This window comes from Natronincola ferrireducens, from assembly GCF_900100845.1.
Taxonomy (GTDB): domain Bacteria; phylum Bacillota; class Clostridia; order Peptostreptococcales; family Natronincolaceae; genus Natronincola_B; species Natronincola_B ferrireducens.
Genome location: NZ_FNFP01000004.1, coordinates 1 through 115,343 on the forward strand (window position 1 = coordinate 1; position 115,343 = coordinate 115,343).

Sequence of the window (115,343 nt, forward strand, 5' to 3'; positions counted from 1 at the left end):
ATATACATATCTATGTCAAATTCCGTCATTCTTTTATAACTTCAATTTATTAAAAAAGTAATATTATCTCCTATTTCTTTATTCACCAATTTACACTAAGAAACATTGACCCCCTTAACTTATTATGATAACATGTTATCATAATAAGTTAAGGGGGGTGATACTATGCTAGATAGAATAGCTGGAGTTTTGTATGGAATGGCTATAGGTGATGCAATGGGAATGCCACCAGAACTATGGAGTAGAAAAAAAACAATAGAGGTTTTCGGTGAGATAAGGGACTTTTTAGATGGACATAAAATGAATAGCATCTCGTGTAATTATAAAGCAGGGCAATTTACCGATGATACAGCACAGGCCTTAGTTTTATTAGACTCATTGGAGAGTACAAACTTTGAACCCAATTATCAAGATGTTTCCCATAAACTTCTAGAATGGGCTGAACAGGAGGACGCTTTTAAACTTAATATTTTAGGGCCTACCTCTAAAGAGGCATTAAGACTTATTAAAAATGGAGAGTCTAGTCAAAACATATCAGATGTTGCTCTATCCAATGGTGCTGCAATGCGAATAGCTCCTATTGGATGCTTATTTACACCTGAGCAATCTAAATTACTCTGCAAATATGTATATGAACTTTCCAAAAGCACTCATTCAAGTGATATTACTATTGCAAGTGCCTGTATTATTGCTATGGCAATTGCTTCTGCTGTTACATATGGAGATCCAGAAAAGATGGTACATGATGCTCTTTTGGTGGAAGAATATAGCTTGTCATTAGGAGCTGAGACTTGTAGTCCATCTATAGGTTCAAGAATTAAATTAGGAATAGAATATGCACACCAATTTAAGCACGATGAAAAAAGCTTTATGACTAAGGTGTATGAGGTAATTGGAGCTAGTGTTTTAGCTTCAGAATCTGTTCCAGCTGCAGTTTCTATTGCATATTATGCCAAAGATGTAAAAAAGGCTTCTACCATGTGTGCTAATTTAGGTGGTGATACAGATACTATTGGGGCAATGGCTTCAGCAATATGCGGAGGATTAACAGGAGCAAAAGCAATACCTGCAGAATATATAGAAGTGATAGAACAAGCAAATACAGCTGATTTAAGACATTATATTCATCTATTAAATGCAAGGAGGGGTCAAGTATGATAAAAAAGAATCTTATTATCGGAGCAACAATTCTAGATATTATCATGGAAATTCCAAGACTCCCTAAGTCAGGAGAAGATGTATATGCTAAAAACCAAATTATGAGCATAGGAGGATGTGCTTATAATGTAGCAAATATCCATAAAAATTTTAATGCACCTTACACATTATTTGCTCCCATTGGAAGAGGTATTTATGGGTCCTTTATTGAATCAAAGCTTATTGAGATGGGTCATGAAATTCTTATTAAATCAAATAAAAAGGATAATGGATATTGTCTTAGTTTTGTGGAAGATAATGGTGAGAGGACCTTTTTAACATATCCAGGAATTGAGTGTGAATATTCATCAGAATGGTTTGATCAGATTAATCCATTAGATTATAAAGGAGTTTATATTTCAGGGTATGAGATAGAAGGAGAAGGTGGACAAGCTATTATCGATTTTCTTGAAAGAAATACTCACCTTTCTATTTATTTTGGACCTGGACCAAGGATTACATATATTGAAGATTGGAAGTTAGAAAAGATTTTTTCCTTAAACCCCATTATTCATCTTAATGAAGCAGAAATTAAAGAATATAAAAAAGAACCTTCTATAGAACAGGCCATTGTCAGAATTGAAGAAAAAACAAAGTCTCCTGTAGTTGTTACCTTAGGAGGAGCTGGAGCCTGTTTATATGAAAACAAAAGATTTATAACCATTCCTGCAATTTCTACAAAGGTAGTAGATACCATAGGAGCTGGCGATAGTCATATTGCTACAATAATGGCGATGCAAACCTTTGGAATGAGTCTTCAAAAGTCTTGTGCATTGGCAAATCAAATTGCAGCAAAAGTCGTATCTACAAAAGGCCCTACGCTTAACAAAAACCTATTTAGGGAAGGAGAATTTATTTATGACAATTGCAATGAAAATTAAGAATTATTTTGAAGATTGGAGTAAATTTGAAATTTCTTGGTTAGTTATTTCTACAGTTGTTATGATTGGGTTAAGTGTTGCTTGGGGAGATAACTTGATGGCTCTTATAAGCGGGATCACAGGGGTAATTGGGGTAGTACTTTGTGCAAAAGGTAAAATTAGCACATATTTTTTTGCTACAATTAATGTTACCCTATATGCATATATTTGTTGGGGAAATAACTTATATGGAGAAGTGATGTTAAATTCACTGTACTTTTTACCTATGAATGTTGTGGGATTTCTTTTATGGAGAAAAAATAAAGGGGATTCTGGAGATATAATTTGCAGAAAGCTTACTCCAAAGCAAATTGGTATGATGATATCAGGTTTAACCATAGCTGTTTTTATATATTGGAAGTTTTTAGTATACCTGGGGGGAAATCTTGCTTTAATCGATGCTATGACAACAATAGTTTCAGTAGTTGCTTTAATTCTACAGGTTACACGCTATGCAGAACAATGGTTGTTATGGATTGTAGTTAATATTACTTCCATAATTATGTGGATATTGTTACTAGGAAGTGATACTTCTGCTGTTACGATGGTTGTAATGTGGGGAGCATATCTCTTAAACTCTATCTATGGTTATTATAATTGGGTTAAATTAAGTAAAGAAGAAGCTATCGCTTAAAGAAGTATCCAATGATAATAAATGTATTTAATTCTGAAAAATAGAAATAATGATACTGCATAAATAATAAACCTGTACTCAGCAAGAGTTTAAGACAAATCATGCCTTAAACTCGGCTCTTTATCAATAATTGGGGTGGGATTCCTTTTGATCCCGCTCCTTTGTTGTATTAGGGCCTATTTTAATGTGATAATAGGGTTCTATTTAAGTTTGGGTACACTTAATAAACCTAGCTAAAATATAGGCTTTTACTGTTATTTAGTAAGTACCTAAGTTTTGTACAAATAACTAAGCTGTATTTAGAAAATCATGGAAACTTAATTGAACATACTTAGGTTGTAATGCTTCAACAAATAGTTTTGCCAGCTCTGATAAGCTAGGCACAACAATCTCAACATGATCCTTTAATTCCATTACCTTAGCAGGAATTGAACCTAGTTTTTTTATCAGTGAATGAACCCCCATATCCTTGAGCTTAGATGTGCTAAAGGCTGTATTTTTCATCAAGCTAATCAGGTTATGACTGATAAACACTAACCATGAAAATCCATAAATTCCATAGAATTTAGATGCTCTTAAATTCTTAATACCATATACTTCTTTACAGGTTCTAAAGAAGGCTTCTATGGTTTGTCGGTCATTGTAAAAGTGAAATAGTTGGATTGCACTCATTTCTTTAGCTCTGATGTTGGTGAGTAAATGAGAATATTTAGTTTGTCCATCGTTTCCAACGAATTCACAAACAATGATTCTTAAACCTGTAGAGCTAGGAATTTCTGCAACATGCACTTGGATATTTATTTTTTGCCACTGATGTTTCTTCACTGATTTTGCAAGATTTTTGGATTGCTGAGTTGAAAACCCTTTTACTACAAATTTGGCTCCTGTAGCTTTAAGCATTTGGATATTTTCAAAGGAGCCATAGCCTGAATCAGCTCGAATAATCAAGCTATCCTCGGGTAAATGTTCCTTGAATTTAAAGGTAGTTGCTTTGAATAAATTTTCAAATCTACTGGTACAGGAGGTATTACCTGGATCAAGAAACATAGAAACTGTTTCGGCTGTATCCCCTACAAAAGCAGCAGATAGTTGATAACCCTTTTCACCTCTTTTTCTAGGAAAGTAGCCTTTTTCAGCTAATGCATAGGTTCTGCCAGAAGCTACAAGACCACTCATGTCAAAGTCTACAATGACAGGATCTTTACTTGATAGGGCTAGGGCATTTTCCATAAAGAAGTTGTGATGAATAAATTCCAATTGATCTATATTGGTCTCATCAAACCTACTCAAGAAACGATTAATTTGAGATTGGTCAGGGAATTTATCCATTCCTAGGAGCTTAGTAGCCATTGTATCAGGAACTAGCTTTTCATTGATGTCACTAGTGTAGCTGCACCCCATTACAATGGAAGCAACTAGGGTTTGTAATCTGTTGAGATTTGTATAGTTGACACTTTTCATTTTCAAGTTAAAGGATTTAAAAGCATCGAAGAAATTAAGTTTATTAGCAAATTGAATTAAAGAAACAAGCCACGCAGAAGTATTTACCACTTTATTCTCATCTAGTTTGAATGATATACTTTTCATAGGTGAGATACCGCCTTTCTTAGAGTTTTTTTGGGGATAAAAAATACTTCTATGGGCGGGTTATTCTCACCTTTAGTTGTTTTTTGGTAATGTTGTCATGGTAAACTTAGGAAAATGCTATGGTTTTGTTTGTACAAAATCTAGGTAACTAGATAATAAAATTAAACGTACATAGGTTTTAAACATCAAAGTGTATATAATCGAATTTTGGGCATAATACATTCTAAATTCTTTGACATTTGATTTCTTTATGATTATAATAATTGTAATACAAAATATAATATTAAAAAACCATGAAGAGAAGAGTAAATATAGGAAGTAATTTTAGCGAGTCGGTGGTGGTGGAAGACCGATATGAAGCCTATATCGAAGAACATCTCTGAGTTTCTAACCGAAAGCCTATGCAAGTAGATTTAGACGGAACCACACCGTTACTTAGTGGACAGTATAACTTGTACTGATATGGAGCCGGTCATAATTATGACAATTAGGGTGGTACCGCGAAGCTATAGCCTTCGTCCCTTTATTTCTAGGGATGAGGGCTTATTTTATTTATTTTTAAAACTATATGAGGAGGAAAATTTATGAAATCTGTACTGATTAAGGATATTTATCGAAACACAGAAAAATATGAAGGTCAAACAGTAATAATTGAAGGTTGGATTAGAACATTAAGAGCATCAAAGGCATTTGGGTTTATTGAAGTAAATGACGGTAGCTTTTTTAAGAATATTCAAGTTGTATTTGAGGAGGGTCTAGAAAACTTTGCTGAAATATCAAAGCTTTCTATTAGCACATCTATTAGAGTAGAAGGGAAGCTAGAGCTAACACCTGGGGCTAAACAACCCTTTGAAATTAAAGCAATAAGCATTGATGTAGAAGGTAGTTCCAATAGCGAATATCCGTTACAAAAGAAAAGACATTCCTTTGAATTTTTAAGAGAAATTGCTCATTTAAGACCTAGAAGCAATACTTTTTCAGCGGTATTTAGAGTACGCTCTTTAGCTGCTTTTGCAATTCATAAGTTCTTTCAAGAAAGAGGATTTGTTTACACCCACACTCCAATTATTACGGGAAGTGATGCAGAGGGAGCAGGAGAAATGTTTAGAATTACAACATTAGATCCTAAAAATCCTAAAGTAGATGAGCAGGGAGAAGTTGATTTTACAAAGGACTTCTTTGGTAAAGAAACAAGCTTGACAGTTAGTGGACAGCTGCAAGGAGAAGCATACGCATTGGCTTTTAGAAATATATATACTTTTGGACCAACATTTAGAGCTGAAAACTCCCACACCGCTAGGCATGCTTCTGAATTTTGGATGATTGAGCCTGAAATAGCCTTTGCAGATTTAGAGGATAATATGGAATTAGCAGAGGAAATGTTAAAGTATATTATTAATTACGTAATAGAAAATGCACCAGAAGAGATGGAGTTTTTTAATAACTTTGTAGATAAAGGTTTGTTGGATCGTCTAAACAATGTTGTAAATGCAGAATTTGCCAGAGTCACTTATACAGAAGCAATAGAGCTTCTTAAAAAATCTGGACAAACCTTTGAGTATCCTTTAGAGTGGGGCTGTGATTTACAAACAGAGCATGAGAGATATTTAACAGAAAAAATATTTAAAAAACCTGTATTTGTAACGGATTATCCAAAGGATATTAAGGCCTTTTATATGAAGTTAAATGAAGATGGCAAAACGGTTGCAGCTATGGATTTACTAGTACCAGGGGTTGGAGAAATTATTGGTGGAAGCCAAAGGGAAGATAAGCTTGAATTACTAGAACAGAGAATGGATGATATGGGACTTAATAAAGAAGATTACTGGTGGTATTTAGAGCTTAGAAAATATGGCAGTACAAGACATGCTGGATATGGTTTAGGTTTTGAAAGGGCTATTATGTATTTAACAGGGGTATCTAACATTAGAGATGTTATTTCTTTCCCAAGAACCCCTAAATCAGCGGAGTTTTAATTTCAATTTAGAAGACTATAAAATAATTAGGTCATTGATTACTCAATGACCTAATTTACTATACAAGGAAAACCTCCTATTGCAAAATAAAGTTAGGTCTGACCAACCAACATTAAATCACAAAGGAGGTATCTTCAATAGATAGGAATAATTTAGCAATACCAAGTGGAATTGTAAATATCCCATAGTGTTTCCTCCAAAATATAGAAGGTAAATTGTTTGTGGAAAGGCTATGTTAAAGATAGATGTTGATAGTGTATAAATAAAACTATGACAAGATATTGAGGGATTGTCACTCTGGGCATAGCCAAGAGTCTAAGAGTCTTAGGTCCTTCGGCTCCCTTAGGATGACAGAATTCAAAAATTCATAGAAGGTGAAAATCAACAACAGCGTTTAACAGAGCTATGGAAAAAATAAAAGAAGATATGGCAACAATTATTAGAAAGTTATGTAAGTTTAAGGGGGAAGTATTTTAAAATAATCTTCAGGAGCATTGATAGAGGAGGATAAAATGAAAAGAGAAAAGGTATCTTTAATAGAGTGTAGAGAATATGATTATAAATTTGTTAAGAAATCGATTGTAGAAAGCTTTAACAATTTAGGGGGAATAGAAAAATACATAAATAAGGGGGATAAAGTGCTTTTAAAGCTGAATCTTTTAATGAAAAAGAAACCAGAGGAGGCTGCAACAACCCACCCTATATTTACCAAGGCTTTAGCTGAGGTGTTGATAGAATATGGAGCAGAGGTAATAATAGGAGATAGTCCTGGAGGACCCTTTAATGAAAGAATGTTAAAGGGGGTCTATAGAGTGTGTGGAATTGATGAAATCGCCATGGAGACAGGGGCTGTTCTTAACTTTAATACAAATAGCATGGAGGTTGCCAATCCTCAGGGTAAATACCTTAAGCAGTTAACTATAGTGGAAATCCTTAAAGAAGTAGATAAGGTTATTTCTGTTTCTAAATTAAAAACCCATGGATTTGCAGTATTTACTGGAGCTGTAAAAAATATGTTTGGAATAGTCCCAGGGCTTATCAAAGCTGAGTATCATTTAACTATGCCTGAGATAGAAGAGTTCTCTGATGTTCTTGTTGATATTTGCTTATGTGGTAAGCCTACGTTGTCCTTTATGGACGGAATAGTTGGTATGGAGGGCCATGGACCATCTGCTGGAGAACCAAGGGAAATTGGAGCAATTTTGGCATCTCCAAGCCCCTATCATTTAGATGTTGTGGCAGCATCCATTATAAACCTAAAACCCATAGAGGTCCCCACCATTAAACGTTCCATAGAAAGAAATCTATGCACAGGAACCCTTGAGGATATTGAGATAATTGGAAAAGATATAAATAAATTTGTTATAGAGGATTTTATAATACCCAAAACTAGAACACTAAAGCTTACAACCGATGGTATGCCTAAATTTTTAAAAACCTTTATAGATAATATGAGCAGGCCAAAGCCTATATTTAGTTATGATATATGTATTGGTTGTAGAGACTGTGAGGAAGCCTGTCCTCCAAAAACAATAACAATGAAAAATAATAAACCAGTTGTTGATTTAGAAGGATGTATACGATGTTTTTGTTGTCAGGAGTTGTGTCCTCAAAAAGCTGTGGAAATCTATAGGCCTTGGTTGGTAAGAAAAATGATTAAGTTTTAAAAGTGATAAATTTCTATTAAATCCAAAATACAAGAAGAATTAAAAACATATTGTCATCCCTTAAATCCTCCGCAAAAACGAAAATAAAGTCCCTTAAGTATGGTTTTAACAGTTAAACTATTAGAAGAATTCATAAAAAAGCTAACCATAGATACTTAGGAAAGGTTGTTGTTTCATAAAGGGGCAATCACATGTATAATTGCAACAAATCTTTCATAAATATTGACAAATTTCCCTATAAATATTGACAAATTTACAAAATATGTCATGATTAGAATATATAATAAAAATATCCTATATTATACATAAATTTAGGTTATTATTGTAAGGAGGAGTATAAGGTGAAGAGTATAAAGACAAAACTTATTATTTATTTTTCAATTCTTATTTTATTGGTGTCTATTGTTTTTAGCTTTATGTCCATAACAACAGCGGGGAACGCTGTAACAGAGGAAGTAGAACATTCCTTGGAGTTACTGGCAGAGGAGGGTGCCAAGTTAATCAAAACTCAGCTCCGTGTAGATATGGCTATATTGGAAACAATTGCCCAAAGGGATGAAATTATCACCATGGATTGGGAAATACAACAAAGTGTATTGAGTGGAGAGCTTGACAGACAATCCTTTAATGCATTGGGGGTTATTAACCTTGACGGGACTGGAAGCTACAGCAATGGCATTCCACTGGACTTAAGAGGTAGAAACTATGTGGAGGCAGCCCTAAAGGGAAAAACAACTGTATCTAATGTTGTTATAGATCCTGTAACAAATGGGCCAGTGGTAATGTTGACTACACCTATAAAGAACAGTGGTATAGTTGTAGGGGCTTTAATAGGCAGAATGAATGTTTTTTTCTTAAGCAATCTAATTACTGATATGGGTTTTGGTGACCAAGGGTATGCCTACATCATCGATGAACAGGGAACTATCATATCTGATGCAGATATCAATAGGGTAATCAACCAATGGAACCCTATAATTGAAGCAGAAGAGGATGAGGAACTCAAGTCAGTAGCAGAAAATTTTCAAAAAATTATTGAAGAAAAAAATGGTACCAGTACTTATATCTATGGAGGTAACGACCTTTATTGTGGATTTGCTCCTATAGAGGAAACAGATTGGACTATAGTCATTACTGCCACCAGGGATGAAGTCTTAGATGCTCTACCATCATTACAAAGGAATATTATCATAGTAACCCTTATGGTTTTAATCGTCAGTATTATTGTCTGTTGGGTGGTGGGTAATTCCATTGCCAAACCAATTATTTTAACTGCTAAGCATGCCGAAAAAATTGCAAATTTAGACATTACCCAGGATATTTCTAAGAAACTCCTCCAAAGAAAAGATGAGATTGGCTCCTTATCCCGGGCATTTCAAACAATTACAGATAACTTAAGGTCATTTATAAATCAAATAGCAGATACTTCTCAACAAGTGGCCTCTTCATCACAACAGCTTACCGCCACCAGTCAACAATCGGCTATGGCGGCAGACGAAGTAGCTAGAACTATTGAAGAGATTGCTAAAAGTGCTAATGAGCAGGCTAAGGATACAGAGAGCGGTGTCTTAAAAACAGATGAGCTAAACAAAATTATAGAAAAAGATGTAAGACATATGGAACAAATCAATGAGGCTATGAAACAATTAATAATTCTAAAGGATCAAGGGGTAGAAATCATCAAAGCATTAACGGATAAAACCCACAGAAGCCATGAAGCGGCCCAGGCTATTTATGAAAGCACCGTAGAAACCAATGGAAATGCCGAAAAAATTGGTGAAGCTAGCAGGCTTATTGAAAGCATTGCCGAACAAACCAATTTATTAGCATTAAACGCAGCCATCGAAGCTGCCAGAGCTGGGGAAGCAGGTAAAGGCTTTGCTGTAGTTGCTGAAGAAATTCGTAAGCTAGCTGAACAATCAACCCATTCAGCAAAGGAAATAGATGATATGGTAAGGAAATTGCAAAGTACTTCCCAAAGCACTGTAACAACTATGCAAGAAGTTTCATCTTTTATTAAGGAACAGGTTACAAGTGTAGACATGACAGAAAGTAAGTTTGAAGGTATTTCCAACCAAGTAGAGTCAGTGACCAATATTGTAAACCAGTCGTTAATGGCTGTAGAGGAAATGGTTATAAAGAAAGATGAACTTGCAGATGTTATACAGAATTTAGCAGCAATTGCTGAAGAAAATGCAGCAGGAACCGAGGAGGCTTCAGCATCGGTAGAAGAACAAACAGCATCTATGGAGGAAATAGCTAACTCAAGTGACTCATTGGCACGATTAGCAGAGGAAATGCAAGATAGCATTGGTAAATTTAAGTACTAACACACAAATATATTTTTAGTAAATAGAGGTTTAAAATTGAGGAAATAAACAATTCTGTTTTATGATTAAGAAGATGCTTATTTTTACAAAAACAAAAATTTTACCAAAACTTACATAATACTTACAGAACTATAGACAAGTTAATTATACTCGTTTAAAAACCGCTGTCACCTATGATTAGGAAGAATGGCGGTTTTTTTATAACCAATAGATAATACTATCCTGTGGATTAATATTATCCTTGCAAAATCTATCTTGATAAAATAAAATGCTAGGTGAAAAAGAGAAATTTATAAAAAAATGAGGTGAAGCCCGTGAGTGTAATTTTAATTATAGAAGATGAAGAGCCTATTAGGGAGTTAATTAAGTTGAATTTAGATATGGTAGGCTATGAAATATTAGAGGCTTGCGATGGAGATGAGGCTCTTCATTACATAAACAACCATAAAATAGATCTGGCACTTTTGGATATTATGCTTCCAAAGCAGGATGGGTACCAGTTACTTCCCCAAATATTAAAGAAAAACATTCCTACCATTATGCTAACAGCTAAAGATGGATTGAAGGATAAAGTTAAAGGTTTAGATATGGGGGCAGATGATTATATTACAAAGCCATTTGAAGCTGTAGAACTTTTGGCAAGGATTAAATCTGTTTTGAGAAGATCAGAGAAAGAAAAAATAAAAGTAAGGATGGATGATATTGAAATATGTTTAGAGGAATGGAAGGTTTTAAAGGATGGTAAAGAGATGGATCTAACTTATAAAGAGTTTGACTTACTACGCTTATTAATTGAAAATAAAGGAACTGCTATGTCACGGGAAAGATTACTGGAGTTGGTGTGGGGCTATGAATTTGAGGGGAATACTAGAACAGTTGATATGCATATCCAGCGACTTAGAAACAAACTTGGCACGGATAAAATTAAAACCATCTATAAAGTTGGATACCGCATGGAGGGTTAGAGAATGAAATTTGGTTGGAAAATTTTTTTTCTTTGTATGGCAATTTATGTTGCTTCCCTAGCCATTATAGGGGTAGTGGTTACTGAAAACACATATAACAGCTTATTAAAAAAGGAAATAGAACGGAGTTTAGAGGAAGAGAGCAATCTTCATTCAACTTTGGCACTGTATTTACTAAATAATCAGCGGATTGCTGCAGAAAAAATAGAACTGAAAAATTATAGTAAAAGTATGGTTGACATGATTAAGGCTGATAGAAATTATTTAGAGATATTTGATGAAAACCTAGATCTTTTAGCTACAAATGCTCCAAAAGCTTGGTTTTTGAATAGGGAAGAATTAGAAGCAGCTTTACAAGGACAGAAAAACTTTGTTCTGAGGAGAGATGAGGAACAACTCTATTTATTTGTCTCGAACCTATTAGAGATTAATGAAGAGAAAATTGTTTTAGCCCTCGTAAAAGATATCACCCATGTGGACTATCATCGTAGAGAGTTACGGCTATTTTTTACGAAGATTGGACTATTGGGCTTAGTTTTTGTTGCACTGATTACCTGGGGCTTAAGCTCAATACTTTTAAAACCCGTTAGAGAATTAAGTTTAACTGCCCAAAATATTGCATCGGGAAATTATCATGTTCGAGCTAAAGTTAATAGAAGGGATGAAGTAGGACTGTTGGCAGAGCAATTTAACATCATGGCTGATAAAATCGAACAAAAAATCAGTCAATTAAAAGCAGAAGGACAGCGGCAACAACGTTTTATTGATAATCTTACCCATGAACTTAGAACACCCCTTACATCAATTATAGGCTATGCAGAGTTTTTGTTAAAGGCACAATATAATTCTGATATATTTAAAAAGGGATTAAGTTATATCTACTCCGAAGGAAATCGTATATTGAAATTATCAAAAACGTTAATGGACATGATTTTTGTTCGGGAAAAGTCGTTACAGCTCCAAGAGGAGTCCATAATTCCTCTACTGCTAGAGGTGGAAAATATTATGAGAGTAAAGGCAGAAAAAGAAGGAATCATCTTAACAGTAGAGGGTAAAGATACTTTTGTATTAATAGATAGAGAATTATTTAAAGTTGTTGTTACAAATTTAGTAGATAATGCTATAAATGCTAGCAAGGTGGGACAAAAGGTTACTATAGGAGTTGAGGAAACACCAGAGGATTTATGGGTTTTTGTGATGGACGAAGGAAAGGGTATGGAAAAATCTGAAATAGATAGGGTGACAGAGCCTTTTTATAGAATTGATAAATCTCGGTCTAGAAAAGAAGGGGGTATTGGTTTAGGATTAGCTATTTGCTATCAAATTACAGAGCAACATGATGTTAATATGGAGATAGAAAGTGAGGTTGGAGAAGGAACAAAAATAAAAATTATTTTCCCTCAAAAATTTTACAAAAACTTTACAAGTCAGATGCAAATTTGATAAATCTCTTTGCTACAATAGCTTATGTAAAGAAAATATAGAGAGGGAGGATATTAAAATGAAAAAAATAATTTCACTTTTATTAGTTCTTGTATTAGGGTTAACATTAATGGTTGGTTGTGGTAACAATGAAGAGCCAGCTGCAGATCAAACTGAACCAGCAATAGAGGGAGAAGTATCTGTTGAAGACGAAACTGAAGAAGACGTAGAAGCTGAAGAAGACGTAGAAACTGAAGAAGAAGCTGAAGTTGAAGAAGAAGTTGAAGAAGAAGTTAAAGAAGAAGAAGTTGAAGAAGAAAAACAAAATTAATTGGATGATGGAATTAGAGACCTTTTTAAACAGGGGTCTCTTTTCTTTATACCTGAAAAAATGTATAATTTAAAAAGTAATGGACGAAAGGAATGGTAAAATTGAAGAAAATTACTTTTTTTCTTTTTTTAATACTTATTTTAGGGGGATGTACTCACCAGGAAGTAAAAGAAGGTCAAGTTTATGTGGTGAAGGATGATGATTATATGGAGGAGCAGGTGGGTGATATATTAAATATTGAAGGAAGAATCCCCTTTCAAAAATATGTCAACCAAAGCTTTGTAGATCAAATGGAGATAGACCAAATTTTGTTGACCATTGCTCCGAATGGAAAAGAACTATATTTCATGGAGAGAATTGAAACCCATGATTTTACCCAAGTCATTAAGGGAAATACAGGGGAGCAGGTTAGGATTATAAGAAAAGACATAACTACTAAAGATCAGAAGATTGTGATACAAAACATTCCTTTTGTCTCTAAGGTGTCGTGGAATATAGAGGGAGACATGGTGGCCTTTGGTGGTGGAGGGATACTGACAATTTATGATAGAAAAAATGAAAATACGATTATGAAAGAAAAGCTAGCACAGGATAATATCACTAATTTTTTTTGGTCTCCTATTGATGCAAGCAAGCTTTACTCAGAACAACAGGATTTAGCGAATGGAAGTATCTACTACCTCACTTCTCAAAAAAAAGTAGAAGCCTATGAAACTAGAGAAGAAACCTACTATAAAGGAAAATTAGATAGCAATTACTATTATGGGACAAAGTGGGATTTAGGTAATGGAGATATTAAAACAGTTATCCTAGACAAACAGGGAAAAATCATAAAAGCTCTAAACTCAGGGAGATTCAGAGATGCATATGAAAAATCGCTAGTATTGGTTGGTGATGGAGGGTTTGGTTTATTCTACATCAAAGATATTAATAACTCTCAAGAAGTAATAACTTTAACTGAAGAGTATATCTATGATGTTAAATTTATTGCTGATGGTAATATTGCCTATACTACAAAGGCAGAGGACATAGAAGCCAATTTATTTTACTTAAATATAGTTAACAATAGTGGAAGACAACTGAAAAAATCAAAGGTTTATGGAGGTAGCATTGCTGTATTACCGGATGGGAAAACCGGTTATATTAGCGGACCCCAATGGCAGCAGGTGGACTTTGTTGAAGCCAAGCTGATTACGGATAGCTTAGGAGAGGAAGAAGAATTAGATGAGATAAAGGACATATATAAAGGAATTAGGGGAGCTATGATTACACTTTATGATTTTCGGATGGAGGGTAAGGAAAACTGGAATAACTTAAAGAAATATTTTATAAATACCGATTCACCTAATCAATGGGCCTATTTTGATATGGAAAATATCTTTAAAGAAAAAGTAGACACCTCCTTTACAGGATATTATGCTATGGATATTTATCTGAAGAGCTATGCTATGGATTCAGGTGGGGATCGTGTCTCTGTGAAGGTTAGTGTCAATACAAAACATTCCCACGCTAGACCTATGATGTTGGACTATGCTTTGGAGTTAATAAAAAGTCAAGGTGCTTGGTATGTAACGGGCTTCAGTACATTTCCTTATTCAACAGAGGAAAATAAAATAGAAGAAATAGTTAAAGAAACCGTCGAAAAGATTCAAATGGGTAAGCTGTTTTCTGGAAAACTTGAAAACCAAAATATTACCATCGGACAAATTCAATTTTGGTTGAGGGGTTTGCCCCGATTAGCATCTAATGTGGAAAGTGCTGACGCAGTAAAGGTTTTTTTACAAGTAAATAATCAAGAAAAGCAAGAGGTATATAAATTGGTATTGGAGAAAGTAAATCAAAGCTATTGGAAACCTATTAACCTCAGTAGGGAGGACCTAAGCTCCTTGTAAGATGTTAATCCTTGCTTTAATTAAGGATACAAAAAATTCAATTGACAAATAAGGGTGTTTTGAAGTAAAGTTAGCTAAAAAACATAAATATAATTGGAGGAATAAAGAATGTTTGGCACAAACTATAAGCCGATAGATTCAACAGTCTGGAAGGGAAGAATTGATAGTCATACGAATTTTGATGCATTTAGATGGCATCAGTGGATTAAACCCATTGATTTACGAAGTGATGATTTAACATCTTTTAAAGGAAAGCTGGGAATTGCCCTTGTTGGATTTTGCTGTGATGAAGGTGTTAATCGTAATAAGGGAAGAACTGGGGCCGTCAATGGACCTAAAAGTATTAGAAAAGAACTTGCTAATCTGCCCTGTAGCTTTACCGAAGAGGTTGAAATTTTTGATGCAGGAAACATATTTAATGAAAATAGCACTTTAGAAGAAAGTCAAAAGCTTCTTGGGGATGTAGTAGAAAAAATCTTGAGTTTAAATCTTTTTCCCATCATCCTAGGGGGTGGCCATGAAATAGCATTTGGACATTATAATGGTATATTAAACTATTTAAAGGGGGAAGTCAGCAAACCTAATATAGGCATCATAAACTTTGATGCCCACTTTGACCTTAGACCTTATCCAAATGGTGGTACTTCTGGAACAATGTTTAGACAAATTGCCGACATGTGTAAAGAGCAAGAACTAAACTACTCATATCTTTGTATGGGGATTCAAAAACATAGTAACACTGTTGAGTTGTTTAAAACTGCAGATAGACTTGGTGTTAATTATATTTTAGCTAAGGATATTATATATAGTGATATTTGGAGTGTACTAGAAAGAGTACACGATTTTATAAATCACCAGGATAATATTTATATAACCATATGTTCAGATGTGTTTTCCTCTGCTTTTGCACCTGGGGTCAGCTCATTGCAGCCCTTAGGATTAGATCCAGAGCAGGCATTAAAAATTATTAAATATATCTTAAAGTCTAAAAAAGTAATTAGTTTTGATATAGCTGAAGTTTCTCCTAGGTTTGATAAAGATAATACTACGGCCAATTTAGCAGCAATTATTATTTATTCTGTAGTCAATACTTTAGCTCAAATCCATGATTTGTCTTTATAAACCTTACTATGCTAATGTAAAATAATCTGTACTTAACTTAAGTGAAAAAAGAAGCTCCTTTCTAGTAATTTTTAAAATTATTTTAAGAAAGGAGCTTTTTTCTTAAGAAATTTGTAAGAATTATAATAGTAGAATTTTAAAAACTATATGATACTATTAGTACATGAGATATCTCAAAGGATGTAGGGGTGAAGGAATGTATAATATACTTGTTGTTGATGATGAAAAAGAAATAACAGACGGAATAGAGGTTTATTTAAAAAATCAGAACTATAATGTTTTTAAAGCCTACGACGGAGTAGAGGCTTTAGAAATATTTAATAAAGAAGAAATACATCTAGTACTTATAGATATTATGATGCCAAAACTAGATGGTACAAAAACTACAATAAAGATAAGAGAAAATAGTAATGTTCCTATTATTTTTTTATCTGCAAAATCAGAGGATATGGACAAAATACTAGGTCTTAATATTGGTGCCGATGACTATATTACGAAACCATTTAATCCTATGGAGCTACTTGCAAGAGTTAATTCTAACCTAAGAAGATACACTAATTATTTAAACAATAATGCAGAGTCGAAAGAAGACATAATAAAAATAGGAGGAGTAGAGCTTAAAGATGAGAGCAAAGAGCTATTAGTAGACGGAGAGTCAGTTAAAATTACGCCTCTAGAGTATAGAATTCTCTATTTATTAATGAGCAATCCGAATAGGGTGTTTTCAATTGAAGAAATATACGAAAAGGTATGGAAGGAACCGGCTCATAATGCGGACACAGTGACGGTTCATATTAGAAGAATCAGAGAAAAAATAGAAATTAATCCGAAGGAACCAAAATATTTGAAGGTGGTGTGGGGTGTTGGCTATAAATTCGAACAACCAAGACGATAACAATGAAAATTTCCATGAGAAAAAAGAAAAAAGAAGTTTTTTTGCGTCATCCCTAGTAACGGTGCTAATTATATTTATTTTTGCTATAGCTTCAGTAGCAAGCTATGTACCAATAAGAAATAGCTACTTTCCTGTAGAGGATAATGTGAAGAATTATATAGAAAGCAGTGACTTTATATACAATTTAACACGTTTAACAAGGAGCTTACAGCAAGCTATAAATGAAAGTAGTGATTGGTACGAAGAGAGATATGTAGATGTTAAAAGTGTTAAATACAATGTTAAAACAGGAGAGGAAAAATCCTTAAGCAATATGGCTGATATTTCAGAGGATCAGATAAAAAAAGAAATAAAAGATAGCTTGTTTTATATGAAGGCTACATTTGATGAAAATGGAAACCCAGAAATAGAAACATCTCTAGGAAATAAATTCGACAAAGGTAATTTTATAAACAACCTAACATATTCAAACAATGAGCGTCTAAAGGAGTATTCTAACTTAGAAGTAGTATACATTATTCCACAAGATTTTGAAGCATATGATGATATTTTTACAGCTAGTATGAAGGATGACATTACATTTCCAGATTATGCAATGCTTATTTTAATAATAGGATCATTAAGTATTTTAATTTTAATAATAGCTGCATTTGCAATTCCATATTCTAAGCAGAATGAAATAGGCATTTGTAGAGGATTTAATAAGATGTTTTTAGAGCTAAAGTTTTTTGTTTGGATTGGATTTATAGGATTATGTGCTATTGTAGCAGGCATAATAGGTAATAGTTATACTTACTACGGAAATGAGATTGGAAGATTTATATATGATGCAGGTCCTGAGTTCTATCTAGTTGGAATTATACTAACTACGATACTATATCTGCTTATTTATTTAAGCACAGTATATTTAAAATATATTTACCATAATGGCCTTAAAAATGGTTTAATTGATAACAGCCTATTTGGAAAAATATTTTTAATTTGCGTAAGAAAAATAAGGGATACGATTAAGAGATTAATACAGATAGATTTAAGAGAAGATAATTATAGAAAACTAATAGCTATATCTGGTATAAATCTATTGGCAATATTAATTTTAGGCTCAGGTGGATTTTTAGGATTTATTTTAGCAGCAGGATATAGCTTATTTATATTTAAATATCTTTTAAAAATATTTGATAAGGCTAAAGAACTAAACGACGCAAGTAGTCAGGTAGCTGAGGGTAATTTTGATATTAATATTGACGAAGATATGGGAATATTGAGTCCTATGGCTAAAAACTTAAATAATATTAATAAGGGATTTAGCCTAGCTGTAGATAGAGAAATAAAAAGTCAGAGAATGAAAGCTGAACTTATTTCAAATGTATCCCATGACCTAAAGACGCCACTTACATCTATTATTACCTATGTAGACTTGTTAAAGAATGAAGATTTGGACTTAAAAACTAAAAAAGAGTATATAGAAATACTTGATAAAAAGTCACAAAGACTAAAGGTTTTAATAGAAGATTTATTTGAAGCCAGCAAGGCTTCTAGTGGAAATGTAGATCTTAATTTAGAAAATATAGATATAGTTGCTCTATTTAAGCAAACAATGGGAGAATTAGAAGAAAAGATTAATGATAGTACACTTCAATTTAAAATAAATGCACCAGAAAACAAGGTATTGTGTAGTCTAGATGGTAGAAGAACCTATAGAGTATTTGAAAACATTATGACCAACATATTAAAATATGCTATGGAAAATTCAAGAGTATATATAGATATTACAGAAAACCCCCATGAAGTAAGCTTTATATTTAAAAACATTTCAGCTTACGAGATGAACTTTGAAGCTTCTGAAATAATGGAACGATTTACAAGAGGGGATGAATCTAGAAGCACTGAAGGGTCAGGTCTTGGACTTTCAATAGCTAAAAGCCTAATAGAGCTTCAAAATGGTAGGTTAGAAATAAGCATAGATGGCGATTTGTTTAAATTAATCGTCACATTTCCAAAAACAAATAAGGAATAGTTTTCAGGGGAGTAGAGAAATAAAACTGCTCCCTTGTTTGATTAAATCAATTTAAAATTATATTTTTATTTTGACAATACAAACGATTCTATTTTATTATAAATATTAACCAATAAAAATGTTATGTTCTATTATTACTTTAAAAAATTTAATTTATATAGAAGGGTGAGGAAAAAATAGATAAGTATGATGTTGGGGTTTTTATTGACAACATACGGGTAATAGTAGGGATAATTATACATATACAATGGAAAGCTTTAACAAATGAAATTGTTTTAAAATTGAAATAAATTTTGCAGTAATATATTAGTACATATATAATAACAATAAAATATAGGAGGATAGACCAAGACTTTAGGCAATTATAAGTACTTTTAAACTTACTAGTACAGAAGGTTAATGTTTATTTTTTATATAAATTAACTTAATAATTAATAGGATAAAGAGGGGGGAATGGCATGAAATATCTAGCAAAGGATGACAGTCTATGCATTAAGTGTCATCAATGTGAAGAAGTCTGTGCTAAGGCATACTTTAAAACAGATGATGTGGAGAAGTCCTGTATCCGTATTAGTGAAGAGACTGAGCCAGTAATTAATGTGTGTAATCAATGTGGGGTTTGCATTGATATTTGTCCAGTCGAAGTAATCACTAAGGATAGTAAGGGTGTAGTAAGAATTAAGAAAAAAGACTGTGTGGGCTGTTTTATGTGTGTAGGTTTTTGTCCCGAAGAGGCTATGGGACAGCATGATGATTACATAGAGCCTTTTAAATGTATAGCCTGTGGACTATGCGTAAAACAATGTCCTACAGGAGCTATCTTCATAGCGGAAAAAGAAGAAAAAGCTGAAGACCAAGTAGCCGCAACAATTGACTAAACAAAAAGTGAAAGGGGGACGAAAAAATGATGGATATCAAAGCTTTGAAGGATGAACACAAGATTTTAACGGAATATTCCTATGAATTAGGTGAAATTCATAAGGGTTATGCAAATAGAACATTGTACATTAACCTATCAGATAATAAAATTGAAACAAAACCAGTTACCCAAATGATGAAGGATAAATTTATTGGGGGCAAGGGATTTGGTTTATGGTACCTATGGAATGCAGTAACACCTGAAACCAAGTGGAATGATCCAGAAAATGAAATCATTATAGCTGGAGGTCCTGTATGTGGTATTACTCAATATCCTGGGGCTGGCAAGTCATTAGTATGTACAATATCTCCCTTAACAGGGATACCGATAGATAGTAATGTAGGAGGATATTTTGGGCCATTGCTGAAATTTTCAGGGTGGGATGCTTTAGAACTTCAAGGAAAAGCAGATAAAGATGTAATTATCTACATTGATGGTAATGAAGGGACTGTCAAAATAGAAGAAGCTCCTTTAGAGGCCATTGATGGTCATGTATTGGGAGAGCAATTGACAGAGATGTACGCAGATTCAGAGGAAGACAAGAGAAATGTTGCCGTTGTAACGGCAGGAACAGCTGCAGAAAATACCCTTATTGGTTTATTAAACTTTACATTTTATGATGTAAGAAGAAAGGTAGCCCGACTAAAGCAAGCTGGTAGGGGTGGAATAGGTACTGTATTTAGGGATAAAAAAATAAAAGCCTTAGTGGTAAAATATAAAGGGGTTAAAGGAAACCTTAATAATCCAGTGGATCAACCAATCCTCAATAAAACTGGTATAAAGCTTCATAAAGAAATATGTAAATTAGATGATCAACAAAATGGCATGAGAAAAATAGGTACAGCCAATATTATAGAAATCATGGATCAATATGATCTTCTTCCTACCCACAATTTTAAGTTTGGCAGTCATCCTGATACGAAAAACATTGCATCTACTGTATTTATAGAAAAGTATATTACCCAAGGTATGGCAGATGGCTGTTGGTATGGATGCTCCATGGCCTGTGCAAAGGCTGCAGATAAATTTGAACTAAAAACAGGACCCTACAAAGGTCAGTTGGTTACTGTTGATGGTCCAGAATATGAAAATGCAGCAGGGTTAGGATCAAACTGTGGTATATTCGATCCAGAAGCTATATTAGAGTTAAATTTTTATTGTGACACCTATGCAGTAGATACCATATCCTTTGGTACCCTAACAGCCTTTGTGATGGAATGCTATGAAAAGGGTATCTTAAACAAAGAAATTACTGGTGGTTTAGAACTGAACTTTGGTAATACCCAAGCAGCTCTAGAGCTTTTGCACCAAATGTCACGGGGAGAAGGCTTTGGAAAAATAGCAGGTCAAGGTGTCCATAAAATGAAAAAGATATTTGCAGAGGAATATGGAGCTGATCCAAACTTCCTGTTTGATATAGGTATGGAGCAAAAAGGCTTAGAATACTCTGAATATCTATCTAAGGAATCCTTAGCACAACAAGGGGGATACGGTCTGACAAACAAAGGTCCTCAACATGATGAAGCATGGCTTATTTTTATGGACATGGTAAATAACCAAATTCCAACTTTTGAAGATAAAGCAGAAGCACTACACTATTTCCCAATGTTTAGAACTTGGTTTGGACTTTATGGTTTGTGTAAGCTTCCTTGGAATGATATAGTACCTGAGGATAATGCATTAACCGATGAACCAGCCAAGATACCTGAGCACGTTCAAAACTATGTAGATATATGTAATGGTGTTACTGGAAAAAATATAGATAAATATGAACTAATAAGAGAGTCTGAAAGGGTTTACAACTTTCAAAGGATATTTAATATTAGAATGGGTAAAGGGTTAAGGATACACGATAAAACACCCTATCGTTCTATGGGGCCTGTAACAGTAGAAGAATATGAATCAAGACAGGAAAGATACGATAATCAATTAAAAGAACTGGTGGGTTATGATCCAATAGATAAAACTACAGAAGAAAAAGTGAAGGCATTAAGAGAGTATCGAGAGGATCAGTTTGAAAAATTAACAGATGCCGTATATGCCAGAAGGGGTTGGACTAAAGAAGGCATACCAACAATAGAGCATTTAAAAGAAATTGGTATGGACTTACATGAAGTAATAGAAGTGGTAAAGCAATATCTATAGAAAATTCTCTTTTATAGTAGGATGTTTATAGAAATAAATAGATTCTAGCTTATGAAGGTATTTCTTTATATAGATTGGAGGGCTAGAAATGATTAAAGTAAATGGCAGGGCTTTTGAGTGGGAGGAAAATCTAACTGTTGAAGAACTATTAAAAAAAAAGAACTATACTTATCCCAAGATTTTTGTAAAGATTAATGATCAATTGATTCCCCAAAATGAATATGCTAAAAAGGTCATCATGGATGGAGATGATGTAAAGGTTATTCATCTTATGGCGGGGGGCTAATTGGCAAAATTACAAATCATGGAGACATAAACCACTTGAATCCAGTAGATATCCTGTATAGAGAATACTAGAACTAAATATAAAGTAAAAAAAGAGAAATCCTAAAAACAAAAAGGATTTCTCTTTTGTGTTGTATATAAAGGATTGTCCCCAAAGCAAAAACCTCAACCATTTGATTATGGTTGACTATCCAATGATAGTTGTTGATTCCATTAAAAACTATTGACCTTTGACCTACTCCAATGTTTATACTAGAAAAGTAATTAGACAAAATTTTAAGGAGGGATATGTTATGGATATTAACATTATTGGTGTTCCTATATATTATGGTGCTGACAAAAGGGGTCCAGAGTATGGTCCAGAAAAGCTAAGGGAAAAAAAGGTGGCAAGTATTCTCTCCAAACACAATCATCAAGTCTATGATTTTGGCAATATATACGTTCCAGAGGTTAAACCTTATAATAAGTTCTATTCTCATGGTAATTTAAAATACTTAGAGTCCATTGTAGAGGTCAATAGAAACTTAGCCCATAGCGTATATTCTTCATTGAAGGCAGAGAGTTTTCCATTAGTAATTGGAGGGGATCATTCAATTGCCCTTGGCAGTATTTCTGGTGTTAGTCGTGCCTATAACAATTTTGCTGTTATTTGGATGGATGCCCATGGGGATATCAATACCCATGATACAAGTGAAAGTGGTAATATTCACGGTATGCCTCTGGCAAAAGCAATGAATGTAGGCTATGAGGACTTAACGAATATTTACTTTGAAGGTCAAAAAGTTAATCCAGAGAACGTATTTATTTTAGGGGCTAGAGATCTTGATGATGGAGAAGTTCAACTAATTAAAGAAATGGATCTTAATGTCTATTCTGCAGATGAAATTAATGAAAAAGGGATTCATATAGTTATTCAACAGGTGATGGATAGATTAAAATCTAAAAATATTGAAGCTGTTCACTTGAGCTTTGATTTGGACTTCATCGATGCAAAGTATGTACCTGGAACAGGGACACCAGTTTCATTAGGTGTCAATATAGAGGATACAAAAACAGCTTTAAAAATGCTTGCTGAATCACAACTGATAAAATCCATGGACTTTGTTGAGTTAAACGTATTGTTGGATAAAAATGATGTTACAGCTGACCTTGCAATCCATTTATTAGACTGGACATTTAAACATATGTAGATAAAAGGAAGCTTAATTCATAGGAAGCTTTAACTTCCAATGAAGGAAAATCTGTATTATTCAGGGATCATATAATTCCCATCTATCACTTTTTTTAGGGGTAGATGGGAATTAAAATTTATAGGGCAAAGCATCGGTTTTTCTTTAAAGTTTAAAATATGCTCACTATGGACTATAATTTAGATATAATATCTTATATAATTGTTATAGCTATAAATCCTTTAAGAATAGAGGAAACAGTGGTAAGTAATTATTAAGATTGAAGGGTGAGTTAATATTTTATGAAGGAAAAATTTTTAATAGGAGAAATTTCAAAAATTTTTGATATCAGTACGGATACCTTAAGATATTATGATAGGATAGGTTTACTAAAGCCTGATTATGATGAAGTTAATCGGTATCGTTATTATAGTATTGAAAAGTTTTTTATATTAAGTAGGATACTATTTTTAAAAGGACTAGGAATTTCCCTAGAAGATATCAAAAATTACTTTAACAATCAAAATACAGATCATTTATTAACCCTGCTTAAAAATAAAGAAGCGGATATTGATAGGAAGATTAATTGTCTCATGAATTTAAAGAGAAAAATAGCAAGTAAAATTGATTTGATTGAAGGGGTAGACAAATATATCGATGAGATAAGAATCGAACGCCTGCCGGAAAGGTGGGGGGTTTTTATTGATATCGAAAATATAGAGGATGATTATGAGATAAAAAACTCCTTTAAAAAGCATGGGAATCATTTGAAAATATCTTCATGGCTTACTGAGGGACAAATCTATACTTCCATATCAAAGGAAAACATTTTAAAGGAACAATTTCATCGATTTAACTACTTTATTGAGATATTATGTAGGGAGGAAAATACCAACATTCAACACAAGGTATTACAGGAAAAGGACTATGCTTGCATTGTGTTTTGCGGTTCTTATAATAATATTGAGCATTACTATAGAAAGTTAATTAGATGGATAGAGGAAAATGGTTACGAAATAGATGGTGATTCTATTGAAAAAAACATAGTAGATTATGGGTTTTCTCATTCTGAAGAAGAATACATCTCAGAAATTCAAATACCTGTTAAACTTAAAAAGTAGTAATTCTAAATAATAAGACTTCAAAATAAAAAACCAGCAGAAATCAGGTCACAATAACAAGCCGCCGTTTCCTATGATACAGCTCTCCATAAGAAACGACGGCCTTTTAGTAAAGTACTACTTTGTATAGTTATCAAAATAACCTTGGATATATACAACTGGAGTACCTTTATCTCCACTTCCTGAGGTTAAGTCACAAAGAGAACCAATAAGGTCAGTAAGTCTTCTAGGGGTAGTACCTTGGGCTTCCATAGCACCTGTAAGGTCCGACTCTTTGTTTTTAATATAATTAGAAATTGCTTCCTTCAACTCAGCACCCTTCAAATCAGCAAAATTATTATCGGCAAGATATTTTATTTTAATTTCATTAGGGGTACCTTCAAGACCTGAAGTATAGGCTGGGGATACAACAGGGTCAGCAAGCTCCCATATTTTACCTACAGGATCCTTGAAGGCTCCATCTCCATAAATCATAACTTCAATATTCTTTCCAGTGGTCTCTTTAATCATACTTTGTATTCTATCAACAATAGGTTGGCAATTTTGCGGGAAAAGTTTAACATCCGTTTCTGTTGCCTTATTTGAACCCAACAAACCATAGGCTTCATTGTAACCACTACCATCAATAGGTTTAGCTAAAATATCATCAAGGCTATAAATTTTATTTCCGCCATTTTCCTTTAATATTCTCTTGGTTCTCAATCTTGTATGGATATCACAAGTAAGAACGCTTTTGGTATAATCTAAAATTGTTTTTGGATTGTTTGAGAAGATAACTTCACATTCAACATCATATTCCTGAATTAAGGATTTATAATAATCTATATAATCAATGCCAGTAAAAGTATGCTTACTATATCCAAAATGATCCCGGAACTGCTTTTCTGTTAAAACATCGGTCCAAGGATTAACACCTTTTTCATCAAGCAAATCCAGATCTACTAAATGATTACCTACCTCATCCGATGGATAGCTAAGCATTAAAATAATTTTCTTAGCTCCCTGGGCAATACCACGAAGGCAAATAGCAAAACGATTACGGCTTAAGATAGGAAATATTACCCCAATAGTATCTTCCCCAAACTTAGAGGCTACATCCTTTGCAATAGCATCAACACTTGCATAGTTTCCTTGGGCACGGGCAACTACAGATTCAGTAATTGCTACAACATCTTTATCACGAATAGAAAACCCTTCTATTTCAGAAGCTTTTAAAACAGTATTTACAACAATTTCCTCTATACTATCTCCTTGATTAATAATTGGCGTACGAAGTCCTCGAACAACGGTTCCTACTATTCTTTCCATTTAGCATCTCTCCTTAATTCATAGGTTTTGAATGAAATACTTATTTTATACTTGTAGTATACATTATTTTTATGGTATAAGTAAAATAAATAAGTATAATATTAGATATAAGGAGTGCTTATATGAAGGTTAAATTAGATTTGTACAAAATTTTCTGTGAAGTGGCTAAGTGCCAAAGCTTTTCTAAAGGAGCAAAAAAGCTTTACATGACACAGCCAGCTGTAAGTCAAGCAATAATGCAGCTTGAAAGGGAGTTGGATATACGGCTCTTTACAAGAACGCCTAAGGGGGTAATCCTTACAAATCAAGGACAGCTCCTGTTTGAGCATATAAACTCCGCCATTAATTTAATCAAGGTAGGAGAAAAAAAGCTTTTGGAATCCCAAAACCTAATGGTGGGAGAATTGAAAATCGGTGTAGGGGATACGATTTCAAGATATTTTTTATTACCCTATCTAGAAAAATTCCATGATGAATCTCCAAATATTAAGCTGAAAATCATTAATCGAACGACTTTAGAGCTTTGTGCTATGTTGAAATCGGGAGAAATTGATATGGCAATTTGCAATCTGCCCATTAAAGATAGTTCTTTAGAGATTAAAAAATGTATAGATGTTCATGATATTTTTGTTTGTGGAGAGAAGTATAGAGATACACTTAAGAAACCCTTAAGCCTTGAGGAGCTAGTAAGCTTGCCTCTAATAATCCTTGAGTCGAAGTCTAATTCAAGGCAGTATGTGGAGAAGTATATGCTATCTAAAGGTATTAAAATTGCACCAGAAATTGAACTGGGTTCCCATGATCTACTGTTGGAATTTGCAAAAATCAATCTAGGTATAGCTTGTGTCATTAAAGAATTTTCAAAGGACTATTTAAAAAATAGGATGCTATATGAAGTGGAAACAACAGAAAAAATCCCTAGAAGAAGCATAGGCTTCTGTTTTTTAAAAAGTGTAACTCTGTCACCTTCATCAATAAAATTTATTGAGATTGTAAAAGGTGACATTCCCCTTGGTTAAAGAAAAGATGTTCTTAAAGAATTAGCAAAACATTTTTTTGTTAAAAGAATAATATAGATTAAAGACAAATAGAGGGATGTACAAATTCACCACTAAAGCTGTAAGAGCAAAAATTTTTGTGGGCTTTATAGAAAGGGGCATTAAATATGAAGATGGTTTTACGGGAAAATTTGGAACAGCATTTATTAAGAGAAAGTGAAAAAAGCTTTACGATTGATTATAATACGGAAGAGACCTGCTGAGCCGCCTATCTAGTGCCATCAGTTAGGGTGGGGAAACCAGAGGATATAGATAGGTTTAATGTCTATGAAGTTGAAGGGGTAGAAGTTTTTGTGAACAAACATATTTTCCTTACGAAAGAAATGATAGCTTTATATATAAAATAAGACTTTATTCTAAAGGGAGCTTTTAAAGCAGAGATTTTACTATTATACAAAAGGATAAAAAATCAAAGTATTAAGCTAAAAGCAAACCTATTGATAAATTATAATTATGCAAATAAGTTGAGGAGGAAACATGAAAATATTAGTTGATGCAGATGGATGTCCTGTAAAAGGAATAATTGTTAGGATAGCAAAACAATATAACATAGAGGTAGTCATGATAAAAAATATTTGTCATGAATTACATGATGACTATGCAAAAATCATAACAGTAGATCAAGGAAAGGATGTAGCTGATATCGTCCTTATTAACAACGCAAAAGAGGGGGATGTGGTAGTAACACAGGATTATGGTGTGGCTGCAATGGCCCTAGCAAAGAAGGCTGTAGTCATCAATCAAAATGGATGGTGTTATACTGAATCTAATATAGATGAATTATTAATGAAAAGACATATTGGTCAGGAAATGAGGAGAAAGCATAAAAAATATACCAAAACACCTAAAAGAAAAAAGGAAGATAATCTTGAATTTGAAAATAAATTTAAGGAATTAGTAGAAGCACTACTAAAGAAATAATTTTTCTAAAAAAAGATCTATCTATAAGTATAAACTTAGAAAATAAAATCTATTTTTCTTTATATTGATTTATAGAGGGATACAACTATGTAGCCCTCTTCCTATGGGGTATAATAAAAATATTAAGGCAGTGTCCCTGTTAAATATAACGATAAGTGCTAGAAAATGTATTTTTACTAATTTTAACATAAGAAGAAGCGATATCTATACAATATATATTTAGAAAGGAAAGATGAGAAAATGAAGAAGGATATAACCTTAAAGGAAATGCAACAGCAGGTGGACGGCTATATCTCACAATTCAAGGAGGGATATTTTAGCCCCTTAGCTTTGATGGCCAGATTAACGGAGGAAGCTGGAGAACTGGCTAGGGAGGTCAATCATTACTATGGAGAAAAGCCTAAAAGAGAGGATGAAGATGAAAATACTATTGATATGGAAGTAGCAGACTGTTTGTTTATTTTACTTTGTTTTGCTAATTCTTTAAATATTGATTTGGAAAAGGCCTTTCAGGATATGATGAATAAATTTAATACTCGTGATGCCAATCGTTGGACTAGAAAAGAAAAATAGTGATGTTACTAGAGATGGATAAATAAAAAAAGTCTTAGGATTAGGCAATGTAAAATAATGTAAGATTAAGTGAAAGTAAAAGTAAAAGCTCCTTTTTAGTAAGAATGAAAAATCAATTCTTCTAGCATAAAAGGAGCTTTTAGTTTTTATAGTTATTTGGTATAGATTTTAACTATTTCTCCATAATATAATACATGGTAGTCTCCATCAGCATAATATTTATCTCTAATTTCTGGGGCTAAAGCACTTTCATCCATGCCTTGCTTATATACGGTGGTACACTCAAGATGCAAATCACATTCATCTATAACAACGGTATCTTCAATAGAACCTTCCCTCAAAGCAAGGTCGCATTCCTTTATTTTATCTGTGTCCCTACCGGATTTTCTACCACATATCCCTAACTCTTTTTGTAATTGACCATTTAAAGGAAAGCTCACAGTAAAGTTCTTTGAAGATTCTATAAGATTATATGTATATCTTGAATATCGAACCATTGCAATAAACACAGGTTTTGTCCACATAAATCCTAAGGAGCCCCAGGCTATGGTCATGGTATTTACCTCATCACCAGATTTAACCGTTAAGAAGCCTCCTTTTTGAAGCTGTTCTAAAAGATCCTTTGAAAGATCGGTAAACTGAATTTCTCTGTACACGGTATACCCTCCCTTAAATATTTTATGAATATAATCATTATAACAAAAAATAGAAGAAAACAGGAGCTAAAATAACAATTGAAGGAGAAAACAGAGGAAAAATTTATAAGAGTTGTTGAGACTGATATAGCAACTGTCAATAAGAAATACGGAAATAATTGATATAAAATAAGGTTAATGATATACTGATAATGTAAAAAAATTCAAAAATATACAAAAATTCAAATAACATTCACGCTTATTAAAGGAGGTAACTTGCTACCCCATGGTTGAGTATATATCCTATTTTACTGTGCTATGTTTTTCTTTTCTTATGTTTGTATTTATTTTAACTTTTTATTCTAGAAAACCCCAGACTCAAATAATAGGCTATATATTTGGGGTGTCTACTTATCTATGTATTTTATTTAGTATCCTTTTACAGGGTATACCTCCCTTAGAAATTATTAGCCTTATAGAAGTGGTTTTTATGACATTGTTTTTTGTGGTTTTTGCTACTAAAAGCTTTCAGAAGTATGTAGGTATCACCAAAGCATGTCTATTTGCTGTACTAATCTTTTTAACAGGAATCCTCATAAAGTATGGCTATGATGGAATTATAAACCATAATTTTTCCCTGCAAATTATCCTAAGTATTATCATTTTACTATATATGGGGGGTACTACCCTTGGCAAAAAAGAAGAAAGAAATTTCAACTACATTTTTTTGTGGCTCTTAGTATCCAATCTATTACAAGCTATAGGAAAGCACAATGTTATAGGCTTTATTGTCGTGGGTTTTAAACTTCTTTTCTATTATAGCTTCTATCATTATTTTTATAAAAAGACTTATAAAGACTTAGGAAAAAAAATCAAGGAGCTAGAAGCATTAAAAAACTCTTATCATTATGAAGTAAAAAAAGAACTTTTTCACATGGAACTTCAGCAGGAGCGTTTGATGAATGCTGCCTATAGGGATGCTATGACAGAGACTTATAATAAAAACACCATTATGGATATTTTAGGAGAGCTTATTACATTGGATAAACAACCTATTTCTTTATTGATGTTTGATATAGATAATTTTAAATGTGTAAATGATTTTTATGGTCATATAGTTGGAGATGAGTGCATCAAAAAAATAGTTGAAATCGTGAAAAAAACCATAAGAACAACAGATTATGTAGGCAGATATGGGGGGGATGAGTTTATAATTCTTCTCCCAAACACTGATATTCATCAAACAAAGCAGATTGCAGAGAGCTTCAAAGAAAAAATTGGAACCATTACTAATCCTAAGGTTACAGTATCCATAGGTATAGCCTGTTACCCTAAGGACGGGGAGACAGTTAAAGAGCTTATTGAACATGCGGATAAAGGATTATATTTTTCTAAAAAAAGGGGAAAAAATACAGTATCCTATGGAACGCTTTTCTAAAATAAGCATAAAAAAATTTTCTGTAAAAATTTTAAAAAGAGTTGGCACATTTATTCTAGAAATACCATTTATTACAGATTTGAACCTATTGACGTAAAAGGAATAGAATTATATACTTAAATTTGTAAATAATTTAAAATATTAACAAATAAGGAGTCGATATTATGAAGTTATCTCCTTTACAAATAGGAGAATTAGTTGCGCAGGTTCCAATTATTCAGGGAGCTATGGGGGTAGGTGTATCCTTATCTAAATTAGCTGCTGCTGTAGCTAATGAAGGAGGAGTTGGTGTTATATCAGGAGTGCAAATTGGATTTCAAGAGCCTGATTTTGAATCCAATAATGATGCTGCCAATGAGAGGGCCCTTAGAAAACATATAAGAAAGGCCAGGGAATTAAGCCCAAAGGGAATCATAGGAGTAAATCTATTGGCAGCCATTAATAACTACAAAGAGATGGTACAGGCAGCAGTAGAGGAGAAGGTGGATTTAATTATTTCTGGTGCAGGACTACCTACAGATTTACCAGAAATGATCAAGGGCACAAAAACAAAGATAGCTCCTATCGTATCTTCTAGTAAAGCAGCAGCTTTGATAACAAAGCTTTGGAGTCGAAGATTTAAATATATACCAGACTTAGTTATCGTGGAAGGACCAGAGGCGGGAGGGCATCTAGGTTTTTCAGAAGACCAATTAAATGCTGATCCTAAACCTCAATTGGATAAAATTGTTCAAGAGGTCATTGATGCCTTAAGGCCTTACGAGGAAAAATATAACAGACCTATTCCTGTTGTGGCAGCTGGAGGTATATTTGACGGTGTAGATATAGCAAAGTATATAAAGCTAGGTGTCAGTGGTGTTCAAATGGGCACTAGATTTGTAGCTACAGAGGAATGTGATGCTGATATTAGATTTAAGGAAGCCTATATAGCAGCAAAGGAAGAAGATATCCAATTAGTAAAAAGCCCTGTAGGTATGCCGGGGAGAGCTATTAACACCAATCTCACAGCAAAGCTGAAGGAGGGGAGGGTTCCTGTTAAAAAGTGTTATAATTGTTTAAAGCCTTGTGAACCTAAAACCACTCCCTATTGTATTTCTAAAGCACTAATTGATTCTGTTCAAGGGAATGTAGAAGAGGGTCTAGTGTTTAGTGGAACAAATGCCTATCGCATTGACAGGATAACTACTGTAAAGCAGCTTATGGCTCAACTGGTGGCTGAAACTGAAACAGCATTAGGTTAAAACATGATAAAAAAACCTTTATGTGCACATAGGATTTTCCTAAATGCCATAAAGGTTTTTTCTTCAAAAAATATTATTTTATACTATTTTTGTAGTCCAAGTCTCACAGTTCCACACATCTGTTACTACATCCCTATAAAATTCTGGCTCATGGCATATAAGGAGGATTGTACCCTTATAGGCGTTAAGGGCCCGTTTTAATTCTTCCTTAGCATCTACATCTAGATGATTTGTAGGTTCATCTAAAACTAGGATGTTGGTTTCTTTATTAATCAGCTTACATAATCGCACCTTAGCCTGTTCTCCACCACTTAGTACAACTACTTTACTTTCTATATGCTTAGTGGTTAGACCACATTTGGCCAAGGCCGCCCGTACCTCATACTGGCTATAGGCCGGGAAATCCTGCCAAACCTCATCAATGCAGGTTTTATAGTTTGCTTCCTTAATTTCTTGTTGAAAATAACCGATGTGAAGGTAATCCCCTAATTCTACAGAACCAGAAATAGGATTAATCTCCCCTAAAATACTTTTTAACAACGTAGTTTTTCCTAAACCATTGGCCCCTACGAGGGCAATCCTTTGTCCCCTCTCCATACGAAGATTTAAAGGTTTAGAAAGGGGCTGATCATACCCGATAACTAAGTCCTTTGTTTGAAAGATCAATTTACCAGGGACTCTAGCCTCCCGAAAGTTAAATTCTGGCTTCGGCTTCTCTCGGGCCAACTCAATTACTTCAATTTTATCCAACTTCTTTTGGCGGGACATGGCCATATTTCTAGTAGCCACCCGGGCTTTATTTCTAGCAACAAAGTCCTTTAGCTCAGCAATTTCTTGCTGCTGCTTTTTATAAGCAGCCTCGACCTGTTGTTTTTTTGCTTCATAAACCTGCATAAAGCTATCATAATCTCCTACATAGCGGTTTAGTTCTTGATTTTCCATATGATAAATCAAGTTGATAACACTATTAAGAAAGGGAATATCATGGGAAATCAAAATAAAAGCATTTTCATACTCCTGAAGATAACGTTTTAGCCACTCAATGTGCTGTTCATCAAGATAATTAGTAGGCTCATCTAATAAAAGAATATCGGGCTTTTCTAACAGAAGCTTTGCCAACAATACCTTTGATCTCTGACCTCCACTCAGATCCTGAACATCCTTATCTAAACCAACATCATCTAATCCTAAGCCCCTTCCAATTTCCTCTACCTTGGCGTCAATGACATAGAAGTCATTATTGGTTAGAATATCTTGGATAGTACCCATATCCTCTAATAATTGCTCCAGCTCCTCTGGAGAAGCCTCTGCCATTCTATCACATATTTGATTCATTTCTGTTTCTAAATCAAAGAGATACTGGAATGCAGTTTTTAATACATCTCGAATCGTCATACCCTGCTGAAGGCTGGTGTGCTGATCTAGATAACCAACTCGAACCCGCTTGGCCCATTCTATTTGCCCTTCATCCGGCTCCAGTTTGCCAGTTACAATGTTCATAAAGGTAGACTTACCTTCACCATTGGCTCCCACAAGACCGATATGTTCTCCATTTAAAAGGCGAAAAGAAACATTATTAAAAATGGCGCGATCTCCAAATCCATGACTCAAATTTTTTACTGTTAGAATACTCATTTTATACGCCTCTCCTTCAATAGTGCTCCATAATATTTAGAGCTATATCTATTTAACATTTATAGGACTCTTAGTTAGACTAAATTAAACATACATAATAAATTATATAGTAGAGCAGGAGGATTGGAAAGCATATTTTTATGGAAAAAGATTTTAGACTAAGGATTTTCAAGAAATTATAAATGATATATACATGTTATGAAAAAAATAAGGGAAAAGGCCCACTGATTATTGTCAATCAGTGGGCCTTTTCCCTTTATGACCTTGTTTTTTGAAACTCTTCCTTCTTAATTGAAATACAATGTTATTGGGGTTTGCTAATAAACATTTGGGTAAAAAGCAGACCATATCTATTGCTAGGCTTTACACCTATACCAATATGGGTAAAATCAGGACTAAGGATATTTTTCCTATGACCACTGGAATTCATCAAAGCTACATGGGCATCTTCTACAGATGGATTGCCGGCTAGATTTTCTCCAGCATGTAGATACTTAATACCAAAGCTATCCATCATATCAAAAGGACTGCCATAGGTTGGAGAATAATGACTAAAATAATTATTGTCCTCCATATCTTGAGATTTAATACGAGCTACCCTTGTTAGTTCTAAATCTATAACTAGGGCAGGAAGATTGTTTCTTTCCCGCTCGTTGTTTACTAACCCTAGCATTTCATTTTCTTGGGAAGTCAAACCTTCGATAGTAGAATCTGCTACAGGCCGAGGTTGAGGTTGAGGGCTAGGAGCCTCCTCACCTTCTGGAGGCTGGGGAGTAGGTGTTGTTTCTCCAGTTTGCAGTTCATCCTCTAGCCATTGACCACCCGGCTCTTGACGATCCTCTTCTGTTGGCTGTGGTGGTTGTTGAGATTGCTGACCAGCATCCTCTCGAACGATAGGTTGTGCATCTATGGCGTCAACACTGCCTATTTGATTGTTATCTAGTTGGACAACATACCTGTCTCCCACTTGACTTAATACTTTTACGATATCATCTTTATTTAGTATTGTTATAGTTTCAAAATCAATACCTAGTCCAGCTTTGACGTCAGCGGTATCAGAAGTGATTTTACAGTATTCAATGTCCCCCATTCCAAAGATAGAAGATTCTTCTGTTTCGTAGTTACCATTCATAGAATTTCTACAAGATACCAATAATAAGCATATTAATAATAAAACAGCAAGTTTTCTTTTCATAACACTATACCTCCATCTATTAACAAGATTGTTTGAAATAACCCTAGTATAGTATTTGTAAATTTACAAGAGTTATCAATATTTTTTGGTTTTTTAAAAAAATAACAACATTACATATTTACATTAGATATTAGTACCTGGTATTATAATTATATAGTAATTTTTAAAAGGAGGGTATTTTATGTCAAAGGTTAAAATAATAACCGATAGTACTGCCTATATTGATAGAGTCTTTGCCAGTAAACATAATATAGAAATCATACCTTTGTCTGTTAATTTTGAGGGAAAAACTGAAAATGAGGGTTTTCCTGGTGATTTTGAAGAGTTCTTTCAACGTCTTGCCAAATCCCAAGATTTTCCTAAAACCTCCCAGCCTTCAGTAGGAGCTTTTTCAGTTGCCTATAATAAGGCTTTAGATGAAGGGTATGAGGTTGTTGTAATTACTATATCATCAAAGCTTAGTGGAACCTATAACAGTGCTTCCACCGCTGCTACTCTAGTAGATGAAACAAAAATATCCGTTATAGACTCCGAGAGTACAGCGGCAAACCTGAAGGCTTTAGTGGAAATAGCTCTTGAATTAACCAACAAAGATATGGCAAGGGAAGAAATCGTAGCCGAAATAGAGATGCAAAAAAAGAAAATGGGTATTTACCTAACGGTTGGAACCTTAGATTACTTAAAAAAGGGGGGCCGACTCACTAGCACCGCTGCTCTTTTAGGCTCTTTGCTGAATATCAGACCGATTATTGCATTAAAGGATGGCAAATTAGAAGGAATTGCAAAGGTGAGGGGCAAGAAAAAAGCTTTAGAAAAGATGATAGAAGCTATCCCAGAGGAAACCAGTCTTATTAGCATCTGTCATATCTATGCTTTAGAAGAAGCCCTTGAACTGAAAGCCATTGTTGAAGGTTCTTTTCCCAAGACTAGGGTTACTATTGAAGAGTTGGGTCCAGTTATTGGTTCTCATCTAGGTCCTAAAGCTTTAGGTATTTGTTTTAAGTATTAATCTAATCTCCCCATAATATATAGTTGCAAAAAATAGAAATAGCGAAGAAGCACCTTCGCTATTTCTATTTTTCTATTTTACCTTTACAATCCATCCTTCAGGAGCATCTACATCTCCAAATTGAATACCATAAAGGGTATTATAAAGCTTCTTGGTAACAGGTCCCACTTCAGTTTCACTATGGAAGACATGAAGGTTCCCTTTATACTCTATGCCACCTATAGGGGTGATAACAGCAGCAGTTCCACAGGCCCCAGCTTCCTTAAATTCATCTAGCTTATCTACAAGAACATCCCTCTCTTCCACCACCATACCTAAATAGTCTTTAGCAATATGCATTAAGGAGTATTTGGTTATACTAGGTAGGATAGATGGAGATTGGGGTGTTACAAACCTATCATCCTTTGTAATACCAAAGAAGTTTGCTGCCCCCACTTCTTCAATTTTTGTATGGGTCATTGGGTCTAGGTAAATGCAATCAGCAAAACCCTTTTTAACAGCTAACTGGTGAGGATATAAGCTTCCAGCATAATTTCCTCCGACCTTTGCAGCACCTGTCCCATAGGGAGCGGCTCTATCATATTCTGAAATAGTAAAGTTTACGGGCGTCATACCACCTTTAAAGTAAGGCCCTACAGGAACACAAAACACCACAAATAAATACTCAGGAGCAGGTTTTACCCCTACATTGTCTCCAACACCAATCATAAAAGGTCTTAGGTAAAGGGTGGCACCTGTGCCATAGGGAGGAACATAGGCTTCATTTGCATTTACCACCTGAATGCAGGCATCAACAAACTTCTCTACTGGAACCTCTGGCATTAATATACGTTGACAGCTTCTTTGCATACGTTTGGCATTTTCATCTGGTCGGAACAGTTGAATAGAACCATCCTTTGTACGATAAGCCTTTAGGCCTTCAAAGCACTGTTGGCCGTAATGGAGGGCAGTGGAAGCTTCACTAATGTTAAGCTTATTATCCTCTACCAATTGTCCTTCATCCCATTGGCCATCCTTCCATCTAGATATGTAACGATAATCGGTTTTAATGTAGTTAAAAGCCAACGTGTTCCAATCAATATTTACTTGTTTACTCATAAAATCCCTCCTAGTAAATAATCATACTTTTATTAGGGTGAAACGTGGTCATAAATTTAGTATGTGTTTTTTTACTATTGCATATCTATAATTATAGCATAAGAAGATAATAATTTCTCCTTCTTTGAATTTTGTTGGAAAAGAAATAATGGTATAATGAATAATATGAATATTTGTGTGGAAAATTTAGAGGTTGATTGAAATATTACATCAAGGTATGGAGATGAGGAATATGAAGAAATGTTCTGTTTGTAATAAAAACATAGCAGTTGTTTTTGCCACTAAAATTGAAAATGGCAAATCAGAAATGAAGGGGATGTGTATGACCTGTGCCAAAAAGATGGGTTTACCTGTTATTCAACAATTGATGGAGCAGACGGGGATGACAGAAGAAGAACTGGAAAGCTTGTCTGAAGAAATGGATACTACACTAGAAGGAGATAGTATAGAGGGAGAGAATGATAGTAATACCCATCCTTTATTAAGTTTATTTAAAGGGAACAACCAAACAAGTCACCATCAAGATCAGGAGGAGTACCCCAGCAATACGAAGGAAGAAAAAGAAAAAAATAAAAGCCAAAAGAAATCCAAAGGCAAGAAAAAAAATTTAGAGATGTATGGAACCAATCTAACTGAAAAGGCTAATAATAAAGAAGTAGATAGAATCATTGGTAGGCATCGGGAAATTGATCGAACTGTTCAGATTTTAAATCGTCGTAATAAAAACAACCCTATACTGATAGGAGAACCAGGTGTAGGAAAAACTGCTATAGCAGAGGGCCTAGCTGTAAGAATTGTTGAAAGACAAGTTCCTGCCAAGCTATTTAATACAGAGGTATATCTACTGGACTTAACAGCCATTGTAGCAGGCACCCAGTTTAGAGGACAATTTGAAGGACGTATGAAGGCTATTATTAAGGAAGCTCAAGATTGTGGCAATGTAATTTTGGTGATTGATGAGGTCCATAATATCATGGGGGCAGGGGAGGTTCATGGTGGAGTAATGAATGCTGCCAATATATTAAAGCCTGCCTTAGCTAAGGGAGAAATTCAAATTATTGGTGCCACCACCCTTGAAGAATATAGAAAGCATATTGAAAAAGATGCTGCTTTAGAAAGACGATTTCAACCAGTACTGGTGGAAGAGCCTACAGTGGAAGAAACTATAGAAATAGTAAAGGGCATTAAAAACTATTATGAGGAGTACCATAGGGTAAAAATCCCTCAAGAAACAATAGAAGCAGCCGTAAAGCTATCAGAAAAATATATTACCGATAGATATTTACCAGATAAAGCAATCGATGTTATAGATGAAGCAGGCTCTAGAGCCAACTTAAAAAACCAAGGACTGGTGGAGCTAGAGGCATTAAAGGAAGAACTAGAAAATATCCAGCAGAAACGACAAGAAGCTGCCTTAGGAGATGACTATGAAAAGGCTGCACAATATAAAGTGGAGGAATGTCTGTTACTGGATAAAATTAAAAAAATTGAAGAGGTATGCAATGATGCTACCATTACCATAGAAGACGTTGCCTTTGTTATAGAATCTTGGACAAAAATTCCTGTCCAAAGGATAACAGAAAAAGAAGCCCATAAGCTTTTACATCTAGAGGACCGTTTACACAAAAGGATCATTGGTCAAAATGAAGCTGTCAAGGCTCTGGCTAAGGCCATACGACGAAATCGTTCAGGTTTTAAGAAAAAACGAAAGCCATCTTCTTTTATCTTTGTAGGTCCCACAGGAGTTGGAAAAACTGAATTAGTTAAGGCTTTAGCCAATGAGCTTTTTGGAAGTGAAGAAGCTTTGATTCGTTTAGATATGTCAGAATATATGGAAAAGCATACGACATCAAAACTGATCGGAGCACCTCCTGGATATATAGGCTATGATCAAGGGGGACAGCTGACAGAAAAAATAAGACGGAAGCCCTATTCTGTTATCCTAATGGATGAAATGGAGAAGGCCCATCCAGATGTTTTTAACCTATTACTTCAAATTCTAGAGGACGGAAGACTTACAGACAGTGAGGGAAGAACCGTTTACTTTGAAAATGCTGTAATTGTTATGACCTCCAACATAGGAACCCAGTTGAAGTCTAGCGGTATGGGATTTGGCAGGAATAACTATGATGCTATGGAGGAACGGGTGAAAGAAGCTTTAAAGGAAGCTTTTCGTCCTGAGTTTTTAAATAGGATAGATGAGACCATTGTGTTTACTAACCTCACTAGGGAAGAACGTTGGGAGATTATAGATCTAATGCTACAGGAGGTTATAGAAGAGGTTGAAGAAAAGGATATGACCCTGGAGGTAGACCAAGAGGTTAAGGCCTTTATTTTGGAGAAGGGGTATGATGAAAGGTATGGAGCAAGGCCATTGAGAAGAACGATTCAAAGACATATTGAAGATGAAATCGCAGAAGCCTATCTTAGAGGTGAATTGAGGGAAGGAAATCATATTAAAGTACAGTTAAAGAAGGATCATGTTGTATTGGATATAACAGGGTAAAAGTAGGCAGCCATAGGAAAACACCTTACTATGGCTGCTTTTCATTTAGTTTTTGAAGCTATGGACAGGGGCAGGAATTCTTCCTCCACGGCTGATAAAATCAGCACTTGAAAATTTACTAACCGCCATAAGAGGGGCCATTCCCAGTAGTCCCCCAAATTCAGCTGAATCTCCTAAGGATTTTCCGTAAACAGGTATAATCCTAACGCCAGTTGTTTTATTGTTGATGACACCAATAGCTGCTTCATCTGCAATGATGGCGGATATGGTAGACTCAGGAGTATCCCCGGGTATAGCCACCATATCCAATCCTACAGAGCAAACACAGGTCATAGCCTCTAATTTATCTAAGCTTAATGAACCCTTTTCCACTGCTTCAATCATTCCCTCGTCTTCACTTACGGGAATAAAGGCTCCACTTAACCCTCCTACATGGGAAGAGGCCATAATACCACCTTTCTTTACTGCGTCATTCAATAGGGCCAAGGCAGCAGTTGTACCATGGCAACCACAGCTTTCTAAACCCATTTCCTCCAAAATCCTTGCTACACTATCCCCTATAGCAGGGGTGGGAGCGAGGGATAAATCCACGATACCAAAAGGCACCCCAAGTCTAGAAGAGGCCTCATGAGCCACCAGCTGACCAGCTCGTGTTATTTTAAAGGCTGTTTTTTTAATGGTTTCTGCCATTACATCAAAGCTTTCTCCTTTAATATTTTCAAGAGCACATTTTACTACACCAGGACCACTAATACCGACATTAATAATGGATTCAGCTTCTCCTACCCCATGGAAGGCTCCTGCCATAAAGGGGTTATCCTCAACTGCATTGGCAAAGACCACTAACTTAGCACAGCCTATACTATCCCGTTCCCTTGTAAGATAAGCAGTTTCCTTAATAATCCTACCCATATCCCTAACAGCATCCATGTTGATCCCAGATTTTGTACAAGCAACATTAATGGAAGAGCAGACTTTTTCAGTTGTAGCTAAGGCTTCTGGGATAGAGCTTATGAGGATTTTGTCACCTTTAGAATAACCCTTCTGAACCAAAGCAGAGAATCCCCCAATAAAGTTAATGCCTACAGTGGATGCAGCTTTATCTAAGGTTTTAGCAAATTCTACATAGCTTTTATCTTCACTGGCTTGGGCTATAAGGGCTATGGGGGTGACAGAAATTCTTTTGTTGATAATGGGAATACCATATTCTGTTTCAATTTCTTCCCCAACCTTTACCAAATTTTCGGCTAATCTTGTGATTTTATCATAAATCTTTTTTCTAGCATTTTTTCCAGAGGAATCACAGCAGTCTAAAAGCGAAATTCCCATAGTAATGGTTCTTATATCTAGTTTTTCTTTTTCAATCATGCTTATGGTTTCCATGATATTTTGAAAGTTGATCATTGTCATCATCTCCTAACGTTATTAGATACTGTGCATCGTATTAAATAGATCTTCATGTTGAATTTTTATGGAAACCCCTATTTCTTTACCAGCCATGACAAGCTCTTCCTTTAGCTGTTTAAAGTCTGTCGTTAGCTCCTTAAGATCTACAAGCATCACCATAGCAAAATAATCCTGTAGTAGGGTTTGATTAATGTCTAAAACATTTACCCTATTCTTTTTCAATATCGTAGTCACACCATGAATAATGCCAATTTTGTCATCACCTATTACACTAATAAATGCTTTCATTGTCCATCTCTCCCTTGTAAGAATAATATAGCTGGAGACATTCAAAAAAAGAAAAGAGACTAAATAATAAACTTAGTCTCTGGAAATCAAGATTTTTCAAGTAGGAAAAAACTATCGTATTAATAAAAAATCCTTAATAACAATAGAATTATAACTATATGAGAAATCCCCTGTCCTTTTACCTGAGAGTTTCACCTGAAACCAGGCTTTCCCCTTCGGTGCTCCTTTGAGTCTCTCCAGAGGCTCGTCCAATAACGGTTTACAATAGAATGTATTCCACTATCTTCATTCGATTTTTATGGAATTGTGTTTTATGAATAATCATCATTTTAACATGAATACTTATCAGAAATCAATAAAAAATTTTAAAAATTTTCAAAAGAATTAAAAGAATATAAAATAAATTATAGTAAAATCAATGAAGTTTTTTTAAAGGCTTTAAGGCAGGTCCTTCCACAATATCACCTTCAATGGAAAATCTAGAACCATGACAAGGACAGTCCCAAGTTTTTTCAGCATCATTCCAATTAACCTCACAGCCTAGATGGGTACAGGTGGTATCTACTAGGTGTAGCTGACCCTTTTCATCACGATAGGCACCTACCCGGTGTCCTTCTACTTCTATCACTTTACCTTCATTGTTTTTCAATTTCCCCTCGAAGGAAGGGGTAAAGATTTTGCCACCAATAAAATTCATAGCAACATCAGCATTTTCCTTTACAAAGCTGGGGACAGAGGCTGTTGGCGTGAACCGAGAAGGATTATAAAGGGAGTTCCATGGATTATCCTTCTTTAAAATGAGATCTCTGAAGATTATAGCGGCTACAGTACTAGTAGTCATTCCCCATTTACCAAAACCAGTAGCTACATAAATATTAGGTGTAGATGAGGATAACTGACCGATATAGGGGATACCATCCATCGTATAACCATCCTGGGCAGACCAGCGATAAAGTATATCCTCCACTGGAAAGGTTTCATGGGCAAACTTTGCTAAATTTCTATAATGTTCTAGAGTGCTTTTACCATGTCCTGTTTTGTGATGTTCTCCTCCTACTAAAATTAGTTCACTATCCTCCAACCTTTGGGCCCGAAGGGAGCGGGTGGGCTGTTCAGCGTTAATATACATTCCCCCAGGAAACTTCTCTTTCATTTTTACCCCTAGAACATAGGATCTATTAGGATAAACCCTAGAAAAATATAAACCAGGCTTATCATAAAATGGATAATGGGATGCCACAATGACTTTAGAGGCGGTTACTTTTCTACCTCCTGCTGTAATCACAATAGGACAATTATCCTGTTGAATATCCAAGACCTTTGTATTTTCAAAGATATGACAGCCATCTCCAGGAATCTCCTTTGCCAGAGCAAGTAGATACTTACGGGGGTGAAATTGAGCTTGACCATCAAATCGGACAGCAGCCTTGACTGGAAAAGGCAGGGGTATTTCTTCTACATATTCTGCCTTTATTCCTAAGGAGGCTGCAGTTTTTGTCTCATCAATAATTTGTTGTACATAATCATGGGATTGCGTATAGATATAGGCTGATTGCCAACTAAAGTCACAATCAATATTTTTGTCTTGGATTAATTCCCCCATGATTTGTATAGCAGCTTCATTGGCAGAAGCATATTGTTGAGCTTTTTCCTGACCCAACTGTCTTTTTATCTTGTCATAAATTAAACTGTGCTGAGAGGTGATTTTAGCAGTGGTATGTCCCGTAGTTCCCTGTAGAATACCGTCTGCTTCTAATATAGCTATCTTCAAGCCCTCTTGTTTTAAAAAAAATCCAGTAGTAATTCCTACCATTCCCCCACCGACAATGGCAACGTCTACTGTGATATCCTCCTGCAATGGGGAGTAGCTTGGTTTTTCCCTAGAGGAAAGCCAATAGGATTGAGGGTTTATATGTTGAATGTCCATTTTTACATCCTCCTAATCTTTTAAAATATGATATAATCATATTTTACAGGGTTTAAAAGGAAATATACTAAGATTGGAAATGTTTTTTAAACAAATGAAGCTTAGCCAAATATCTAGGCTCGTTTGAGGGATTTTACCTAGGGAGCATAGAAAAAAAATGAGTTTTATGATATATTTATTTCAATAAAGGGATAATAGATAACAAGACTATAAGGAAGGGGAACAAAATGGAAAACAAGCCTAGCACTTCAAATTTTATTAAAAATATTGTTATACAAGATTTAGAATCAGGAAAGCATAAAGAAATTATTACCCGTTTTCCGCCAGAGCCCAACGGGTATCTACATATTGGACATGCTAAATCCATTGTATTGAATTTTGAACTGGCGGATGAATTTAACGGAAAAACCAACCTTCGATTTGATGATACAAACCCAACGAAAGAAGACACAGAATATGTTGAATCCATTAAAGAGGATGTACAGTGGTTAGGTTTTCAGTGGGATAATTTATATTTTGCCTCAGATTATTTTGAAGAAATGTATAATCGAGCAGTTTTATTAATTAGAAAAGGAAAGGCCTATGTTTGTGACTTATCCCCCGAAGAAATTCGTCACTATAGAGGAACCTTAACAAAGCCAGGAAAAGAAAGTCCCTATCGCAATAGAACTGTGGAAGAGAATTTAGCTTTGTTTGAAGCTATGGGCCGTGGGGAATTTAAGGATGGAGAAAAGGTACTGAGGGCTAAAATTGATATGGCTTCTCCCAACTTAAATATGCGGGACCCTGTGATTTATCGGATTCTACATGAGAGCCATCACAATACAGGAGACAAATGGTGTATCTACCCAATGTATGACTATGCCCATCCCCTGGAGGATGCTATTGAAGGTATCACACATTCCATCTGCACTCTAGAATTTGAAGATCATCGCCCCTTGTATGATTGGGTTATTCAAGAATGTGAAATGGAAAGTCAACCTCAACAAATTGAATTTGCAAGATTAAATGTAACCAATACCGTCATGAGCAAGAGAAAGCTAAAGCAACTGGTGGATGAAAATGTTACAGACGGTTGGGACGATCCTAGAATGCCTACTATTGCAGGTTTAAGAAGAAGAGGGTGTACCCCAGAGGCGATTAGAAATTTTTGCAGAGAGATTGGTGTTGCAAAAAACCACAGTGTTGTAGATGCTCAAATGCTGGAGCACTTCATTCGTGAGGACTTAAATGCTAAGTCACCTAGAACTATGGCGATTTTGAAACCATTAAAAGTAGTTATCACCAACTATCCAGAGGATCAAGTAGAAATGCTGGAGGGAGAAAACAACCCTGATGATCCATCGATGGGAACTCGACAAATTCCCTTCTCTAAAGAAATTTATATAGAAGAAGAGGATTTTATGGAAAATCCTCCAAAAAAATATTTTAGATTATTCCCAGGGAATGAAGTTCGTCTAAAGCACGCCTACTTTATTAAGTGCAATGAAGTGATTAAAGATGAAAACGGGAAAATTATAGAGCTGCACTGTACCTATGATCCTGAAACCAAAAGTGGAACAGGTTTTACAGGTAGAAAGGTAAAGGGAACCCTCCATTGGGTAGACGCAAAAAATGCCATCCCAGCCGAGTTTCGATTATATGAGCCTTTGATTTTAGATGATAATAACACTGAAGATGAAAACAAAACCTTCTTAGATCAAATTAATCCCAATTCCTTAGAAGTATTAGAAGGATTTGTGGAGGCCAATATGAAGACTGCTAAACGCCAAGATAAATTTCAATTCTTTAGACATGGATATTTTAATGTAGATCCTAAATACACCACAGAGGATAAGCTGGTGTTCAATAGAATTGTATCCCTAAAGAGCTCCTTTAAAATTTAAAAATAATGAAAATCCCCCCTTTCTTAGGAAGAGGGGATTTCTACATTTCCCCCTTTTTACAAGGAAATTAATAGGGAGTTTTCAAATAAAATAGTGCCTAAATTAGCGACTATTTTTTTATCTAATTAGCAGGTGAATTAGACAGAAAAGTATAATAAATATAATGAAAAGGTTATAGGGGGGATTTATTGATGATGGAAAGGTATAACAGAAACATGAAAATGTTATCAAGGGAAGAAAATGAGAGACTAAAGGAGTATAGGGTATGCGTTATTGGGTGTGGTGGCCTTGGAGGCTATATTATTGAGCTGTTGGGGAGACTGGGGATAGGCCATATTACAGCTGTAGATGGAGATGTTTTTGAAGTAACGAACTTGAATCGTCAAATTCTATCTAATGAAGAAAATCTAGGGACAAGCAAGGCAAATGCTGCTAAAGAAAGAATGAAGCTAGTCAATTCTCAAATTAATGTTGAAGCACTGTCCTATAGACTGACAGAAGAAAATAGTGAAGAGATATTAAGGGGTCATGATGTTATTGTGGATGCCTTAGATAATGTAGAAACAAGGTTTGTTCTACAAGCATCTGCTGAAAGGTTGGGAATACCCTTAGTACATGGGGCAATTGCTGGATGGTATGGTCAAATAACAACAATATTTCCTGGAGATAGAACTTTAGACAAAATTTATGCTCAAAAGGATATTAATGGTGTGGAAAAGGAGTTGGGGAACCCTTCCTTTACACCAGCTTTAGTAGCTTCTATTCAAGTAAGTGAGGTTTTGAAGGTTCTTATTAATAGGGGAGAACTTATTCGACATAAAATATTGTTTATTAATACTATGGAACCAGATTATTATATAGCAGAATTAGGATAATAATGTTTTGAAAATCATACTAAACAGTACATATAAAATGACACTTAGTTTGGTTATCTATAAGGAATTTTTACTCCCTGTGAATTGTAGTTCGAGCTATCTTATGTAGCACTTTATGTTAATACGATGAAGAATAAATAGACTTTACAATGAGAGTAGGAACAACAGGTTAAAGAAATGAGGGATAAAGCTATGAAGATTGACTTTATTGTCTGTGAAGACAATCCCAAAACAAGAAAAACTATTTGTGATTGGTTAGGGATTTATACGAATAACAAAGAGGTTCAACTACTATTGGCTACATCTGAACCAGAGGAAGTTCTTGCTGCAATCCAAAAGGAGGAAGGAATCAAAATCTGTCTGTTAGATATCAATATAAATAAAAGTATCAACGGTGTAGCCTTAGCGGAAAAGATAAAAAGTATTAACCCCCATACAAAAATTGTTTTTATAACTGCCTATGCGGAATGGGCAGTAGAAAGTCTCAATAGAAATATTGAGCCCTTTGCCTATCTCACAAAGCCTTTAGATAGACAAACCTTTGATTGGCACATAAAAAGGCTATTAAAGAAGGTGAATGAGCTATATAATGGCCAAGCCTATGGAGAAAAGGAGGTTTTCATAAAGCTGGAGGCCTATGGTCGTAGCCACTATAAAAAACTAGAGACAATTACCCACGTTGAAACCTATCATAAGGAGGGATATCTTACAGTCCATACTCTTCAAGGAGAAAAAATCATCCATAGAAGCAGATTAAATGATATGCTCTTAAACTTAAATAGGCTTAGCCCCGATACTTTTCTTCAATGCTACAAATCTATAATTGTAAATCCCCGTCATATAGAAGTTATTGATAAAAAGGAAGGAGAAATCCTACTGAAGGGTGGCAAGAAATTATTTATGTCAAGAAACAAACGGGTACAGGAAGAAATAGAAAGAAAGATTATGGGGAGTTATTTATGATGAATGTTGATAATTTTAGAAGTATTATAGTTATTGCAATGGAGGCTTTAATATATATTAATGTTTTAAGAATCTTTATAAAAGTACCCAGCAACAAATTTTTACCACTATATCTTTCTATATTTATATCAGGGATAGCACTAGTTACTCTACACAGTGAAATGCAATATTTTTATTATTTTAAAACGGCATTAGGATTATTAATTTTTGGAGCTATTACAATCATAACACTGAAAATAGAATTTTTAAAAACAATGTTTATGCTATTTATTTATGCCATTTTAACCTTATTAGGTAATGTTCTTTCGATTTTTACAATGCTATTTATATTAAATGTAACAACGATAGAAATTCAAAATGATACAGGATTATTTTTCACAGCTAATTTAATATCCTTTAGTATAATCGCATTATTACTCTATATATTGAAATATATCATTTTATACAAACGTTATGGTAAATCAATGCAAGTTAAAAGTAAAAACATCGCTTTTTACATTTTAACTGTATTTTCTATGCTATTTATAAATCTATACACATTTCTTTATCATGTACATGAAATGGAAATATTTATTTCTATTTTACACATTATTTTGATTGTTGCTTATATCACGATTTCTCTTAATTATACTTTTTTAGAAAATGACTTTTTATATCAAAAAAAACTATATAAAAATCAGCAGGAGTATCTTAGGGTTATAGAAAATTTATTGAATGGCTATCGGGAGCTAAAGCATGGATGGCAAAATTACTTGACGGGCTTTTCTGGTTTTATTTATGGGGAGGAAAGAAGTTGGGAGGGACTAACGGAATATTATGAATCAGTGATAAAGAAGACCAAACACCTAACAAACGACTCCCTATCTGTCCTTAGAAAAATTAAAAGCTATATTTTACTAGGGCTGTTTATTGAAAAAATCAATGAAGCGGAAGCGGAAGGTATCCATGTTCATATCAACATTACAGGAGAAGAATTAAAGATGGGCCAGGATTGTGACTTCCAAATAGATTTAAGCTTTATGTTGGGAAATTTTTTAGACAATGCTGTCCGTCATGCTAAAGAGGCGGATATACCTATGATATGGATTATAATCGATAATAGAGGAGATTATATTGACTTTATTATCAAAAACACCTTTAATATCATGGGGACAGAAGCCACACAACGCTTTGACAGTGGACATGGCTTAAAATTAGTTGGAGAAAAGGTAAAAAAATATCCCTTTATTGTCCACAATACCATTATAGATGAGGATGTGTTTACTCAAGAGCTAATTGTGGAACAGCATATACCTCACACAATGGGAGAACTGGCATAAAAAAGGATGCCCTTAGTTAAAGGCACCTTTTTTGCTAACGGTTTTCTACTCTTCCAGCATAGATTCTGGCATTTTTGGCTCTCTTAACACCCACATCACACAACCTGAATAAACTGTAAACATAAAGGCAAAGCTACTTAACATGGTGGCTAGTGTAGCAAACAACTTGCTCTTTTTCATTAGTTTCTCCTCCTTTTAATTTAAATAATTTATACATCCAGGGAGTAGTAAAGATACTCTCCCAAAAGACCCCTAAGGTAATTAATTTTCCATAAGGATTTCCCATATTCATTAAAGCCATGATAAATAATAACAGTATCACAGCCAACAGTTTTTTCCTCAGTTTTTTTCTAAGGACAGCACTCCTTAAGGGACGAGCTGCTGTAGCTGCTGGAGCAAAGCAATATAAAAGCCCACAGCTAACTCCCCAAAGAACTAAGATCAAATACCAAGGAAAAACATAAAAGATACTCATGAAGGTTATACCAAATAACAAAATAAAGCTTCCGATAAAACAGCTGAAGTCATCCTTCAGATGAATGCCCCAAGCATAGGCTCGGACAAGACCGTAGCTCAGCAATGCAACGGCAAAGTAGACTAAAAACTTATCTATACGAAAGTGAAAGAATATAGCTGCACTTAAAAGTGCAACAAATTTAGGCAGGGCTATAAAAAATATAGCAAGGCCGTATTCGATTCTTTCTAAATCCTTTTGACTTTTTTGGGGCAGGCACTCCCCTATAAAGGAGTAGGTTAAATGCTGGGCCATTTTTTCTGGAAAAGCCATTTTCATCAATCCTTTGATAAATTTGTAGAAAAACCGACTATATAGTACTAAAATCGATATTATTTGTAATCCATAAGAACAGCATAAAAGAAAATAAGTTTTTATAAAAGTATTAATAGATAAAAATGTGTATTCATCGATGTACTATTTAAAAAACAATTTATCGAAGAACAGTACTGATTATCGAAGGAACAATAAAGTCCTATAGATCATGCTATATAATCAAAGATATGGATATCTTTAATAAAAAGGAAAGATAAAAGGAGGACTTTTGAATGGGGGACAAAGCTTCGGAAAAAGAAATAGAGGAACAGCAACAAAAAAAACAATTAACAGAGCAAGGAGAAGAAAAAAGTCTCCTACATAATAAAAAAACAATAAGAAACATACAACATTATTCCAATAGAATTGCCAATGTTATACTACCGGATTTGGAGTAAGGGGTTAAGGTGGTAGGGGAAGGAGGAGTAAGGTTGGAGTTAACAAAAGAATTATTACATTACAACAAGGAAGCTGCCATTAACGGAATGGAAGACGTATCTACAATATCCTTTCTAAATGCTTTAGAAGAATTTGTTATTATTATAGATCCTGATAACCATAAAATTGTTTTTGCTAATGATTATGCCAAAAGACAGAATCCTAACTTAGAGGGAAATTGCTGTTGGGAGGGACTGGGTTATCATCAAAGCTGCTGCTATAATAAAGGCTGTCTTTACAGCAATACTATTGAAGTTGAAAGCCATAATGGAAGATGGAATGAACACAGGATAGCAGGAATTAAACTACCTAAAAAAACATTGGTTATGGAGACTATTATAGATATTACAGCAAAGAAGAATAAGGACAAGGGAAAAAATACAAAAGGCAATCTTTTATCTATGGTTTCCCACGAATTAAGAACACCCTTAAATATTATCCTATCAACTATACAGCTATTAGAAGCCTATAATAAAGATTGGAATTCTTCTAAAAACCTTAAGCATACCCAAAGAATAAAGAGGGCTACTGAGCAAATCAATAAATTATTAAGAGATATTTTACTGGTGGAAAAGATGGAAGCCCACAAGATAAAATTTACCCCTAAAAAAATTGATGTAGTGAATCTTACAAAATCTACAATTGAACTCCTTAGAGAAAACATGAAGGAATATGTAGAGATTAACCTTGTTACTCCAAAGGAAGCTTTTGTTGTTAAAGTAGATGAATTCATTATTACAACCATATTAATGAACCTTATTACCAATGCAATAAAATATTCTAAAGAAAAAAAGGATATAAAGGTACAGCTGGATTTTATCCAAAATAGGATGCTCTTTAAAATTATTGATAAGGGCATTGGTATACCTGTAGAAGAACAAAAAAACCTATTTAAACGTTTTTATAGAGCATCTAATGCTGAAAAAATTTCTGGAACAGGATTAGGTCTAGCCATCGTAAAGGAGCTTGTGGAGCTTCATAAAGGAAGTATAAGCTTTATAAGCAAACAAAATGAGGGAACTACTTTTATGATAGAAATACCTACTGACATATAAAATAACACTTAACTTAGGTGGAGCTTTAGCAATACAGCAAAGGATAAAATATCCTACTCAGCTATAGAGAAGATAAAAACTTCTCTATTTTAGTGTTTGCTATTATAAAGTGGTATAATAAAAAAAGGGGTAGGTCAATAAAGACAAAATAAAACTGCATCCTTAGGATTCTCCAATCTATTTAAGGATACAGTATAGTCCAACAGGTATTTAATAACATTTTAATAAACCTCATAAATTTATTTACCAAGCATAGTAATTAGCAACAAATCGATGCTTTAGAATATAAAGTCTTCATCCATAGGACCTGCTCCCCAAAAATTCAAGTTACAACCACTGTTAACTAAGTAATACTCTATAAGTGAGGCATAATTTTTTTCCTGCTCACTTTTTACAAGGGTTAATTGTTTCTCAGGATTTATTGAGGACCCTAATGAATCATCATTATTATTTGAAAATTCTAACTTTTTACCCAACATTTTTTCACCTCCCTATAAAATAAGTTGTCTTTTTTAATAAAAAACTCGCCCATGAAAAATACTTTTCAAGGACGAGATATTACCCGTGGTACCACCTTAATTGCATCTAAAAAAATGCCTCTTCTTATGGTTCTAACAAACCTCAGCCCTTATCGAGGCCAATCGGCATCTATTACTACTTGGTTCATAGATGCTGTTCAGGAGTGATTTGTATTTTATCTATAGTATTGGCTTCCAGCCAAGGCCAACTCTCTAGAACTATTCCCTTAAAATACCCTTCTCCCTCTTCACATTAACTAGTATTTAAAATATTTAATATAAAATTAAATTATTTATTAATAAGTATTATAACAATATTTATATGCACTGTCAACGGAATTATCAAAAAAATTTAACTATTTATTTAATTTATTTAATTTTAACAATACAAGAGTTATCTTTATCCTTTTACATACGGCTAAAATTTCTTCTGAATAAAGGAGTATTTTATCGTAGTGATCCGGATACTTGATTAATGTCATAAGGTGTTTCCTGGTAGACATAATAGTTTAGCCAATTGGTAAATAGAAGGGCACCATGACTTCTCCACACCACCATAGGGGGCTTAGATGGATCGTTATTAGGAAAATAGTTTTTAGGGGGCTCTATTTCCTTACCGGCAGTTACATCTCGATCATATTCAGATTTTAACGTTAAGGGATCATACTCAGAGTGGCCAGTTACGAAAATCTGTCTATTGTCTTTAGAGGCCACAATATAAACGCCACTTTCCACAGATTCCGATAAGATTTCAAGCTGTGGAACCCTTTCTAAATCCTCCCTTCTTACTTCTGTATGTCTAGAATGGGGGGCATAAAAATAATCATCAAAGCCCCTTAAAAGCTTTATGTTTTTTTTGTTAATGGTATGGGGAAAGACACCAAACATTTTATTTTGTAAGGGATATTTTAAAATTCCATAATGATGATATAGTCCTGCCTGAGCCCCCCAACAAATATGAAGGGTGGAGGTGACATTAGTCAATGTCCAATCCATAATTTCTTTTAGCTCTTCCCAATAGGTGACTTCATGGAAATCCAAATGCTCTATAGGGGCTCCAGTAATGATAAAGCCATCAAACTTCTCATCCTTTACCTCATCAAAGGTTTTATAAAAGGTGGTCAAATGCTTTTCCGGGGTATTCTTTGAACTATGATTTTTAGGATGCAGGAGGACAATATCCACCTGTAGAGGAGAATTCCCCAATTGTCTTAAGATTTGAACCTCAGTAGTAATTTTTGTAGGCATTAAGTTTAGAATACCAATTTTTAAAGCCCGGATATCCTGACTCAATGCACGGCTTTCTGTCATGACAAAAATATTTTCCTTGTTTAAAACTTCGGTAGCGGGAAGATTATCGGGTATTTTTACTGGCATTTAATGAAATTCCTCCTTTTGAATCTATTTTTACTGACGCTTTGATTTCTCAAGAGCTGTATCCAAGTCGTCAATCAAATCTGCTGCATCTTCTATTCCCACAGAAATACGAATCATGTCAGGGGTAACACCAGCAGCCCTTTGTTCTTCCTCTGTTAGCTGAGCATGGGTTGTACTGGCAGGATGAATCACAAGGGATTTTGTATCTGCTACATTGGCCAATAGAGAAAATAACTCTAGACTGTCGATAAATGTTCTTCCTGCCTCTAGGCCCCCCTTAATACCAAAAGTAAAAATGGAGCCAGCCCCCTTAGGTAAGTATTTTTGTGCTAAGTCATAATATTTATTATCTTCTAGACTAGGATAATTCACCCAGTCAACAAGGGGATGATTAACTAAAAAATCTACAATTTTCTTTGTGTTTTCTACGTGGCGTTGTACCCTCAGGGATAGAGTTTCAAGTCCCTGAATAAATAAAAAGGCATTGAAGGGGCTTAGGGTAGCACCTGTATCTCTTAGAAGCTGCACTCTAGCTTTGACAATATAAGCAAGAGGGCCAAAGGTTTCTGTATAGCTTACGTTGTTATAGGAGGGGTCGGGTTTTGTAAAGGATGAAAATCTGTGGCTTCCAGTCCAATCAAAGGTTCCACCATCTACAATTACCCCACCAATGGAGCTTCCATGACCCCCAATGAACTTTGTTGCAGAGTGGACAACAATATCTGCACCAAACTCGATAGGACGAATTAAATAAGGGGTCCCAAAGGTATTGTCTACAATAAGAGGCAATCCGTTTTCATGGGCAATCTTTGCTACTGCTTCGATATCAATTAAATTAATGCTAGGATTACCTATTACTTCTACATAAATAGCTTTCGTTTTTTCATTAATAGCTGCTGCAAAGTTTTGTGGGTCATCAGAATCTACAAATACTGTTTTGATGCCCATTCTTGGTAGGGTAGAAGCAAATAGATTATAGGTACCTCCATACAAGGTGCTGGCAGAAATAATTTCATCCCCAACCTCAGCAAGGTTTTGGATAGCGTAGGTAATAGCTGCTTGACCAGAAGATACTGCCAAAGCTCCTACACCTCCCTCTAGGGCAGCGATTCGTTCTTCGAACACCGCTGTTGTAGGATTGCCAATTCTTGTATAGATGTTGCCAGCTTCCTTAAGACCAAATAGATTAGCTGCATGCTCTGCACTATTAAATACATAGGCACAGGTTTGGTAAATGGGAACTGCTCTTGAACCTGTAGTAGGGTCTGGTTTCTGTCCTGCATGGACCTGAAGTGTGTCAAATCTCAAATTTTTTTGTGACATTTTAATATCGCTCCTTTTTAATAGTAGTATTGAAATACAAAAAAGCTCCTCCAAGAGAATGGAGAAGCTTATAAGCATATATGGATTAGTTATCCTCTCATCTCTTAGGTAAATATACCTACAGGATTTAGCACCATGCACATAGTATGCTGGTTGCCGGGCTTCATAGGGCCAGTCCCTCCGCCACTCTTTATAAGAGTTAAGTATGAAGTTTTATGTTATATAATTTATCACCCAGTAAAGGTTATGTCAAGGTTTTTTTAAAAAATAAAAATAATTAAATCTATTTTAAATTTTTCATCTGTTAAATTCTGTTGTTGATTTTATGGTAGTTAATAATATTGAAAAATGTTGGAGCAGGTCATTTATAGAATCCTTCTAAAATCCTCAGAAGTACATTAATAAAATTATAGAGCCTATAGAATAAACTGTATATTTATAAAATTATAAAAAATATGTTATAATAATTAAATAGAAATGAATAAATACATAGATATAATAATCTGTATAAAAAGATAAAACCAGGGATAAAACACGAATTTCAATAGAATTTTGTGCTATTATCAAGAGGAAATTCCCTTATACCCTTTAATTATCTATCATATTTAAGAAAAACATATATTTATCTAATATAATTCTACAAATAGTTTAAAAAGTATTTGTTTTGGGTATAAAATATTAAAATATTTACTAAAAACAAATAAAAATATAAAAAATATAAATTTAATGAGGATATAATACAAAAATACTTTGCAAATGTGATTTTTATAAATATACAAGTTTGACAAAAATATCAAGGGGGTGTGGTAGGCTTCATCTGACCAGAATGAAGTAAGAAAGAGAAAAGAAAGACGATAAGAATAAATAAAGGGAGGATACAATGAGTATTAACAAAGCTTATGCTCAAGCATTAGGGGCACATGAAGTGGAGGATCTAAAGGTTACGAAGGCAACTGTGGAGGATGTTGAAGGAATATTGGCAGTAGCAGCTTCTGTAGGAACCGATAGCAAAGACCATAGAAAAGGATTTTTAATGGATAACTATTTAAAGGATAAGAAAAAGTATGGGGAGAAGTTTAAAAATGATGTTGAAAATTCAAAGCTATTTTATGTCATTAAAAAAGGAGAACGGGTTTTAGGATTTCTCTTGGCCTACACAAAAGAACAATGGATTAACATGGAACCCACTTGGCTTTTTAAGACTATGTGGAAGGGAGATTTTGATAAAAAATCTCTGAAAAAATTTGTTGTTCTCGAAAAAATTGCCGTTCGCTCAAACTTAACGGGATTAGGTATAGGAAGTAAGCTATACAAACGATTTAAAGAAGATGCTAAAGCTATGGGGATTAAGGATATGTTTTCCGAGACGATTATTTCACCAAAGCCAAATTTTGCATCTATGGAATTTGCAATTAAACAACAGTACAATTTGGCAGGGATTCGATACGAAAAATTCGAGGGTAAAGTTCTTACCGACATCGTTTATCATAGAAAATTATTATAAAAGACGACCCAACTGGGTCGTCTTTGTATTTATAAGTTTACTTTTACTTCATATTTACCCTTTAATTCATTTACTCTATTTGAGTACAGATCATGCTGTTTTTGACCAAGAAGTTGTTGCGCTAATTGACCTTTAACATCTTCAAAAGACTTCATTTCTTCGGGATTTTGCTCAAATACCTTAATAATATGGTGACCAAATTGAGTTTTTACAGGCTTGCTAATCTCATTCTTTTCCATGCTGAAAACAGCTTCTTCAAATTCAGGTACCATTTGTCCCCTAGGAAAAGCACCTAGGTTTCCGCCCTGAGCCTTTGAAGGACATTTTGAATATTTTTCAGCGGCTTCCTCAAAGGAAAGACCCCCTTCAAGCTCTTTAATAATTGCTTCAGCTTCTTCTTCACTATCTACAAGAATGTGACTAGCTTTTGCAGTAGCTGGATTTTTAAAATGATCTTTATGGGATTCGTAATACTCGCCTAATTCCTTTTCGTCAAGGGCTACAGTTTTTACCAATTTGTTAATGGCATATTGCTTTAAAAAACTTTCTTCTACTTTTTTCAACTCTTTTTGAAAGGTTTCATCTTTATCTAGACCGTTGTCTAAAGCATCTAGATAAAACAATTCTTGGTTTATAAGCTCTTCTAACAATCTTTTTTTGCCTTCCTCCGATTGAAATTGTGCAGCCCTTTGTGGATCAATGCCCCTCATAAGTAGTTGTAGATCGGCCTCGGTAATTTCACGATCCCCTACTACTGCCAAAATGTTTTTGTTATCCATAAATTAAACGCTCCTTTGTAAGTATATTCTAAACCATCTTAACAAAAAAAGAGGAATATGTCCAATTTACATGAGTTTCCCCCAATAAATGGTGAATTATTATAATAAAGTAGTTTTGGTTATTAATTTTTAAAGTTTAAAAAAATTCTTTTCAAAATCATAAAAATAAAGTACACTAAAGACAGATATTGGAAAAGTCCTTGACTCAAGGACTAAATGTTATATTTTTCTAAATCGCTAATATAGTGGATATTTTAGGATAAAAATCGTAGAACTTCTTCTTCAGAAATGGTTTAAAAAATAGATTTTTTACAATAATAAGTATAGGCAATAGTGTATAGTAAATCTTTAATATAAAGGAGGTCAATATATTGAAAAAAATATTAATAACTGGCGCATTAGGTCAAATAGGTTCAGAATTGACAATGAACATGAGGAAAATCTATGGCAATGATAATGTAATTGCCAGTAGTAGAAGAAGACAAGAAAATGAGGTAGTAGAAAGTGGACCTTTTGAAATTGTAGATGTTACTAACCCACAACATCTTGTGGATGCAGTAAAAAAGCATAAGCCAGATACTATTATTAATCTTGCTGCTATTTTATCAGCCAATGGAGAAAATAATCCATCGGCAGCATGGAATATAAATATGAATGGTCTATATAATATTTTAGAAGTTGCTAGAGAAAATCAATGTGCTGTTTGCACCCCAAGCTCTATCGCAGTTTTTGGTCCTAGTACACCAAAGGATAATACTCCTCAGGATACATTGATGCGTCCAACCACCATGTATGGTGTAACAAAGGTGGCAGGGGAACTTCTTTGTGATTATTACTTTAAAAAGTTCAATGTGGACACTAGAGGTGTTCGTTTTCCAGGATTAATCTCTAATGTTGCATTACCTGGAGGCGGAACCACTGATTATGCTGTGCATATTTACTATGAAGCCCTAAAAAATAAGAAATACACCTGCTTTTTACAAAAGGGCACCTATATGGATATGATGTATATGCCAGATGCACTAGATGCTATTATTAATCTAATGGAGGCTGACCCAACTAAGTTAGTCCATAGGAATGCCTTTAATGTTACTGCTATGAGCTTTGATCCCGAAGGCATTGCTGCAGAGATTAAAAAGCATATTCCAGAGTTCACCATAGATTATAATGTAAATCAAGACATACAAAACATAGCAGACTCATGGCCCAATTCATTGGATGATAGTGAAGCAAGAGAGCAATGGGGCTGGAATCCAAAATATGATTTAACAGCTATGACGAAGGATATGTTAGATACGTTAAGCAAAAAACTTAATATTCAGTATTAATTAAACAAAGTCCTCCTTTTAAATATAGGGAGGACTTTGTTTAAATATTCTAAAAAATTTCCTTTACTTTTGGTTAAATTTTTTATACAATACGTTACAAATTAACTTAATAGATACTAGGATATAGGAGGGACTGTTGTGACCATAACAGTAAGGGATATTTTAAATCTACCAATTTTTAAAAATGTTACTATTATCGCAGGGAAGAATGGTTTAGATAAAAGGATAAAACGAATAAGTGTTTTTGATATATTTACCTATGATGATGATCCTCAGCACCTATCAAAGGAGGGGGACTTTTATCTTTCGGGTTTTTATGACATAAGAAATTCCATTGAAAATCAGATACAAGCTATCAATATTATGATAAAAGCTGGATCCTGTGCCTTATGTCTCATTGATTCCTTTGTTGGAGAAATCCACCAGGAGGTGAAGAAGGTAGCTGATGACAATGACTACCCTATTCTAGTAATAAGTGGTGAAATTCCCTACTCGGAGATAATTATGGATGTGATGGAGGCCATTATTGAAGACAATCTTGATACTATCAAAAGTTTAGAGATTGAACATATGCTAAAGGAAAGCTTTAATAAAAATGCATTGCTGGAAAAAGCTTATCAAATCAACGAAAACTTTGAAAAAAATGTAATAATTTTATTTTACAGTGATTATGCCATTACAAAGAGGTATATAGAAAGGATAAAGGATTCCTATGTAGGGCATAAGGAATGGACGATTCTTAAGTTTAGAAAGGGTATTTTATTTATCATTACAAGTAATAAAAGGACATATGAAGATATAAGTTGTACTTTGAACTATGCTATAAAGACATTGGGGAAAGATAGTACCACCTACAAAATTGGGATTAGCAACTATCATTTAGGCTTAGATAAACTAAATACAGCTCTTCAAGAGGCGGTTTTTTCTTGTGATTTAGCAAAAATTATGGATCAAAAGGTTGTCTACTACAATAAGCTAGGTATTTATAAATTTTTAACACCATTAAGACATAATCCTGCCATAAAGAACTTTCATGATGAGATACTCCAGCCTATCATAAGCTATGATGAGAAGAATAAAAGCAATCTCTTGGAAACTGCAGTGGCTTTTATAGATAACGATACAGATGTTAAAAAAACCGCACAAGTACTATTTCAGCACGAAAATACTATACGATATAGAATTATGAAAATCAAAGAAATTTTTGATAAAGAAAATATACAGGGGAATTTTATTGAACAATTATCAGTAGCTATCAAAATTAACAAACTATACTAAATAAAACAATTCAATAACACAATTTAAATATACATGCGAATGGATAAATAATAGCTAAAATAAACCAAATTATTTATAAACATTCGTTGTTTTTTTGTCTAAAATAAAATTCAATACATTGGAAACACAGGGATTGTAATATTTACAAAAACCATACCCTCTGTTTATAGATATTACAAAGGAAGAATAAAGTTTCTTAGAGAATGTATAAATAAAAGTTATTCGAATTTTTAAAAATAATTTAGGAGGTTAAAGAATGAAAAAGCAAAGCTGGAAAAGAAAACTATCTATTTTTTTATTGATAGGCATTTTAATTTTATCGGGATTTTTAATGACTGCCTGTGGAGGAGGACAACAAACGGCCCAAGGGGAAGAGGGTCAGCCAAGAATAGCTTTTTATGCTACGGCTAATGAACCAATCTTAGATTTTGATCCAAGTGTAGAATTTTCTAATGGTATTGTTGTGCTACACAATATTTATGAGACCCTATTAAAATATGAAGCATTAGAAGATAAAGTTGTTCCTGTTTTGGCTACGGATTATTCTGTTAGCGAAGATGGATTAATATGGGAATTTAATATAAGAGAAGGGGTAAAGTTCCATGATGGCAGTGACTTAAACGCTGAAGCTGTAAAGCTGTCTATAGAAAGAACCATCAATATGGATCAAGGGGCTGCTTATATTTGGCATCCAGTGGAGGAGATTAATGTAGTAGATACGTACAAGGTAGAATTTAAGCTCTCCTATCCAGCACCTTTAGATTTAATTGCCAGTGCTGGGTATGCAGGATTTATTATGTCACCAGCAGCAACGGAAGAAGCCAGTAATTGGTTTGCTCAAGGCAATACAGCTGGAACAGGTCCCTACACCATAGATAGTTTTAAGATGGGGGAAGAAGTTGTACTAAAGGTTTTTGAAGATTATTGGAAGGGATGGGAAGGCAACTACTTTGATAAAGTCTTCTTTAAAAGGGTGGCAGAAGCATCCTCTAGAAGATTATTGCTAGAAAGAGGAGAAGTTGATTTCGTCAGTATGCTTCCCTATGAGGATTTAGAGGTGTTAAAAAACAATCCAAATCTAGACCTTATTGTAGGACCTTCTTATCAGAATTTGTTCTTCAAATTTAATACTGAAAAAGAGCCTTTAAACAATAAATTGGTTCGCCAAGCTATATCCTATGCATTCCCCTATGGGGACGTAATGGAATATGCAGTAGGTGGCTATGCAACCCAAGCTAGAGGTGCTGTTCCTTTAGGACATTGGGGTCATGGAGAAGATTTATATCAATATGAGCATAATATCGAGAAGGCCAAAGCCTTATTAAAGGAGGCAGGCTATGAAGATGGTGGATTCACCATTACTATAACCTATGCAGCTGGAGATGAGACGCAAAAAAACGCAGCTGAACTATTTATGGCTGAATTAGATAAGCTAAATATAAACCTAGAAATTCGTGGAATGCCTTGGGAAAGTCAATGGGAGCTTTCTAGAAGCAGTTCCCTTGATAGAAGACAGGATATTCTAGTGATGTACTGGTGGCCAGATTTTGCCAGTCCCTATGGATGGTTATATTCTATGTTCCATACAGAGGAGGACATATTATTTAATCTAGCTTATTGGAGCAATGAAGAATTTGACAACCTCATTGATGAAGCTAATGTTATAAGTAGTACCGATAGAGATAGGGCAGAAGAGATGTTTATAGAGGCTCAAAAGATTTTGGTTGAAGAAGCACCTTCTATTTTTGTCTACGATATGCAATATGCTTGGATTGCTAACAAAACCTTTAAAGGGGTAAAAAACAATCCAGTTTATCCAAATGTTGTATTTTTCCATGAAACCTATAGACAACAATAAGAAGTTTAAGACAGACTTTTAGGCGGTGATATATTGAAATCATTAATCATCAAACGACTTTTATCAGGAATACTGGTTTTATTAGGTGTAATTGTTATCACATTTACCATTACGAGAATGATACCCTCCAACCCTGCAGCTCAATGGGTTGGCCCAAGGGCTACAGCTGAACAAATTCAAAGGGCGGAGATTGAACTAGGCTTAGATCAACCCTTATATATACAGTTTGGAAGGTATGTAAGGGACTTGCTTAGAGGAAATCTTGGAAACTCCTTAAGGTCTCATCAGCCTATAATAAAAGAATTAAAGGCATACTTGCCAGCCACCATAGAATTGGTTTTAATTTCTACTATTGCTGCTGTTTTTGTAGGCATACCTTTAGGTCTATTATCTGCCAAGATGAAGGATAGATGGTCAGACCACCTCATCCGCTTTTTTTCAGTGGGTGGGGTATCTCTCCCCATCTTTTGGGTTGCCCTGTTCCTTCAATTAATCTTCTATAGAGGGTTAGGTCTTTTGCCCTTAGGGGGGCAACTAAGTATACAAACAAAGCTTTTATATGATGTGCCCCATGTGACTGGTTTTCTAATATTTGATAGTTTAATTACTTGGAATATCCCGGTTTTAAAGGATGCACTTCTTCATATGGTTCTACCAGGAATTACGGTGGCGCTTTATCCTATAGCTTTAGTGGCTAGGATGACAAGGTCTGCCTTACTGGAAATATTAAGTGAAGATTATATTCGAGCTGCTAGATCCTATGGCTTACCTGAAAGAATTGTTACATGGTCCTATGCTTTAAAAAATTCCTTAGGGCCTACGGCCACAGTAGTCACCTTATCGATAGGGTATACATTGGTAAATACTTTTTTGATAGAAGCTATTTTTAGCTGGCCTGGTATCGGAAGTTACATTGCATCGGCGGTGACTAGTTTGGATTATCCAGCCATCATGGGAGTTACTATTTTTTCGGCAGTTGCCTATGTTGTATTAAATCTTGTGGCAGATATCATTATCGCACTAGATCCCCGAATCCGGGTTTAGGAGGAGGCGTGACATGTTAAATAAAGCAATATCTTTAAAAACCCTTCAGCCTAAAATGAAGGAATTAAAATTTTCCATATACCTATTAAATAGAAATCGATTAACCCAAGCAGCTTTTATTGCCGTTATCCTTTTAATTGTTGTTGCCCTTGTAGCTCCCTATATTGTTCCCTATCCCACCCATATTGCTAGAGAGAACAATCCTCAGGATAAGCTAATGGCTCCTTCTTCAAATTATTGGTTTGGAACCGATGAGCTAGGGAGGGATATATTCAGTAGAGTGCTTTATGGAACAAGAATATCTTTGCAGACGGCTCTATTGGCAGTAGGATTAGCCCTATTAATAGGTGTCCCCCTTGGAGCTGTAGCAGGAACAATAGGCGGCTACGTGGATGAAATTTTAATGAGGATTACAGATGTTTTTTTAAGCTTTCCGCCTCTTTTGTTAGCCATTGCTATATCAGCCTTTTTAGGTCCCAGTTTAAGAAATGCTATGTTGGCCATCGCCATATCTTGGTGGCCTTGGTATGCAAGACTGGTGAGGGGTCAAGCTATTTCAATAAAGGAACGTCAGTTTGTGCGGGCTGCAAAGGCTATAGGTAGCTCCACCAGTAAAATTATATTTCAACACGTAGTACCTAACTGTATATCACCTATTATTGTACAGGCATCTATGGATATAGGAGGAGTTATTTTAACGATAGCATCCTTAAGCTTTTTAGGTCTAGGAGCCCAAGCACCTACACCAGAATGGGGGTTAATGGTAAGTACCAGTAGAAATTATTTTTTAAATGCATGGTGGTATAGTATTTTTCCTGGACTGGCGATATTTATAACAGTTTTAGCCTTTAATTTATTAGGAGATGGACTTAGAGAGATTTTAGATCCAAAGACTAGAAAGAATTAGGAGTTGTTTCTATGAGTCATTATTTTGAAATCCAAAATTTAAAAGTAAATTTTAACAGCTATGAGGGGAAAAAGAATATTTTAGATATAGATCATTTGGCTATAGAAAAGGGTAAAACTTTTGGATTGGTAGGGGAGAGTGGATCAGGAAAAACAGTTCTAGCTCTTACTATTCTCAATCTATTGTCCCAGCCCCCAGGTGAGATAGAAGCTGGTAAGATCATCTTTAATGGGGAAAATCTTTTAGACAAGAAAGAATCATTTATGCAAAGGATACGGGGAAAAAAAATTTCCATGATTTTTCAGGATCCCATGTCCACATTAAACCCTGTATTTACAATAGGGGAACAGTTAATAAGGGTTATTGTACATAACCAAACTATTGGAAGGAAGGCTGCTGAAAAAAAGGCACTAGAAATGATAGAGCTAGTTAAACTTCCTGATGCCAAAAACATGCTTAAAAAATATCCCCATGAGCTAAGTGGTGGTCAGCGACAAAGGATAATTATTGCCATGGCCCTATCCTGTGGCGCAGAATTTATTATAGCCGATGAACCTACTAGAAACCTTGATGTGACTATCCAAGCTGGAATATTAAAGTTAATCAAGGAACTACAAAGGGAGTTACAAGTAACGGTTCTATTTATAGCAAACAATCCCACTTTAATACCAGCTATTTGTGATGAGGTAGGTATATTATTTGAAGGAAAAATTGTTGAAAAGGGTGGTATTAAAGAGGTGCTTCACAACCCCAAGCATCCTTATACAATAGCTATGCTAAATGCTATACCTAAAAGTAAACAGGAAAAAGGGGGTGTTTCCCATCAACGATAATCTTTTAGAGGTAAAGGAGCTAAAAAAATACTTTCCAATTCGAGAAGGCTTTTTTTCAAAACCAGTAGCATGGGTAAAGGCTGTTGACAAAGTATCCTTTCAAATTAAAAAGGGAGAAACGCTAGGAATTGTAGGGGAATCTGGATGTGGCAAAACAACCCTTATTAATACTATCTTAAGGTTAGAGGAACCCACCGAAGGAGAAGTAATTTTTAATGGACAAAACATCTTTGAATTAGATAAAGATTCCCTTAGAAAAATCAGAAAAAATATTCAAGTAGTTTTTCAGGATCCATTCTGGTCTTTAAATCCAAGATTTTTAATTAAAGATATTATTGGTGAACCCATTAGGGTCCATGAAAATGTGGGGGAAGAGGAATTTATAGAAAAAGTTCAAAATTTATTACAGCTGGTGGGCTTGCCTGCAAATAGTGTTTATAAGTATCCCCATGAATTTAGCGGAGGACAAAGACAACGGATTGCCATTGCTAGGGCACTGGCTCTCCACCCAAAACTTGTGATTTTAGATGAACCCACCTCATCCATTGATTTGGTTTCTCAAGCCTCTGTTTTAAAATTATTGGAAGAATTGAAGAAGGAACTGAGCTTAACCTATATATTAATATCCCATGACTTAAGTGTTGTTCATAATATGGCAGATAAAATTATTGTTATGTATTTAGGAAAAATTGTAGAGTATGGTGAGGCCCATGAGGTATTTAGAAATCCTCAACACCCCTACACCCAAGCCTTATTTGCAGCCATTCCTGATATTTATACAGAGGGAATGGAGGGTATGAAGATTTTAGAAGGAAATGTTCCCAGTCCTATTAATCCACCGAAGGGATGTTACTTCCATACCCGCTGTCCCCATGCTATGGAAATATGCAAAGAAATAGAACCACTCCCTGTGGTGGAAACTGAAAAACAACATATGGTCACCTGCCATTTAATACAGAAAAAAGCAAATCTTTAAAAATATAGCCTAGAACATAAGGGAAGGAGATTACACTATGAAAAAATTAACGAAAACTGATTTGTATGATATTCTTTATGGATGCACTATATTAGGAACAGGAGGTGGTGGAGAGCTGCAAAGAGGTCTTGAAATGATTGATGAAGCCCTAGAAGCAGGAAAAGACTTCGTTTTAGTGGATTTAGATGAGCTTGAAGAGGATGCTTATATAGGAACCCCCTATATGTGTGGTTCTGTTTCTCCTAAAGATGAGAAGGATGTTATAAATTTACCCCAAATAGAAAAAGCACCAGCAGTAAAAGCATTTCAAGTAATGGAAAAGTATTTTGGTAAAAGCTTTACGGGTGTTATTGCTACAGAGTTGGGGGGCTCAAATACAGCTGTAGCCTTTTACGTGGCTGCCATGATGGGTAAATACATTATTGATGGAGATCCAGCGGGCCGTTCTGTACCTGAATTACAACACTCCACCTATTTTTTAAAGGACCTACCTATTGCTCCCATAACAGTAGCTAATGAATTTGGTGATGTGGCCATTATAGAAAATGCAGTAGATGATTTTAGAGCAGAGGCTCTTGTTCGCTCTATGGCTATTGTAAGCAACAATTCTGTAGCTGTTGTAGATCATCCTGCTACTAAAAAACAATTGGAGGATGCTATTATAAAAGGCTCGGTTTCCTATGCATTAAAGCTTGGAAGAGCTTTTAGATTAGCTAAGGAAAACAATGAAGATCCAGCTAAAGCAGTAGTAGAAGCAGGAGAAGGAAAAATTCTGTTCAAAGGTGCTGTAGCAGATTATAATTGGGAAACAGCCAATGGATTTACCTTTGGCAATACTTTGATTGAAGGAAAAGAAGGGTATGAGGGGTCTATTTATAAGATATGGTATAAAAATGAAAATATTATTTCTTGGAAGGATAACGTTATCCATGCAACTGTTCCAGATCTTATTAGTATTATCCGAGATGATACAGGAGAGCCTGTTACCAACCCTTACTTTGAAGTAGGCATGCCAGTAACAGTAATAGCCCTGCCATCACCAGCCGAGTGGACGACAGAAAGGGGTCTAGAGGTGTTTGGACCAAAGCACTTTGGATATGATATAGAGTTTAAAAGTATTATAAAAGAGAATGAATGTGAAACAGCATAGTGAAATCCCTGTAGCCAGCTGAAACACAGGGGAATTAGTAGGAGGGTTCTATGCCCTGAAAAGAAAGTCCCAACAAAAATTGTTTCAATATAAATAAAAAATCTGGGTTTTTGTCCTCAATTCTAAAAAATCCCCTATAGAGTAGACGAATAAAAAAATCTATCCTAATAGGGGATCTTTATAACTAATAGGAAATTATGAACATCCCTAATTTGGGGATAGCTTTAAACGTAAGTTACATCAATTCCTTCAATTTATGTTTTAAACAAAAGAATTGATTTGACTTCTGCAATTTGTTACCTGTTTAGTTGTTTTATTTAAAGTCATCTTTTAAACATTTTAAAGGAAGACTTTTTTTATTATTGGCTATGCTAAACTTTATTGTTGATTTTAGACTGAATTGTAATTTTAGTATAAGCTGTAGAGGTTTGTCATCCTTTGTTATCACTCAAGATGACTGGACCCTAGCATTTCCATATTTTTTTAAATATCAACATTTACCATGAACAGAGGCTTATTATTAAATATAGGAATAAACCAATAATAACTAAGAAAAAAGTGGATAACTTTACTTTTTTTCTATTTAATAGGAATATTTAAGTAGTAATTCCAATAATCTATACTTGAAAGATAAGTTATGCTATAATTGCATTATAGCAAAATAATGTACTCTTAATAGTAACTTGATTAATCCCACCATCTATAGTATTTCAATAAAATATCCTTTGGAAAAGACTTGAAACAGAATTTACATCCCATGGAAGATACAGGATGGGAGAGTTATGTTTTCAAATACCAAAATACGATAAAAAATCTTACAGCTAGGCTTAGCGATTTAATCCCCCAAAATACCTATAAACACCATGTAACATTTTACCATCATAGAAAATAAAAATTTTAATAAGTTTTTCTGTAAATTAATAAGAATTTCATATATAATGGTATTGTATACAAGATACATTATCTTATATAATGTATCTATAAGTAAATATAATATTTTTTTAATACAATATAAAAGGAGGCTATCACATGGCTAGAAACATGAAAACAATGGATGGTAACGCTGCAGCAGCATATGTATCCTATGCTTTTACAGATGTAGCAGCTATCTATCCTATCACACCTTCATCTAATATGGCTGAAAATGTTGATGAATGGAGTGCTGAGGGACAAAAGAATATTTTTGGACAAACTGTAAAGGTTGTAGAAATGCAATCAGAGGCTGGAGCTGCAGGTGCTGTACACGGTTCCTTAGCAGCAGGGGCTTTAACAACTACTTTTACTGCATCTCAAGGCTTGCTTTTAATGATTCCTAATATGTATAAAATAGCTGGTGAATTATTGCCGGGGGTGTTCCATGTAAGTGCTAGAGCACTGGCTGGACATGCATTATCTATCTTCGGAGATCACTCTGATGTTATGGCTACTAGACAAACAGGATGTGCTATGCTGGCATCTGGTAGTGTACAAGAGGTTATGGACTTAGCAGGGGTTGCCCACTTAACTGCTATTAAAGGAAGAGTGCCATTTGTACATTTCTTTGACGGATTTAGAACATCCCATGAAATGCAAAAAATCGAAGTGATTGAATATGATGAATTTGCTAGATTAGTAGATAGGGATGCTATTAAAGCCTTCAGAGATAGAGCTTTAAGTCCAGAGCATCCAGTGCTTAGAGGAACAGCTCAAAACCCAGATGTTTTCTTCCAAGCTAAGGAAGCTGCCAACAAGTACTATGATGCTATTCCTGATATGGTGGCAGACTACATGAAGGAAATTTCCAACATTACTGGTAGGGAATATAAACCATTTAATTACTATGGAGCAGAAGATGCAGAATATGTAATAATAGCTATGGGTTCTGTAACTGATACAATTGAAGAAACAATTGATTACTTATTGGCAAAAGGAGAAAAGGTAGGGGTAGTAAAAGTCCACTTATATAGACCTTTCTCAGAAAAATACTTCTTTGACGTATTACCTAAAACAGTAAAGAGAATTGCTGTATTAGATAGAAATAAAGAGCCAGGTGCTACTGGAGAACCATTATATCAAGATATTAGAAATATTTTCTTTGATAAGGAAACTAGACCAATGATTATTGGTGGTAGATATGGTCTTGGTTCTAAAGATACAGTACCAGCTCAAATCCTAGCTGTATATGCTAACCTTAAAGCAGATGCTCCTAAAAATCAATTCAATGTTGGTATCGTAGATGATGTAACTTACACATCTTTAGATGTTACAGAGAAGGTTTCAACAGCACCAAAAGGAACCATCAGATGTAAGTTCTGGGGATTAGGTTCTGACGGTACAGTAGGAGCAAACAAAGAGGCTATTAAAATCATCGGAGATAATACTGACATGTATGCTCAAGCTTATTTCTCCTATGACTCTAAAAAATCCGGTGGTGTTACTATATCCCACCTACGCTTTGGTAAGAAGCCTATTAAATCCACATACTTAATTGATGAAGCAGACTTTATTGCCTGTCATAACCAAGCCTATGTAAATCAGTATAATGTGTTAAAGGGCTTGAAAAAGGGTGGAACCTTCTTATTAAACTGCATGTGGTCTCCAGAGGAATTAGAAGAGAAACTACCTGCATCTATGAAAAAATATATTGCTGAAAATGATATTAGTTTCTACACCCTAAATGGTACAGAAATCGCTAGAGAAATTGGTTTAGGTGGAAGAATTAATATGGTTATGCAAGCTGCTTTCTTTAAGCTAGCGGAAGTTATTCCTGTAGATGATGCAGTAAGCTATCTAAAGGATGCTATTGTGCATGCCTATGGAAGTAAGGGTGAAAAGATTGTTGCTATGAACCATGAAGCTGTTGACCGTGGTGTAGATGCCCTTGTAAAAATTGATGTACCTGAAAGCTGGAAGGGTGTGGCTGAAGAAACAGCAGCTGCAATAGAAGAGCCAGATTTCATTAAAAATATATTAAGACCTATGAATGCTCAAGAAGGAGATAATCTACCTGTAAGTGCCTTTGTTGGTGCAGAAGATGGAACCTTCCCATTGGGAACAAGTGCTTACGAAAAGCGTGGTATTGCTGTTATGGTTCCTGAATGGATTGCAGAAAATTGTATCCAATGTAATCAATGTTCCTTCGTATGTCCTCATGCGGCAATTAGACCAATTTTAGCCAACGAAGAGGAAATGAAAAATGCACCAGAAACCTTTAAAACATTAAAGGCTATGGGTAAAGAGTTCGAAGGATTACAATACCGTATGCAGGTAGCTCCACTAGATTGTACAGGTTGTGGAAACTGTGCCGATATCTGTCCTTCTAAAAACAAGGCTTTAGAAATGAAATTAGTTGAGCCACAATTAGAGATTGAAAAACCAAACTGGGATTATGCTGTAACTGTTACAGATAAATCTCATTTAACCAATATAGAAACCGTAAAAGGCAGCCAATTTGCTATGCCATACTTTGAGTTCTCTGGTGCTTGTGCAGGTTGTGGTGAGACACCTTATGTTAAGACCATTACACAATTATTTGGTGATAGAATGATGATTGCCAATGCCACAGGATGTTCTTCTATCTATGGTGGTAGTGCTCCATCTGTACCATACTGTAAAAACGCTGAAGGAAAAGGTCCAGCTTGGGCAAACTCTCTATTCGAAGACAATGCTGAGTTTGGATATGGTATGATGCTTGCATCAAAACAAATTAGAGCTAGAATTGAAGATTTAATGAAGGAAGCTTTAGCTTTAGACATTAATGCTGAGTTAAAGGCTGCCTTCCAAGAGTGGATTGATGGTAAAGATGACGGTAAAGCTTCTAAAGCTGCTACTTATAAGATTCTTCCATTAATTAAAGCTGAAGCAGGTAATGCTATTGTTGATGAAATCATTGAGAAAAAAGATTACTTAATTAAGCAATCTCAATGGATTTTCGGTGGAGACGGTTGGGCTTATGACATCGGATACGGTGGATTAGACCATGTACTGGCTTCAGGAGAAGATGTAAATATTCTTGTAATGGATACAGAAGTGTACTCCAATACAGGTGGTCAATCTTCTAAAGCTTCTCCAACAGCAGCTATTGCTAAATTTGCAGCTGCTGGTAAGAGAACCAAGAAGAAGGATTTAGGTATGATGGCTATGAGCTATGGTTATGTATACGTTGCCCAAGTATCTATGGGTGCCGATAAAAACCAATTGATGAAGGCTATTAAAGAAGCAGAAGCCTATAATGGACCTTCCTTAATTATTGCTTATGCACCATGTATTGCCCATGGAATTGGTGCTGGAATGGGTAAAACTCAAGAACAAGCTAAAAAGGCAGTAGAGTCTGGATACTGGCATCTATATAGATACAATCCAGTATTAAAGGATGAAGGTAAGAATCCATTCACATTAGATTCTAAAGAGCCTAAAACATCATTTAGAGACTTCCTAATGAGTGAAGTAAGATATGCTTCTCTATTGAAGTCCTTCCCAGAGGTAGCTGAAGGTTTATTTGCTAAATCAGAGGAAGATGCTAAAGAAAGATACGAGAACTATAAGAGATTAGCACAATAATATAAAAAAGGAACCCCCAGTGGGTTCCTTTTTTAGGTGGAGGCTTAGGTTGAGGCTGAGAATTAGGATTAAGTTTTGGGGTTTTTAAAAGCTTATAACTTTTGAACATTAATAGTGACAATGAAGTTGTTCTTTCAGTATAGAATAAAGCTTAGAAAAACTAGACCTTAACCTCAACCTTTGCCTTAATTCAAGTTTCCTGCAAAGTGACAGGCCACATATTTTTCGTTGCCCATATCCCTGAGCTCAGGAGTCTGTTCGTTACAGATGTTCTGACGATGTCTACATCTACCATAGAATCTACAGCCTTTAGGAGGATTAATTGGGCTTGGCACATCCCCCTCTAATATAATTCTGTCTCTCTTTATATCTATCTGAGGTGCTGGAATAGCAGATAATAAAGCCTGGGTATAGGGATGAAGAGGGTTCTTAAAAATAGAATTATAGTTGGATAACTCTACAATTTTTCCTAGGTACATAACAGCAATTCTATCACTAACGTGTTTTATAACACTTAAATCGTGAGAAATAAATAAATAAGTTAAATGAAATTCCTTTTGTAATTGGCCCATTAAATTCAATATTTGTGCTTGTATAGAGACATCTAAAGCAGATACTGGTTCATCTTGAACGATAAACTTAGGATTTAGTGCCAAAGCTCTAGCGATGCCAATTCTTTGACGCCTTCCACCATCTAGCTCATGGGGATAGGTATTTACCAATCTCTCAGCCAAACCAACGATATCCATCAATTCTTTAACCCTTCTATTTATTTCAGGTTTTGTTTTATAAACCCTATTGATTTCCAAAGGCTCGGCAATGATTTGAGAAATACTCATCCTAGGGTTCAAGGATGCAAAGGGGTCCTGAAAGACGATTTGCATTTGTTTCCGCATTTCCCGCATTTGTTGTTTGTCATAACCTAAGATGTTTTTCCCTTCGAAGAGAATTTCACCATCGGTAGCCTCTAAAAGTCTTAAGATCACCCTACCGGTTGTAGACTTTCCGCATCCAGATTCTCCAACCAACCCCAAGGTTTCACCTTCATTTATATGGAAGTTAATATCATCTACAGCATGTAATAACCCTTTTTTTGTTTGAAAGTATTTCTTTAATCTTTTTACTTCAAGCAGTTTTTTTGACATTTTTCCACCACCTACTCTCAATTACTTTTCGAATAAAAGGCAAGAAACAAAGTGATCTTTGGCCACTTCAATGGATTTAGGTACTCTTTGAGAACAGACCTTTGTTACATTTGGGCATCTAGGATGGAAAGGACAACCACTAGGAAGATCTGTAGGATCAGGCATTAGACCCTTGATAGGCCGAAGGGACACCATATCCTCTTCAATATTTGGTATAGAATTAAATAAGCCAATAGTATAGGGGTGCTTTCGATTGGTGAATAAAGAGATTTTTTCCCCATATTCCACCACATTGCCTGCATACATAATAGCAACTTTATCACATATTTCTGCGACAATCCCTAAATCATGGGTAATCATAATCATGGAGGTTTGAAACTCTTCTTTAAGCTTTTTCATTAAGTTCAGTACCTGTGCCTGTATTGTTACATCCAGAGCAGTTGTAGGTTCATCTGCTATCAAAAGTCCTGGATTACAAGCAAGGGCTATAGCAATAACCACCCTTTGGCGCATACCACCACTGAATTGATGGGGATATTCCTTATGTCTTTCATTAGGAATGCCAACAGTTTTTAGCATTTCCTGTGCCTTAATGATAGCCTCTGCTGCACTAACCCTTTGATGAAGCTTAATTACCTCAGCAATTTGCTCCCCGATTGGCATAACAGGGTTGAGGGAGGTCATAGGATCTTGGAAAATCATAGATATTTTATTTCCACGAATCTTTCTAAGCTCTTGGGGAGACTTCCCTACAAGATTTTCACCTTCAAAAATGATAGATCCCTTGATGATTTTACCCGGTGGATTTGGTATTAACCCCATAATACCTAAAGCTGTGGTGGTTTTGCCAGCACCAGTTTCACCCACAAGGCCTAAAGTTTCCCCTCTACTGATTTCTAAATTCATATTTTCAACGGCACGAACTATACCTTCATCAGTAATATATTGGATACTTAAATCCTTTATTTCTAGTAGTTTTTGATTTTTCATCACTTTGTTACCCTCCTAATTAGTTTTTCAATCTAGGGTCTAAAGCATCCCTTAAGCCGTCTCCAAAAAGGTTGAGACCAAATATAGTTATCATGATGGCCAAGCCAGGGAAGGTGGCGATGTGCCAATGATCACGAATATAATGTCTTCCTGCTGATAACATAGCTCCCCATTCAGGCTTGGGAGGTTGAATACCCAAACCAATAAAGCTTAACCCCGCTGCTGATAGTATGGCTCCAGCCACCCCAAGGGTTGCCTGTACAATAATTGGGGCCATAGCATTGGGAAGAATATGTTTTATGATAATTCTAAAGTCATTAGCACCAATGGCTTGGGCAGCCTCAATAAATTCCTCATCCTTAATGGTTAGTACAGAGGCTCTAACGATACGGGCATAGGAGGGGATGGAAGCGATACCAACGGCTATCATAACATTTACTAAATTTGCTCCTAAGGCAGCTACGATAGAAATAGCCAATAGGATACTGGGGATTGCCAGTAGAACATCCATAATTCGCATGATAATATTATCTAATCTTCTACCATAATAGCCTGCAATAGCTCCTAAAGATCCACCTGTGATAGCAGCAATACCTACGGCAATGAAGCCTACCTGAAGGGAAATTCTTGATCCATAAATAATTCTACTGAGAATATCTCTCCCTAAGTGGTCTGTACCTAAAATATGGTCTTTGCCAGGAGGAATAAATCTTCTATGTAAATCTTGATCATCATAGCCCTCAGGGGCAATAAGGTCTGCAAAAACAGCAGAAAATATTAAGACACCAATAATGAATAAACCAACCATTGCAGCTTTATTTTGCTTTAATCTTCGCCATACCTCTGTCCATTGGCTTCGTTTCTTTTTAACTACTTTCATGTCATTCTGTGGTACCTTTGAATTTATGGTTGACTTTATATTGGTCATAAAACTACCTCCTTTTATCCTTTAAATATCGACATCTTACTTGTATTGGGACTTTATTCTTGGGTCTAGGAATCCATACAATATATCAACTATAAGATTGACAATACTAAAGGTTAAAGCTATAAATAAAACCCCTCCCTGTACTACAGGAAAGTTTCTTGCATTAATGGAATCAACCATCAATCTTCCAACGCCAGAAATGCCAAAAATAGATTCTGTGAGCACTGCGCCTCCTAATAAATATCCAAATTGAAGACCAATAACAGTTACTATTGGAATAAGTGCGTTTTTAAGGGCATGTCTATTGATAACAACAGACTCTACCTGTCCCTTTGCTCTAGCAGTTCTAATATAATCCTGACGGATAACCTCCAGCATACTGGAACGGGTCATCCGAGTAATAATAGCTGCAGAACTGGTTCCTAGGGTCAAAGCTGGCAAAATCATTTCTCTATAGGATGAAAAACCAGAGGGAGGCAGCCACCCTAAATGAACAGAAAACAACAAAATCAACATCATACCTTGCCAGAAATTTGGCATAGACACCCCCAACAAAGCAGCCACCATCGAAACATTATCAAAGACTGAGTACTGTCTTGTAGCAGAAATAATTCCAGTTGGAATACCTAGTACAACTGCAACAATAATACCTAATGTAGCTAATTTTAATGTATTAGGAAAACGACTTAAAATTTCATCCATAACTGGACGTTTAGAAGTATAAGAGCGGCCTATATCCTGATGAACCACTAAATTTTTTACAAATCTACCATACTGAATAAAAAAAGGGTCATTTAATCCCAATTCCTCTCTAAACCTTTCTACATCCTCTGGTGCAACAGATTCTCCCAGCATAATTCTTGCAGGATCTCCGGGGGTAATGTACATCATAGTAAAGACAATAAAGGATACTCCAAGCATGACAGGGAGCAGCATAAGCAAACGCCGAAGTACATATCTATGCATGATAAACCTCCTTTTCTATGATAAAATAATAGAGGATACTGCATTATGAAATATAGTGTCATATTTTATATGACACTATATTTGACAAATAAGCACTAACTATTAAATAAGGATATTAGTAGATTTTATTCAAAGTATACAGTCCATAGCTCATGATGTCCTGCGGGATGGTTTTTGAAGCCCTTGACATTATTTCGAATACCTGTAAGCTCTTCTCCAGTCCATGTGAAAATCCAAGGAGCTTCATTACGAACAATTTCTTGTACCTCCATGTAAGCAGCCTCTCTAGTAGCAGGGTCAACATTTACTCTTGCTAAATCCAGCAATTCATCAACCCGTTCGTTGGTATAGAAGGTTCTATTACCAGCGTCCCCATGGGTTTTTGAATGGAACAAAGGATATAGACCATAATCTGGATCGCCTGTAACTGTTACCCAGCCAAGAATAAACATATCATGCTCTCCAGCAGCAGTAGCCTCTAGATAAGCACCCCAATCCATAATGCTTACCTCAGCCTCTATATTGATATCCTTTAATTGATTCTGTAAAATTTCAGCGATATCTATCCGCTGTTGATTTTGATTGGTCCAGATTGTTGTTTTAAAGCCGTCTTCCAATCCCGCTTCCTTCATTAATTCTTTAGCTTTTTCAACATCATAACCATAGGACTTTAGGTTTTGATTAGAAGCCCAAACGTTTCCTCCTAGAGGACCCCTTGATGGTTCACCAGTACCTAGATATACCACCTCTACAATAAGGTCCATATCTACAGCATAATTAATAGCCTGACGGACTCTAACATCATTAAATGGTTCTTTTCCAGCGTTGAAACCAACATAAGTAGTAGCTAGGTTCATATCCCTAACCATTTCTAAGTCAGAATGATTTGCAACTCTATCTACATCAGTGGCAATGATATCATAAGCGATATCTATACCTTCAGTTTCCAGCTCGATGGTTCTATTTCCATCTTCAGCAATAGCTTTAAAGATTACCTTTTCAATTTTAGCTTTGTTGGATTCGTCATAGTAATCCTCAAATCTAACGAGTTCAATGGTTTCTCCAACAACCCAATTTTCTAATTTGTAGGGACCAGTACCTACTGGATACTGGCTGTAATCCTCGCCAGCTTCGGTAACAGCCTTTTCATTTAAGATACCAGTAGCTGTATGAGCCAAATGAGCTAGTAATGGTGCAAAGGGCTCATTAGTTGCTATTCTAATGGTATAGGGATCAATTACCACAATACCATCTGGGTTAATGGCCCCCACAATATGGGATACATGGGAGGAGCCCAGGGCTCTTTTTAATGTAAAGGCAACATCATCGGCAGTTAGCTCTTCACCATTATGAAACTTAACTCCTTGCCTTAGCTTAAATTCAAAGGTTAGTTCGTCAATTGCCTCCCAGCTTTCAGCCAAGCCAGGTTGTAATTCCATATCTTCATTTTGATTGACTAATGTACTATAAATTTGTCTCATAACTCTAGATGATGCTTGATCATTGTTTGCATGAGGATCTAATACTACTGCATCAGATCGTTGGGCAATAATCAGAGGCTTTGTTTCTACAGGTGCATCCTCAGATTTACCACCACACCCAGTAACTATTAATGTAATAACCATTAGCAAGGCTGTAAAAATAATCAAGTTTTTTTTCTTCATCATAAAAATTCCCCCTTTAAACATTAATATATTTTTTAGGCCAATAGGAAATTATAAGTTTTGTACAATTGTAGAGAACTGATAATTTCCGTAATTGGTTTTAAATAAGCAGATGACCCAAATTTTCAAGTTGGAGTCAGCCCCTTACTTGTAAAGATAAATAAAGTAAAGCTTGTAATATTTTTATGTCCAAAGGGGAGATTATAGAATAAAAATTAAAAACAGATTTTATAGATGCTTATAAATTCTTTCCTTAAATATTTTTTGAAAAAGCCTTCAAAAACCTCATCCAACAAAGCTCTATATCCTTAAATAATAAATAAAAACATTATTAAATAGGGGATTAGTTATTAAGGGCTATTGTCCAAGGTGTTTATCGAAACAAGTAGAAAAAGCCATGGAAAATGGCTATAAAAATTTCCATTTACACACAAAATTATTGAATTTAACGTATAATAAAAATAACACAGTAATTAAAGTAATAGGTCAATAAAGGAGGGAAGGGATATATGCTAGGTTTGACTTTGGAGGGTGGTGGATCAAAGGGAGCTTATCAGATAGGGGCGTGGCAGGCTTTTAGGGAGTTAGGCATAGAATTCCAAGGAATTACCGGAACATCGGTAGGAGCTTTAAATGGAGCCCTAATGATTCAGGAGGACTTTGAAAACGCCTATGACCTATGGAGCAACATCACCCCCCACATGGTAATGGATATAGATGATAGAATTTATGAAATGCTTTCAGGACATCAGTTGAATGCCGCCAATATACATATTATCCTAGAAGAAATAGGGAGATTTATTAAGGGCTTTGGTTTTGATACAAAACCTTTAGAAAAATTAGTGCACCAAACAATGGATGAAGAAAGAATTAGGCGATGCAGGAAGGACTTTGGATTCGTAACCGTCTCCTTAACGGAGTTTAAGCCTTTAGAAATTTTCAAAGAAGAAGTTCCACTAGGTAAAATGGCAGATTATCTCATAGCATCCTCTTATCTTCCCATTTTCAAATCAAAAAAATTAGATGGGAAGAAGTTTTTAGATGGAAGCTTTTACAACAACCTACCAATAGATATGTTATATAATAGAGGCTACAAAAAAATTATTGCTGTCCGTCTGTTAAGCAGAGGTAGAATTAAAAAAATAGAGAAGGAAGACTTAGAGGTTATCTATATACAACCTACTCAGGATTTAGGTAATATTTTAGATTTTACCCAAAATCGATCCCATTATAATATGAAGTTGGGGTATTTCGATACCCTGAGGGTGTTTAAACAATTAATGGGTAAAAGGTATTATATCAAGGAAGGGATTAAAGAAGAAGAGGCACTAAAGCTATTAATGAACTTGGAGGAGGAAGCTATTAAATCGTTGGGGAAGCTATATGGTCTATCTCCCCATAAAGGTACTAATAGGTTGCTTCTTGAAGACATTGTGCCTAAATGGATAGGATTAATGGGATTAGAAGAGGATTGTAAATATAAGGATGTTATTGTGGGTCTAGTGGAGGCTATAGGAGATTATAACAAAGTAGATCCTTTTCATATTTATACTCTGCCTGAGCTATTAGGAAAGGGCTTTAATGCTTATGGACATAGGGATGAAATAGAGGAGGATAGAGGTAGAAGTGTGCTTTTTAAAAAAGAACTTTTATTAAAACTCAATAAAGACAAATTATTAGAGGAGACAATAAAAGTTGTTTTGAAATATCATCACAATCTTAAATTATAGGCAAGAAAAATTAAACAAAGCAAGTTCAAACCCATATTTTATCTTCTGGGCATTTCAAGTTTTAATTAAGTTCCATTATAACAAAAGGAGGGATGGAGGATGGATATTTTAAGTATATTTACTACACTTTTTACCATTACAACGATATTAGTTAGCATATTAATCATACTGGACAATCGTAATCCCTCTAGAACGGTGGCATGGCTTTTGGCTTTGATTTTCCTTCCAGTTGTGGGTATGTTTTTATATTTATATATAGGACAAAACCATAGGAAAAAGAAAACATTTATTAAAAAACGAAAGCAGGATTACAAGGTGGTTCATAGCTTGCTACAGCATCAGCTTATTTTCACAGGATATGGAGAATTTCTGAAAAAAAATTTTTTAGACACCCGTGGTAAGGTAGCACCCCTTTTAATAAACAACTCCGAGGCACCTATGACAATAAACAATGAAGCCACTGTACTAATTAATGGCTATGAAACCTTTAGAGAAATGCTAAAGGCAATTAACAAAGCAGAACATCACATTCACATGGAATATTTTATTATAAAGGACAGTGATATAGGAAGAAGGTTCCAGCGGGCTTTAATCAGAAAGGCTAAGGAGGGGATAGAGGTACGGGTGATTTATGATGCCGTCGGTTGCTGGAAGCTAAAGGAGGAATTTTTAAAGCCTCTTAGGGAGGCTGGGGTAAAATTAAAAATTTTTCTACCGGTTACGTTGCCTTTTTTTGGAAGTAGATTAAACTATAGGAATCATAGAAAAATCCTTGTGGTCGATGGAAGGGTTGGCTTTGTTGGAGGACTAAATATAGGGGATGAATATCTTGGAAAAAAGAAAAAAATGGGGTTTTGGAGGGATACTCATCTAAAGATCCGAGGGGAAGGGGTATATCTACTTCAGGTAATTTTTTTAAGGGACTGGTTTTTTGTGGAGGGAGAAGAATTGGAAAGTCCTATTTACTTTCCTAAGCAGGGGATTTGCGGTCAGCAGATGATACAAATTACCTCCAGTGGACCTGATTCCTATTGGAATTCTATCCATCAAGCCTATTTTGCAGCTATCGCCTCAGCTAATAAAAAAGTCTACATCACTACCCCTTACTTAGTTCCTGATGAAAGTATATTAATGGCACTAAAGACCGCTGCTATTCGAGGAATTGATGTAAGGATTTTGTTACCAGGAAGGCCTGATCATCGAACAGTTTTTTGGGCATCAAAATCCCATTTTGAGGAATTATTGGAGGCAGGTGTTAAAATTTATCAATATCAAAAAGGCTTTGTCCACAGCAAGATATTTATTGTTGATGATAACTTTGCATCCATTGGTACTGCCAACTTAGACATTCGTAGTCTTCAATTAAACTTTGAAGTTAATGCTTTTTTATATGACGAAGCTATTGTTAAAACACTAAAAACCTGCTTTTATCAAGATATTAACCACAGCAAGGAAATTATACTAGAGGAGTACAATAAAAGGCCCTTTAGTCATCGGGCCAAGGAATCAATTGCTAGATTATTTTCCCCAATACTGTAGGACAGTTGACTAGGTCAACTGCCTTAGATCAACCTAAAAAACCGCCAAAGGCGGTTTTTCTGTTACTCTACAGTAATTTCTTTATTGTTTTCCCATACACCATGGATGTTACAGTAACTAACAGCATAGATGGTACCAGATTTATTTAATTTAACCTTTGTTGCGCCGGCAGGCTCAGAGAAATTGCCACCTTCACCATGGGCAGTAAATTTAAACTCAGCTAATTCAACTGGGAATTTACCCCCATCTTGGAAAAAGAAGACTTTCACCCAAGAAATATAATGCTCTAAAGTATTAGGATGAGGGATTTCATCGCCAATAGACACTCTTAAATCAAAGGTTTCCCCGGCTTTTACTTTTTCTGGGGCATGGATAACAGGAACGTGTTTTTCACCCTTCCAATCTCCTGATTGTAAAAATTCACCAAAGCTTTTCATAAAATGATTCCTCCTTTTTTAAATAAACTCTTTCCTACACTATTTATAACCAAATTTCTAACAATGTAACAAAAAATTTATAAATACACTGTAAATATTTTGCCAAGGCCTCTGTTAAATAGCACTGTTGATTTTTAGGGGCATATATCTATAGAAAAGAGGCTGCTTATGTTAAATAAGCAGCCCCAACCTATAATCTATAAATTTTTTCAAGGAAGATTTAATATTTAAACAGATTGAATAAAGCTTTTGCCTACTACAATTTGGCGCTTTACTTCACTTCTGGCAGTGCCACCAAAGGTTTTTCTGCGATCTACCGCCAGCTGAGGACATAGTATATCATAAACATCATTTTCAAAGGCAGAACAGTAGATTTTCCATTCTTCCAAAGATAAATCCTCAAAGATCTTATTGTTTTTGATACAATATTGAACGATATTTCCTACAATTCCGTGGGTATCCCTAAAGGGAATACCCTTTAAGACTAGATATTCTGCTATATCTGTAGCTAATAAAAATCCTTTGTTTAAATGTTGACGGATGCTTTCTTCCTTTACTACGATGCCTTCAATAAGAGGTGTAAGAATGTCCAATATCATGTTGACGGTGTAAAGAGAATGAAAAACGGGGCGTTTGTCCTCCTGTAGATCTCTATTATAGGTGAGAGGAAGACCTTTTATATTTATCATTAAATCATAAAGACTACTTAAAACACCACTGGTTTTACCCCTTGTTAACTCTAAGGCATCAGGGTTTTTCTTGTTAGGCATCATACTTGAACCAGTACAAAAATCATCAGGAAGCTCAATAAAATCAAACTCAGAGGTGCTCCATAAAATTAAGTCCTCACTCAATCCACTTGTATGCAGAGCAAAGGTAGAGGCAGCAAATAAAAATTCCAGCAAATAATCCCTGTCTGACACAGTATCTAAGCTGTTTTCACTAGTAACAGCAAACTCCAACTCCTTCCTAGTGAACTCCCTATCCAAAGGCAGGGTGGAACCTGCTAAGGCGCCAGCACCTAAAGGATTTACATCTGTAGTTTCATAAGCATTGTTAAACCGTTTTAAGTCTCTGGCAAATTTCCAGAAATAAGCCATCCAATAATGACCTAAGGAAATAGGCTGGGCGTGCTGTAGATGGGTAAACCCAGGAACAACAATATCTATATCCTTTTCAGCTCTATGTAGTAAGATTTTTAAAAGAGATAGAACTTTATCCTCTAAATCCTTTAGAGCTTTTTTCATATGCAATCGATAATCTGTAGCCACCTGATCATTTCTAGACCGACCAGTATGGATTTTTGCCCCCAAAGGTCCCAGCTTCTCAATTAATCTTGCTTCTAAATTCATGTGAACATCTTCTAGAGCAATCTTAGGGTGAAAGATACCCTTTTCTATCTCTATCTCTATTTCCTCCAAGGCATTTAAAATATTATCTAACTCTATATTAGACAGAATACCGATATGATGCAGCATTTTTCCGTGGGCCCTGCTGCCCTGTAAATCTTCTTTATATAAATTCCAATCAACATCTAGAGACTGGCTATAGTTTTGCATAATTTCTGCTGGTGATCCAGCAAATCGACCGCTCCATAGAGCTTTATCCTTCATAAAATTGACCTCCTAATATATAGTATATTTATACTATATATTACATAAATATAAAAGTCAAGATAGTAGGATTTAGCCATAGTTTTTTTAAAGGGGTTATGCTACAATATTAAAAAGTAAGTTAAAGAAAACTTATATTGGGGAGAGATTTAAGATGGATTTAAGTCAGTTATTTGATATACAAACACAGCTGGATAGAACAATCATGGAGAACCACGGCCTATATGACAAAGATTTAGTGCCAGCTAAAGTCCTAGCATTACAAGTAGAGTTAGGAGAATTAGCCAATGAAACCCGATGCTTTAAATTTTGGAGTAAGAAGTCAGCTTCTCTAAAGTCAGTAATCCTAGAAGAATATGTAGATTGTTTACATTTCCTGTTAAGCATTGGTTTGGACTGCGGATTTCATGTGAAAAGGTTTGAAACAAATCCTAACAATTTAGATTTAATTCAGGAATTTCAAGAGGTATACAAAAAAAGCTGTGACTTTCTTGGATGTTTAAATCAAGAAAAATACGTAAAATTATTCGAAGAATTTTTAACTTTAGGAGAAAAATTAAATTTCACTTGGGAAGAGGTAGAAAAAGCTTATTTCATGAAAAATGAAATTAATCATCAAAGACAGGCAGAAGGGTATTAAACTATTTACACTCTCCATAAAACACTTTGTGTAGCCACTAGCCAAGATATAAAAAAGCTTCTAGGAATCTTCAAGGGTTATTTAAGATAGTAGCTTTATATAAAAGCAAACAATTATAATAAAGTCCATCAGTTTTTTAGATAAAAAGGGATAGAGTTAAGTAAAATTTAATCTCCATCCCTTTTTAGATTAATCTTCTATTTTATACTCGAAGGGATAAACCTCTTCAGGGTTTTTGTTTAACTTGTTTGCAAAGCCCTGAACATCAATTTCTTCTATTACATTATTACCCTTATGAATTTTGACATTCCATATATCCTTACCATTTTCCACTAAGAACTCAGCAGGATATTGACTACCATCAGCTAATGTTATTTTACCATGTTTCCAAGGCATGTACATCAACTCCTTTCTAGATTATTCTTTACTACAGATCTAATCAATATGCCTTCTATTTATAGGAAAGATTTTGACGGATAAAAGATTGATTCTTTTCTTGGACACTGCTAAAATAGTATAAACAATAGAGATTTTATGGAAGGCTCTATAAATAGAAATGGAGGAATTTTTTTGACTTTATTAAGGCAGGTAGCTATTATTTTAGGAATTTGTTTAGCAGGTGAATTATTAAATAATTTACTGAATATACCTATACCTGGAAACGTATTGGGGATGATTTTACTTTTACTATTGCTTGTAACAGGGGTTATTAAGCTGGAGATGATTGATAAAATAACAAAATTTTTATTAGAGCACTTAGCTTTCTTTTTTGTACCAGCTGGTATAGGCTTGCTTAGCAATTTAGAACTTATAAAAGATCAGTGGTTTGCTATCATTGTAACCATTACTATTTCCACCGTTCTTGTTATGGTGGTAACCGGCTTAACGGTGCAATTTTTAATGAGGAGATGGTCAGCGTAATGGAATATTTGAACACACCCTACTTTGGCATTGTTTTATCCATTATCCTTTTTGAATTAGGATTGATTATTTATAAAAAAACCAAGATTTCCTTTTTAAATCCCCTCTTAATTGCGATACTGGGGGGTATTACATTTTTGGTGGTTTTTAATATTGATGTGGAATATTACAATAAAGGTGGCAGTCTAATTTTATTTTTCTTGGGACCAGCAACGGTTATTTTAGCTGTTCCCCTATATAAAAACTTAACTCTTTTAAAGGCCTATTTATTGCCTATTTTAGTGGGGGTTACAGTAGGCTGTATTACAGCTATTACCAGTGTTATTGTCTTGACAAGGGTTTTTGATATTAATAGGGCTATAGCTGTCTCCTTAGTGCCTAAATCTGTTACAACACCTATAGGGATTGAGGTGTCCACAGCATTAGGAGGGATTCCTGGCATTACAGTGGGCTCCATTGTAGTAGCAGGAATCTTTGGTGCTGTTATAGCTCCCATCCTATGTCGAATTTTTAGAATCAAAAACCCTGTCGCTGTGGGAATAGCTATTGGTACAGCTTCTCATGCAGCTGGAACCACTAGAGCTATTGAAATGGGAGAAACAGAGGGAGCCATGAGTGGCTTGGCCATAGGGATAGCTGGATTGATCACTGTATTAATGGTACCAGTTATTATGATGATGCTATAGAAAAGCCCCCCTTTAGGAGGCTTTTCTATAGGGTTTCTATTCTACACCTGCAGTTGTTATAAATCGCTTGAACACCTATATCAGATATACCTTGGGGGGTGAGGTTATTGACCCCTTGATTCTTTAACCACCAACCCTCATAGGAAACAAGGATAGCATCTCCTACACCTTCATCTATTTTTACCTTTGATTTTAACATGCCATTGGCAGATACCAGCATAACTGGCTGGTCCTCCTGTAATTCATAGGTTTTTAATGTTTTAGCATTGCAAAAGATCTCCGGCAATCTTCCTTCTTCCACATCGATAAAATGCTGGGAATGGAGGGAAGTCTTAGGATGGAGGGTTAAGAACTGCAGAGGATATTCATCTGCTTCCTTGAAGGAGAGATCTATTAACATATCTTCCCCTCTAATAAACTCAAACTTTCCAGAATTTGTAGTAAATTTTTTGTTGCTCCAAGGAATATCGCTGTCCTCAAGTTTTATCCTTCTACCCTTAGTTTCATCAATACTGCAGTCCAGTTTTTCTAGTAAAGGTCTTAAACCTCTTGCTAAATATGTCTTTGGACTGTTATATTCACTAATAAAATCCCTCATATCCATAATTTTTGCTAATTGATGAAAGATTTCAAACTCATGGATTATTCCTTCAGGAGCCTCTAGAGCTTTTTCTGTAAAGGTGAAGTAGCTATGCCACATGGAGGAAAACATAAAGTCCTCCTCCTCATAAATGCCGGTGCAGGGCAATACATAGTCGGCTAAAGCTGCTGTATCCGTCATAAAATGGTCAATGACCACCTTGAAGGGTATAGAAGAAAAGGCCCTTATAGCTTTTTGTGTATCGGGGAGCTGAAGGACAGCATTACTTTTGGTAACAAAAATTCCTTTAATTTTGTCCTTTTTATCCTCTAGGACATATTGAGAGAACAAGGGGCGTTTAAAGGTAGTAGAAACTTTTTTGCTGTCAGTATTGGCTAGATAACTCCAATCTAAAAACTTCGTAATATATTGATTAGCATAGTTTACTCCACCTCCAGCAACACCAATGTTCCCTGTGAGGGCCCCTAAGGCATCAATAAAACGAATGTTTTTTCCACCATTTCTATAACGCTGTAACCCATAGCCTAGGATAATCGTGGAGGGCTTATTATCAGCATAAAGATTTGTCAATTCACAGATCAACTCTTCTGTAAGCCCTGTGGCTTTAATAAGCTCCTTCAATTGTTGTCTATCTAAAAACTCCTTAAACTCCTTAAATCCCTTACAATGTTGTTCAACAAAGTTTACATCATATTTCTTTTTATCTAAAATCATTTTGGCCATAGCCATAGCTAAGTAACCATCATGCTCAGGTTTAACCTGGTAATAATAATCAGCAAAGGCAGCAGTAGCTGTTCTTACTGGATCAATGACGACTATCCTACTACCTCTTTTTTGAGCCTTCTTTAAAATAGGGATAAGATGAGCATTGGTGAAGGCAGGATTTCTCCCCCATATAACAATGGTTTTAGCATGGAGATGGTCTAGGGGATTATGGCCTAAAACCTCTCCAAAGTCTAATTTTTGAGCTTCAATACCAGCTCCCCAGCATAGACTTCCCTCTGGGGTGGTGGCACCGCCATAGGCATTGAAAAAGGCAGTGTCAATATTCTTGAGAAGACCCCCATGACCAGACTCGGTGTAGTGGATAACAGCATCAGAACCCTGCTTTTCTCTAATTTCTAGAAGTTTATGGCCAATCTCCTCTAGGGCCTTCTCCCAACTAATTTTTACCCATTCACCCTTAACCTTTTTCATAGGAGAAGTCAGTCTTTTAGGATGCTGGATTCTTTCCATGAGACTGTGACCCTTTTTACAAAGAAACCCCTGCGTTATAGGATCATCTACATCGCCCTTAACAGCCACAATCTTGTTTTCATCTATTTCTACAGCAATGGAACAGACATCAAAGCAATCCAATGGACATGCAGTTTTTATGACTTTCATAGTATCTCAATCCTCTCTACAAAAACTATATAAAACTATTATATAGTTTCAACCAGAAGATTAAAAGAGAAATACCATGATAAGAAAATAACGACAAACATCAAAAAATAGTATAGAAAATGTTACACAAATCCAGCAGGAATTATAGTAAGAAAATTGAATTATTAACTACATGATTCTAAAACGGGAGGGAAAGCAATGAAGACAAAGGATTATATAGAACGCTCCCATCAAAGGTCTATTGGCTTTGGGGTAGATCATAACCGTATTTATAGCACTAAGATTTTGCAGGGGGATAATCTGCAAAAGAGATTAGAAACCAATAGTGATCTTATCGTAACAACAGAACCCTTTATGAATCAATTATACAATTTTGTAAAAGGCTCCTGTTTTTTTGCTATTTTGACAGATGAAGAAGGCTGTATTTTAAATGTTATTGGAGATGAGGATGTACTGGAGGTAGCTTTTAATCTAGAGATGGTGCCTGGAGCCTATATGAACGAAGAACATATTGGTACCAATGCTATGGGAACTGCCTTAGCAGAAGGGATACCTGTGCAGGTTTCTGGGGAAGAGCATTTTATCAAAGCCTATCATCGATGGACCTGCTCTGCTGCCCCCATTAGAAGTCCCCAGGGTAAAATTATAGGAACTTTAAACCTCACAGGCTACAGCCATCTTGTTCATTCCCACACCTTAGGTATGGTGGTGGCTGCTGTTCATGCCATAGAGCATATGCTAAGAATTCACAGAACCAATAACAAGCTGGCCATAGCAAAGCAATACATTGAAACCATCATTGATTCCATTACTATAGGAATATTTACTATAGGCCCTAGGGGTTATATGAAAACCATTAATAGAACAGCAAGGGAAATGCTGGGGTATACTCCACAGGAGATTGTAGGGTTAAGGGTAGAAGATTTGATAGAGGGTTGGAAGGGTATAGAGGATAGCGTTGCAAGGCATATTACCTACCTTGAGGAGGAAGCCTTTATTAAGGGAAAGAAGGGGAAATTTCATTGCACTTTGAGTGCCTATCCTATACTGGATAATACTGATACTACACAAGGAATCGTCTGTGCAATAAAAGAGATAAAAAAAGCTAGAAAACTGGCTAATAAAATGATGGGGAAACAGGCCTTCTATACCTTTGATAGAATTATTGGCAGGAGTGAAAGATTTTTACAGATAGTAGAGTATGGAAAAAAGATAGCTGATAGCCCATCAACTGTACTGATTACAGGGGAAAGCGGTACGGGTAAGGAGGTTTTTGCCCAGTCTATCCATAATGCCAGTGGTCGCAGGGAAGAGGCCTTTGTTGCCATCAATTGTGGTGCTCTCCCAAGAAACCTTATAGAATCCGAGCTTTTTGGCTATGAGGGAGGAGCCTTCACTGGAGCTAAACAGGGTGGGCATCCAGGAAAATTTGAGTTGGCAGATGGGGGAACCTTATTTTTAGATGAAATTGGAGAAATGCCTTTAGATATGCAAACCAATTTGTTAAGGGTATTAGAGGAAGGTAAAATTTTTCGCGTAGGAGGAAACAAGGAAATAGAAGTAGACGTTAGAATCATAGCCGCCACCAACAAGGATTTGAGACAGGAGGTTGAAAAGGGGAATTTTAGAAGAGATTTATATTATAGATTAAATGTATTACCTTTAAAATTATTGGCTTTGAGGGAGAGAAAGGAAGATATTCCTTTGCTAATAGACTTTTTTCTCACAACCAAGTCTTTAAAGCTGGGAAAAAATCCTGTAAATTTATCTAAAGAAATGATCCAAAACATGATTAATCTTCCTTGGCATGGTAACATTCGAGAGCTAGAAAATATGATAGAACAAATTATCAATGCTGAAGGTAATCATCTATGGCAATCGGGGGATGCTGGAAAGGGTATAGAAAGAGTAGGTTTTGATATGGAGGAAGATAGTTTAGAAGAAGTGGAAAAAAAACATATAGAAAAAATTGTTAAGAAGACGGAGGGAAATATAAGTCTAGCGGCGGAAATTTTAGGAATAGGCAGAAATACATTGTACAGAAAAATGAAAAAATACAACACAGAGTGTATTAAATTGGAACATTGTTCTAAAAAAGAACAGCAAACAAAGGGGAAAATGTTCTAAAAAAGAACACTTAATAAAGAAGTGGAAATTGTTTTTCTACAATAAAGAAAGAAAGCTTTATTTTTCAATATAGCTATTAATAAAAATTTCCAATAATAATTGGTACAATAATTGCATTATATATAGAATTAAGGGAAATTAAGAAGAATTTAAAAACTGCCAATTATTAAGGGGAGGTAATTCTATGAACAAATTTATTAGAGTAGATATGACAACAATGAAGGTTACTACTGAAGAAGTTCCGGCAAAATATGCAGGATTAGGAGGCCGAGCACTGACTTCCAACTTTATTAACGATGAAGTGAAGCCTACTTGCCATGCTCTAGGGAAAAACAATAAACTTATTTTTGCTCCGGGTTTACTTAGTGGTACTACTGCTCCTAACTCTGGACGTCTTTCTGTTGGTGGGAAAAGCCCGCTTACAGGTACCATCAAAGAAAGTAATACTGGCGGTTCCTTCTCACAAAAGATGGCTAAAATGGGCATCAAAGCCTTAGTTGTTGAAGGGATGCCTTCTGATGACAAATACTACGTTATTAAAATTGACATAAAGGGTGTTACAATCGATGAAGCTCCAGCTGAAATCCTTGGGGGATGTGGTAACTATAGGGCCATTGAAGTATTAAGTGAAAAATATGGAGAAAAAGTTGGTATTGGTTTAGCGGGTCCTGCAGGAGAGCATCGTTTACCTTCTGCTAATATTTCCTTTAAAGACCCTGAAGGCAACATTCGTAGTGCTGGTCGTGGTGGGTTAGGTGCAGTTATGGGTTCTAAAAGGGTAAAGGCTATTGTTATTGACGATACCGGTGCTGGAGCAGTGGCTGTGGCAGATCCAGAGAAATTTAGAGCAGCGGCAAAGGTATTTGCTAAAGCCATCTTAGATCATCCAGTTTCTGGTCAAGGTTTAGCTGCCTATGGTACTGACGTATTGATCAATATCTTGAACGAGGCCGGTGGTTTACCAGCCTATAACTTTACAGCTGGCCGGATTGATCATAACGATAATATCTGTGGTGAAACATTAAACGCCGTCATTACAGAGCGTGGTGGAGAGGGTAAGGTTTCCCATGGTTGTCATGCTGGATGTATCATGAGATGTTCTCAATGGTATCCAGATAAGCAGGGTAAATATATTACCAGTGGTTTTGAATATGAAACGATTTGGGGTCTTGGTGCCGATGCTGGCATTAAGGATTTAGATGAAATTGCCTATATAGACCGTGAAATGGACGACATAGGTGTCGATAGTATAGAGACTGCCGTTGCTGTAGCTACTGCTATGGAGGGTGGATTATTGCCTTGGGGTGACGGTAAAGCCGTATTAGAAGCGGTTAAAGAAATCCGGACAGCTACCCCCCTAGGAAGAATTCTAGGTAGTGGCACCTCTGTTGTAGGTAAGGTTTGTGGATTATATAGAACTCCTGTAGTGAAAGATCAAGGTATCCCTGCTTATGATCCCCGTCCAGTTAAGGGTATTGGTTTAACCTATGCTACAAGTACAATGGGTGCCGATCACACTGCAGGTTACTGTATCTCTGGTAATATCTTAAAGGTAGGTGCTGACATAGATCCACTTAAGAAGGATGGTCAAATTGAATATTCCCGTGCTATGCAAATTGGAACCGCTGCTGTTGACAGTACAGGTATGTGTCTGTTTGTATACTTTGGTATCGCTGATAACCCTGGTGGATATCAAGCTCTAATTGATATGATCAATGCTCAATATGGTATATCCTTAACAGCTGAAGATGTAGATAAACTTGGGGAGTCTGTTCTAAAGGTTGAACGTGCCTTTAATAAAGCAGCTGGGTTTACCAATGCCCATGATCGTCTGCCTGAATTCTTCGAGTATGAGCCATGTCCTCCCCATAATGTTGTTTGGGACTTTACTCCTGAAGAAATTGATGAAGTCTATGCTTTTGAAAAGGAAGAAGCTCTAAATAGCTAACAATGAAATCCTCTATATCTAGCCCCGTGGCTATATGGAACTGTAATCTTTTGTTTTAAATAAAAAGCCGGACCTAGGTCCGGCTTAAAACTTTTTCATTGAGGGAAAGTATTTGGAGGAGGGATAAATTTTAATGTCAGTAGAAAATAAAAAAACCATTGAAGTTAGAGGATTTCTTGATTTATATGGGAGGTTTCGAAAAAAAAATGGTTCAATCCCTATCATTATGGAACTTGAGAAACCAATTACAGGTGCTGAGTTAGCTAAAAAATTAGAGGTCTCTTGGGAGGAGATTGAAGTAATTTTTGTAAATGGCTTCGTCCAGGATTTAGACCATATCATTTATCCAGGGGATCGGGTGGCTTTTTTACCACCGGGATGTCCAGGTCCCTATAGGATAGCACTAGGTTTCTATGGAAAAAACAAAAATAATGAGGCCAATTTTAAATTGACAAAAAAATAAAAGATTATTTTTCCACTATAGAGGAAATTTTTATGCCGCCAGTGTCTCTGACGCGAGAAATTATCCCTCACTGATAAAATGAAACTTCTCTATTTGGAGCATAATTTTATTGAGAAAACAGCAGGATAGAATAGTGACAATGGAGGTGAAGATGATGAAGGTAAAAGTGAAGCTGTTTGCCACTTTAAGAGAAAACCGTGAAAAAGAAATGATGATGGATTTACAACAGGGTGCTACACCTAAAGATATTATTAAGCGGTTAAATATTTCTCAGGAGGAAGTAGCTATCATATTTCTTAACGGAAGAAGTGTGAAGGTGGATAAGGCCTTAGAGGAAAATGATACAGTATCTATTTTTCCGCCAGTAGGAGGGGGCTAAGATATGCACAATATATTGTGGATGATGGGGATAGAAATACAATATAGAGAAATAGAATGTGGATAAAGTAATATCAAGGGGATGATTCAACAATTGTCTCCTTGATATTACTTTATGGTAAAGGAAGATGAAGGATAACATAAAAAACTCCCTATGGATTAGAAATTATTTTGTAGAAAGAGGTTGCAAGATATTGAAGTTTATGGTATTATGCTCATTATATAAAAACATTTGTATTTGATTGAAGCACAAAATTGTATACATCATACAAAAAATAAGGAAGTGATGAAAAGTGGAAACCAATGAAACTACCTATTATATTGTGAAGGCAGAAGCCTTGCCGGAGGTGTTTTTAAAAACCATAGAGGTGAAGGAATTGTTAAAAAGAGGGGAAGCTTCTACAATTTTTGAAGCTGTAGAAAAGGTGGGGATGAGTAGGAGTGCCTACTATAAATATAAGGATGATATTTTTCCTCTATATGAAATGAATACGGGAAGAATGATTACCCTAGCCCTTATTCTAGACCATCTACCGGGGGTGTTATCAGAGGTGCTAAATCAAATTGCTCAATCCAAGGCAAGTGTATTAACTATTAATCAAAACATTCCTCTCCATGGTGTTGCCAATGTAACGGTCTCATTGGAGTTAAAAAATATAATGATGCCAATAGATAGGCTCATACAAACAATTGAAAAAATAAAAGGTGTAAAAAAGGTCAATATTATTGCAAAAGAATAAAAAGTCATTAAAGGGGGAAAGGCCAAATGAAAAAGGTAAAAGTAGCATTATTAGGAATTGGAACCGTGGGTGGTGGTGTATGGGAAATACTACACACAAATAGAGAGGAAATTTTAAAAAACTGTGGCTATGAAATAGAAGTAGAAAAAATTTTAGTAAAGGATGTAACAAAGAAACGAAATACAGATATTCCTCAACATCTGTTTACTTCCAATATAGAAGACATTTTAAACAATAAAGAAATTGAAATGGTTGTGGAGGTAATGGGGGGGATAGAACCAGCTAAGGAGTACATACTGAGATCCATTAAAGAAGGAAAGCATATTGTGACAGCCAACAAAGCTCTTCTTGCTAACCATGGTGAAGAAATTATGAAGACAGCAAGAGAAGAAGGAGTAAAGGTCTACTATGAAGCCAGTGTAGGGGGAGGAATCCCTATCATTCATGCTATGAAGGAGAGCTTAGGTGGTAATAAAATTCAGGAAGTTAAGGGTATTCTCAACGGTACCACCAATTATATTTTAACAAAAATGACTCAGGAGAAGGTGGATTTTCCTACTGTATTAAAGGAAGCTCAGGATAAGGGTTATGCAGAGGCAGATCCTACGGCAGATGTTGAGGGCTTTGATGCTGCCCATAAACTGACGATACTATCGTCTTTAGCCTTTGGTATCTCCACTAAATTCCATGAGGTTCATAGGGAAGGTATTTCTAAAATAACACCTATTGATATTGAATATGCAAAGGAGTTAGGTTATGTTATAAAGCTTTTAGCTATAGGTAAGGAAAAGGAAGGGGTCATAGAGCTAAGGGTTCACCCCACCTTTGTCCCTAAGTACCATCCTTTGGCCTCTGTTAATGATTCCTTCAATGCTGTATTTGTAAAAGGAAATGCGGTAGGAGAGTTAATGTTTTATGGTCGTGGAGCTGGAGATTTACCTACTGGTAGTGCTGTAGTAGGAGATATGATGGCAATTTTAAAGGCACAGGGCAATGTAGCAGTTGAGGTTCTTGATAATTATTCTGTAGAGAAAATAGTGAAGCCCATTAGTGAAACGGAAGCTGAGTACTATGTAAGATTAATTGTTAAGGATAAACCAGGAGTACTAGGTAAAATCGCTAGTCTGTTTGGAGAAAGCAACGTAAGTTTATCCTCTGTTATACAAAAAGGAGAAGGAGATCCCTCTGTATCCCTAGTATTCCTTACTCACTATGCTAAGGAAGGAAATGTACAGGAGGCTATAAAGAAAATTATTGCTATCGAAGAAGTAGTAGAGCTAGCCAATCTAATTCCAGTAGAAAATGGCCAAAAAGTAAAGGAGGTATAAATATGTGGAATGGTATCATAGCAAAATACAAGGATTTTTTTGATATAAAAGATGAAGAAAAAATTATCACCCTCAATGAAGGAAACACCCCCCTTATTCCAGCAAAAAATATTGGAGAAATGCTGGGGGGAATCAACCTTTACTTAAAATATGAAGGCTTAAATACCACGGGTTCCTTTAAAGATAGAGGAATGACAATGGCGGTAACAAAGGCAGTCCAAGAAGGAAGCAGGGCTATTATCTGCGCTTCTACTGGTAATACATCTGCTTCAGCTGCAGCCTATGCAGCGAAGGCAGGGTTAAAGTGTTATGTTCTCATCCCCAATAATAAGATAGCATTGGGAAAATTAGCTCAAGCTATTCTCTATGGGGCAGAGGTGATCCCTGTAGAAGGGAACTTTGACGATGCTCTAAGAATTGTAAGAGAAATAGCTGCGGAGGGTAAGGTTACCCTAGTAAACTCCATCAACCCCTATAGATTATTAGGTCAAAGATCGGGAGCTTACGAGGTATGTGATCAACTGGAAGGAAAGATTGATTATCTATCTATTCCTGTAGGAAACGCTGGCAACATTTCTGCATATTGGGCTGGATTCAAAGACTACCACAAGGCTGGTAAACTTGAAAAACTTCCAGTCATGCTAGGGTTTCAAGCAGAGGGAGCAGCACCTATCGTAGAAGACAGAATATTTGAAGAACCTGAAACCGTGGCCACTGCTATTAGAATAGGTAATCCTGCCAGCTGGGACAAGGCAGTAGCAGCTAGAGATGAATCAAAGGGTTTAATTCAGAAGGTAACAGATATAGAAATATTAGAGGCTCAAAAACTATTGGCATCTAGAGAAGGAATATTTGTAGAGCCAGCCTCTGCTGCCAGCATTGCAGGAGTTATGAAGTTAAGCAAGGAAGGCTATTTACAAAAGGGAAAAAATATTGTGGCGGTATTGACAGGTAATGGATTAAAGGATCCTTCGGTAGTATCTCCTGAGAAACATATAAAAACCTATGGTGTAAAAACAGAGGAGATTAAAACCTTGATTTACAGAAGTCTAGGAAGTGACCAAAATGATTAGAGTAAAGGTTCCTGCAACCACTGCTAATATTGGACCGGGCTTTGATTGTCTAGGTATAGCCCTATCCCTATATAACGAGATTGAAGTTGAAGAAATAGATAACGGTCTTATTATTGATATAGAAGGCAGAGATGAAGAAAAGATAGAAAAAAATGAGAATAATCTAGTTTACCAAAGTATGCTTAAGACTTTTCAGCGAATAGGATATCAACCAAAGGGTATAAAAATCAAACAGTATAATAGAATCCCCATTGCTAGAGGACTAGGAAGCAGTGCTGCATGTATAGTAGGAGGTGTTATGGCAGCCAATGGATTATGTGGCAAGCCCCTCTCTACAGAAGAGATGTTGGAATTGGCGGTAGAGATAGAGGGTCATCCAGATAATGTAACGCCTGCTTTAGTAGGAGGTGTTGTAGTATCCTGCAAGGATGAAGGTCAAACCACCTACATAAGATTTGATGTCCATGAAGCTTTGAAATTTATTGTAGCAATTCCTGAAGTGGAGTTAAGTACAAAGGCATCTAGGGGTGTTTTACCAGAAACAATAGCTTTTCAAGATGCCGTTATGAATGTAGGCAAATCTTCATTGCTGGTGGCGGCATTGATGTCAGGGGAATTGGAGAAACTAAGCTTCGCCTTGAAGGATCGTCTTCATCAGCCCTATAGGATTAAATTAATGGACTCCTTGGAAAATATTTTTACTAGAGGAGAAGATTTAGGATTAAATCAGTTGTTTCTAAGTGGAGCAGGCCCCTCCATTATCTATTTAACATGGGGTGAAGAAGCAGAAAAAGAAAAAAAGTTTTACCATATAATTAAGGAAGCACCTGAAGAGTGGACTTTTCAAGTGCTAGCAGGTGATAACAAAGGGACTAGCATTAGCTAGTCCCTTCTTAAAGAATTATATTGTAAAATTGTTGATATTTTCATTAAGTTTTTTAGCCAATCCATTTGAAGCACTTGATGGGTTGGCTAGTTTTGCTATAGCACTGGGGATCTGTGTAGCTCTTGGGAAGTAGCAGCAGCTTCCTCTGAAACCACCAGCTATTTTCAATAACGACTACAATGTTATTTTACAATAAAATCACCTAACTTTGTAATAAAGTAAACACCTTCGATTAATTTAAGGACATATAGGAAAAACTATCAACAAATAATAAGCAAAGAGGGTGAAAAATTGGTAAAAAACATATATTTTTCAATAATTATTCTATTACTAGTAATTGGAATTATAGTGGGATGTACTATAAATAAAGAAGGACAAGAAAACAATCAAAATCTTTTAAGGGTAGAGGAAATAGAGGGATTCTCTACAGTAAATGGCTATAAGGTGGAGGATGGGAAATTCTATTTTACAGGTATAAAGGATAGGGATTGGTACTTTTATAGCCTTGACGTAACAACCCATGAAATTACCAGAAAGCATCATGATGCTGCAAACTATGATTTATACATTCCCTTTGATGAAGGCAATGCTGTATATATTGACTTAGAGGGGCAGCTTTTCTATAGGATAGGGAATGAGGAAAAGAAAATAGATGAAGGGATTAGAGGCACCCATCGACCTAATCTACTAATATCACCTCAGCAGAATGCTATCCTCTATACCAAGGGACCCGAAGAAGACGCGGATCTATATTTATATTATTTTCAAGAGGCAAAGCCCATTTTAATAAAAGAAGGCATTTCAAAAGAAGCCTTTAGAACCTTTTCCTTTACAACCCAGTGGAGCAGAAAGGAAAATTATTTTATCTATCATAATCAAGAAATATATGATAACAGAGGACGACTCTACAGCACTGTGGATGCTACCATAACAAAGTGGTCCCCTGATGATAAATATCTTGTGTTTATCAAAATGCCAGATAAAGGAGAAAAAATAGTGATTGGCGGTTGGGAGACCTACATAGGAAAAGAACTTCTACTCTTTATTGTAGAAGAGAAGAAAACAAAAAAAATCTATGAAAATCCTAAGGGATTAATTGATCCTATTGATAGTATTCAGTGGAGTAAGGATGGATCGACATTAGGTATGTCCATAGGGGAAATCATAAAATTCACCTATGGGGAGCTGGAAAAAATGAATTATGAAAAGGTTTTTGTCTATGATATCCATAGTGGAGAGGGGGTAGAAGTAGAGGAGGTTTTCTATAACTATTATGAAATTCTATTTGACAATTACCTTTATGGTAGTAGCTTGGGAAAACGAGATGTCCTGGAGCTTATAGCTGTATATGGAGAAGATAGAAAAAAGTATGAGAATCCTGTAATTTTAAATAGTCAAGATATGTTTGTTATATCCCATGCAACAGAAGGATATTTGGTAGATGGAGGGAATTTAATGATGGTAAATCCGGAGGGGAATGAGGAAAAAATCGCCACCCTACCTTGGAAAATTAAGGAAGTTTACTTTGACATTACCACCATGACCTTTATTATTATCAATAATGAGATGGAAATATATACTTTAAAACGATAGAAAAGGAGGAAACAATGAAGACTAGTTTTATGTCGGTGGCTACAGGAGCTTTAATTGCAATAATGATCCATATGAATGGCACCCTTGGAAATTATACAAACGTTTATTTTAGCTGTTTTATCGTTCATCTCCTTGCCACTTTAGGAGGAGGTATTTTGATTTTATTCATGAAGGCAGGAGGCGATAGAAGGATACAATACCCTTTTTATTATTATTTAGGAGGTATCTTGGGGGCAATTATTATTATATTAAATAACTTTAGCTTCAAGGGGTTAGGGGTATCCATAACAGCGGCATTAGTATTTTTTGGACAAATTATGATGTCCATTCTAGTGGATAGCTTCGGTCTATTGCAGATGGAGAAGATTCCCTTTAACAAAAGGAAATTACCAGGGATTTTCCTTGTCGCCGCAGGTGTACTTGTAATAATGTGGACATAGGAGGAGGAAAATGGGATTACTATTTGCTTTAGCAGCTTTTACTGCAGGGGGACTTATCGTGATTTCTTCTGTGTTAAATGCACAAATTGCCAAGAAGATAGGGATTTATAAATCTGCCTTTATCAATAATTCTTTGGCTATGATGACAGCCCTTCTATTAACAATGATATTTTATGCAGATTTAGGTGGGGAAGTGCAGGGGATGGGGGAGGCACCCCTATGGAGTTTTTTTGGAGGCATACTGACGGTGGCCATAGTAATTATGAGTAATATTATCATACCTAAAATTCCTGTAGTCTATACGGTATTATTAATATTTACTGGACAGTTTGTGATGGGAACAGTGATCGATACCCTCAACACTATTCCACTTTATACAAATAAACTATTGGGATTTCTCTTAATTATAAGCGGCTTGGTTTTTAATATTTATATTGATAATAGAGAGGGAAGTAGAAGTATAGAATGACATCTAATTAAGGTAACGTCTTAGCAATACATTGCAAAAAAGATTTATAAAGTTAAAAAAACTTGTGTAGGAGACTAACAATGGGGTAATTATTATAAAGAGCTTTACAACGAGATTGAGGTGAATAAACAATGGATCAAGATCAGCAGGCAAATAGAATTATTGAATTTATAAAGGGAGGAGAAAAACCCAAAAGGGATTTCAAAATAGGTGTAGAACTGGAGCATATCGTCGTAAGAAAAGAGGATTTTCAGTCGATTACCTATTATGAGGAGAAGGGTATCGAAAGCATTTTGAAAAACCTTATCCCACAGGGTTATAAACCCAACTATGAAGGAGACTATGTTATAGGGCTGGAGGGAAAAGATGAAGTTATTACTTTAGAGCCTGGAGGTCAACTGGAGATTAGCATAAGGCCCTGTAGTACGATTAAAGAAGTAGAAGATATTTATCTAGCTTTTTTAAAAAAAATCATCCCTATTCTTGAGAAGGAGAATCAGCTTTTAATGGCAATAGGCTATCATCCTAAAACCTCTATTAAGGATATACCATTTAATCCAAAAGGACGCTATAAACATATGGCCGACTACCTTATTACAAAAGGAAAATATGCCCACAATATGATGAAGGGTACAGCATCTCTACAGGTGGTTATTGACTATGAAAACCAAGAGGATTTTATGAAGAAGTTTAGGGTAGCTAATTTCCTTTCTCCTTTATTTCACTTAATTACCGACAATGCCCCTATTTTTGAAGGAAAAGTGTATCAAGACAACAGTGTCCGAAGCACTATATGGGAAAATATGGACAAAGATCGAAGTGGTATTGTACCAGGGGCGTTACAAGAGGACTTTGGTTATAAAGCCTATGCCCAATATATATTAAACACACCACCTATTTTTATTATAAAAAATGGAGAAGTAATTACTACACATAACAAAAAGACTAAGGAGCTTATAGACTTTTATAGGGCCACCGATGAAGAAATAGATCATATTTTATCTATGGTTTTTCCTGATGTAAGGGCAAGACAATACATTGAAATTCGAATGGGGGACACACTTCCCTATCCCTTAAGCATGGCCTATGTTGCTTTAATTAAAGGTATTTTTTATAATGATGTAGCACTAGCCTATCTTTATGAAATGGCAAAGGGAACAGAGGAAGAAAAGGTTTATCGTGCTAAAGAAAATATAGGAAAAAAGGGATTTGAAGGTAGCTTTAAGTGTAAAACCGCGGGAGATTTCATTCCTATTTTATTTGATTTGGCCAGAAAGGGTTTGGATCAGGAGGAGAGAAAATATTTAGAAGGTTTAGAAGCCTTGGCCTTAAAACATGCAAATCCAGCTCAGGTGTTGAAGGCTAGGATAGCATCTGTGGGAGATGAAGCCTTAGGGTGGTGCTCCCTCAATAAATATGGGAGGGGAATAGATAGTGACTCTAAAAAATAGAATATTTCTCCAATATCGTGGAAACGTATTAAAAAACAAAGAAGCTTATCTAGAGGAATATAAGAGGGTTTTAAAGACAGTGGAGAAGTCACCTGCCCAGTATAAAGGTAAGCCTATTGAGTTTTTATATCACCCCATGTTTTTAAGTGTTGATGACTTTAAAAAATTTGAACATTTAACGGAACAGTTGATGGGTATTTTACGTAAGGTAATTGATAGATATTTACAGGATGAGGAATTTCGAAAACATTTTGGTTTTTCACAACTATTGGAAGAGCTGATTGTTAAGGATCCAGGATACAGTATTCCTGCTCCTATGGGAAGGTTTGATATTTTTTATCATGATGACGGTGACTTTCAGTTTTGCGAACTAAATGCTGATGGGTCCTCAGGAATGGTGGAGGCTAGAGAACTACAAAATATTTTTCAACATTCCTTAGCCATTAAAGAGCTAGAAAAAGATTATCGTTTCACAATCTTTGAAGTTTTCTACACATGGGTAGATGCCCTTCTTAAAAATTATCAGGAATTTAGTGGGTCCCAAGAAAAACCTAAGGTGGCTATTGTTGACTGGTTTTCTTCAGAAGTTCCTTCTGAATTTATAGAATTTCAAAAGGTATTTGAAGAAAGGGGATGCCCTACTGTTGTTGCTGATATTAGGGATTTAACCTATAGGAAAGGTAAACTATACTATGAGGAATTTCAAATAGATTGCATTTATCGAAGGGCAGTAACATGGGAAATTATTGATAATAATAAAGAAGTAAAGGACTTTATCGATGCCTATATGGAGGGGGCTGTATGTGTAGTTGGACCTATACGCTCTCAAATTATTCATAATAAAAATATCTTTAGCATTTTGCATGATTCTATGAAAACCCCCTTCCTTACAGAGGAGGAAAGACGATTTGTAGAAAAGCATATTCCCTATACCACCATCTTTGATACCAATAATGAAGAGTTGGTGGATTTCACCATTAAAAATAAGGACCAACTGGTATTAAAGCCTATGGACAAGTATGCTTCCTATGGTGTTTATATCGGCAGGGATTTCACTGCTAAGGAGTGGAAGAATATTATTGATAGCCAGGCCCAAAAAAATTATCTATTACAGCAATTTTGTCGTGTGCCTAAATTACCAATGGCTATGTTTGCTGAGAATGACGTGGATTTTGTGGAAAACAACTATATTATAGGATTATTTATGTACAACCAAAAGCTGCAGGGGATTTATACCCGCACAGGTAGATGCAATATTATCGGAAGTGTTGTAGAATGCTTTACTGTCCCCAACTTTATCGTAGAAGAAAAACTCTAGACATTAGGTTAGAGTTTTTTTATTGGGTCAATACTAGTAGGTAAGGAGGGATTTAAAGAGGATATGAAGGATTATATTTTGGTACTTGGAAGAATGGTTACAATTTTACCATTGTTATTGGTGATTACAGTATATATTATGGGAAAAAGATCCATTGGAGAGCTTCCAGTTTTTGATTTTTTAATCATTATTACAATGGGCTCAGTGGTAGGAGCAGATATTGCAGATCCTAATATACATCATGGACCCACCATCTTCGCCGTTATTTTTCTAGGTATTGTACAAAATCTTGTCAGTAGGTTGGTTTTGAAAAGTAGAAAAGTGGGAAGATTTATTACCTTTGAACCCACTCTAATTATGGAAAATGGTAGGTTTATTGTAAAAAATATAAAGGATATTAAATATTCTATTGATGAAGTACTGATGATGCTTAGGGAAAAGGATATTTTTCATTTTCAAGAAGTACAATATGCTATTATAGAGTCAAATGGGAAATTAACTGTGTTAAAAAAAACCGACACCAAACCTTTAACACCGAAGGATATGGGAATGACTACTGAAGATGAGGAACTTCCAACGGTTGTTATTTTAGAGGGAAAGCTAGACAAAAAAAGCCTATTAAATATCAATGAAACAGAAGAAAATATTATAAACCTGGTAAAACAGCAGGGCTATAAAAACCTATCGGATATTTTTCTTGCCACCTATACCAATAAAGAAGGTTTATCTATTTCTCCTTATAATTTGCAGCAACCTCCAACCCATATTGGCCATTAAATCTACATAGTTTTTTTCTGCATATTGGTGGAATTTATTTCCCAGCCAATATTCGACTAAATTTTACGAATAATGATGGCAGGTTATTAGGGAATCATGTATAATAAATACAGAGGTAAATACTAAATGGGGGTGAATAATGTGAAAATCCAATGGGATAAGCAATATTTAAAATATGCTTTATATGGCAGTTTTGCAATTATATTATCCGTTATATTTTATCAAATCCTAGATAATATAGCATCATTACTAGACAGTATTTCTGATGGATTTCTTTGGGTTAGAAGAATGTTAAGCCCCTTCATTATAGGCGCCTTTATTGCATACCTTTTAAATCCTGGAGTAAGGTGGTTTGAAAAAAAACTCTATAGTAGAGTTGTTTATATTTCTGAAAGAAAGACCCTCCATAGACTTATCAGTATTTTGACGGTCTATATTATTCTTATTAGCTTTATTACTATGCTAATTGTATTTGTAGCACCTCAAATTAACAATAATATTCGAGAAATACTACGAAGAGTCCCTGAATATGATAGAATAACTAGGCAATGGCTAAGTAATTGGGAAAAAGAAATAGGGGTAGAAAATTTATATGATTTTGCAGAGCATATAGAAAAAAATAGCAAAGAAATTTTTGATAAAACCAGTCAAGTATTGGAGTATATTTTAAACAATATTTTTGTCAGTGTTATGACCATTACATCAGGAGTTTTAAACTTCCTACTGGCTTTGATTATTTCCTTCTATATGCTTTCGGATAAAGAGGGCTTTAAAGTAGGGGGAGAAAAGTTTCTAAGAGCTATGATGAAGGATGAAACCGTTGATAGGATTAAGGATTTCGGCCGGGAAGCCGATGACCTCTTTGGCAAATTTATTATAGGAAAGTCTTTAGACTCCTTTATTATAGGGGTTTTATGCTTAATAGGTTTAAAGATCATGAACATTCGATATGGCTTGTTACTGAGCACAATTATAGGTGTTACCAATATGATCCCTTACTTTGGTCCCTTCATTGGTGCGGTGCCAGTGGCCATCATTACCTTCTTTGATAGTCCTGTAAAAGCACTATGGGTAATTCTCTTTATTTTAGGATTACAACAGTTTGACGGCTTGATTTTAGGTCCTAAGATTTTAGGAAATAGTGTGGGATTAAGACCATTTTGGATTATATTTGCCATTGTGGTGGGAGGCAAGCTGGCAGGTGTCCTGGGAATGTTTCTAGGCGTTCCTATCTTTGCTATCGTAAGACTTCTAGTAATGCGGTTCATTGATCGACAACTGGAAAGAAAAACCATGGAGAAGCTAGAAAAGAATCAAGTATAATTGAAGATCATGTTATAAAACCGAGGTCAGAACTTAACAGTCTCTGAGCCTCGGTTTTTTTATGTTAAACAAGTATTCGGTGATTTTTATCACAAAAATAAAATAGTTATTGAAAACTATTATCAACTAGTATATAATCAGAATTGCGGTGATAATACATATCATCTGGGAATCGTTATTATTACAGACCAAAGAGGAGGAAGAATTTAAATGTTTAAAAAGAAAAAAGTTTTAGCTTTCATCATGATAGGAATTTTGGCTCTCATAGCGATCGGATGCAGTAGTCAACAACCAGTAACGACTGGAGAAGAGGAAAATCCGATAAGTGGAGAAGCATCAGGGCAGCTAGTAGTTTATTCAAATAGAAATGAAAAATTTGTTCAACCCCTACTTGATAAATTTTCCGAAGACACAGGAATTGAAGTATTAGTACTACATGGAGCTAATCCACTTCAAATTGTTGAGGAAAAAAATAATGTTCGTGCTGATATATTTATTTCCAATGATCTTGGTGCTTTAGGATATTTAGATGGTGAAGGACTATTACAAGGATCAAATCCAACAGGAATTGAAACCATTCCTACAGACTTTAGGGCTGATGACAATGCATACTTTGCAATTTCAGCTAGAGCCCGTGGCTTTATTTATAATAAAGATATGATGACTGAAGAAGAAATGCCAAAAAGTATTGAAGATTTATTTGACCCAAAGTGGAGAGAGGTTGAGAATGGGTTTGCCATTACCCGTGGTGGTAATAGTGGTATGATTGGACATGTTTCAGCCCTTCGTTATGAGTGGGGAGATGGGAAAACAGCAGAGTGGATTTCTGCAATTAGGGAAAATGCAGCAGGTATTTACGAAGGACATGGTGATATTCGTAGGGCTGTAGGTGCTGGGGAGCATTCCTTTGGACTAGTAAACAACTACTATTTCCATCAACAATTACTAGAACCTGAAAATAATAATGTAGGCTTTATTTATCTTGATCAAGAAGAAGATCAAATGGGAGTTGTTGCTAATGCAGCGGGGGTAGGTCTTGTTAAAGGTGGACCTAATGAAGCCAATGCAATTGCTTTCCTTGAGTGGTTATTATTGCCTGAAAATCAAGTAGCCTTTGTGGGAGAATCACTGGAGCTTCTAATTAACTCACAATATGGGGCTGTTTATCCACCTGAAGTAGAACCGTATATTGTAGATTTTAGTGATTTAAAAGCTCAAGATATGCCTATTAAAGAGCTTGGTAATTACTTTGAAGACACAAAAGCCCTTATTGAATCATCTGGATTAGATTTAGACTTAAAATAGTTAAAGAAAATAAAATGAGATTTAATTCAGAGGGTGGCTTAGTAATACACTGAAAATAAAATTTTATTATAATAGGAGATGACATCATGAGTATTAAGAAAATAACACAATTAAATAAAAATAATCATGACAAGGTTGGGAAAAAATTTTCTCCAACCCTTCTCCGCTTTTTTAGAAGAAAATGGTTAAATATTTGGCAAAGTAACCCTCCAGGAACAGTATTACTTTTATGTGGCCTCTGTATAGCAGTGATTATGTCCATTCCAATTATTTATGTGGTATGGCGATCCCTCTTTGCTGGGACAAACCGATGGGTCCGACTTCTTGATCAGAGAATTCCACAATTACTAGGGAACACCCTTTCACTAACAGCTGCCGTCACTGCAAGCACGATAATAATTGGTGTTTCCTTAGCATGGATTGTTATACGAACAGATATACCGGGAAAGAAAACATGGAGATGGTTATTAGCTATGCCACTAACAATACCTCCCTATGTGGGAGCGATGGCCTATATTATCGTCTTTGGCCACAGTGGATGGGCCCGTGATCTATGGCAAGGAACCCCTTGGTTAGTAAATACCTTGGGGGATTACGCTATCAATATTTATTCATTTGAAGGGGTATTCTTTGTCTTAACCATGTTTACCTATCCGTATGTATATTTAATTGTCAGCGCTTCTCTTCAAAAAACCAATCGAAATTATGAAGATGCTGCCTACTCTCAAGGGATGAGTACTTCTGAAGTCTTTTGGAAGGTAAATCTACCACTTCTACGTCCAGCAATTGGAGCAGGAGCTGTTCTTGTATCTCTTTATGTACTTGGAGATTTTGGTACCATTGCTATGCTGCGATATGTAACATTTACAGCGGCTATTTATTTCCAAAGAGCCGGCTTTGACACAGCTTCTGCAGCTGTATTGAGTTTAGTGCTTATTTTTTTAACCATCATTATACTATGGATTGAATCAAAAACCCGAAAGAAAAGCAGATATTATCAAACATCCAATACCTATAGAAAACCATTGACTTTAAAATTAGGTAAGTGGAGGTTCCTTGTATTTCTTTATGTCAGTTTAATATTCTTTGTATCTGTGCTACTACCAATTAGTGTTCTTATCTATTGGTCTAAAATTGGAATTAGTATGGGGGCTCTTGATGACCGTTTCTTTGGCTTTGTATTTAATAGTTTGAAGGTTTCAGGTTTTGCCGCATTAATATGTATGTTATTTGCTATGCCTATTATTTATTTAAAAGCTCGGTATCCATCTGTGATTACGAGCTTTATTGATAGATTGAGTTATGGGGGATATGCTCTTCCCGGAGTTATTGTTGCTTTAGGCTTTGTTTTTATATTTAACAACCACCTACCCATACTTTATGGAACCTTTTATATTGTTGCATTAGCATTTGTTGTTCGATTTTTACCGCAAGCTATGCAGGCAGGAGAAGCATCCCTCAGTCTCTTGTCTCCAAGAATTGATGAGGCGGCCCGAAGTCTTGGGTATCCTCCATGGAAGGTAATGCTTAAGGTGATTCTTCCTAATATGTTGCCTGGAGTATTGGCAGGGGGAGCACTGGTTTTTGTTAGTTCTATTAAAGAGCTTCCAGCTACACTGATGTTGCGACCACCAGGTTTTGATACTTTGGCAGTTCGTGTTTATTTTGAAGCTTCGGAGGCAATTTATCATCTGGCGGCTCCAGCGGCATTATTAATTATTATAGTCTCTATTACTCCATTGCAGTATATGCTAAAAAAATATTAGGGGGTGACTAGAATGTATGATATAGAATTAAAAAGAATTACAAAGACTTATCTTGGAACCGATGAACCTGCTGTAAAAAACCTTTCTTTAAATGTAGAAAAAGGGTCGATTGTTACATTGCTTGGACCCAGTGGATGTGGGAAATCAACAACCCTTCGTCTACTAGCAGGATTTGAAAGGGCAAATGCTGGAAGCATAGCTCTTGCTGGCAAAGTCGTCAGTGATGAAAACACATGGATACCACCAGAAAAACGGGGGATAGGAATGGTTTTCCAAGACTATGCACTGTTTCCCCATCTTAATGTTTTTGATAATGTGGGATTTGGCTATAAGGCAAAAGATCGAAGGGCTAGAGTAATGGAAGTCCTGGAATTAGTTAACTTAAAAGGGTATGAAAAGCGGTATCCCTATGAATTATCAGGTGGACAACAGCAAAGAGTTGCCTTGGCCAGGGCATTAACCCGGAGGCCAGTTGTGGTACTATTGGATGAACCCTTCAGTAATCTAGATGCCGATTTAAGGGTGACCATGAGGGTAGAGGTAAAACGAATTATAAAAGAAGCGGGAGCCACTGCCATCTTTGTCAGCCACGATCAAAAAGATGCTTTAGCGATTTCAGATAAAATTGTGGTGATGAAGGAGGGTGTGGTACAGCAAATCGGTAGTCCGAGGGAGATTTATCAATACCCCCAAAACAGATTTGTTGCTGGTTTTGTAGGCCAGTCTAATATATTAAAGGGGCAAATCAGTCAGGACGGTACTTCTGTTATAACAACTGCACTAGGCACAGTACCCTGTAACCATACCCATTGTATGTGTGCAGGGGAGGAGGTATGTATCTCCATTCGTCCTGATAGTTTAGAAATGGATACAAAAGGTCATATAAGAGGGAGAGTTAAGGAGTTTACCTACACTGGAGAAGTCATTGATGCAGTAATAGGGATCGAGGCATCCTCGGGAGAGGAACAAAGCTTATTGGTTCATATTCATCCTGACGAGGATATAAGGGTGGGAGACACCATTAGCTTCAAGATTCTTCCTAATTTTGTAGCTGTTGTAAAAAGTGAAGAGTAGCAGGAGAAGATTTTTTTGTATGTTTCTTTCTATCGGTGACATACTAAAGAAAAAAAGGAGAGATTTTATTGCAGCTTTGGATGCCTGATAGAGTATATTTTGAGCCATCAGCTAAGGAAACTCCTGTAGGAAAAAGAGTTTTAAGTTATTGTGAAGAGCATCACATACCTATTCTTCATACTACATCCCACAACCAAGTCCGAAATTTGCCTGGCAAGGATGAAAAAGCAAAATATGCAGCAGCAAAAAAGACCTTAATTGTAGGAACAAAAAAGAGCATGAAGTTAGAGGTATGTAAACCTTCTGCCCATTATCAGTTTTCCCTCATGACCAATTGTCCCGGAAACTGTGAATATTGCTATTTATTTACTACCCAAGGGAAAAAGCCCTATGTAAGAGTATATGTAAATATGGAGGAATTGTTTAAGACAATAGATAAATATATTGAAAAAAGGCTACCCCATGCCACCATGTTTGAAGCTGCCAGCACCGGAGACCCCTTGGCAGTAGAGCACATCACTGGAACCCTTAGGGATACAATTGAACATTTTGGGACACTAGATAGAGGAAGATTGAGGGTGGTGACAAAGTTTAGTAATGTTGATAATTTATTAGATGCCAAGCACAATAAGCATACCCGGTTCCGCTTTAGCATTAACTCAAATCATGTTATAAAAAACTTTGAGCACAATGTAGATGATTTGGAGGCTAGAATGAAGGCAGCAGAAAAGATAGCAAGAGCTGAATATCCTCTAGGATTTATTATTGCACCTATCATCCTCCATGAAAATTGGAAAAAGGGTTATAAAGAGTTAATGGAGAGTCTCCATGAACATCTACGTTTCAGAGAGAACAGTATGATCACCTTTGAATTGATTCAGCATCGTTTTACCATGAATGCCAAAGCAGTCATAGAGGAAAGATTCCCCAATACTAACCTAGATATGGATCCCCATAAAAGAATTAAAAAATGGGGTAAATATGGGAGGGTAAAGTATGTTTATAGTAAGGAAGAGGCTTTCGAAGCTAAGGAATATATAGAAGAACTAATAAAAAAACATTTTCCTCGAGGTCATATTCAATATTTTACATAAGATGGAGAGGGTACCCCCTTCTCCATCTTACTTTCCCTTAAAACCTATAAACTTCACCTATATCTAATATTTTCACTTCAGCATTGGTTACCTTTTCCTTAAAGGTCTCTGGAGAAGCAGTAATAACAGGAAAGGTATTATAATGCATAGGAATAACCTGTTTAGGATTAATAAACGTCACTGCCTTTACAGCATCTACTACATCCATGGTAAAATTCCCCCCGATTGGTACTAGGGCAACATCAATATTCTCCTCAGCTAATAGTTGCATATCCATGGTTAGACCAGTGTCTCCAGCATGATAAAGCTTTTGTCCATCAGCTTCAATCACAAAGCCACAGGGATTACCACCATAAACCATACCCCCATCAGTTTCTATGCCAGATCCATGTAGAGCCGGTGTCATCTTGATTGTAGCGAAGTCTAATGTAACCCTTCCTCCAATATGCATTGGATGAAAGTCAATCCCTTGCTTTTGTAAATACATACAAATTTCATAGTTGGAGATAACAGTAGCTCCATATTTTCTAGCCAATTCTACTGTACTACCAAAGTGGTCTCCATGTCCATGGGTAACAAAAATATGGGTAAGACCTCCTTTTTCAAAGGCTAAGGACTTTACCTCCTCACTAATAAAGGGGTCAATTAAAGCCCTCATAGTAGAAGCTTCAACATAAAATGCTGAGTGTCCTAAATATTGAATTTTCACGATATCCCTCCTTAAAAATTATCCTTAAGGTTATTATACCAAAAAGTGGTTTATTTAAGTAGAAGGATTTTCTCTAACTTCTTTTTTGACCTGTTTAATAGCCCTATCAACATTTGGATTTTTATTGAGTAAGGATTTCATAAAAATACCTCCAGATTTTAAAATTACAAAAAAATTTCTAAAAGTAGCGAACATCATCATAATAATATTGCCTCATAAAAGTGTCAATTGAGAAGGAGCTTTATTCAGCTTTGTAGAATAAATAGGAAGGTATAAAAAATTTATAAACAAAAGAAGGAAGGAGTAATAAAATGAACAGACAACAAGCCTTTGACATTCTTAAAAAGTATGTAGAAAGTGATAGTCTATTGAAGCATGCCTTGACGGTGGAGGCTGGTATGATTGGCTATGCCAAAAAATTAGAGGAAGATGTAGAGAAATGGTCTATTACTGGACTTATTCATGATGTTGACTATGAAAAATACCCAGAGGAGCACCCCTTTAAGGCGACAGAAATTCTCAAGGAAGAAGGCTTTGAGGAAGACATCATCTATGCTGTAAAGGGGCATGCTGATTATACAGAAACCGAAAGAAAAAGCAACTTAGACAAAGCCCTTTATGCAGTAGATGAGCTAGGAAGTTTTATTGTAGCATGTGTTTTAGTAAGACCCTCCAGAAGTTTTGATGATTTAGAGGTAAAATCCGTAAAGAAAAAATTAAAGGATAAGGCCTTTGCCAAGGCTGTAGATAGAGCTATCATGCAAAGGGCAGCCGATGAATTTGGTTTAGATATGACAGAACATATTGAAAACATGATAGGCTTTCTAAGGGAAAGGGAAGCAGAATTAAAGAAAATGGGTTACAGCTTGATTGATTAAACTCCTGCATTGCAGGAGTTTTTGATGTTAAGACCCATTATTCTGTCACAACTAGATAATAAATTAATATAATACTAATATATACAGATAATGGGGGGATCTTTGTGGCAAGAAGAGAAGATTTTCAAAGAAATTTTCTATTAATTATTGTTTTAATTATTTTATATTTATTCATAAGTGGAAAGGCAATTCCTGCACCAGAACCAGAACCACCCATTGTTATACCATAGGATAGGAGAAATTAAAGGGGGGGGTTCCATGTTTTCCTCAGATCAATTAAATCAACTGGCAAAGGATGTAATGAACAAATTAGATCCAGCGTGTAATAATGGAATAGTAAGTCTTACTACTACTCAAGCCCTAGCAATTTTAGCCTTATTAGCCGGCACCCTAGAAGTTACCTCTGTTGTTGTAGACAGAACCCAAGGTGTTCAACTGGTGTTATCAGGTACTTTAGTAAAAAAAGAAGAAAATGAAATGGATAAAATCATGAAACAGCTTAGCCATATGCCCTTTGATGAAGTGATGAAGGCGATGCTTGGAAGATTTAAATAAAACATAACCCCTATGAATAGCATAGAGGTTATGTTTTATTACTTTATCAAATGAATAGCCTCCAAAAGCTGAGGAATTACCTGCTTTTTTCTAGAGACAATCCCAGCTGCAAAGCTTCCCTGCTTTCCTTCGATACCAAAGGCAGAGGAAATAAGATGGTTATTCCTGCATTGATACAAAATGTAGGAGCCTTCCTTAAGGATATCTGTAATTAACAGCAAAGTTATATCATAATGATTGTTTTTGTGGACTCCCTGAATAAATTCCATGAAGGAATCCTTACGATTAAAGACATCTTCTATATCTAAGGTAAATACTTGACTAATACCGGTTTTAAAGGTTTCTAATTTAAACTCTTTAAAATCCTTATAAAATATTTGTTCAATGCTTTGACCCTCGAGAGAGGTTCCTGTTTTAAACATCTCCATGGCAAAGACTTCAATATCTAACCCCAAAATACTATTTAGACCTTCTATAGCCCTTTTGTCCATATCTGTAGTAGTAGGAGACTTAAAAAACAAGGTATCGGAAATAATACCTGACATTAATATTCCTGCTATCTTTTCATCGATATCTAATCCATACTCCTGAAACATCCAATAAATGATGGTACAGGTACTACCTACGGCACTATTTCTAAAGTTGATAGGCATGGAGGTAGAGATGTCCCCTAGCTTGTGGTGATCTACAATTTCTAGAATTTCAGATTCCTCTAAGCCATCGGCACTTTGACGATACTCATTATGATCCACCAGGATGGTTTGCTTCCTTTGGGGATTTAAAATATGCTTCTTATTAATAAATCCTAGAAAAACATTCTGATTGTCCACCACAGGATAATTCCTAAAGTGAGTATTAATAATCTCCTCCTTTATCTCCTCTAAATAATCATCTTCGTAGAATTTAATAATATTTTTTGTCCGCATAATAGTAGAAACGTAATTACACTGATTAATAATTTTAGAAACATAATAGGTGTCCATAGGAACAGATAAAAGGGTCACCTTGTTTTTTCTTGCCATGTCGATGTATTTATCAGGAATTACCTTTCCACCAGTAATGATAATTAGCTGAACTTTAGAATCAATGGCAGACTCTATGACATCATAGGTATCCCCTACAATGATAATATCCCTTCCCCCTAGAGAACCGGCGATGGTTTTATAATAATAGGCAACAACAGAGATATCACCATCAAAACCCTCTCCATCTCCCGTTAGCACCACCCCCTGCAAGTCCTGCAGAAGGTTTTTCAAAGAAGTTTGAAGATGATAAAAGTTCCCTTTAATGAGATCCATAGCAATATCCTTCATACTAACAATTCCCAGAAGCTTATTATCATCATCCACAACTGCAACGGTTTGCAAATCCTCCTTTTCCATTAATTTATAAACAGAAAGGATAGAGGTATCCGCTGATACTCCTTTATCAAAGCTGTATTTTAAATCCTGAACCTGAACCTTTACATTATCAAGAAATTTAGGAACTGGTAGGTGAAAAGTATCTAACACATAACTGGTTTCCTTATTTATATTACCTAAAACACAGGGAATAGTATCAAAGCCCAACTGGTTTTTCAAATTCGAAAAAGCAATGGCTGCAGCAACAGAATCCGTGTCAGGGTTTTTATGACCAAAAACAAAAATAGACATGAAACTCCTCCTAGGTCTCTTTGGAATTTAGTCTTCCAAGACTATAAAGGTATTATAGCAAAAATAGTTTAAAAAGATAATGGATTTATGATTAAAGGATTTTTAAATAATATAAAAACAATGTATAACTTAACACAAACATAACCTTCCATTAACCTTCCCTTAACCATCCAAGGGTCAGAAGGCACTATAATAGGTTATGTAAGGTGAGGCCAAAGGCCTAAAATAAAATTTTAAAATAGAGATTGAGAGGGGAGTACTTAAATGAAAAAACTAGCTTTATTCCTTGTATTAGTAATGTTAGCATCAGTAGCGTTGATAGGATGTGGATCAAGTCAACCAACAGAGACACAAGCCGACACAAATAATGGGAATGCAGACACAAACACAGGTAACGATATAGATTTTAGCAAGTTGGTACAAGTTAGAGGTTCTGACACAATGGTAAACTTAGGACAAAGATGGGCAGAGGAATTCATGGAGGAGTACCCAGAAGCACAATTAGCAGTAACAGGTGGAGGTTCTGGAACGGGTATCGCTGCTATGATCAATAGAACTATTGATATCGCCCAATCCTCAAGACAAATCAAGCAAAAAGAAATAGACGATGCGAAAGCTAACGGTGTTGAGGTAGTAGAGCATGTTACAGGTAGGGACGGTATAGCAGTAGCAGTTAACAAAGACAACCCAATTACTGAGTTAACGATGGAGGATATCAAAGCTATCTTTACAGGAGAGAAGACAAACTGGAAGGACTTTGGTGGAAATGATGCAGAGATTACATTATACTCTAGAGAATCCAACTCAGGAACCTATGCCTTCTTTAAAGAATTTGTGTTACACGATGAAGAGTACGCAACCCATTCCAACCTAATGCCTTCCACACAAGCTATTGTAGAAGGATTAAAGCAAGACGTAAATGGTATTGGCTATGTAGGATTAGCTTATCTAAGTGATGAAATTAAAGGTATTTCAGTTGCTAAAGATGAAAATACTTCAGCTGTATACCCATCTCTTGAAACAGTTATGAGTGGAGACTATCCAGTAGCTAGACCATTGTTCCTATACACAGCAGGAGAACCAATAGGTGTAATCAAGCTTTACATGGACTTTATTATGGGTGACAAAGGACAGTTTATCGTTGAAGATATAGGATTTATACCAGTAAGATAATAACCTAAAAACTTCATAGGATAGGGATGGCTAGATTGTTAGTCATCCTTCTATCGTATGTTTTAAGAAAGTTACTACTATTATTTTCTATGGGGATAGAAAAAGATAGGACAATTTTAAAGTTTATATATTAATACCTTTTAAAAATAGAAGGGTGGTTTATATGAAGGAATCAGCTGTAAGAATGGAAGCAATCAAGCATAGAAAAAGCCTGAAAAAGGGCATTAAACATAGATTAGGTGAATTTGTTATTGAAAATATCATATTGTTGATGGGGGTTACATCAGTAGTTATCGTTGGATTAATTTTTCTTTTTCTTCTTAAAACAGGCATTATGCTCTTTCGAGATGTAACACCTAGGGAATTTTTTCTAGGAAGATACTGGTTTCCTGTATCGGTCAATCCCCAATATGGTATCCTGCCTATCGTAGCAGGATCTGTAATGGTAACCCTGGGAGCTATCCTTATTTCCGTCCCCATAGGTATCGGTAGTGCCATCTACATTGCTGAGGTGGCACCGCCGAAAATCAAGACGGCATTAAAGGTCATTATAGAATTTTTATCAGCTATACCTTCAGTGGTGTTAGGGTTTTTAGGAATTGTGGTTCTATCCAATTGGGTCAGAATTACTTTCGCTTTATCCTCAGGCTTTACAGTCCTAACGGGATCTATCCTAGTATCCCTTATGGCACTGCCTACCATTATTAGTATTTCTGACGATGCTATTTCAGCACTGCCTAAGGAGTACAAGGAGGCATCCTTAGCCCTTGGGGCTACACAGTGGGAAACCATCAAGCATGTGTTAGTTCCCGCCGCCTCATCGGGGATCATAGCAGCTGTTATGCTAGGGATTGGTAGGGCTATTGGTGAAACCATGACAGTTATGATGGTAACAGGTAATGCAGCCCAAATACCTAACTCATTTTTGATATCTGGAAGAACTATGACGGCAACCATTGCCGCAGAGATGGGAGACACCGTAAGAAATGGTACCCATTATCATGCCCTATTCGCTGTTGGACTTGTGTTATTAACTATGACAACCTGTATTAATCTGATAGCCGACTTTGTTCTCTCGAGAGCAAAAAGGGAGGGACTATAAATGAGTAAGCAAGCAAGGGAAAAGATTACCTTTTGTGTATTGACATTTACCATGCTTTTGGTGGTAATTCCTACACTATTGATTATAGGATTTATTGTTGTGAAAGGTTTAGAGGGCATTAACTGGGAGTTTATTACTGCCATGCCCCGTAAAGGGATGCGGGAGGGAGGAATTTTCCCGGCTATTGTAGGGACTATTTATCTTGTATTGGGAACTATTGCTTTTGCTTTACCTTTAGGAATAGGTTCAGCCATTTATTTAACAGAATATGCAACCCATGGAAGACTCTACAAGCTAATCCGTTTAGCGATACTGAATTTAGCAGGGGTTCCTTCAGTTGTTTATGGACTATTCGGATTAGGATTATTTGTACTGTTCTTAGGGTTTGGCTCCTCTATCTTGGCGGGAGCATTAACTTTAGCATGTTTGATTTTGCCAATTGTTATTACAGCATCGGAGGAGGCGCTAAAAAGTGTTCCTCAGAGCTATAGGGAAGCCTCCCTAGCCCTAGGAGCTACAAAGTGGCAAACCATTCAAAATGTTGTTTTACCCCATGCAATGTCAGGGATACTGACAGGAGGAATTTTAGGAATCGGAAGAGCAGCAGGAGAGACAGCACCTATACTTCTGACAGTAGCAGCCTTCTTCCTGCCTAGACTACCTAAATCAGTGTTTGACCAGGCCATGGCATTACCCTATCACTTATATATTATCTCCACCCAGGTACCAGATATGCCTGAGGAGATTAAATACGGGACTGCATTGGTTTTATTAGGAATAGTGGGGATATTTTTTATGATTGCCACCACCATACGAATAAAATTTAAGATGTCCAATAGGGCATAAATACTATAGATTATTTTTTTGAAATAATTATTAAAAATGAAACAAGATTAAAATCTTGTAATAGGACACCTACTAGATTAGGAGGAAAAGTGATGTCTAAAATATCTGTAAAGAACTTAAACCTATATTATGGTGATTTCCAAGCATTGAGAAATATAGATTTAAATATAGAAGAAAAAAAGGTAACTGCATTAATCGGCCCTTCAGGTTGTGGAAAATCCACATTTTTGAGAACCTTAAATAGAATGAATGATTTAATTGACAATGTAAAAACAGCGGGAAGCTTATGCCTAGAGGATCAAGACATTTATCGTGATGATGTAGATGTAGTTGCTCTTAGGAGAAGAATAGGGATGGTATTTCAAAAGCCCAATCCTTTTCCAAAATCTATCTATGAAAATGTAGCCTACGGACCAAAACGATATGGGATAAAGGACAAAAAACAGCTGGATGAAATTGTGGAGAGGAGCTTAAGGGAGGCGGCTCTATGGGATGAGGTAAAGGATAGATTAGATAAATCAGCCTTAGGTCTGTCCGGGGGTCAACAGCAAAGGCTTTGCATTGCTAGAGCCTTGGCAATGAAGCCAGAGGTACTACTGATGGATGAGCCTACATCAGCCCTAGATCCTATAGCAACGGCAAAAATAGAGGAGCTTATCATTGAACTAAAGAAAAATTATACGATTGTTATTGTAACCCACTCCATGCAACAGGCAGCAAGGATTTCAGACAACACAGCTTTTTTCCTAATGGGGGATTTAATTGAAGTAGATAAAACCCAAAAAATCTTTACTACACCAAGAGATAAACGCACAGAAGATTATATTACTGGACGATTTGGTTAAATAGGGGGGAAATCCATGAGAAATCAATTTATAAATGATCTAAGACAGTTAAATATTCAATTACTAAAAATGGGGGCGATGGTACAGGATATTATAGAAGTGTCTATACAGGCCCTAGCAAAACAAGATTTAGAGATGGCTAAAAAGGTTTATGAAATGGATGATGCTATTGATGAGTTGGAATTAACAATTGAACAGGAGTGTATGAAGCTTTTAGCCCTTCAGCAGCCTATGGCAAAGGACCTAAGGGTTGTTGGAACCATTATGAAGATTATTACTGATCTAGAAAGAATGGGGGATCATGCTGTTAATATAGCGAAAATCACCTTGACAATTGGTAATGAACCCCTCATTAAGCCCCTGATAGACATTCCTAAAATGGCAAGATTATCAGAGGATATGGTAAGAAAAAGCTTAGACGCCTTTATGAAGGAAGACATTTATCTAGCAGAAGAAGTAGCCCTTGATGATGAAGCAGTGGATGAGCTCTATGAGGCCATCTATAGTGAATTGATTACAATGATGATAGAAAATCCAGAAATCGTCAAACAGGCAACCCATCTTTTGTTTATAGGAAGATATTTAGAACGAATTGCTGATCATGCTACTAATATTGGGGAACGAATCATCTATATGGTGACTGGAGAACGGATAGAAATTAACTAATAAGGTCCTTAGGGGCCTTTTTCTTTTGAAACCTAGAGAGGCGGATATAGTATTGCCGTAGCTATACTTTTTCCAAAACAGTAACAATGGTTGTTAACTAAAAAACATTTTAAATTGTTAAGATTTATGTTATTATAGAATATGTATTTATATTTAGGAGGTGTTTTGATTTGACAAAACAACAGACAATCGCTATAGTGATTTTACCATTATTAGCTATCGCTATATTATTTGGAGGCAACATAATTTTTGGTGGTCCTGATAGTGAATTTTATGAAGGCACAGCCGAAGGCTATGGGGGAACTATCCGAGTAAGAGTTGAAATGGCAGAGGAAGAGATAGTGTCTATCCAAATATTGGAAATCAATGATACACCTGGATTAGGAGATACTGCTGCTGATAAGGTGATAGAAAGAATCATTGAAGCTCAATCAACTGATGTTGATGTTGCAACTGGAGCTACTATGTCTAGTTTAGGAACTATCAATGCTGTGAAGAATGCTTTA

General features: G+C 35.6%; 100 protein-coding genes, 2 riboswitches and 2 other annotated features (1 of these 104 running past the window's edge). Of the genes, 74 read left to right on the top strand and 26 right to left on the bottom strand.

Annotation, left to right across the window (positions count from 1 at the left end; translation table 11 throughout):
- The first annotated feature begins 165 nt into the window (after positions 1–165).
- The 3 genes from BLS22_RS09875 to pnuC are packed head-to-tail and all read left to right on the top strand — an operon-like array spanning position 166 to position 2,751.
- Positions 166–1,158: an ADP-ribosylglycohydrolase family protein gene (locus BLS22_RS09875; RefSeq protein ID WP_090553591.1), complete on the top strand. Its 993-nt coding sequence runs from the start codon at positions 166–168 to the stop codon at positions 1,156–1,158.
- On the top strand, positions 1,155–2,078 hold the full coding sequence (locus BLS22_RS09880; protein ID WP_090553592.1) for a PfkB family carbohydrate kinase: 924 nt from the start codon (positions 1,155–1,157) through the stop codon (positions 2,076–2,078). Before BLS22_RS09875 ends, BLS22_RS09880 begins: the two co-directional genes overlap by 4 nt.
- A complete protein-coding gene (gene pnuC, locus BLS22_RS09885; protein ID WP_090553593.1) occupies positions 2,056–2,751 on the top strand; it encodes a nicotinamide riboside transporter PnuC in 696 nt (231 codons plus the stop codon). The genes BLS22_RS09880 and pnuC overlap by 23 nt, the downstream gene beginning before the upstream one ends.
- A gap of 288 nt (positions 2,752–3,039) precedes the next feature.
- Here the strand turns inward: pnuC and BLS22_RS09890 are convergent, their stop codons facing one another.
- Entirely contained in the window at positions 3,040–4,338 is a 1,299-nt protein-coding gene (locus BLS22_RS09890; RefSeq protein WP_090553594.1) for a transposase, read from the bottom strand.
- Between the two features lie 284 nt (positions 4,339–4,622).
- Positions 4,623–4,864: a binding site (T-box leader), on the top strand.
- 58 nt (positions 4,865–4,922) lie between these two features.
- On the opposite strand from BLS22_RS09890, the gene asnS reads away from it, so the two are divergent.
- The 15 genes from asnS (at position 4,923) to BLS22_RS09965 (ending at position 24,594) form a co-directional block, all read left to right on the top strand.
- Positions 4,923–6,314 carry an asparagine--tRNA ligase gene (gene asnS, locus BLS22_RS09895; protein WP_090553595.1) on the top strand — a complete coding sequence of 464 codons (1,392 nt, stop codon included), beginning with the start codon at positions 4,923–4,925 and terminating at the stop codon, positions 6,312–6,314.
- A 512-nt stretch (positions 6,315–6,826) separates the two neighbouring features.
- Positions 6,827–7,981, top strand: a complete 1,155-nt coding sequence (locus BLS22_RS09900; protein ID WP_090553596.1) for a DUF362 domain-containing protein — start codon at positions 6,827–6,829, stop codon at positions 7,979–7,981.
- Positions 7,982–8,322: 341 nt separating this feature from the next.
- Positions 8,323–10,311, top strand: coding sequence for a methyl-accepting chemotaxis protein (locus BLS22_RS09905; RefSeq protein ID WP_090553597.1), 1,989 nt, complete (start codon positions 8,323–8,325; stop codon positions 10,309–10,311).
- A gap of 314 nt (positions 10,312–10,625) precedes the next feature.
- A complete protein-coding gene (locus BLS22_RS09910) occupies positions 10,626–11,276 on the top strand; it encodes a response regulator transcription factor (RefSeq protein WP_090553598.1) in 651 nt (216 codons plus the stop codon).
- Positions 11,277–11,279: 3 nt separating this feature from the next.
- Positions 11,280–12,719, top strand: a complete 1,440-nt coding sequence (locus tag BLS22_RS09915; RefSeq protein ID WP_090553599.1) for a sensor histidine kinase — start codon at positions 11,280–11,282, stop codon at positions 12,717–12,719.
- A 58-nt stretch (positions 12,720–12,777) separates the two neighbouring features.
- On the top strand, positions 12,778–13,029 hold the full coding sequence (locus BLS22_RS09920; RefSeq protein ID WP_090553600.1) for a hypothetical protein: 252 nt from the start codon (positions 12,778–12,780) through the stop codon (positions 13,027–13,029).
- A gap of 101 nt (positions 13,030–13,130) precedes the next feature.
- A complete protein-coding gene (locus BLS22_RS09925; protein WP_090553601.1) occupies positions 13,131–14,921 on the top strand; it encodes a hypothetical protein in 1,791 nt (596 codons plus the stop codon).
- Positions 14,922–15,029: 108 nt separating this feature from the next.
- A complete protein-coding gene (hutG, locus tag BLS22_RS09930) occupies positions 15,030–16,043 on the top strand; it encodes a formimidoylglutamase (RefSeq protein ID WP_090553602.1) in 1,014 nt (337 codons plus the stop codon).
- 196 nt (positions 16,044–16,239) lie between these two features.
- Positions 16,240–16,938 carry a response regulator transcription factor gene (locus BLS22_RS09935; protein ID WP_090553603.1) on the top strand — a complete coding sequence of 233 codons (699 nt, stop codon included), beginning with the start codon at positions 16,240–16,242 and terminating at the stop codon, positions 16,936–16,938.
- A 145-nt stretch (positions 16,939–17,083) separates the two neighbouring features.
- Positions 17,084–18,955, top strand: coding sequence for a sensor histidine kinase (locus BLS22_RS09940; protein WP_244269523.1), 1,872 nt, complete (start codon positions 17,084–17,086; stop codon positions 18,953–18,955).
- 458 nt (positions 18,956–19,413) lie between these two features.
- A complete protein-coding gene (locus tag BLS22_RS09945) occupies positions 19,414–19,833 on the top strand; it encodes a 4Fe-4S binding protein (RefSeq protein WP_090553605.1) in 420 nt (139 codons plus the stop codon).
- A 26-nt stretch (positions 19,834–19,859) separates the two neighbouring features.
- Complete coding sequence (locus BLS22_RS09950) at positions 19,860–22,019, top strand: aldehyde ferredoxin oxidoreductase family protein (protein ID WP_208974695.1); 2,160 nt, start codon at positions 19,860–19,862, stop codon at positions 22,017–22,019.
- Positions 22,020–22,107: 88 nt separating this feature from the next.
- Complete coding sequence (gene thiS / locus BLS22_RS09955; protein ID WP_090553606.1) at positions 22,108–22,305, top strand: sulfur carrier protein ThiS; 198 nt, start codon at positions 22,108–22,110, stop codon at positions 22,303–22,305.
- Positions 22,306–22,597: 292 nt separating this feature from the next.
- A complete protein-coding gene (gene rocF, locus BLS22_RS09960) occupies positions 22,598–23,494 on the top strand; it encodes an arginase (RefSeq protein ID WP_090553607.1) in 897 nt (298 codons plus the stop codon).
- Positions 23,495–23,775: 281 nt separating this feature from the next.
- Complete coding sequence (locus BLS22_RS09965; protein ID WP_090553608.1) at positions 23,776–24,594, top strand: MerR family transcriptional regulator; 819 nt, start codon at positions 23,776–23,778, stop codon at positions 24,592–24,594.
- Between the two features lie 117 nt (positions 24,595–24,711).
- Here BLS22_RS09965 and BLS22_RS09970 read toward each other — a convergent pair whose 3' ends face one another.
- Entirely contained in the window at positions 24,712–25,902 is a 1,191-nt protein-coding gene (locus BLS22_RS09970; protein ID WP_090553609.1) for a coenzyme F420-0:L-glutamate ligase, read from the bottom strand.
- Between the two features lie 122 nt (positions 25,903–26,024).
- On the opposite strand from BLS22_RS09970, the gene BLS22_RS09975 reads away from it, so the two are divergent.
- From BLS22_RS09975 to BLS22_RS09985, 3 genes are all read left to right on the top strand, one after another.
- Complete coding sequence (locus BLS22_RS09975) at positions 26,025–26,921, top strand: LysR family transcriptional regulator (protein ID WP_090553610.1); 897 nt, start codon at positions 26,025–26,027, stop codon at positions 26,919–26,921.
- Between the two features lie 516 nt (positions 26,922–27,437).
- A complete protein-coding gene (locus tag BLS22_RS09980) occupies positions 27,438–27,881 on the top strand; it encodes a YaiI/YqxD family protein (RefSeq protein WP_090553611.1) in 444 nt (147 codons plus the stop codon).
- 240 nt (positions 27,882–28,121) lie between these two features.
- Complete coding sequence (locus tag BLS22_RS09985; protein ID WP_090553612.1) at positions 28,122–28,454, top strand: nucleotide pyrophosphohydrolase; 333 nt, start codon at positions 28,122–28,124, stop codon at positions 28,452–28,454.
- A gap of 152 nt (positions 28,455–28,606) precedes the next feature.
- Here BLS22_RS09985 and BLS22_RS09990 read toward each other — a convergent pair whose 3' ends face one another.
- Entirely contained in the window at positions 28,607–29,110 is a 504-nt protein-coding gene (locus tag BLS22_RS09990) for a flavin reductase family protein (protein ID WP_090553613.1), read from the bottom strand.
- Between the two features lie 265 nt (positions 29,111–29,375).
- Between BLS22_RS09990 and BLS22_RS09995 the strand changes: the two genes are divergently transcribed.
- Entirely contained in the window at positions 29,376–30,527 is a 1,152-nt protein-coding gene (locus tag BLS22_RS09995) for a GGDEF domain-containing protein (RefSeq protein ID WP_090553614.1), read from the top strand.
- Between the two features lie 164 nt (positions 30,528–30,691).
- The gene (locus tag BLS22_RS10000; protein ID WP_090553615.1) at positions 30,692–31,768 is read left to right on the top strand and encodes an NAD(P)H-dependent flavin oxidoreductase; all 1,077 of its coding nucleotides are present in this window, start codon (positions 30,692–30,694) and stop codon (positions 31,766–31,768) included.
- A 78-nt stretch (positions 31,769–31,846) separates the two neighbouring features.
- Here the strand turns inward: BLS22_RS10000 and BLS22_RS10005 are convergent, their stop codons facing one another.
- Both BLS22_RS10005 and BLS22_RS10010 read right to left on the bottom strand, forming a co-directional pair.
- The gene (locus BLS22_RS10005) at positions 31,847–33,403 is read right to left on the bottom strand and encodes an ABC-F family ATP-binding cassette domain-containing protein (protein WP_090553616.1); all 1,557 of its coding nucleotides are present in this window, start codon (positions 33,401–33,403) and stop codon (positions 31,847–31,849) included.
- A 304-nt stretch (positions 33,404–33,707) separates the two neighbouring features.
- Positions 33,708–34,598 carry a CAP domain-containing protein gene (locus BLS22_RS10010; protein WP_090553617.1) on the bottom strand — a complete coding sequence of 297 codons (891 nt, stop codon included), beginning with the start codon at positions 34,596–34,598 and terminating at the stop codon, positions 33,708–33,710.
- Positions 34,599–34,779: 181 nt separating this feature from the next.
- Between BLS22_RS10010 and BLS22_RS10015 the strand changes: the two genes are divergently transcribed.
- Positions 34,780–35,607 (top strand): DegV family protein, encoded by an 828-nt coding sequence (locus BLS22_RS10015; protein WP_090553618.1) that lies wholly within the window; start codon positions 34,780–34,782, stop codon positions 35,605–35,607.
- A 72-nt stretch (positions 35,608–35,679) separates the two neighbouring features.
- On the opposite strand, the gene BLS22_RS10020 is transcribed toward BLS22_RS10015, so the two are convergent.
- Positions 35,680–36,705, bottom strand: coding sequence for a branched-chain amino acid aminotransferase (locus BLS22_RS10020; RefSeq protein ID WP_090553619.1), 1,026 nt, complete (start codon positions 36,703–36,705; stop codon positions 35,680–35,682).
- A 232-nt stretch (positions 36,706–36,937) separates the two neighbouring features.
- Here BLS22_RS10020 and BLS22_RS10025 point away from each other — a divergent pair, with 232 nt between their 5' ends.
- Positions 36,938–39,211 (top strand): ATP-dependent Clp protease ATP-binding subunit, encoded by a 2,274-nt coding sequence (locus tag BLS22_RS10025; protein ID WP_090553620.1) that lies wholly within the window; start codon positions 36,938–36,940, stop codon positions 39,209–39,211.
- A gap of 45 nt (positions 39,212–39,256) precedes the next feature.
- On the opposite strand, the gene BLS22_RS10030 is transcribed toward BLS22_RS10025, so the two are convergent.
- The 3 genes from BLS22_RS10030 to BLS22_RS10040 all read right to left on the bottom strand — a co-directional run bounded on the left by BLS22_RS10030 (position 39,257) and on the right by BLS22_RS10040 (position 42,833).
- On the bottom strand, positions 39,257–40,621 hold the full coding sequence (locus BLS22_RS10030; RefSeq protein ID WP_456298988.1) for a PFL family protein: 1,365 nt from the start codon (positions 40,619–40,621) through the stop codon (positions 39,257–39,259).
- A 15-nt stretch (positions 40,622–40,636) separates the two neighbouring features.
- Positions 40,637–40,906 (bottom strand): ACT domain-containing protein, encoded by a 270-nt coding sequence (locus BLS22_RS10035; RefSeq protein ID WP_090553622.1) that lies wholly within the window; start codon positions 40,904–40,906, stop codon positions 40,637–40,639.
- A 160-nt stretch (positions 40,907–41,066) separates the two neighbouring features.
- Positions 41,067–41,156: riboswitch (glycine riboswitch) on the bottom strand.
- Between the two features lie 165 nt (positions 41,157–41,321).
- Entirely contained in the window at positions 41,322–42,833 is a 1,512-nt protein-coding gene (locus tag BLS22_RS10040) for an FAD-dependent oxidoreductase (protein ID WP_090553623.1), read from the bottom strand.
- A 227-nt stretch (positions 42,834–43,060) separates the two neighbouring features.
- Here BLS22_RS10040 and BLS22_RS10045 point away from each other — a divergent pair, with 227 nt between their 5' ends.
- From BLS22_RS10045 to BLS22_RS10060, 4 genes are all read left to right on the top strand, one after another.
- Complete coding sequence (locus tag BLS22_RS10045; RefSeq protein ID WP_090553624.1) at positions 43,061–44,719, top strand: glutamine--tRNA ligase/YqeY domain fusion protein; 1,659 nt, start codon at positions 43,061–43,063, stop codon at positions 44,717–44,719.
- A gap of 191 nt (positions 44,720–44,910) precedes the next feature.
- On the top strand, positions 44,911–45,594 hold the full coding sequence (locus tag BLS22_RS10050) for a HesA/MoeB/ThiF family protein (RefSeq protein ID WP_330386507.1): 684 nt from the start codon (positions 44,911–44,913) through the stop codon (positions 45,592–45,594).
- 192 nt (positions 45,595–45,786) lie between these two features.
- Complete coding sequence (locus tag BLS22_RS10055) at positions 45,787–46,557, top strand: LytR/AlgR family response regulator transcription factor (protein WP_176762131.1); 771 nt, start codon at positions 45,787–45,789, stop codon at positions 46,555–46,557.
- The gene (locus BLS22_RS10060; protein WP_176762132.1) at positions 46,557–47,876 is read left to right on the top strand and encodes a GHKL domain-containing protein; all 1,320 of its coding nucleotides are present in this window, start codon (positions 46,557–46,559) and stop codon (positions 47,874–47,876) included. Before BLS22_RS10055 ends, BLS22_RS10060 begins: the two co-directional genes overlap by 1 nt.
- Positions 47,877–47,921: 45 nt before the next feature.
- Here BLS22_RS10060 and BLS22_RS15520 read toward each other — a convergent pair whose 3' ends face one another.
- Positions 47,922–48,056 carry a hypothetical protein gene (locus tag BLS22_RS15520; protein WP_280139573.1) on the bottom strand — a complete coding sequence of 45 codons (135 nt, stop codon included), beginning with the start codon at positions 48,054–48,056 and terminating at the stop codon, positions 47,922–47,924.
- Entirely contained in the window at positions 48,010–48,663 is a 654-nt protein-coding gene (locus tag BLS22_RS10065; protein WP_176762133.1) for an accessory gene regulator B family protein, read from the bottom strand. Before BLS22_RS10065 ends, BLS22_RS15520 begins: the two co-directional genes overlap by 47 nt.
- A 275-nt stretch (positions 48,664–48,938) precedes the next feature.
- Here BLS22_RS10065 and BLS22_RS15135 point away from each other — a divergent pair, with 275 nt between their 5' ends.
- Both BLS22_RS15135 and BLS22_RS10070 read left to right on the top strand, forming a co-directional pair.
- Positions 48,939–49,103, top strand: a complete 165-nt coding sequence (locus BLS22_RS15135; RefSeq protein ID WP_176762134.1) for a hypothetical protein — start codon at positions 48,939–48,941, stop codon at positions 49,101–49,103.
- A 33-nt stretch (positions 49,104–49,136) separates the two neighbouring features.
- Positions 49,137–50,198, top strand: a complete 1,062-nt coding sequence (locus BLS22_RS10070) for a sensor histidine kinase (protein WP_143011276.1) — start codon at positions 49,137–49,139, stop codon at positions 50,196–50,198.
- Between the two features lie 278 nt (positions 50,199–50,476).
- Here BLS22_RS10070 and BLS22_RS10075 read toward each other — a convergent pair whose 3' ends face one another.
- From BLS22_RS10075 to BLS22_RS10085, 3 genes are all read right to left on the bottom strand, one after another.
- Complete coding sequence (locus BLS22_RS10075) at positions 50,477–50,677, bottom strand: hypothetical protein (RefSeq protein WP_090553629.1); 201 nt, start codon at positions 50,675–50,677, stop codon at positions 50,477–50,479.
- Positions 50,678–50,741: 64 nt separating this feature from the next.
- Positions 50,742–50,974 (bottom strand) — a binding site (T-box leader).
- A 189-nt stretch (positions 50,975–51,163) separates the two neighbouring features.
- Complete coding sequence (gene metA, locus BLS22_RS10080) at positions 51,164–52,093, bottom strand: homoserine O-acetyltransferase MetA (protein WP_090553630.1); 930 nt, start codon at positions 52,091–52,093, stop codon at positions 51,164–51,166.
- A 30-nt stretch (positions 52,094–52,123) separates the two neighbouring features.
- Positions 52,124–53,416, bottom strand: coding sequence for an O-acetylhomoserine aminocarboxypropyltransferase/cysteine synthase family protein (locus tag BLS22_RS10085; RefSeq protein ID WP_090553746.1), 1,293 nt, complete (start codon positions 53,414–53,416; stop codon positions 52,124–52,126).
- A gap of 94 nt (positions 53,417–53,510) precedes the next feature.
- Positions 53,511–53,615, bottom strand: a riboswitch (SAM riboswitch).
- 681 nt (positions 53,616–54,296) lie between these two features.
- Here BLS22_RS10085 and BLS22_RS10090 point away from each other — a divergent pair.
- A complete protein-coding gene (locus BLS22_RS10090) occupies positions 54,297–54,920 on the top strand; it encodes a GNAT family N-acetyltransferase (RefSeq protein ID WP_090553631.1) in 624 nt (207 codons plus the stop codon).
- Positions 54,921–54,949: 29 nt separating this feature from the next.
- Here BLS22_RS10090 and BLS22_RS10095 read toward each other — a convergent pair whose 3' ends face one another.
- On the bottom strand, positions 54,950–55,699 hold the full coding sequence (locus BLS22_RS10095) for a peptidylprolyl isomerase (protein WP_090553632.1): 750 nt from the start codon (positions 55,697–55,699) through the stop codon (positions 54,950–54,952).
- A 371-nt stretch (positions 55,700–56,070) separates the two neighbouring features.
- Between BLS22_RS10095 and BLS22_RS10100 the strand changes: the two genes are divergently transcribed.
- From BLS22_RS10100 to nifJ, 9 genes are all read left to right on the top strand, one after another.
- Positions 56,071–57,027, top strand: a complete 957-nt coding sequence (locus BLS22_RS10100; RefSeq protein WP_090553633.1) for an L-threonine 3-dehydrogenase — start codon at positions 56,071–56,073, stop codon at positions 57,025–57,027.
- A gap of 138 nt (positions 57,028–57,165) precedes the next feature.
- Positions 57,166–58,305 (top strand): PucR family transcriptional regulator, encoded by a 1,140-nt coding sequence (locus tag BLS22_RS10105; protein ID WP_090553634.1) that lies wholly within the window; start codon positions 57,166–57,168, stop codon positions 58,303–58,305.
- Positions 58,306–58,561: 256 nt separating this feature from the next.
- A complete protein-coding gene (locus tag BLS22_RS10110) occupies positions 58,562–60,163 on the top strand; it encodes an ABC transporter substrate-binding protein (RefSeq protein WP_090553635.1) in 1,602 nt (533 codons plus the stop codon).
- A 33-nt stretch (positions 60,164–60,196) separates the two neighbouring features.
- Positions 60,197–61,207, top strand: coding sequence for an ABC transporter permease (locus tag BLS22_RS10115; protein ID WP_090553636.1), 1,011 nt, complete (start codon positions 60,197–60,199; stop codon positions 61,205–61,207).
- A gap of 13 nt (positions 61,208–61,220) precedes the next feature.
- Complete coding sequence (gene nikC, locus BLS22_RS10120) at positions 61,221–62,114, top strand: nickel transporter permease (protein WP_090553637.1); 894 nt, start codon at positions 61,221–61,223, stop codon at positions 62,112–62,114.
- Positions 62,115–62,125: 11 nt separating this feature from the next.
- Positions 62,126–62,947, top strand: a complete 822-nt coding sequence (locus tag BLS22_RS10125; protein WP_090553638.1) for an ABC transporter ATP-binding protein — start codon at positions 62,126–62,128, stop codon at positions 62,945–62,947.
- Positions 62,928–63,923, top strand: a complete 996-nt coding sequence (locus BLS22_RS10130) for an ABC transporter ATP-binding protein (RefSeq protein WP_330386508.1) — start codon at positions 62,928–62,930, stop codon at positions 63,921–63,923. The genes BLS22_RS10125 and BLS22_RS10130 overlap by 20 nt, the downstream gene beginning before the upstream one ends.
- A gap of 37 nt (positions 63,924–63,960) precedes the next feature.
- Positions 63,961–65,073 carry a DUF917 domain-containing protein gene (locus BLS22_RS10135; RefSeq protein WP_090553639.1) on the top strand — a complete coding sequence of 371 codons (1,113 nt, stop codon included), beginning with the start codon at positions 63,961–63,963 and terminating at the stop codon, positions 65,071–65,073.
- A 1,029-nt stretch (positions 65,074–66,102) separates the two neighbouring features.
- The gene (nifJ, locus tag BLS22_RS10140) at positions 66,103–69,612 is read left to right on the top strand and encodes a pyruvate:ferredoxin (flavodoxin) oxidoreductase (protein ID WP_090553640.1); all 3,510 of its coding nucleotides are present in this window, start codon (positions 66,103–66,105) and stop codon (positions 69,610–69,612) included.
- 185 nt (positions 69,613–69,797) lie between these two features.
- On the opposite strand, the gene BLS22_RS10145 is transcribed toward nifJ, so the two are convergent.
- The 5 genes from BLS22_RS10145 to BLS22_RS10165 form a co-directional block, all read right to left on the bottom strand.
- On the bottom strand, positions 69,798–70,757 hold the full coding sequence (locus BLS22_RS10145) for an ABC transporter ATP-binding protein (RefSeq protein WP_090553641.1): 960 nt from the start codon (positions 70,755–70,757) through the stop codon (positions 69,798–69,800).
- 21 nt (positions 70,758–70,778) lie between these two features.
- Positions 70,779–71,747: an ABC transporter ATP-binding protein gene (locus BLS22_RS10150; RefSeq protein WP_090553642.1), complete on the bottom strand. Its 969-nt coding sequence runs from the start codon at positions 71,745–71,747 to the stop codon at positions 70,779–70,781.
- A gap of 19 nt (positions 71,748–71,766) precedes the next feature.
- Positions 71,767–72,675: an ABC transporter permease gene (locus BLS22_RS10155; RefSeq protein WP_090553643.1), complete on the bottom strand. Its 909-nt coding sequence runs from the start codon at positions 72,673–72,675 to the stop codon at positions 71,767–71,769.
- 36 nt (positions 72,676–72,711) lie between these two features.
- Positions 72,712–73,641: a nickel ABC transporter permease gene (nikB, locus tag BLS22_RS10160; RefSeq protein ID WP_090553644.1), complete on the bottom strand. Its 930-nt coding sequence runs from the start codon at positions 73,639–73,641 to the stop codon at positions 72,712–72,714.
- A gap of 125 nt (positions 73,642–73,766) precedes the next feature.
- On the bottom strand, positions 73,767–75,308 hold the full coding sequence (locus BLS22_RS10165; protein ID WP_090553645.1) for a glutathione ABC transporter substrate-binding protein: 1,542 nt from the start codon (positions 75,306–75,308) through the stop codon (positions 73,767–73,769).
- Positions 75,309–75,814: 506 nt separating this feature from the next.
- On the opposite strand from BLS22_RS10165, the gene BLS22_RS10170 reads away from it, so the two are divergent.
- The gene (locus BLS22_RS10170) at positions 75,815–77,035 is read left to right on the top strand and encodes a patatin-like phospholipase family protein (protein WP_090553646.1); all 1,221 of its coding nucleotides are present in this window, start codon (positions 75,815–75,817) and stop codon (positions 77,033–77,035) included.
- Positions 77,036–77,134: 99 nt separating this feature from the next.
- A complete protein-coding gene (cls, locus tag BLS22_RS10175) occupies positions 77,135–78,574 on the top strand; it encodes a cardiolipin synthase (protein ID WP_090553647.1) in 1,440 nt (479 codons plus the stop codon).
- A 62-nt stretch (positions 78,575–78,636) separates the two neighbouring features.
- Here cls and BLS22_RS10180 read toward each other — a convergent pair whose 3' ends face one another.
- Both BLS22_RS10180 and argH read right to left on the bottom strand, forming a co-directional pair.
- A complete protein-coding gene (locus BLS22_RS10180) occupies positions 78,637–79,011 on the bottom strand; it encodes a class II SORL domain-containing protein (RefSeq protein WP_090553648.1) in 375 nt (124 codons plus the stop codon).
- Between the two features lie 227 nt (positions 79,012–79,238).
- Positions 79,239–80,624 carry an argininosuccinate lyase gene (gene argH, locus BLS22_RS10185; RefSeq protein WP_090553649.1) on the bottom strand — a complete coding sequence of 462 codons (1,386 nt, stop codon included), beginning with the start codon at positions 80,622–80,624 and terminating at the stop codon, positions 79,239–79,241.
- 154 nt (positions 80,625–80,778) lie between these two features.
- Between argH and BLS22_RS10190 the strand changes: the two genes are divergently transcribed.
- Positions 80,779–81,264 carry a dUTP diphosphatase gene (locus tag BLS22_RS10190; RefSeq protein WP_090553650.1) on the top strand — a complete coding sequence of 162 codons (486 nt, stop codon included), beginning with the start codon at positions 80,779–80,781 and terminating at the stop codon, positions 81,262–81,264.
- Positions 81,265–81,453: 189 nt separating this feature from the next.
- Here the strand turns inward: BLS22_RS10190 and BLS22_RS10195 are convergent, their stop codons facing one another.
- Positions 81,454–81,660 carry a hypothetical protein gene (locus BLS22_RS10195; RefSeq protein WP_090553651.1) on the bottom strand — a complete coding sequence of 69 codons (207 nt, stop codon included), beginning with the start codon at positions 81,658–81,660 and terminating at the stop codon, positions 81,454–81,456.
- A gap of 174 nt (positions 81,661–81,834) precedes the next feature.
- On the opposite strand from BLS22_RS10195, the gene BLS22_RS10200 reads away from it, so the two are divergent.
- Complete coding sequence (locus BLS22_RS10200) at positions 81,835–82,185, top strand: CidA/LrgA family protein (RefSeq protein ID WP_090553652.1); 351 nt, start codon at positions 81,835–81,837, stop codon at positions 82,183–82,185.
- On the top strand, positions 82,185–82,871 hold the full coding sequence (locus tag BLS22_RS10205; RefSeq protein ID WP_244269524.1) for an LrgB family protein: 687 nt from the start codon (positions 82,185–82,187) through the stop codon (positions 82,869–82,871). The genes BLS22_RS10200 and BLS22_RS10205 overlap by 1 nt, the downstream gene beginning before the upstream one ends.
- A gap of 25 nt (positions 82,872–82,896) precedes the next feature.
- Here BLS22_RS10205 and BLS22_RS10210 read toward each other — a convergent pair whose 3' ends face one another.
- Complete coding sequence (locus tag BLS22_RS10210) at positions 82,897–84,858, bottom strand: molybdopterin-dependent oxidoreductase (protein WP_090553654.1); 1,962 nt, start codon at positions 84,856–84,858, stop codon at positions 82,897–82,899.
- A gap of 198 nt (positions 84,859–85,056) precedes the next feature.
- On the opposite strand from BLS22_RS10210, the gene BLS22_RS10215 reads away from it, so the two are divergent.
- The 19 genes from BLS22_RS10215 to splB all read left to right on the top strand — a co-directional run bounded on the left by BLS22_RS10215 (position 85,057) and on the right by splB (position 106,411).
- Positions 85,057–86,985, top strand: coding sequence for a sigma-54-dependent Fis family transcriptional regulator (locus BLS22_RS10215; protein ID WP_090553655.1), 1,929 nt, complete (start codon positions 85,057–85,059; stop codon positions 86,983–86,985).
- Between the two features lie 184 nt (positions 86,986–87,169).
- Complete coding sequence (locus BLS22_RS10220) at positions 87,170–88,933, top strand: aldehyde ferredoxin oxidoreductase C-terminal domain-containing protein (RefSeq protein WP_090553656.1); 1,764 nt, start codon at positions 87,170–87,172, stop codon at positions 88,931–88,933.
- A 133-nt stretch (positions 88,934–89,066) separates the two neighbouring features.
- A complete protein-coding gene (locus BLS22_RS10225) occupies positions 89,067–89,396 on the top strand; it encodes a MoaD/ThiS family protein (RefSeq protein ID WP_090553657.1) in 330 nt (109 codons plus the stop codon).
- Between the two features lie 154 nt (positions 89,397–89,550).
- The gene (locus BLS22_RS10230; protein WP_090553658.1) at positions 89,551–89,775 is read left to right on the top strand and encodes a MoaD/ThiS family protein; all 225 of its coding nucleotides are present in this window, start codon (positions 89,551–89,553) and stop codon (positions 89,773–89,775) included.
- 292 nt (positions 89,776–90,067) lie between these two features.
- Positions 90,068–90,514, top strand: coding sequence for an ACT domain-containing protein (locus BLS22_RS10235; protein WP_090553659.1), 447 nt, complete (start codon positions 90,068–90,070; stop codon positions 90,512–90,514).
- A 26-nt stretch (positions 90,515–90,540) separates the two neighbouring features.
- Positions 90,541–91,842 (top strand): homoserine dehydrogenase, encoded by a 1,302-nt coding sequence (locus BLS22_RS10240; protein ID WP_090553660.1) that lies wholly within the window; start codon positions 90,541–90,543, stop codon positions 91,840–91,842.
- 2 nt (positions 91,843–91,844) lie between these two features.
- Positions 91,845–92,915 (top strand): threonine synthase, encoded by a 1,071-nt coding sequence (gene thrC, locus BLS22_RS10245; RefSeq protein WP_090553661.1) that lies wholly within the window; start codon positions 91,845–91,847, stop codon positions 92,913–92,915.
- Complete coding sequence (gene thrB, locus BLS22_RS10250; protein WP_090553662.1) at positions 92,908–93,801, top strand: homoserine kinase; 894 nt, start codon at positions 92,908–92,910, stop codon at positions 93,799–93,801. The genes thrC and thrB overlap by 8 nt, the downstream gene beginning before the upstream one ends.
- 291 nt (positions 93,802–94,092) lie before the next feature.
- Positions 94,093–95,394: a hypothetical protein gene (locus tag BLS22_RS10255; protein ID WP_090553663.1), complete on the top strand. Its 1,302-nt coding sequence runs from the start codon at positions 94,093–94,095 to the stop codon at positions 95,392–95,394.
- A 14-nt stretch (positions 95,395–95,408) separates the two neighbouring features.
- Complete coding sequence (locus BLS22_RS10260; RefSeq protein WP_090553664.1) at positions 95,409–95,834, top strand: DMT family transporter; 426 nt, start codon at positions 95,409–95,411, stop codon at positions 95,832–95,834.
- Between the two features lie 10 nt (positions 95,835–95,844).
- On the top strand, positions 95,845–96,303 hold the full coding sequence (locus tag BLS22_RS10265; RefSeq protein ID WP_090553665.1) for a DMT family transporter: 459 nt from the start codon (positions 95,845–95,847) through the stop codon (positions 96,301–96,303).
- A gap of 131 nt (positions 96,304–96,434) precedes the next feature.
- Complete coding sequence (locus BLS22_RS10270) at positions 96,435–97,754, top strand: glutamate--cysteine ligase (protein ID WP_090553666.1); 1,320 nt, start codon at positions 96,435–96,437, stop codon at positions 97,752–97,754.
- The gene (locus BLS22_RS10275) at positions 97,738–99,072 is read left to right on the top strand and encodes a glutathionylspermidine synthase family protein (protein WP_090553667.1); all 1,335 of its coding nucleotides are present in this window, start codon (positions 97,738–97,740) and stop codon (positions 99,070–99,072) included. The genes BLS22_RS10270 and BLS22_RS10275 overlap by 17 nt, the downstream gene beginning before the upstream one ends.
- A gap of 63 nt (positions 99,073–99,135) precedes the next feature.
- Complete coding sequence (locus BLS22_RS10280) at positions 99,136–99,849, top strand: DUF421 domain-containing protein (protein ID WP_090553668.1); 714 nt, start codon at positions 99,136–99,138, stop codon at positions 99,847–99,849.
- A gap of 141 nt (positions 99,850–99,990) precedes the next feature.
- Positions 99,991–101,172, top strand: coding sequence for an AI-2E family transporter (locus BLS22_RS10285; RefSeq protein ID WP_244269525.1), 1,182 nt, complete (start codon positions 99,991–99,993; stop codon positions 101,170–101,172).
- Positions 101,173–101,382: 210 nt separating this feature from the next.
- The gene (locus BLS22_RS10290; protein WP_090553670.1) at positions 101,383–102,477 is read left to right on the top strand and encodes an extracellular solute-binding protein; all 1,095 of its coding nucleotides are present in this window, start codon (positions 101,383–101,385) and stop codon (positions 102,475–102,477) included.
- An 86-nt stretch (positions 102,478–102,563) separates the two neighbouring features.
- A complete protein-coding gene (locus BLS22_RS10295; protein WP_090553671.1) occupies positions 102,564–104,243 on the top strand; it encodes an ABC transporter permease in 1,680 nt (559 codons plus the stop codon).
- Between the two features lie 12 nt (positions 104,244–104,255).
- Positions 104,256–105,317, top strand: a complete 1,062-nt coding sequence (locus tag BLS22_RS10300; RefSeq protein WP_090553672.1) for an ABC transporter ATP-binding protein — start codon at positions 104,256–104,258, stop codon at positions 105,315–105,317.
- Positions 105,318–105,385: 68 nt separating this feature from the next.
- Positions 105,386–106,411, top strand: coding sequence for a spore photoproduct lyase (gene splB / locus BLS22_RS10305; RefSeq protein ID WP_143011277.1), 1,026 nt, complete (start codon positions 105,386–105,388; stop codon positions 106,409–106,411).
- Positions 106,412–106,448: 37 nt separating this feature from the next.
- On the opposite strand, the gene BLS22_RS10310 is transcribed toward splB, so the two are convergent.
- Entirely contained in the window at positions 106,449–107,120 is a 672-nt protein-coding gene (locus BLS22_RS10310) for a metal-dependent hydrolase (protein ID WP_090553673.1), read from the bottom strand.
- Between the two features lie 311 nt (positions 107,121–107,431).
- On the opposite strand from BLS22_RS10310, the gene BLS22_RS10315 reads away from it, so the two are divergent.
- The 3 genes from BLS22_RS10315 (at position 107,432) to BLS22_RS10320 (ending at position 108,553) form a co-directional block, all read left to right on the top strand.
- Positions 107,432–107,998, top strand: coding sequence for an HD domain-containing protein (locus BLS22_RS10315; protein WP_090553674.1), 567 nt, complete (start codon positions 107,432–107,434; stop codon positions 107,996–107,998).
- Between the two features lie 104 nt (positions 107,999–108,102).
- A complete protein-coding gene (locus tag BLS22_RS15525; protein ID WP_280139576.1) occupies positions 108,103–108,228 on the top strand; it encodes a hypothetical protein in 126 nt (41 codons plus the stop codon).
- A 28-nt stretch (positions 108,229–108,256) separates the two neighbouring features.
- Positions 108,257–108,553 (top strand): hypothetical protein, encoded by a 297-nt coding sequence (locus BLS22_RS10320; protein WP_090553675.1) that lies wholly within the window; start codon positions 108,257–108,259, stop codon positions 108,551–108,553.
- A 38-nt stretch (positions 108,554–108,591) separates the two neighbouring features.
- Here BLS22_RS10320 and BLS22_RS10325 read toward each other — a convergent pair whose 3' ends face one another.
- Positions 108,592–110,205 carry a putative manganese-dependent inorganic diphosphatase gene (locus tag BLS22_RS10325; RefSeq protein ID WP_090553676.1) on the bottom strand — a complete coding sequence of 538 codons (1,614 nt, stop codon included), beginning with the start codon at positions 110,203–110,205 and terminating at the stop codon, positions 108,592–108,594.
- Between the two features lie 264 nt (positions 110,206–110,469).
- Here BLS22_RS10325 and BLS22_RS10330 point away from each other — a divergent pair, with 264 nt between their 5' ends.
- The 6 genes from BLS22_RS10330 to BLS22_RS10355 form a co-directional block, all read left to right on the top strand.
- Positions 110,470–111,378: a PstS family phosphate ABC transporter substrate-binding protein gene (locus BLS22_RS10330; protein WP_090553677.1), complete on the top strand. Its 909-nt coding sequence runs from the start codon at positions 110,470–110,472 to the stop codon at positions 111,376–111,378.
- Positions 111,379–111,541: 163 nt separating this feature from the next.
- A complete protein-coding gene (pstC, locus tag BLS22_RS10335; protein ID WP_208974696.1) occupies positions 111,542–112,480 on the top strand; it encodes a phosphate ABC transporter permease subunit PstC in 939 nt (312 codons plus the stop codon).
- Complete coding sequence (gene pstA / locus BLS22_RS10340; RefSeq protein WP_090553678.1) at positions 112,481–113,326, top strand: phosphate ABC transporter permease PstA; 846 nt, start codon at positions 112,481–112,483, stop codon at positions 113,324–113,326. It abuts the gene before it with no gap.
- Positions 113,327–113,418: 92 nt separating this feature from the next.
- Complete coding sequence (gene pstB, locus BLS22_RS10345; protein ID WP_143011278.1) at positions 113,419–114,171, top strand: phosphate ABC transporter ATP-binding protein PstB; 753 nt, start codon at positions 113,419–113,421, stop codon at positions 114,169–114,171.
- 15 nt (positions 114,172–114,186) lie between these two features.
- Positions 114,187–114,837, top strand: coding sequence for a phosphate signaling complex protein PhoU (gene phoU, locus BLS22_RS10350; protein ID WP_090553680.1), 651 nt, complete (start codon positions 114,187–114,189; stop codon positions 114,835–114,837).
- Between the two features lie 170 nt (positions 114,838–115,007).
- A protein-coding gene (locus BLS22_RS10355) for an FMN-binding protein (RefSeq protein ID WP_090553681.1) crosses the window boundary here: on the top strand, positions 115,008–115,343 show its 5' portion. It continues 309 nt past the right edge of the window; only the first 336 of its 645 coding nucleotides appear in the window; its start codon is at positions 115,008–115,010; its stop codon lies off the right edge, out of view.

What these genes read in the sequence shown, in the direction of transcription:
- BLS22_RS09995 (WP_090553614.1), top strand. Translation starts at nt 29,376, where the DNA reads ATGGTTGAGTATATATCCTATTTTACTGTGCTATGTTTTTCTTTTCTT.
- BLS22_RS10055 (WP_176762131.1), top strand. Translation starts at nt 45,787, where the DNA reads ATGAAGATTGACTTTATTGTCTGTGAAGACAATCCCAAAACAAGAAAA.
- BLS22_RS09985 (WP_090553612.1), top strand. Translation starts at nt 28,122, where the DNA reads ATGAAGAAGGATATAACCTTAAAGGAAATGCAACAGCAGGTGGACGGC.
- BLS22_RS09890 (WP_090553594.1), bottom strand. Translation starts at nt 4,338, where the DNA reads ATGAAAAGTATATCATTCAAACTAGATGAGAATAAAGTGGTAAATACT.
- nikB (WP_090553644.1), bottom strand. Translation starts at nt 73,641, where the DNA reads ATGCATAGATATGTACTTCGGCGTTTGCTTATGCTGCTCCCTGTCATG.
- BLS22_RS10180 (WP_090553648.1), bottom strand. Translation starts at nt 79,011, where the DNA reads ATGAAAAGCTTTGGTGAATTTTTACAATCAGGAGATTGGAAGGGTGAA.
- argH (WP_090553649.1), bottom strand. Translation starts at nt 80,624, where the DNA reads ATGAAGGATAAAGCTCTATGGAGCGGTCGATTTGCTGGATCACCAGCA.
- BLS22_RS10190 (WP_090553650.1), top strand. Translation starts at nt 80,779, where the DNA reads ATGGATTTAAGTCAGTTATTTGATATACAAACACAGCTGGATAGAACA.
- phoU (WP_090553680.1), top strand. Translation starts at nt 114,187, where the DNA reads ATGAGAAATCAATTTATAAATGATCTAAGACAGTTAAATATTCAATTA.
- pstB (WP_143011278.1), top strand. Translation starts at nt 113,419, where the DNA reads ATGTCTAAAATATCTGTAAAGAACTTAAACCTATATTATGGTGATTTC.
- BLS22_RS09915 (WP_090553599.1), top strand. Translation starts at nt 11,280, where the DNA reads ATGAAATTTGGTTGGAAAATTTTTTTTCTTTGTATGGCAATTTATGTT.
- BLS22_RS10300 (WP_090553672.1), top strand. Translation starts at nt 104,256, where the DNA reads ATGTATGATATAGAATTAAAAAGAATTACAAAGACTTATCTTGGAACC.
- BLS22_RS10270 (WP_090553666.1), top strand. Translation starts at nt 96,435, where the DNA reads ATGGATCAAGATCAGCAGGCAAATAGAATTATTGAATTTATAAAGGGA.
- BLS22_RS10090 (WP_090553631.1), top strand. Translation starts at nt 54,297, where the DNA reads ATGAGTATTAACAAAGCTTATGCTCAAGCATTAGGGGCACATGAAGTG.
- BLS22_RS09880 (WP_090553592.1), top strand. Translation starts at nt 1,155, where the DNA reads ATGATAAAAAAGAATCTTATTATCGGAGCAACAATTCTAGATATTATC.
- BLS22_RS10215 (WP_090553655.1), top strand. Translation starts at nt 85,057, where the DNA reads ATGAAGACAAAGGATTATATAGAACGCTCCCATCAAAGGTCTATTGGC.
- BLS22_RS10230 (WP_090553658.1), top strand. Translation starts at nt 89,551, where the DNA reads ATGAAGGTAAAAGTGAAGCTGTTTGCCACTTTAAGAGAAAACCGTGAA.
- metA (WP_090553630.1), bottom strand. Translation starts at nt 52,093, where the DNA reads ATGCCAGTAAAAATACCCGATAATCTTCCCGCTACCGAAGTTTTAAAC.
- BLS22_RS09975 (WP_090553610.1), top strand. Translation starts at nt 26,025, where the DNA reads ATGAAGGTTAAATTAGATTTGTACAAAATTTTCTGTGAAGTGGCTAAG.
- BLS22_RS10155 (WP_090553643.1), bottom strand. Translation starts at nt 72,675, where the DNA reads ATGACCAATATAAAGTCAACCATAAATTCAAAGGTACCACAGAATGAC.
- pnuC (WP_090553593.1), top strand. Translation starts at nt 2,056, where the DNA reads ATGACAATTGCAATGAAAATTAAGAATTATTTTGAAGATTGGAGTAAA.
- BLS22_RS10005 (WP_090553616.1), bottom strand. Translation starts at nt 33,403, where the DNA reads ATGAGTATTCTAACAGTAAAAAATTTGAGTCATGGATTTGGAGATCGC.
- BLS22_RS10150 (WP_090553642.1), bottom strand. Translation starts at nt 71,747, where the DNA reads ATGAAAAATCAAAAACTACTAGAAATAAAGGATTTAAGTATCCAATAT.
- BLS22_RS10295 (WP_090553671.1), top strand. Translation starts at nt 102,564, where the DNA reads ATGAGTATTAAGAAAATAACACAATTAAATAAAAATAATCATGACAAG.
- BLS22_RS15135 (WP_176762134.1), top strand. Translation starts at nt 48,939, where the DNA reads ATGGGGGACAAAGCTTCGGAAAAAGAAATAGAGGAACAGCAACAAAAA.
- BLS22_RS15520 (WP_280139573.1), bottom strand. Translation starts at nt 48,056, where the DNA reads ATGAAAAAGAGCAAGTTGTTTGCTACACTAGCCACCATGTTAAGTAGC.
- BLS22_RS10170 (WP_090553646.1), top strand. Translation starts at nt 75,815, where the DNA reads ATGCTAGGTTTGACTTTGGAGGGTGGTGGATCAAAGGGAGCTTATCAG.
- BLS22_RS10125 (WP_090553638.1), top strand. Translation starts at nt 62,126, where the DNA reads ATGAGTCATTATTTTGAAATCCAAAATTTAAAAGTAAATTTTAACAGC.
- BLS22_RS10065 (WP_176762133.1), bottom strand. Translation starts at nt 48,663, where the DNA reads ATGGCTTTTCCAGAAAAAATGGCCCAGCATTTAACCTACTCCTTTATA.
- BLS22_RS09920 (WP_090553600.1), top strand. Translation starts at nt 12,778, where the DNA reads ATGAAAAAAATAATTTCACTTTTATTAGTTCTTGTATTAGGGTTAACA.
- BLS22_RS10000 (WP_090553615.1), top strand. Translation starts at nt 30,692, where the DNA reads ATGAAGTTATCTCCTTTACAAATAGGAGAATTAGTTGCGCAGGTTCCA.
- pstA (WP_090553678.1), top strand. Translation starts at nt 112,481, where the DNA reads ATGAGTAAGCAAGCAAGGGAAAAGATTACCTTTTGTGTATTGACATTT.
- BLS22_RS10225 (WP_090553657.1), top strand. Translation starts at nt 89,067, where the DNA reads ATGTCAGTAGAAAATAAAAAAACCATTGAAGTTAGAGGATTTCTTGAT.
- pstC (WP_208974696.1), top strand. Translation starts at nt 111,542, where the DNA reads ATGAAGGAATCAGCTGTAAGAATGGAAGCAATCAAGCATAGAAAAAGC.
- BLS22_RS09900 (WP_090553596.1), top strand. Translation starts at nt 6,827, where the DNA reads ATGAAAAGAGAAAAGGTATCTTTAATAGAGTGTAGAGAATATGATTAT.
- asnS (WP_090553595.1), top strand. Translation starts at nt 4,923, where the DNA reads ATGAAATCTGTACTGATTAAGGATATTTATCGAAACACAGAAAAATAT.
- BLS22_RS10050 (WP_330386507.1), top strand. Translation starts at nt 44,911, where the DNA reads ATGATGGAAAGGTATAACAGAAACATGAAAATGTTATCAAGGGAAGAA.
- BLS22_RS10075 (WP_090553629.1), bottom strand. Translation starts at nt 50,677, where the DNA reads ATGTTGGGTAAAAAGTTAGAATTTTCAAATAATAATGATGATTCATTA.
- BLS22_RS10330 (WP_090553677.1), top strand. Translation starts at nt 110,470, where the DNA reads ATGAAAAAACTAGCTTTATTCCTTGTATTAGTAATGTTAGCATCAGTA.
- BLS22_RS09980 (WP_090553611.1), top strand. Translation starts at nt 27,438, where the DNA reads ATGAAAATATTAGTTGATGCAGATGGATGTCCTGTAAAAGGAATAATT.
- BLS22_RS10260 (WP_090553664.1), top strand. Translation starts at nt 95,409, where the DNA reads ATGAAGACTAGTTTTATGTCGGTGGCTACAGGAGCTTTAATTGCAATA.
- hutG (WP_090553602.1), top strand. Translation starts at nt 15,030, where the DNA reads ATGTTTGGCACAAACTATAAGCCGATAGATTCAACAGTCTGGAAGGGA.
- BLS22_RS10205 (WP_244269524.1), top strand. Translation starts at nt 82,185, where the DNA reads ATGGAATATTTGAACACACCCTACTTTGGCATTGTTTTATCCATTATC.
- BLS22_RS10290 (WP_090553670.1), top strand. Translation starts at nt 101,383, where the DNA reads ATGTTTAAAAAGAAAAAAGTTTTAGCTTTCATCATGATAGGAATTTTG.
- BLS22_RS10315 (WP_090553674.1), top strand. Translation starts at nt 107,432, where the DNA reads ATGAACAGACAACAAGCCTTTGACATTCTTAAAAAGTATGTAGAAAGT.
- BLS22_RS10015 (WP_090553618.1), top strand. Translation starts at nt 34,780, where the DNA reads ATGTCAAAGGTTAAAATAATAACCGATAGTACTGCCTATATTGATAGA.
- cls (WP_090553647.1), top strand. Translation starts at nt 77,135, where the DNA reads ATGGATATTTTAAGTATATTTACTACACTTTTTACCATTACAACGATA.
- thrC (WP_090553661.1), top strand. Translation starts at nt 91,845, where the DNA reads ATGTGGAATGGTATCATAGCAAAATACAAGGATTTTTTTGATATAAAA.
- BLS22_RS10195 (WP_090553651.1), bottom strand. Translation starts at nt 81,660, where the DNA reads ATGCCTTGGAAACATGGTAAAATAACATTAGCTGATGGTAGTCAATAT.
- BLS22_RS10165 (WP_090553645.1), bottom strand. Translation starts at nt 75,308, where the DNA reads ATGATGAAGAAAAAAAACTTGATTATTTTTACAGCCTTGCTAATGGTT.
- rocF (WP_090553607.1), top strand. Translation starts at nt 22,598, where the DNA reads ATGGATATTAACATTATTGGTGTTCCTATATATTATGGTGCTGACAAA.
- BLS22_RS10135 (WP_090553639.1), top strand. Translation starts at nt 63,961, where the DNA reads ATGAAAAAATTAACGAAAACTGATTTGTATGATATTCTTTATGGATGC.
- BLS22_RS10045 (WP_090553624.1), top strand. Translation starts at nt 43,061, where the DNA reads ATGGAAAACAAGCCTAGCACTTCAAATTTTATTAAAAATATTGTTATA.
- BLS22_RS10280 (WP_090553668.1), top strand. Translation starts at nt 99,136, where the DNA reads ATGAAGGATTATATTTTGGTACTTGGAAGAATGGTTACAATTTTACCA.
- BLS22_RS10240 (WP_090553660.1), top strand. Translation starts at nt 90,541, where the DNA reads ATGAAAAAGGTAAAAGTAGCATTATTAGGAATTGGAACCGTGGGTGGT.
- BLS22_RS10040 (WP_090553623.1), bottom strand. Translation starts at nt 42,833, where the DNA reads ATGGACATTCAACATATAAACCCTCAATCCTATTGGCTTTCCTCTAGG.
- thrB (WP_090553662.1), top strand. Translation starts at nt 92,908, where the DNA reads ATGATTAGAGTAAAGGTTCCTGCAACCACTGCTAATATTGGACCGGGC.
- BLS22_RS09950 (WP_208974695.1), top strand. Translation starts at nt 19,860, where the DNA reads ATGATGGATATCAAAGCTTTGAAGGATGAACACAAGATTTTAACGGAA.
- BLS22_RS10110 (WP_090553635.1), top strand. Translation starts at nt 58,562, where the DNA reads ATGAAAAAGCAAAGCTGGAAAAGAAAACTATCTATTTTTTTATTGATA.
- BLS22_RS10210 (WP_090553654.1), bottom strand. Translation starts at nt 84,858, where the DNA reads ATGAAAGTCATAAAAACTGCATGTCCATTGGATTGCTTTGATGTCTGT.
- BLS22_RS10020 (WP_090553619.1), bottom strand. Translation starts at nt 36,705, where the DNA reads ATGAGTAAACAAGTAAATATTGATTGGAACACGTTGGCTTTTAACTAC.
- BLS22_RS10145 (WP_090553641.1), bottom strand. Translation starts at nt 70,757, where the DNA reads ATGTCAAAAAAACTGCTTGAAGTAAAAAGATTAAAGAAATACTTTCAA.
- BLS22_RS10095 (WP_090553632.1), bottom strand. Translation starts at nt 55,699, where the DNA reads ATGGATAACAAAAACATTTTGGCAGTAGTAGGGGATCGTGAAATTACC.
- BLS22_RS10035 (WP_090553622.1), bottom strand. Translation starts at nt 40,906, where the DNA reads ATGAAAGCATTTATTAGTGTAATAGGTGATGACAAAATTGGCATTATT.
- BLS22_RS10265 (WP_090553665.1), top strand. Translation starts at nt 95,845, where the DNA reads ATGGGATTACTATTTGCTTTAGCAGCTTTTACTGCAGGGGGACTTATC.
- BLS22_RS10010 (WP_090553617.1), bottom strand. Translation starts at nt 34,598, where the DNA reads ATGAAAAGAAAACTTGCTGTTTTATTATTAATATGCTTATTATTGGTA.
- BLS22_RS10025 (WP_090553620.1), top strand. Translation starts at nt 36,938, where the DNA reads ATGAAGAAATGTTCTGTTTGTAATAAAAACATAGCAGTTGTTTTTGCC.
- BLS22_RS10220 (WP_090553656.1), top strand. Translation starts at nt 87,170, where the DNA reads ATGAACAAATTTATTAGAGTAGATATGACAACAATGAAGGTTACTACT.
- BLS22_RS10060 (WP_176762132.1), top strand. Translation starts at nt 46,557, where the DNA reads ATGAATGTTGATAATTTTAGAAGTATTATAGTTATTGCAATGGAGGCT.
- BLS22_RS09935 (WP_090553603.1), top strand. Translation starts at nt 16,240, where the DNA reads ATGTATAATATACTTGTTGTTGATGATGAAAAAGAAATAACAGACGGA.
- nifJ (WP_090553640.1), top strand. Translation starts at nt 66,103, where the DNA reads ATGGCTAGAAACATGAAAACAATGGATGGTAACGCTGCAGCAGCATAT.
- nikC (WP_090553637.1), top strand. Translation starts at nt 61,221, where the DNA reads ATGTTAAATAAAGCAATATCTTTAAAAACCCTTCAGCCTAAAATGAAG.
- BLS22_RS09965 (WP_090553608.1), top strand. Translation starts at nt 23,776, where the DNA reads ATGAAGGAAAAATTTTTAATAGGAGAAATTTCAAAAATTTTTGATATC.
- BLS22_RS10085 (WP_090553746.1), bottom strand. Translation starts at nt 53,416, where the DNA reads ATGTCACAAAAAAATTTGAGATTTGACACACTTCAGGTCCATGCAGGA.
- BLS22_RS09945 (WP_090553605.1), top strand. Translation starts at nt 19,414, where the DNA reads ATGAAATATCTAGCAAAGGATGACAGTCTATGCATTAAGTGTCATCAA.
- BLS22_RS10325 (WP_090553676.1), bottom strand. Translation starts at nt 110,205, where the DNA reads ATGTCTATTTTTGTTTTTGGTCATAAAAACCCTGACACGGATTCTGTT.
- thiS (WP_090553606.1), top strand. Translation starts at nt 22,108, where the DNA reads ATGATTAAAGTAAATGGCAGGGCTTTTGAGTGGGAGGAAAATCTAACT.
- BLS22_RS09875 (WP_090553591.1), top strand. Translation starts at nt 166, where the DNA reads ATGCTAGATAGAATAGCTGGAGTTTTGTATGGAATGGCTATAGGTGAT.
- BLS22_RS09970 (WP_090553609.1), bottom strand. Translation starts at nt 25,902, where the DNA reads ATGGAAAGAATAGTAGGAACCGTTGTTCGAGGACTTCGTACGCCAATT.
- BLS22_RS10320 (WP_090553675.1), top strand. Translation starts at nt 108,257, where the DNA reads ATGTTTTCCTCAGATCAATTAAATCAACTGGCAAAGGATGTAATGAAC.
- BLS22_RS10030 (WP_456298988.1), bottom strand. Translation starts at nt 40,621, where the DNA reads ATGACAATGATCAACTTTCAAAATATCATGGAAACCATAAGCATGATT.